Below are 115,343 nucleotides of genomic sequence, written 5' to 3'. Positions count from 1 at the left end.
GACGTCAATTAACAGCCTTCCTTCGGGAAGGCTGTTTTTGCGTGCGCGAGTTTTAGTTCGAGGTCACACACGGGATACCTTTGTCTTCCTTCTTGAACTAAACGTCGAAATTCGAGTCATCGTTGAACATTAAACTTCAAACGACTAGATCACATTTGTACATACGCAGCAGCTATCGGACTCAGAGGACCTTAAATGCTGAAAAGTGCGGGATTTTCGATGTTATCGGACTCCATTATCGCTATTGGTATCAAACGTGCCCCAAAAGAGCCGCTTTCTCAGGAATAGCTGCACTGGAGTCCGAAACGTTGCTCAAAAGGCGATAAATGAGCAAATAAGGTCATCTGAGTCCGCGAGTCTCCTCGGTCTGAGTAATGCTGGTTACTTGGTGTTGTGCATCTATTGTTGTTGACTGCATGGCGAGTTTGATGGTGGGGACTTACGGTTTGAGCATCGATTGGTGTGAACGCTTGGGCGTGTTTAGCTACTAATCATCGTTGAACATTAAACTTCGAACGACTAGATCACATTTGCACATACCCAGCTGCTATCGGACCCAGATGACCTTAAATGCTGAAAAGTGTGGGATTTTCGATGTTATCGGACTCCATAGTCGCTATTGATGCCAAACGTGCCCCAAAAGAGCCGCTTTCTCAGGAATAGCTGCACTGGAGTCCGAAACGTTGCTCAAAAGGCGATAAATGAGCAAATAAGGTCATCTGAGTCCGCAAGCTTCCTCAGCCTCAGAAAGTAAATGGTTACTTGGTGTGATGAGTTACTTATTTTGCACATATGCAGCAGCTATCGGACCCAGAGGACCTTAAATGCAGAAAAGTGCGGAATTTTCGATGTTATCGGACTCCATCGTCGCTATTGGTATCAAACGTGCCCCAAAAGAGCCGCTTTCTCAGGAATAGCTGCACTGGAGTCCGAAACGTTGCTCAAAAGGCGATAAATGAGCAAATAAGGTCATCTGAGTCCGCGAGCCTCCTCGGTCTGAGTAATGCTGGTTACTTGGTGTTGTGCATCTATTGTTGTTGACTGCATGGCGAGTTTGATGGTGGGGACTTACGGTTTGAGCATCGATTGGTGTGAACGCTTGGGCGTGTTTAGCTACTAATCATCGTTGAACATCAAACTTCGAACATCTAGACCATATTTGCACATACCCAGCTGCTATCGGACCCAGATGACCTTAAATGCTGAAAAGTGCGGAATTTGCGATGTTATCGGACTCCATCGTCGCTATTGGTATCAAACGTGCCCCAAAAGAGCCACTTTCTCAGCAATAGCTGCGCTGGAGTCCGAAACGTTGCTCAAAAGGCGATAAATGAGTAAATAACGTCATCTGAGTCCGCAAGCTTCCTCAGCCTGCGACAGCGCTGGTTACTTGGCGGTGTTATGTACTAATCGCCGAAGAATGTAAATTACCCATTATGCGCACGCTAACCTCAAGCCATAAAAAAGACCGCTCCTAAAGAAGCGGCCAGATTTCCTCCCAGACGATATCCAGGATGCCCTGCATGTTATCTTCCATGCTGTTAATTGCAATGACTGCTTGAGCGTCCGGCACCACAAGACAGAATTGTCCATGAGCGCCATCGGCACGGTAAGCGTCGTGGGAGCAGAGCCAGAATTGGCAGCCGTATCCTTCTCCCCAGTCGCCGATTCCATCATTGTCGATCTGTTTTTGTGTAACAAAATCGATCCATGCTGCGGGGATCAGTTGCTGGCCCTGCCACTTTCCTTGCTGTAAAAGCAGCTGTCCAAACCGGCTTAACTCTTCCGTGTTAATCTGAAGTCCGGCACAGCCAAGGGTTACCCCTTGAGGTGTTGTTTCCCAATCCACATTGTTTATACCCAGAGGTGCAAACAAACGAGGTACCAGATAATCCTTTACGGTTTGCCCGACGCGGGCTTGCACCATTGCAGAGATCATAATGGTATCTCCGCTGCTGTATGTAAATTTCTCTCCGGGAGCTCTGTCTAAAGTCAGAGATAAATAATGCTGCACCCAATTTTTATCCTTCAAGGCTAATCTCTCTTCAGCCCAAAATGGAGGGGAGTCGTGCCCTGTACTCATTCGCAGTAAATCGAACAAAGTTATATCTCCGGGCTGCATGGAAGGAGGTGTTTGTTTAAGAGGAGAGACATACTCCGGAAAAACATCTTTAAGCGTTGTTTCCAGTGTCAGCTTCCCTTTATCAATGGCAAGACCTACTGCCATAGAAGTAAAAGACTTGCTGACGGAATGCTGCAAGCGCCGAATATCCTCCGTGAGATCCAGTTTTCCCACAAGGTTTCCGTTTTGAAGCACACGAACATTGAAGATATTCAGGTTTCGTTCACGAGCCTTAGCTGCGAATTGAGCCATGTTCAACATAAAAAGAGTCCTTCTTTCTCTTGATATTCCTAGCTAGGATAGCGAAGTGACAAAAAGAAAAACTAGAAAAATGAGTGGAAACGTTTTCTGTAAAAACGATAAAAATCGCTAAATTGATGGTATTCCATTCTTGTTTCAAAGTCAATAAAGCAAGAAAAACTATTGATTGATATATAAATACCACTTATTTCTAATTTATAGATTGAGTAACTATAGACTTATTGTAATTTTAACCAAATAAAAAGTGATGAATCACAATTTTTTTTGTGTTTTTAGTTGACTTATAAAAATTACCTGTTCATAATGGACGAAGTAAGCGGAAAAAACACGCTAAGGACTCAAAATGATGTCGTGGGAAACGTTTCCCATCATTTCATGCGTTTCCACAACCTGATTTTCATCGGGTGAAGGGGGGACTCATCATAGGAGTGGAGCAAGGTAAATATATGAATATCAAAGATATTGCAAGGCTATCAGGCGTGGGTATCGCCACAGTCTCCAGAGTAATCAATAATAGCGGTGTTGTAAGCGATACAACTAGAGCTAAAGTAATGGCGGTTGTTAGAGAACATAACTATATTCCAAATGGTAATGCGAGCAACTTGAAAAAGACGCGATCTAATACCATAGCGCTAATGGTAAAAGGGATCTCAAACCCGTTTTTTGCAGACATGATCAAGGAAGTTGAACGCCAGGTGAACTTGCGGGGATGTCCGCTTATGATCCAGCATGTAGAAGATGGAGTAGATGAGATCGATATCGCTCTACAGCTTGTAAAAGAAAAAAATCTATATGGCGTAATTTTTATGGGCGGAACGTATGATCATTCCGAAGATAAATTCAAACAATTAAAAGTTCCATTTGTTCTGACTACCATCACGACTACAAAAGAAGTCGATCCTGCTGTTTTTTCAAGCGTGATCATTGATGATCTTCAGGAATCTTATAAGGCTGTCAGCTATTTAATCTCATTAGGACATCGCAATATCTGCTTTTTGGCCAGATTTCCTCTGGTACAAAATACGACAGGCAACCGGCGGCTTATGGGATATATCAAAGCGCTTGAGGAGCATGGAATTGAGTACGACCCTTCAATGGTAGAGGATTGTGAATATAGTCCAAGCTCTGGCTTTACAGCTACCAAACGTCTGCTCAATAAGAAAAAAGATATCACTGCTGTTTTTGCTGCATCAGATACGATTGCCATTGGGGCTGCTAAGGCGTTATTGTCTTTGGGCTTATCAATTCCAAATGATGTTTCGATTATCGGATTCGACGGGATTGAAATGGCAGAATATTATCATCCATCTCTGGATACGATCAGCCAACCCGGAGTGGATATGGCGAAGGCCAGTGTTGAAATTTTGTTTGACCTGATCACAGGTGATTCGCAAAACAAACATATGGTATTCGAATCCGTACTGGTTAAGCGGGGATCTTGCAAGAAAATAAACAAATGAATAAGAACGAAAAGGAGATAACTCATGGCATTATTAACAGTTGAGACAGGCTCTCCTACTTTGAGAATGACAACGACCATCAGTATTATCTCCCCCGTCGATTCAGGCAACATGTCTGGAGGAACGCTCTACCTGCTGCATGGTGCTGGTGATAACGCCAGTACTTGGCACAGGATGACTACTATTGAGCAGTATGCAAGTCAATATGGTTGTACAGTCATAATGCCGCAAGTAAACAGGAGCTATTATACAGACATGGAGTACGGACTGGACTACTTCCACTATGTGACCCATGAGCTTCCCGAGCTTTGTGGTCGAATGATGAGGTTGGATGATAATCCGCAGAAGACGTATATCGCTGGTTTATCGATGGGCGGGTATGGCGCTCTGAAATGTGGACTTACCTATCCCGAGCGTTACAGCAAAGTGGTTTCGTTATCAGGGGTTACCGATCTTCAGAAACGATTAAACGATCCGCAAATGTCCAAGGACATGGCGAGGGAGATGGCGGGTACTTTTGGAAAACGCTTACAAATTAAGCCGGATCAGGATCTGTACGCTTTAGCCACTAAATTGGTCGACGATAGACGTAACCTGCCTTCGATTCTGACTTGCTGTGGTTCGGAAGATCCGTTTGTGGAGATGAATCGGGAATTCGCAGCTTACCTGGAGACGACCCCTTATGAATTTCAGTATGTTGAGACCCCTGGAACTCATGAATGGCGATTCTGGGAGGAACATCTGAAGACAACCTTTGATTTCTTGTACAACTAAAAGACATAAGCAGAGTGAGGAGATGCAAATTGAAATCCGAAGTTGCAATACCGGCTAAAAAAATGAACGACAGCAGATTCCAACTGTTCCTAAGAGAAGTCTGGAAGAACAGAATGGTCTATACTCTGGTGCTTCCTGGACTAGTGTGGCTTTTCCTATTCGCTTATCTGCCGATGGGTGGTCTATCTCTGGCTTTTAAAGATTTTAAAGCGAATTTAGGAATTTGGGGCAGCCCATGGAGCGGATTCGAGAATTTCACCTATGTGTTCCGTGACCCAGCTTTTATTGACGCCGTATGGAGAACGTTAACCATTAACATCGGTAAGCTGATTATTCAGTTCCCTTTTCCAATCATATTGGCATTGCTGCTGAATGAACTGCGCATGAATCGTTACAAAAAAGCTTTACAGACGGTGTTTACATTTCCGAACTTCCTGTCATGGATCGTAGTATCCGGGGTTGTTATCAATGTGCTTTCCTATGATGGTCTGGTCAACAGCCTCATTCAAATGTTTGGCGGGACAGGCATTAACTTCCTAGGTTCTGAAAAAATGTTCGTTCCGATGTTGTATCTTACGGATATCTGGAAATCAGCAGGTTGGGGAGCCATTATCTTTATGGCCGCTATCTCTGGTATTGATACAGACCAATATGAATCCGCACAGATTGATGGTGCCACACGCTTGCAGCAAATGTTCCGCATTACTCTGCCTAACATTCTTCCGACGATTACGATCATGTTTATCCTTTCCGTCGGTGGCCTGATGTCATCTGGATTTGACCAAATCTTTAACTTGAGCAACGCTGCAACGAAAAACGTCTCAGAAGTACTAGATGTGTATATCTACCGAATCACGTTCCAGTCTTCAACAGACTTTTCATTCTCCACTGCAGTCAGTTTGTTCCGTTCACTTGTTAATATGATTCTGCTGATTCTGGCAGATAGAGCTGCCAAACTTATGGGCGGAGACGGTTTATTCCGGTAAGAAAGGAGTGCAAATGTATGAGTAAAAAAAAGCTGACAATTATGCAAGACCATAAAAAAATGACCGCTATGGATTATGTGATTTTCGTAATTCTGAGTGTGGGCGCTTTGGCCATTCTTATTCCATTCTGGAATGTCATTATGATTTCTTTTTCTACGCAAAAAGAATACGCTGATAACCCTATGATGTTATTTCCGAAGAACCCAACACTGGAATCCTATCGGGCACTCTTTGCTGATGGGCGGATCGGGACAGGGTATTGGAATACCTTTAAGATCTTAATCTTAGGACTCCCGCTTAGCTTGTTCTTAACGACAAGTATGGCTTACGGCCTTAGCCGCAATAAATTCCCGGGTAAAAAGCTGATTTTTATGCTTGTCCTGTTCACAATGATTTTTAATGGCGGGATTGTACCTTTGTATCTGGTGATGAAGGATCTGCATCTGACAGGCAACCTTTGGTCAGTTATTCTGGCTGGAAGCTTCAGTGCGTTTAACCTGATTCTGATGTCGAACTATTTTAGCAGTCTGCCTGAGTCCCTGATGGAATCTGCGCGACTTGATGGTGCTGGGGAATGGAGAATCCTGTTCTCTGTAGTCCTGCCATTATCTGCTCCAATCGTAGCTACCATCACACTGTTCTACGGAGTAGCCTTCTGGAATGGATGGTATGACGCCATGATCTTCCTACGGAAAGCGGATCAGATGCCACTGCAGAACGTGTTGCGATCTATCATTATGGAAGCCCAAGTGAATGCATCGAATGCCACAAGTGTTGACGCAGTGGGTAAACAATCATTCTCCATGGGTATGAAAATGGCGGCAGTGTTCGTTACCATGGTTCCTATTATGTGTTTCTTCCCAATGCTCCAAAAGCACTTTGCCAAAGGAGTACTGACAGGGGCTATCAAGACCTAGGGATTTATGATTTATCCATATAAAAGAGGGTCAGTCACACAATTTAAGGAGGACAAAATGAATATTTTAAAAAGAAAATCTGTAAAGTCAATCCTTGCCGGTGTTTTATGTCTTACTCCAATCATGTTGGCAGCATGCTCAAGCTCAGACAATAATGCTAATAGCGTAAATTCAGGCAATCCAACAGATGGATATAAAGATGAGTTGAAGATTTCGTTAGCCAGCACCATTAAGACAACAGAATCTGATTTTGACAACGTGTATCATAAATATTTTACGGATAAGTTCAATATTAAATGGGATTACAACTATATTGAATGGGATTCATGGGCTGAGAAGCTGCGCCTGTGGATTAACTCCGGTGATCTTCCTGACGTAGCAAGCTGGAACTATGTTCACGGTGATGCGCTTAATTACATTGATCAAGGGCTGCTGTACAAGCTGCCAGATGACTGGAAAGAACGTTGGCCGAATGTGGCAGCCGCTTATAAGCTGACAGGACTTGGCGATGAATTGGAGAAAGCGGTAGGTGGCACTTATGTTCTGCCAAGACCGGTATACTTTGAGAACAAGCCGGCAGATCCGCTCATTAACCAAATCGGAGTAATTGCTCTGCGTTCTGACTGGGCTAAAGCCGTTGGTTTTGAATTGAAAGATGCCTACACTACTACAGAACTGATGGAATTTGCTAGATTGCTTAAAGAGAAAGACCCTGGCAAGGTAGGAGATAAACTCATTCCTATTTCTTATGACATCAACGATGCTTTGACTAATATTGTAATGGCTAATAGCGTGCATTCCAGAGTAGAGTCGGCATTCTATAAAGATGCAGATGGCAAATACCAATGGGGTCCAGCCAACGATGAAACGTTAGCGGCACTGAAAGAACTTCAAACTACTTATAAAGAAGGATTACTGCACCCTGAGTTTTATACTTGGAAAAATGGCGAATCTGGCCAAAAGTTCACAGTTAACGGTGTTTCCGGTATTACGAGTCTAGGTGGTTTGGCTTCTTACAGAAAAGACATGGACGTTAAAATGAAAGATAACCTAGGTGTAAATAGTGATGACCTAGTGCACACAGCTATTGTACTTGGCGATGACGGTAAATATCGTAACCTCGATCAAGTTAACTTCTGGTCTGCTGTAATCTTCTCGCCAGATATCAGCAAAGAGAAGTTTGAACGGATTATGGACTTCATGGAATACACAACAAGTAAAGAAGGTCAATTGACCGTTAACTTGGGCTTTGAAGGAACAGATTGGAAAAAAGGCGAAAATGGCGAATTAATCAGCTTACTCCCTGAAGGAACAACATTGGATAAGAAATATCCGAACCGTTTTGAAGGACTGTATGTCTTGGCGGATGACTTTAGTATCGTGAACCCTGCGATCAAAAAAGAATATCGCGATCGTTCTGTAGAACTGTTCAAAGAAAAAGCTGAGCTTGCTTTAAAAGACAAAGCAACGGCTGAATATGACTGGGATTACCAGTTGTATGATTCCAAGGCTAAAAATCAGGCTTCCTTTGACTATGCTACAGAATACACTAACCTGATTTTGAAACCAGGCGATCTAGAGACGAACTGGAAAGAATGGGTTAAGAGCAAACAATCCCTCGTTCAGCCGGTTCTAGATGAACTAAACAATCTAAAAAAATAGCTTTCGCCCTATGCATGTAGGAATGAACCTACAGGACCCGCGTGCAATTCTTGCACACGGGTTTTTCCATTCATAGGCATCGGCAGAATTGAACAATGGAGGATTTGAAATGAATGAGCAGCAACTGACTACCTTGTTGAACCAGATGACGCTTGAAGAAAAGATTGCACAATTGCAGCAGCTAGCCGCTAATTTCTATGAAGGGGCAGAGGATGGAGGACAAATCACTGGCCCTATGGCATCCATGGGAATTACGGACCACATGATCGAGAGCAGCGGCTCTGTACTTGGTCTATCAGGTGCAGCGCAAGTCATTGCGGTTCAGGAAGCCCATTTACGCAAAAATAGATTGGGCATTCCCTTGCTGATGATGGCGGATATTGTGCATGGCTTCAAGACGATTTTTCCGGTCCCGCTGGCAATTGGCTGCTCTTGGGATATGGATCGCGCAGAGCTGAGCGCCGAGATTGCGGCAAAAGAAGCGGCAGTCTCCGGTGTGCACGTTACTTATGCGCCAATGGCGGATCTTGTACGGGACCCGCGTTGGGGAAGAGTAATGGAGTCTACAGGAGAAGATCCATATTTGAATGGTAGGTTTGCCCGTGCGTTTGTGCGCGGATTTCAAGGAAGTGACTTGACTGGTGATGTAGATCGTCTGGCGGCTTGTATTAAGCACTTTGCTGCCTATGGTCTATCCGAAGGCGGCCGCGATTATAATACGGTGGATTTATCGGAACGACAGCTGCGTGAATATTATCTGCCGGCCTATCGTGCAGCGCTGGATGAAGGTGCAGAAATGGTCATGACTTCATTTAATACGATTGATGGGATTCCGATAAGCGGCAATGTCAAACTCCTTCGCCAGCTGCTTCGTGAAGAATGGGGATTTGATGGCGTATTGATTTCGGATTGGGGTGCAGTGAAGGAACTGATCCCACATGGTGTCGCCGAGGATGAGGCTGAGGCAGCACTTAAAGCCATCAAAGCTGGTGTAGACATCGAGATGATGACGGCTTGTTACATTCATCAGCTTCCGGCGCTTGTTGCAGATGGGCAAGTAGATGAGAAGATTATTGATGAAGCTGTGCTTCGTATTTTGAAATTGAAGCAAAGATTGGGCTTGTTCGAGCATCCGTTCCGCGGAGCTGACGTCGAGAAAGAGCGTGAGGTAATCTTCTGTGAAGATCATCGAAATGCGGCGCGTGAGTTGGCGGCTAAATCCTGCGTACTGCTCAAGAATGATCAGGTTCTGCCGCTCGCTGCAGAGCAACGGATTGCGCTAATTGGACCGTTTGCTACTAGCGGAGATATTCTTGGACCGTGGTCCTGGTTGGGTTCAACGGAAGAGGCAAGCCGTCTTGCACCGGCACTTCAAGCTCGCGCAGGTGCGGGTAAGATTACTGTTGCAGAAGGTTCTGGAGTCGATAGCTTTACAGAGGAACAGTGGCTGGAGGCGGAAGCGGCTGCTAAGCAAGCTGATGTGATTGTACTGGCGCTTGGTGAACATTCAGAGATGAGTGGAGAAGCGGGCAGCCGTTCAGATATCCGTTTGCCGGAAGCGCAGCTTGAGCTTTTACAACGTCTGAAACAGCTGAATAAGCCTATCGTGGTGGTGTTGTTTAATGGACGTCCACTAGACTTGGCCGGTGTGTACGAGCATGCAGATGCTATTCTGGAAGCCTGGTTCCCAGGCAGTGAAGGCGGAGCGGCAATTGCCAGTCTACTTTATGGAGATGAGAATCCTTCAGGAAGATTAACGATGTCTTTCCCGGTATCCGTTGGGCAGATTCCAGTCTATTACAATCATTTCAACACTGGACGCCCACTTCATGCTCCGGGTGCCGACAAACGTTATGTCTCGCAATATCTGGATATTCCTAATGAGCCGCTTTTGCCATTTGGTTTTGGACTAAGCTATACGACATTTAGCTATAGTGAACCAATTCTGTCCGGTGATATCATGACTGAAAATCAGCCTATTGAAATAAAAGTTACGGTGACCAATACTGGAGAAGTAGATGGGGAAGAGGTAGTGCAGCTGTATATCCGAGACATTTCCGGAGAGGTCGTCAGACCAATGAAGGAACTGAAGGATTTTGCCAAAATCAACCTCTCACCAGGGGAAAGTCGTGAAGTGACCTTTACCCTTACCGAACAGCAGCTTCGTTATTATCATAGCGATCTAAGCTTTAGCAGTGATCCGGGACGATTTAAATTATTCGTCGGTTCGAACAGCAATGAGGTTAAAGAACGGGATTTTTGCTTAACATTAGCATAAGTAGAATATATACGGCAGTAACGCCGTAATGGAGGAAGTGTAAAATATGACTACTAATTTGAATACTAACATCCGTTTAAACGCCGGGGATCTATCCTTCACTTTTACAAACAGCGGGGACTTGTTCCAAGTCCTTTACGAACGGACAATGATCAATCAATTGCTGCCAAGCATTGTGGACGGCTCATTATCCAATCTATTTTTGCGAGTGCACAATGATGGAAACATTCAAGCCATTCCTTTGCTTGGCATTCATTCTTCAAGCACTGTACGTAAGGCTGGAAACCGTTTGGTTTGGGAAGGTACTGCGGAAAATATAGAATATCAAGTTATTTTCACCCCTACTGCAGGAGGAACTTGGTTCTGGGATGTGAAGCTTACTGGACAAAATGCAGAGGTAGATCTCGTGTACGGACAGGATGTAGGGATTGCTGATATCGCCGCTGTCCGCAGTAATGAAGCTTACCTGTCACAGTATATCGATCATGCGGTATTTGAGGATCAATCCAAAGGGTACGTTGTTTGCTCTAGACAGAATCAGCCACAGGGCGGGAAATTCCCATATCTGCAACAGGGTTCACTTACCAAGGCAACGAGCTTCTCAACAGATGGTTTTCAATTCTTTGGACTGTCCTATAAAGAAACCAACCAACCAGAGAGCTTGGGTCGTGAGCAATTAAGTAATGAAATCTATCAATATGAATTCGCATATACTGCGCTGCAATCGGAACGGGTGAAGCTGAGCGGGGAAACACGGTTTGTGTTCTACGGATTGTTTAAGCAAGATCATCCAGAAGCGATCACTGCGCTAGAATTTGCTAATGATATTGCTGCGGCTTGGGATGCTGTTAAAGATTTACCTTTAGAAGCTGAAGCGGCACTTGAACGTTCTTTCTTCTCGAAGGAGCTGGGGGCACCGCTGGCTGCAGATTCGCTGACAGAGAAAGAGATCGAGGTCTTGTTTCCGGTTCGTTATCAGGAGGAGAGAGAAGGAGACACACTACTTTCCTTTTTCACGGAGAATTATGAGCACGTAGTATTAAAAGAGAAAGAAATGCGCGTAGAACGGCCACACGGCCATATCCTGATGAGTGGGGATAACGCTCGACTTAATGATAAGGTCATCACAACAACTTCTTATATGTACGGGATCTTTAACTCCCAAGTGGTAATTGGAAATACCAATTTCAACAAGCTAATGTCCAATCCAAGAAATGCGCTTAACATTCCAAAAGCTTCAGGACAACGCATTTATGTAGAGTGGAACAGTGAATATCGTTTGCTGACCATGCCTTCTCTATTTGAGGTTGGTTTCAACTATGCTCGTTGGTATTACAGAACAGATGGTGAATGCTTCATTATTACGAACTACACCACCGAAGATTCGCCAGAGATCTTCCTGAATGTGCGTTCGGAAAGCGGACGAGCTTATCGTTATTTAGTCACTAATCAAATCACCATGAACGTTAATGAATACGAGCTTCCATATCAATCTAAGCAAGAAGGTGGAGCAGTAATCTTCTCGGCTGACAGAAGCGCACTAAGTGCTGGTGAATATCCTGACTTACAGTATAAATTACAGGTACAGGGTGCGGAGTTAACTCTGCAGGATGAAGGTAGACTTGTCTCTCCTGTTCAACCAACTGAAGCACCGTTAGCAGTACTGGAGCTGTCTGCCAGCAGTGAATGGACCTTGAATATTCAAGGCCTTCTGGATGGTAAGTCACTTGCTCCAAGAAATCGTTCAGCTGAGGAAGAGATTTCTGCTTATCGCGCATTTTATGCTGGTGTGATGAATGGCTTCCGCCTGACGCTTGGGGACGGAACAGAAGGTGAACTGTTTAAGGTTAATGCTCTGACTTGGTGGTACACACATAACATGCTGGTTCACTATTCGGTTCCACATGGTTTAGAGCAATATGGTGGCGCTGCTTGGGGAACACGGGATGTATGTCAGGGACCTGTGGAATATTTCATGGCTACGCAAAAATACGAACAGGTTCGTGAAATTTTGCTGACGCTGTATAGTCATCAATATGAAGATGATGGCAACTGGCCACAATGGTTCATGTTTGATAAATACACGAAGATACAACAAGAAGAGAGCCATGGAGATATTATTGTGTGGCCGCTTAAGGTGCTTGGAGACTACTTGGCAGTAACTCAGGATTACAGCATCTTGGGAGCAACAGTGCCGTATACCCGTAAGCACAGCTTTGACTTTACAGAAGAAAAAGCGACGTTGCTGGATCATGCGCGGAAGGAAATTGCTTATATTAAGGATCATTTCCTGCATGACACACATCTGTCTTCTTACGGTGATGGAGACTGGGATGATACACTCCAGCCTGCAAATCCACAGCTGAAGCAGTATATGGTTAGCAGCTGGACAGTGGCGCTTACCTATCAGACACTTAATCAGTTCTCAGAGGTACTTCGTTCAGTTGATCAAGCTGAGGCAGAGGAACTGAAGGCGATGGTGGAAGGAATCCGTAAGGATTTCCATACTCATATGCTTCAATCCGAAGTGATTCCTGGCTTCCTGTATATGGAGGACCCTGAGCAGATTAAGCTTATGGTGCACCCAAGTGACACAGAAACAGGTATCCAGTACCGTCTGCTGCCAATGACGCGCAGTATGATCAGTGAGCTGCTTACTCCGGAACAGGCCGAAGCACACTATGATGTCATTCAGGATAAACTATTCTGCCCTGACGGTGTACGTCTGATGAATCGTCCAGCTCAATATGTTGGCGGGGTCAGCACTCATTTCAAACGTGCGGAGCAAGCGGCTAACTTTGGCCGGGAAATTGGACTTCAGTATGTGCATGCACATATCCGTTATGTAGAGGCTATGGCCAAGCTCGGTAAAACCGATCAGGTCTGGAAGGGTCTGGCAGCGATTAATCCGATCGGAATCCGCGATGTGGTGCCAAACGCTGAACTACGTCAAGCTAACTCCTATTTCAGTAGCTCGGATGGTAAATTTAACACCCGTTATGAGGCACAGGAGAATTTCGATAAACTGCGCAATGGTGACGTAGCTGTTAAAGGTGGCTGGAGAATCTATTCCAGCGGTCCTGGGATCTATATGAACCAGTTAATCTCGAATGCACTGGGGATCCGTACGGAAGGTGGAGACTTAATTGTTGACCCGATTCTGCCGGAATCGCTGGATGGAATGCACTTTAGCTTTGAATATGCAGGCACTAAGGTAGATTTTATCTATCATCTTACAGGTCGTGAGATCAGTCGAATTACTATCAACGGTACGGAAGTGCAAACAGAAGGTACACCTAACCGCTATCGTAGCGGTGGTGTTCGCATCAAGCGTGCGGACTTTGACCGTCTCAGCACGGAAGCTGGAAATGTGATAGAGATTTATAAGTAACATTATATATAGAAGGGCAATCTCCGCGTTAACGCGGAGATTGCCCTTTTTTTGTGTTTTTTACATTCGGCTCGGTGTCGGTAACCCAAGCACTTCGAGCACATCTCCCAAGATGTCCTTGAATCTTGAAGTGAGCCAGAGGCGGAATTCGATCGTGGCTGAATCGCCTTTTAGAATTGGACATACAGAATAGAAGTTGTTGAACAGGGTAGCTAGGGTATGGGCGTAAGTGCAGAGCGTATTTGGCGTTAACTCTATACTTGCTGAATGTAATATCTCCGGCCAGAGGCTTAGCTGTCTTAGCAGCGCAAGCTCTGCTTTTTCCAATTTGGAAGGGAACTGAAGCTGTGCGGCAGCTGTAAGGATTGGGATCGTAGCTTTACTCAAAACGCTTGTCGCACGCGCAAAAGTATACATCAGATAAACTCCGGTATTGCCGGATATTTCGGTAGCCTGTTTGAAATCAAACACGATTTCCGTTCCTAAATTAAACCGTAGCAGATAGTAGCGAATCGCAGCAGTGGCAATCATTCGGCTGGAGAGGCCGTCTTTATCGGAACGTGAGTGTTCGATGTTCTGTTCCATGAGTTCCACCAGATCGCTTACCTTAATCCCGATTCCCTGTCGTCCGGACATAGCATAAGAAGATTTGCCTTCTGAAATATCTATACCCAGCTCGGCAGCCGAGGCGGGACTAAGAGATACAACACCATAACTCACATGATGGAGTTTGTCTGCTTGCTCGTTATAACCTAGTGCCCCTAAGGCTTGCTTAACCATCTGTTGTGGATATTCCTGTCTGTAATCAATCACATTGATGACTCTGTCCGCCTGCCCATAAGACTCTTGGGTTCCAGTTAATCCTGTTGTCCATAAACCGGACGAGAATTCGCTATAGGAGAAATCTTTGGTTAAAAGACCAAATTTCCAGAGATGATAGGCAATATCTTTGGCTGTATACGTTAAAATCCCATTCGAACGCACCAGCACCTTATCGAGATGATGCTCCTCTGAATCCGCTCCAATGTTAGCCTCTGTTCCTTGCTTCAGCACCCAGCAGCCTGCGAGTTTACCTTCAGTCTCTTGTACAAAAACGGCTGTCTGCTTCAGTAGCTCAGCTGCGGCTGCCCAAAATCCCTCTTTTAAAATACTGCTCTCCCATACCAGCAAATCATAATAAATCCCAAAATGTTTCATTTCCTCTACATGCTCTCTAACGATACGTTCAGCTACAAGGTTGCCCAGCCAGGCTTCATTGCCGCCACCTTGTTCAAGGGAGTGCAGTATATCTGTGCGCTTGTGTGTCATCTCAGGGTTCAGCGCATATTCTTTGTTCACTTTGGCATAAAGATCCCAGCAAAAATCACCGAAACGTTGATGTTCCCCTTCTAAAGGTATATTTAATAATCCAACAACTGTATCCGCCAGCTGATTGCCGAGATCATCAATGTAGTTATGGACCTCTACGTTATACCCAGTTCTTTTCATAATTCTGACTAGAGTATCGCCAATACAGGCGTTTCTTAGATGACCTACATGAGCGGCTTTGTTGGGGTTGATAGAAGTGTGCTCGATGATGACTTTTTCCCCAGTGCTGGCAGGCAGTTCAAAGGAATGTTCAGCCCAGCTTTGCCAATTCATATACAAATTGATAAATCCGGGAGCAGCGACTTCAACTTTTTGCAATAGACCGGCGAAACGCCCTTTGAATTGAAGTTCTGCTTTCACTAATTCTGCTATGACCATTGGGGATTTACGTAGAGTTTTGGCTAGCTGCATAGCGATATTACATGAATAATCACCATGTTCTAGATTTGCTGGCTGTTCGATCAGAATGGCAATGTCCTCTGGATAGTCAGCTCCTAAAGTATTGAATACACGGTGTACACTGTGCTCGATTCCGTCTTTGATGATTTGATTTAACATGGTATACCCTCCTTTGAAAATACAAAAAAGCCCTCGTCTCAAAAGAGACGAGGGCTTTAGCGCTCGCGGTACCACTCTCGTTGCTGAACAAGTTGTTCAGCCACCTTACGGGATAACGGCCTTCAGCCGGGACTTCCTACTAAGATTCAGAAGTCCATCTCACGGGTGCGCTTCATTAAAGAAATCTGTACCGGCTTACACTCTCCCGGCTCGCTGAGGACTAGATCTCGTTAACTACTCTCCCGCTCATCGATGCTTGAATAATTTTTATCAGTATAACTAATATTTCGAAAAAAGCAAGGGTGGTGGAGCTAATCCCAATTTCCTTGAGCATCTTGCAGGGATTTAGAAGTCTCAAAAACTATCAAATCATAGCTAAATCAATATAAAATTTTTGGGCATTCAAACAATCAAATGAAACCAATCATTAATACAATACAAGGGGAATTATTAACCTTTTCCCAATTTTAAATTTTGTATTTTTTTAATCTGAATTTTTGAAAAATACTTAATAAAGGAGGGAATAGCTCAATGGCAGTATTATCAACAGGACCCATTGCAAATGATCCTGTTAGTGGTGTCAGAACAATTAAAACGGTTATTATCAAAATTGTAAACCGTGATTCTATCAATTTTTCTTCTGTTCATATTCAAGGTTACAAATTAAACAGTCTCAGAACACTCTACGTACTAGAAGAAATATCTATTGCACCCAATGAAGTTATTACGAGAAATTTTGGAGCAGACTTTGATGCATATGAATTCGTGTTCACCACAGACGGTTTTGCTGAAATAAGCACTGAGGTTTCAGTTTGGGGGAGAAATGAAAGTGGTGCAATTATCGATGTTCAACGAGTTGTTGCAGAGGAGCAGTCAGAAACATAAATTCAACATATATGCAGGGTAATAACCACATTCTTAATAGATAGTTGAAACATATTATAAAAAAGAGCAGTTTAACAAGAAATCTTGATTAACTGTATTTTCCAGAAAGGAGGGAGTGCCGTAATGGCAGTACTATCAACAGGACCTATTGCTAATGATCCGGTTAGTGGTGTTAGGCCTACTCAAACCGTTTTAATCAAACTGGATAATCGTGATCCTGTGAATTTTTCTAATGTTGTTATCGAGGGCTTTCATTTAAATGGTACCAGAATATTATATGTACAAGAATTAGTAACCATAGGTCCTAATGAAGTATTATCTAGAAGCTATTTCGCTAATTTCGATGCAATAGAGTTTGTCTTTACCATAAGTGGACCAGCTGAGAATGAAACACAAATTTCTGTATGGGGTAAAAATGCTGCTGGGGAATTCGTGCCTGCCCATCGATTAGTCTCTGATGAACTTTTAGGAACCGAGATCGCAGGCCCTCAGGGTGATACTGGACCGCAAGGAGACCAAGGACCTCAAGGGCCTCAAGGGGACCAAGGACCGCAAGGTGATCAAGGACCTCAAGGCGTACAAGGACCGCAAGGTGATCAAGGACCGCAAGGTGACCAAGGACTTCAAGGGGACCAAGGACCGCAAGGAGACCAAGGACCGCAAGGTGTACAAGGACCTCAAGGGGACCAAGGACCTCAAGGCGTTCAGGGACTTCAAGGAGTTCAAGGCGTTCAAGGGCCGCAAGGTGTTCAAGGCCCTCAGGGTGATACTGGACCTCAAGGGGACCAAGGACCACAAGGTGATCAAGGACCTCAAGGCGTACAAGGACCGCAAGGTGATCAAGGACCACAGGGTGATCAAGGACCACAGGGTGATCAAGGACCTCAAGGCGTACAAGGACCACAAGGTGATCAAGGACCTCAAGGCGTACAAGGACCACAAGGTGATCAAGGACCTCAAGGCGTACAAGGACCGCAAGGTGATCAAGGACCTCAAGGCGTACAAGGTGATCAAGGACCACAAGGTGATCAAGGACCTCAAGGCGTACAAGGACCACAAGGTGATCAAGGACCACAGGGTGTTCAAGGACCACAGGGAGATCAAGGACCACAGGGTGATCAAGGACCACAAGGTGATCAAGGGCCTCAAGGCGTACAAGGACCACAAGGTGATCAAGGACCACAAGGTGATCAAGGACCACAAGGTGATCAAGGACCACAGGGTGTTCAAGGACCACAGGGAGATCAAGGACCACAAGGTGATCAAGGACCAAGGTCCTCAAGGCGTACAAGGACCGCAAGGTGATCAAGGACCACAAGGTGATCAAGGACAAGGACAAGGACCGCAAGGTGATCAAGGACCACAAGGTGATCAAGGACCGCAAGGTGATCAAGGTCCTCAAGGCGTACAAGGACCGCAAGGTGATCAAGGACCACAAGGTGATCAAGGACCTCAAGGCGTACAAGGACCGCAAGGTGATCAAGGACCACAAGGTGATCAAGGTCCTCAAGGCGTACAAGGACCGCAAGGTGATCAAGGACCACAAGGTGATCAAGGACCACAAGGTGATCAAGGACCTCAAGGCGTACAAGGACCACAAGGTGATCAAGGGCCTCAAGGCGTACAAGGACCGCAAGGAGATCAAGGACCTCAAGGCGTACAAGGACCGCAAGGTGATCAAGGACCACAGGGAGATCAAGGACCACAGGGTGTTCAAGGACCACAGGGAGATCAAGGACCACAGGGAGATCAAGGACCGCAAGGTGATCAAGGACCGCAAGGTGATCAAGGACCTCAAGGCGTACAAGGACCGCAAGGTGATCAAGGACCTCAAGGCGTACAAGGACCACAAGGAGATCAAGGACCACAAGGCGTACAAGGACCACAGGGTGATCAAGGACCTCAAGGCGTACAAGGACCACAAGGAGATCAAGGACCTCAAGGACCTACAGTGTTATAATAGATCCTGAGGGATTCAAGTTAATGGTGTACTTTAATGGGGCTGTCCCAAAAGTATCTTTGGAATAACCTAAGTGCCAAACATTACTGAAATACGAATGGACGAAGGAGCTAAGCGGTTTGTAGATGCTTAGCTCCTTCGTGTTTTTTTTGCGTTCACTGAAGCCTTCTTTAGTAGATTGTGGGCAAGAGAAAGCCACCCGACTTCTATACTTACTTTTGGTAAGCGACGAAGTAGGAATCTCTTAAAACCACGGTTATTCTTTATATCGCCAAACACAGGCTCCGGCTTACGGTAATACAACCACCTTTTCCTTACACGAAGCAATGTATTTGGCATATTGTATACAAGTTTCGAGTGAATCCTTTTGCTGCATCGGCCACCATCGTATGGCACCGGTAGGAGCTTTAGAGGCATAGATTTCAACTTCCTCCGGAATTCTTCCAACAACCACTATCTCTGTGTTCTTAAAATTGTTTTCAACAGCCCTTTGGAGTGTTTTCATTAATTGGATGTGCTCTTTAGGACAACTATATGGAATCGGAAACAGTATTGAGTAACGGGAAGAATCCTCATGAATCACATGCGCAGATTTCCGGGCAGGATCATTAACGGAGGTCTCCCATATGCGGTTATACGGTATTTTTTCCGGTAAATCAAGCTCGATTAATCTCATTGTAATTCTTTGATTGTATGCTCTCATTAATTGCCGAACCAGAATTTGAATCTGTTTATTCCTTAAAAAAGTGGTATTATTCCCATGTTCATTGCGATATTGGATGTATAACAAATCAGGGATCTGTACAATTTTAGTACAAAGAAATGTACGTACCAGCATGTCGTAATCATCTGCTACCAATAATTCATCTCGATGTCCTCCGATTAGATGGTAGCAATCTCTTGTCCAAGCACGAGGGTGATTAGGCAAACCGACAAGGTGAGAAATAGTCTTCCCGTTAATAGTTGTATGTTTCTGAGCATTTTGCCACCGGTTCATGTCATGCAGCCAGACCCGGTAATGAATACTGTAACCAAAGCCGCAGTCCCAACCGTACCAATGCGCATAGTTACTTTCTGCAAACACCTCGGCACAATCCCCATATACAAACCCACAATCTGGATTTTGCTTAAACGCACTGACGATTTTCTCAAGGCATTCAGCTGTCAGCTCATCATCATGATCGACTTCTACTAATATTTCTCCTCTGCATAGCCCTGCAGCATACCTTTTATTTGCCCCGATATAACCATTACGTGAGTCTTGACGATATCTGCGAACACGATAGTCATTTAGTGGAAGTAAATATTGTCTATATGTCTCATCATCATCACCGGAATCATCTACGATTACCCATTCCCAATTTGTATATGTCTGTTTCAATAAGGATTGATAAGGCCGATCAATTTTCTCTTTGGATCTGTAGGCGGCAGTAAATACGGATATTAAGGGTGTGCCTGATGAAAAACGAGTTGGAGGAATCATCCGATTCTCTGGGAGAGGGTCTGTAGCTTTGAGCCAGCAGAAAAATAAATGTTCAGGCTGAATTTCGTTAGGTGAATGAAAGTGCAACCAGCGTTTTTTTTCATGCTTAGGCAATTCAATAAGAGCACTAAACGCGCCCCAACCCTCACCCAAAGAAATATAGATGTGAGGTCCTTGGAAAAAAGTCTCTTGTAAAGGATGGCCTGCTGCATACTGATTTACGGTAATATGGCTTTCTTCCATTCTCTCTACAAACCTTTCAAGCTCTTTCTTTAACACCGTATCAGCTACAAAAAGATGAGCTGTCAATAATGGAGTGAAATCGAGTGACATGAACATTCCCCTTTACTAGTTGTGAAGACATTTTTATCATCATTTCGATGCCTCATTAATATATATATGGGAGTGTTTATGTGTATGTTAGCAAATGAAAAAAATCCACATTGCCGAATTAGAAAGGTGGATTCATGTGAAATACCCTTTAGTGAGTGTAGTAATACCTGCTTATAACCGACCGCATACGCTTCAAATCGCCATTGATAGTGTACTCGAACAGACCTATCCGAATATAGAAATCGTCATCTGTGATGATAGCTCGAATAATAATGTACAAGAGATGCTAGTTCCCTATTTAAATGCGTTTCCTCAAATAAAATATTTCAAAAATGAACAAAATCTTTTTCTTGAAAATTGGCATAAGTGCTATAACTTGGCATCCGGGGAATATATCAATTACTTAATGGATGATGATGTATTTCATAAAGAAAAAATTGCAAAGATGATCTGCTATTTTCGAGAATTTGAAAACATTACGCTGGTTACCTCATACCGACAAACGATTAATGAATCAGGTGTAATTATCCCTCCTCTCTATGCAACGAATAGGTTATATCAAGAAACAAGGATCATGGACGGTAAGCAGCTTGCAAATATTGCATTAAGTCGTTGCTTAAATGTAATAGGTGAACCTACAACGGTATTATTCAAAAAAGCCGATCTTATCGATCGATTTGGAGTGTATTCAGGAAAACAGTATTCTCTTCTCAATGATTTAGCCTCTTGGTTAAACTTACTATCCAAAGGAAAAGCAGTGTATATTCCAGAACCTCTAAGCTATTTCCGCATACATCCTAATCAAAATAATCAAACACTTGGTCCTAATGTATTCTCTGAATGGTTGGATATTATTATCGCCGCTAGAGATGATGGATTTCTAGAGACAAAAGATTTATATAAAGCTGCACTCCATTCTTATCTTAATCGTGTAAAAGATCATCATCAATTTTTTAATGATATCAAGCGAATTGAAATGATATTAACCACCTTATAGTTAGATTTAATTGTTACAAATGAAGGAGGGTCCGTTCATGTTTGAAATCCCCTTTTTACGACCTAACTTAGTAAAAAAAGAACAATTTCTTACTTACTATGAGAAAATTGAGGCAACCCGAATCTATTCTAATTATGGACCCTTAAACGACCTATTTGAAGAACGTGTCATTACGGAAATGTTCGGAGGAACCGGTTCGGCTGTGACCGTTCATAATGCTACTGTCGGACTTATGGTAGCAATTTCTCAATCCAAGCGCTCCAAAGGAAAATATGCAATTATGCCAAGCTTCACTTTTGCTGCCACCCCCCTTGCCGCACAATGGTGTGGACTTGAACCTTATTTCCTAGACATTGAACCGGACAATTTACAAATGAATAGGGAGCAATTAGAACATACCGTCAAACAGCTTGGAGATGAGGTTGCGGTTATTGTTCCTTATGCCACATTTGGTACAGCCATAGATTTATCGTTATATAATAGGCTAATGCAGCAAGGTGTTCCAGTAGTTATTGATGCTGCTTCTAGTTTTGGCACTAAAACCTTAGAGGAGGCCACTCATTTTGGCAAAGGCTTCGGAGGAGCGGTAGTGTTCAGCTTTCATGCCACCAAATCATTCGGAATTGGAGAAGGTGGATTGGTCTACAGTATGGACCAGGAGCTTATTAAGCGAATACGTCAAGCAGGGAATTTTGGCTTCTCCAGCAACAGAGAGTCCGTTATCCAAGGGTTAAACAGTAAGATGTCGGAGTACACCGCAGCTATTGCCTTAGCTACTCTAGATCAATTCCCCTCCATACAGGAGAATCGAAAGGCAATTTATGAAATGTATCTTCAAGAACTGGACAAAGAAGGTTTATTTGAACAAGGCTGGTCCATGCATAAATCACAAGGATCTGTTGTTCATCAATTTATTTCTATCCTCAGTCCGGAGTCCCAAAGCAACAGTGAAGTAGTCGAAAGGTTATCCTCTAACTCCATTGAAGCCAGAACCTACTTTTCTCCGGCATGTCATCAACATAAGCAATTCCAAGGTTATCCCAGAGCATCCGTGAAGGTTACCGAATATACCGCCAAACACATTGTCAGCTTACCCTTGTGGGAGGAACTGGATGAGGTTAAGATTCGAAGAATTACTAAATTTCTTGGAAACTTGGGAGAAGCTAACCGATGAGAAAACTAGTCATTTGGGGATCTGGTGGTCATGCCAGAGAGATTAACTGGTTATGCGAAGAATTAGACGTTCAGGTAATGGGATTTTTAGACGAACGACCTGAGTTCAAAGGCCGGATTGTCGATGGCGTTCCCGTTCTGGGAACTTTGGTTGATATTGAGCTATTAAAAAACGAGGTAGAGCTAGTATGCGCCGGGGTGGGTGATACGAGTTTGAAAAAAAGATTCGTTCATGAAACCATCCAATCAGGATTCCGTATTGCATCCCCTTTGATACATCCCCATGTTCGAATCTCTCAAAGTAACATCATCGGAGAAGGAAGTATGATCTTTCAAGGGGCTATCTTATCTGGAAATATCAGGATCGGCCAGCATGTTATTATTAACCAAGGCGTTAGTCTCAGTCATGATGTAATAATTAGTGATTTCGTAACTATATCTCCTGGTGTTAATGTAGCCGGTAATGTAACCATTGATGAAGGCGCTTATATTGGTATCGCTGCTTCGGTCCGTGAGAAACGCCATATTGGTTGTTGGTCTACGATTGGTGGAGGAGCGTTTGTCAAAGACGACGTTCCCGATTTTACTTTGGCTGCTGGTATCCCTGCAGTCGTTAAGAAAAGATTTAACTCAACTTATTATGAACCTTAGGGGCGTTTGAGCTTCTCGGACAAATTTCTCACGATACAATCGATCCGGTGATGTGCACCTGAATGTGTTTCATAGGCATATCTCTTAGATTTGAGATATGCCTATGGTCATATCACTGGTTTAAAGTGTTAGGTAGATTCAAAGATATCTTGGTAGTTGATTTTTCACTTTAGTAAACTCTTCATCATAAAGAAAATCTAAAAGCTGGTTACATTTATCTACACTTTCAATTAGATATTTCTTCTTCTCAAATTGATTAAATGTCTTATTTCCAGTCCAAATCCCATCATCGTGCTTTCTATAAACGGTCATAGGTTTATTAATATAACCGATGTCTCCAAACTGAGAATAGAATATATTTAATATCCAATCCCCAACAAAGGAGGAGGTAAATAGATCATCTGGGATTTGATTCAGGTGGCTCGCATCGTAAAAACAACAGGAGATATTTCCGATTATATTAGACTGAATGATATCTACAGTAGTATAAATCTCTTTAGTTTTAGCGTACTGTAAGGGATGAGGTCCAAATACACCTTGGTTCTCCCAATATAAATTAATACTATCAAACGAAAGTGCACATTCTGGATGGCTTCCTAAGAAGTCTATGTGCTCTTGCAGCCTATGTTCTTCATTCCAATAATCATCACCATCGATTAATGCTAAAAAGTCACTCCCGTGGCAAGCTTCCAATAGGCGTTGTAAATTCTTAACCATTCCCACATTTTCTTCACCCTTTAAGAATACAAGGTTTACTCCATTAGGAATCGGAGAGCTTTTAATAAACGACTCGATATACTCGGCTGTTTTGTCTGTCGATTTATCGTCACAGATAACGATTTTTAAATTAAAGTCACCTTTTTGAGTCACTATAGATTGAAGACATTGTAGAATATATTTTTCATGGTTATATGCAAGAACACCTACGTTAACCGTAGGTTTCTTTTTTTGTATTTGTTGTTCAATATTACGAAGCTTAGTATAAAGACTTTTTAGCTTTTTTGAGGTTAAATTTGCAAGGTCTACATTTTTTTGAGTTTTTTCTTTTTTCATTAGAATTCCATAATACATCGTTTCGAATAAAACAATATAATCCTGTTTAATATCGTCATAGCATTGTCTTACTGAATCCCAATGGATATCATCAAAAACAATGAATCCCCCGTCTTTAATAAGCGGAGCATAATTGGTGAGATCCTCAAGAACATGCTTATATTCATGATTGCCATCTATATGGAGCATATCAATTTCGATATGTTGTAAATCTATAACAGCTTCGGATGAGGTTTTTCTGATTAATTCAATTACATTTTTAAGTCCAAATGCTTCTCGCTTTAAAATAAAATTTATATATAGATCTTCGAAATTTAATTTTTCAACAAAGTGATTTACTTGATCTCTTAAGTTTTCATCAATATTGTATTGCATGGCTTCACTGAGCTCATAGGGGTCTATTCCATAAGCAGTTCCAGTATTATCTTTAATAGCTTGTGATACAGAAAAGATACTTCTTCCTTTATAAACACCAATCTCCACATAATTCTTAAGGTCGAATTTCTTGATTAAGTATGCCATAACATAACATTTATTTAGAGGGCTCCCCCCTCCAAAATCATGTAAGGAAGAATCAGTTTGTATTTCCATAATTCTTTGAAACAAACTATTCCTGTTAATCATTATTTACCCCCTCATGATCCAGACAATTGTTGTACAACCTGTCTAGCTTCACCAACCTGAGCAGTACACCTTTTTATAGGTGAGCTACACATTTTTTAGAAGTTTTTTGGAAAGATGTACTTCAAAAGAATTTATCTAATTATTCTATTCCGTCTGAGGATTTTTGTGACATGAAAATTAATATAAGTGAAGAATAGCTCTGAAGACATGTTCTGGTTTAGCTATAAGGCACATCTTTTGATTGATTGCAAAAGTCAGTATATCTTAACAGCGCTGCTTTCTTCCGGCAACGTTGTAAGGATAGCGATACAATAACAGTGGATTTTGAGCTTGCTTGTCTAATGTATACAGCATGTAAATTAACAGTTTAGTAGATTGCGGGTATAGGAAATGAGTTCTTCAATAAAAAAATCTGACAATTCTATGTAAAAACGTCCACACGTAACTTTAAGCTACGAATATTTCTGTATAGAGCTGTATAGAGCAGTATATAGCTAATCATTTCGAATCATAGAACTAATGTTGCCGTACTAAACTTTCAATTTGTAATAGAGGGGAGGAACAAAAAAGATGGCAATATATACAACAGGACCTATAGATAACAGTTCTTTTATGGGAGTTAGAGAGACACAAATCGTAACAGTGAACATAGTAAATCGCGATGCTATCAATCCTTATAACCTTGTAATTCAAGGTTTTGTATTAGATGTAGTAAGAACGATGTATGTGAATGAAACAGTAAATCTAGCACCCAATCAAGTCTTAACTAAGAACTATTTTGCCGACTTAGACGCATTTGAATTTGTGTTTACAACAGTAGAAGAAGTTGAAGCAGAGATTGGGATTTCAGTCTGGGGAAAACAGAATTCCGGAGCATTGGTAGATCCTCATCGCATAGTTGCATGGGAGAAGCAGGCAGTATTAATTTAATAATTTTTTTAGTGAAACAGTTAACGTTAAAGGAGTGATGAGGAATTGAGTTATTTATCTACCGGACCGATAGACAATAGTATGGTAGGGGGTGTAAGACCTACTCAACATGTTACTGTCAAAATTGATAACCGAAGTGACGTTGATTCATCAATGGCTCTTGTTCAAGGATACTATATGGATGGGACAAGAACTTTATATGTAAGTGAGCTGGTAAATGTAGCACCTAATGAAGTCATAACACGTGATTATTATGCCGATTTTGATGCGTTCGAATTTATTTTTACAACTACAAGTCTGGTAGATGATCCGATTCAAATCTCAGTCTGGGGAAAAAATAGCGTTGGCCAAATCGTGACTGCTCATCGACTTGTGCATACAGAGTTACTTGGTGCAACGCAAGGTATAACTGGCGCGACAGGAGTAGATGGAGCAACTGGGGCGACTGGAGCAACGGGAGCGGATGGAGCAAGGGGAGCTACCGGGGCAGGAGTGACTGGAGCAACTGGAGCCGATGGAGTAACAGGTGCGACTGGTGCAACTGGAGCGGATGGAGTAACGGGTGCTACAGGAGCAGGAGAGACCGGAGCTACAGGAGCAGATGGAGCAACTGGAGCGACTGGAGCAACGGGAGCGGCTGGAGTAACAGGTGTGACTGGAGCAGGAGAGACCGGAGCTACAGGAGCAGATGGAGCAACTGGAGCAACGGGTGCTACAGGAGCCACCGGAGCAGGAGTGACTGGAGCAACTGGTGCGACTGGAGCAACAGGAGCGGCTGGAGCAACAGGAGCAGATGGAGCAACTGGTGGGACTGGAGCAACTGGAGCGGATGGAGCAACGGGAGCGACCGGGGCAGGAGTGACTGGAGCTACAGGAGCAGACGGAGCAACTGGTGGGACTGGAGCAACTGGAGCGACTGGAGCGGATGGAGTAACGGGAGCGACCGGGGCAGGAGAGACAGGGGCAACAGGAGCAGATGGAGCAACTGGCGCGACTGGTGCAACGGGAGCGACTGGAGCAGGAGAGACTGGAGCAACAGGAGCGGCCGGAGTAACGGGAGCGGCCGGAGTAACAGGTGTAACGGGGGCAACAGGAGCAACCGGGGCAGGAGTGACTGGAGCAACGGGAGCGGCTGGAGCAACGGGAGCGGCTGGAGCAACGGGAGCGGCTGGAGTAACAGGTGCGACTGGAGCAACAGGAGCAGATGGAGCAAGGGGAGCAACCGGGGCAGGAGTGACTGGAGCAACAGGAGCCGATGGAGTAACAGGTGCAACAGGGGCGACCGGAGCAGGAGAGACCGGAGCAACGGGGGTAACAGGAGCGACCGGAGCAGATGGAGCAACTGGCGCAACGGGTGCTACAGGAGCAAATGGAGCAACGGGAGCCACCGGAGCGGCTGGAGTAACAGGTGCGACTGGAGCAACTGGGGTAGCTGGGGCAACCGGAGTAACCGGAGCAACAGGAGTAGCTGGAGTGACCGGGGTAACAGGTGTAACTGGAGAAACTGGAGCAACGGGGATAGCAGGAGCAACAGGAGCAACCGGACCGAACGTTCAAGCTGAGGGATTTTCTGCACGTCTGTCATCTTTGGCAGTTGCTGCTTCTTCTCAACTTACGGGATGGACTGTGACTTCTCCTTCTTTTACTAGTCCGTCCTTCAATCCAGTTTCGGGTAATTACACAGTTCCAACAACAGGCAGATATTCTATTGAAGCGACCATCAACTATTCCACAACGGCTGCGCTTTCGATAAGTCTTGGGGCAGGAGTCAATCCTGCTTTCGTAGTTCAGAGAACTACCCCTATAGCAACAAACTTAATAACTGGTTTGTTCCCTATACTGGACGTGAATGTTGCGCTTGTATTGAGTTTAAGAGCAATATTAGGAAGCGGAACAGTAACGCTAGCTGGAGAATTTTCACTGACGGCTGGGGATGTTATTGGATTGTTCTATGTAGCGAATGGCTTGACCTTAAATTTGAATCTGGGTGGTGCCAACACATCAGGGATTGTATGGTCTATTCATGAATTAACTTAAATTATCTCTAAGTTAGATGTATAAAATAGGGGTAACTCGGTAGCTATTAGTATGGCTTTCCGGGTTATCTCTATTTTTGTTAAGGATATGTCGCGAGTCGACTGGAGCGAAAAAATGTTTTTTAGAATTATATCTTACTGTACTACCACTATGAAAATTCAAGCGACTTCAATGTTTCTAAAATATATTGGTAGTTTTTAAATGGATGTCCACACCTTAATTCAAAATAAGAATAATACTATAAAGAGCCAAAAAATATGAACTGATTTGTAGGCTCATAGATTATCAACTTAGAGCAGGTGGGAGGAATGATTATAGATAAAAACCTAGTTTATACGAAACTCTTGAGGATAGTTTTGTTCAGGTGAGTTGATTTTCGAAATTCAAATAATACGAGTATTATAATTTCATAAAAAATGAGGTGTTGAAAATTGAGTCAACTATCTACTGGTCCCATAGAAAATAATCTGGTAGGCGGCGTAAGACCTACTCAGCTTATTACTCTTAAAATTGTTAATCAGAGCGATGACACTCCGTCAACGGTTCAAGTCGAAGGTTATTATATGAATGGGACAAGAACTTTATATGTAAGTGAGCTGGTTAATGTAGCTCCTAATCAAGTAATTACTAATGACTATTATGCAAACTTTGATTCATTTGAATTTTTATTCACAACACCTACTATGATTGATGATCCCATTCAAATTTCAGTTTGGGGAAAAAGCAGCACAGGCCAACTAGTGACTGCTCATCGCCTTGTCTACTCTGAATTATATGGAGAAAATATAGGAATTACAGGTGCTACTGGGGCTACAGGAAGCGTTGGTGCAACGGGAGCCACAGGTGCTGGCGTAACCGGAGCGACAGGAAGCGTCGGAGCAACGGGAGCAACAGGAACCGCTGGAGCAACGGGAGCGACAGGAAGTGCTGGAGCAACGGGAGCCACAGGTGCTGGCGTAACGGGAGCGACAGGAAGTACTGGAGCAACAGGAGCCGCTGGTGCAGCCGGAGCAACAGGAACCGCTGGAGCAACGGGAGCAACAGGAACTGCCGGCGTAACGGGAGCGACAGGAAGTGCTGGTGTAACCGGAGCGACAGGAACCGCTGGAGCAACCGGAGCAACAGGAACTGCTGGAGCAACAGGAACTGCTGGAGCAACGGGAGCGACAGGAAGTGCAGGGGCAACGGGAGCGACAGGAAGTGCAGGAGCAACGGGAGCAACAGGAACCGCTGGAGCAACGGGAGCGACAGGAAGTGCTGGCGTAACGGGAGCAACAGGAACTGCTGGTGTAACCGGAGCGACAGGAACCGCTGGAGCAACGGGAGCAACAGGAAGCGCTGGAGCAACGGGAGCGACAGGAAGTGCTGGCGTAACGGGAGCGACAGGTGCTGGCGTAACGGGAGCGACAGGAAGTGCTGGTGTAACCGGAGCCACAGGTGCTGCTGGCGCAGGCGCAATCATTCCATATTCTTCTGGACTTCCAGTTGCTATGACCACTGTATTAGGGGGTCTTTTGAATACTTCAAGTGCAGTTGGTTTTGGTAGCAGTGCGACCAATATCAGTATTACAGGCGGTACTATAGATCTTACTGGAGCGGCTGGAACCTTGCTGAACTTTGCGTTCTCGGTTCCTAGAACAGGAACGCTTACGTCTATGGCAGCCTATTTCAGTGCGACATCTTCCGTTAGTTTGGTGAGTTCTACGGTAACAATCACGGCTCAATTATACAGATCTACTACACCTAACAATACCTTCACAGCAGTACCTGGGGCTTTAGTTACGTTAAGTCCTCCGCTTACAGGATTAATTGCTCTTGGAACTATTAGCAGTGGTAATACCACAGGCTTAAGCATTCCTGTAACTGTGGGAGAACGCTTGTTGTTGGTCTTCACTTCGACGGTCACGGCTGGCATTGACGTTGCAACTACTGTTGCTGGCTACGCTAGTGCAGGAGTTACAATTGCATAATCTGAAGAAAAGGGATATCCCGATAGCCATAGAGGCTGCAGGATATCCCTGATTTTTTCTCAAACATTGTTATTTAGATCATCAGAATCTCCCGGATGTCTTGCTCTGTGAGGGTAGACAAGCTTTCCTGACCTGGCTGGATGACCTCATCGATCAAGTTCTTTTTCTTCTGCTGCAGCTCATACATCTTGTCCTCTACGGTGCCTTGGGTGACGAGACGAATTACTTGTACTACATTTTTCTGTCCGATCCGGTGAGCCCGATCCGCTGCTTGCTGCTCGACGGCAGGGTTCCACCATAAATCGTAAAGGATTACAGTATCTGCCCCAGTTAAGTTGAGCCCGGTCCCGCCGGCCTTTAAGGAGATTAAGAAAATATCCCGCTCTCCTTCATTAAATTTATTACATAAATCTACTCGTTGAGAAACAGGCGTTTGACCATCTAAATAAAAGTATGGAATGCCCTGATATCCTAGTTCACGCCCAATCAGGCCGAGCATCTCTGTGAATTGTGAGAATACTAACATACGTTTACCCGAACTGCGACATTCTTCTATGATTTCGAGCAGCTGCTCGAATTTAGCAGAGCTTCCTTCATATCCATCGACAAAAAGAGCAGGATGGCAGCACAACTGGCGCAGACGAGTTAGTCCAGCCAGAACTTTGATCCGATTATTATTGCCGAAACTATCTTGGGTCAAATGCTTTAGTGCCTCTTTTTTCAAACGGGCGAGATAAGCTACATATAACTTTTTTTGCTCCGGCAGCAGTTCACATGCTTGTACGGACTCAATTTTGTCCGGAAGTTCCTTTAACACATCACTCTTTAAGCGCCGCAGCAAAAAGGGACGCGCCCGCTTTGCAACCGTTTCTCTTGGTAAATCATGAAAAGCTTTTTTGCCTGGAAACAACCCAGGGAACACAGTGCCGAAAATGGACCATAAATCTTCCAACGCATTCTCCACGGGAGTACCCGTAAGTGCAAAACGGTGCCGGGCTTGAAGCGCCATTACAGCTTGGGCTGTCTGTGTAGTATGGTTTTTTATAGTTTGTGCTTCATCGAGAATCAGGGTATGAAAAGACTTTTTAGCATACAGCTGAACATCTCTGCGGAGCAACGGATAAGAGGTGATGATTACATCAGCTTTTGCTGTATTTTTTAAAATCCGCCCGCGCTCAATTAGACTACCGTCTGCAATGACAGCTTTGATCTCTGGCGTGAATTTTTTAAGCTCATTAAGCCAGTTATAAGTGAGAGACGCAGGAGCGACAATTAGGGCAGGCAGCCCATTCTGGCGGATCTCTGGAAGTTCTGACAGTAGAAAAGCGATACTTTGCAGCGTTTTGCCTAACCCCATATCATCCGCCAAAATACCACCAAAACGGTAATGGGCCAACGTCTTCAGCCACTGAAACCCATACTGTTGATAATCCCTTAGCACAGGAACCAGACTGTCAGGTATAGGAAAATCAAGATTCTCCGGATTCCGCATGTTCGCAAGTAACCTTTTAAAGGATCTGCCAAGCTTGATGGAGTCACTCTTAGCATCCGTGGAGGTCAAATGTAACCCGCGAACAACAGGCAGAGAAAATTCCACCCCTTTGATCTCACCCTCACGGATGCCTACATCATTCATAAAGGTAATGATTTCTTGAAGCTCCTCGCTCTCCAGCGGTAGCAGGGCCCCATCAGGCAAGCGGTAATATCTGCGTTTTTCCTGCAGGGATTTCAGAACCATAACAATCTCAGCTTCTGGAATCCCCCCCATATCGAATTTAAAATCAAGCCAGTCCGTCTTTTCATTCCAACTAATGCTCACCTTAGGGGGTGTAGTGCTCGTGAACAGTCTTGCTTTGACTGCGGATGTCGCATAGACCGAAAGCAGCGGTTCCAGCAGTGGAATGGTATGGTACAAAAAATCGTATTCGCCCTCTTCGTCTGTCATAATATATCCGCCCTCGGTTTTAGCGAAGGATTCGTGTTCCATCAGCTCCAGAATGCGAGCTTCTCCCTCCCCGTCTCGTAAAAGAATCAAATTCGTCCCGCGAACATGGGCTTTTTCATCTAAAGGATTGATCACAATGTCACCATATTGGAATTCTAGTCCGGCGAGCAGCCGATCTCTTACACGATCCAGATAAAGTCTCGCGATAAGCCTATGTTGAACAATCCGATCCGCAATGGAGTCGGCGATATGGACGTTGCCCAGCTTTTTCAGACCAGGAATAACCTTGTCCATAAAAGACTCCATTTGCTCATGGGCAATATCGATGCCATTTCGGCGGGAGGAATCCAGCATTTTTTTCATTTCAGCAAGGCGTATGCATTCTTGAGGGGATAGCTTCAGCAGCTTACCTTCCGATAGTACCATCCCGTAATCTTCTAAGACCGAAATCTGCTCAAGTCCTTGAATATCTAGATGATATCCATCCTCTTCTGCCTGTTCAAATTCAAAGCTGAGTGGAGGTGCCTCATTAGACACATGGATGCCTTCGTACAGCATCTCTTCTTGTTGCAAAAATACCGAAGAGACCTCTGAAAGCGCAGGCTGAAGCGACTCCCAGAAAAAAGGAGGGACGGCCAGCAACCGATCTCCCCCAATACTCCCCCCATAAGGTGAGTAGGGAGTGACGTTATCGCGGTACATTTTTTCATTTAATACAATATCAATCAGCTTCTGTAGAACAACATTATCTTCCTTCCGAAAGCTGTAAATGGCAGGATTATAGATAAAATGTTTCGAGAACTCAAAGGATTCTCCGCGGTGTACGCTTTCTAGAAATCCCCTTATTTTCTGAACAATATATAGACGTTTTGGACCGACTTTCATTTCTATACCAAGCATGGTGTGACTGTAACTATAAGTAAAGGGCTTGCATGTAAACTCTATATTTAGAGGAAGTCTGTTATCTACAAAAGCCCCCGTACCGCTAGGACGCGGTGTATGGTTGCCGAACATTCCCAGTAGGCTGCTCACGAGCTGTTGATCTCTGGACTTTCCCCCGTTGTCTCGCACAGTATCTGTAAAAATACGTGGGGTTAGAATCTCAGTATCTTCTATAGAAGACAGGTGCGAAGCTCCGGTAAGCTCTGAACGATCTCGGCCATTTTTAAGGGCGTCAACGTTGATTAGCACAGCCGCGATATGTTTACAGAATGGCCCCCCATGGGAGTAGGCTGGACAATTACACTCTGCCTGGACATCCCCATCAATATCAATGACCACCATAACTTCATAGTCGATCGCCCCCTGAACTATGGCTTCATATCGAGAGCGGGGCAAATCTGGAATGGAGACATTGTATTCTTCAACTTTAATTATATCGACACTTTCAGTTTGGTAATAAGCTAATCCTTTTTCAAAAATAGACTTGCCGCACAGCAGTTTGATTACCCGTTCTGATACACTAAAGCCCATAACATAATTCCTTCCTCATAACTTGATCTTGAAAAGTCCGAATTTAATATAGTACTTATGATAACAGAACGGGCGTGCGCATCAAATAGGGGGTGTTGTTTTACTTATTCCATGCATGATAAAAGCGATCGTCAGGTTGATTTCTTCCTCATCATTCCAGTCCTTATCTGGCTGCAGCAGCAAGCGATTCATCAAATAACCTACGACAGATGAGAGTGTGAAGCGTATAAGTGTGGGTGTAGGGACCTCGATGATTTCACCCTTTTCTTTAAAATGTTCAACAATATCAATCACGCGCTCCAGTATTTTGCTAAGAATATTCTCTACAAACTGAGCTCTAACTGTTGGCTGAAAAGGAATCTCCTGAATAAGAATCTTAAGAATTTTAAAATTCTTGCGGGCGAAATCCAGCCGATTGATCATAAATGCCCTCAGGAACTCTTCGAAGCTGTCGTAGGGCATATCGAGCACGCCGTTGAAATTCCGCAGCACAAAAGGCGCAAGCATGCGACTCATGGTAGGACCTACTATGGCAAGCAGCAGATCATTTTTAGTCTTGTAATAGCGAAAAATCGTTCCCTCCGCCACGCCCGCTTTCTGAGAAATTTCACTCGTTGAAGTCGCAGAGTATCCTTTTTCGGAAAATACCTCAATCGCCGCTTGTAGAATAGAAATCTGCTTCGGTGTCAGTTTCTCGTCTTTGCCAAGGGTCAGCAGCTCTTCTATCCACTGCTCTTCTATATTTTGTTCCGTAGAAACTTGCTCTTTCATTACAATAACCCTCCATGCTTGATTCATTTTGTTTCAATGATAATAGCTTTTGTGAAATTACATTTTGCGATGTTTGCGCAGTGCCAATACATTCAGCAGCATAAATAGCAGCGAAAATCCTATTAGTACATAGACATCCAGTGCAATTGCGCTCCATCCTTTGCCACGGACCATAATGTCCATCAGAGCTTCTGATCCGTAATAGATCGGTGTAGCGAGGCCAACGCGCTGGAGCCACAGTGGAAGGGTATCGAGCGGGAATAATCCACTGAGGAAGATTTGTGGCACTATAATGAGCGGAATGAACTGAATCATCTGCAACTCATTGGCTGCAAAAGCCGACAGCAGTGTGCCCAACGTCAGCGCTGTCATCGATAGGAGCAATGTGATCAGCAATACGTAACCAAAGCTGCCTGTCATCATAATGCCAAGAATCTGTATGGAATACCATGAGATCAATAGCGCCTGAAAAACGGTAAATATGCCGAAACCACATACATACCCGAGCACAATCTCCCATCTTTTTAATGGAGTCGAAAGTAGGCGTTCAAGAGTGCCTGTGGTTCGTTCCCTTAAGAAGGATACACCTGCAATCAAGAATACGAAAAAGAAAACAAATACGCCAATCATAATGGGACCGAAACGGTCGATCGTCTTCATATTCTCAGAACCGTAAAGATAGCTGATCTGCGGCTGTAATTGTTCCTTTGTGCTTGGAAGAAGCTTCTGGGAGATTTGTTGAAGCGTCATGATTACTGCCTTGTTGGCTGTAGGGTTGCTACCTTCTAACAGCACTTGAGGCGTAACTTGCGAATCTCCGGCGGTTCCGTTCAAAGTGATCAAAGCGTCAATTTTTCCTTCTACTAAAGCGCCTTTTCCCAGCTCTGCGCTGGCATATTCTTTGATGGTGGCATTTTGTTCTTTTAACGCAGCTGACATATTTAGAGGTACACCGGACACACCGATTTTTGGTTCATAGGCGTCACCGTTGAAGACCAAGCTCATTAAGCTTAGAACGAGGAGCGGTGCAATGAACATTAATGCCATCGTTCTTTTATCATGAATAAATTGCCGCAAAATCCTTAAGGTGATCGCTCGGATTCTCATGAACGCACACCTCCATAATATAAAAAGGCTTCTTCAATAGAAGCTGAACCGGTGGCTTGCAGTAGTCCGGCAGGCGTGTCGGCGGCAAGTAGCTTGCCATCACGGATCATTCCGAGCCGGTCACATTTTTCAGCCTCATCCATGACATGCGTGGTCAGCACAATGGTGGTGCCTTTCTGGTTCAGCGCTTTTAGTTCCTTCCAGATGGATAGCCGCAGCACCGGGTCTATACCAACTGTAGGTTCATCAAGAATAAGCAACGGCGGTTCATGCAGCAGCGCGATCGCCAATGATAAGCGGCGTTTCATCCCGCCGGAGTATTGGTCTACTCTTTTTCGCAAATGATCTTGTAAATTAACGATCTCCATTACGGCTGTGATGCGTTTGGAGCGTTGCTCCCCCTTTAGTCCATATAGCGCTGCAAAAAACTCCAGATTCTCCTTCGCGCTAAGCTCCGTGTACAAGGCATCAGACTGGGCCATATACCCAATCTGTTGCAGCATAGTCAGCTTCGGCATCGTCACGCCAAGTATTTTCACCTCGCCGGAGGTTGCCTCATCGATACCTGTAAGCAGCTTCACTAATGTTGTTTTTCCTGAGCCGGATGGCCCTAGTATGCCAAAGGTTTCCGCACGTTCCACTTGAAGCGAAATATCCTCGAGCACCTGTTTCTCTCCAAACGCTTTCCCGACATGGCTCACTGAAATAACTGGAACCTCTGAACCCATGTTTATCTCCTCGATTCTGAATGTTCTGGGATACTTGCTTGAGTTGAAGATGTTGCTGATAAGGTGGTGGTGATGGTGATGGTGATGGTGATGGTGATGGTGATGGTGATGGTGATGGTGATGGTGATGGTGATGGTGAACTGCATCGCGTTAAACACTCTAAGTACATAATGAGTGAGTACTCACTCATTACTCTGCATCAAAAGTTAGGAATTGTAAACCATATATTTTATACAAATGTATCCCACAGTATTAGCTTAATCCCAATTGAGGTTTGTTAATTCAACTTGTCCTTTTACTATGTATATAGAGATGATTTGAATGAAAGGCAAAAGTGCCACTAAATAGCGTCAGTCCGCCTAAACTAGGTAATAGAAAGGCATAAATGCCCTTAAATGGCGCCGATCCAGTTAAATCAGCTAAAAGAAAGGCATAAATGCCCTTAAATGGCGTCGATCCAGTTAAATCAGCTAAAAGAAAGGCATAAATGCCTCAAAATAGCACGGGTTTACCTAAACCAGACAAAAGAAGGGCATAAATGCCACTAAATAAGGATGGTCTAAATAAATCAAGCAAAAGAACGGTATAAATCCCGTACAGTGAGCTCAATTTCGCTAAGGTATAAATCCCGTACAATGAGCTCAATCCCGATGAAGTTAGCAAAAGAAAGGTATAAATCCCGTACAATGAGCTCAACCCCGCTAAAGTTAGCAAAAGAACGGTATAAATCCCGTACAATGAGCTCAATCCCGCTAAAGTTAGTAAAAGAACGGTATAAATCCCGTACAATGAGCTCAATCTCGCTAAAATGAGTAAAAGAACGGTATAAATCCCGCACAATGAGCTCAATCCGACTGAAGTCAGTTAAAGAACGGTATAAATCCCGTACAATGAGCCCAATCCCGCTAAAGTTAGCAAAAGAACGGTATAAATCCCGCACAATGAGCTCAATCCCGCTAAAGTTAGCAAAAGAACGGTATAAATCCCGCACAATGAGCCCAATCCTACTGAAGTTAGCAAAAGAACGGTATAAATCCCGCACAATGTACCCAATCTAGCAAAAGATAGCAAAAGAGCGGTATAAATCCCGTACGATGAGCTCAATCCCGCTAAAATCAGCAAAAGAACGGTATAAATCCCGTACAATCAGCCGAATCTCCTACGATGATCCTTACGCAGAATGCGCCACAACAGACCAGTTAGTTTTTAAATTGTAAGCAGCAGCCACATAACAAGCTTCCCCCACGCGCCAAGCGACCACCGTAATACGTTCCCCACACTCCAAGCGACCTCCGCAATATACTCCATGTGCCCATCGATCTCAGCAACAAGGCTCTCCCACGCACCAAGCGACCTCCGAAATATACTCCACGTGCCCATCGACCTCAGCAACAAGCTTCCCCCACGCGCCAAGCGACCACCGTAATACGTTCCCCACACTCCAAGCGACCTCCGAAATATACTCCACGTGCCCATCGACCTCCTCAATAAGCTTCCCCCACGCACCCAAGCGACCTCCGCAATATACTCCACGTGCCCATCGACCCCAGCAACAAGCTTCCCCCACGCGCCAAGCGACCACCGTAATACGTTCCCCACACTCCAAGCGAACTCCGCAATATACTCCATCCACCTCAGCAACAAGTTCCCTCCACGCGCCTGCAATATCAAATTAGTCCCTACGTCACCCCAAAGTCTCAAACAATTCTCCAACTAAATAAGGCAGCTGCACCGAGCACCTTTTTACGAAAAGAGGCTGTTTTTTGTTGCTTAGTTCATTTGGTTACCTGGTTTTTTTAAAAAAAGAATACTAGTTAATATTTCCATTACATTCCTCTGCAACAGAATTGACAATTGTAGACGAAAATGACATTAGCAGTTACCTATACGAAAAGGGTGAATCTAATTGAAAAACAGTAAATGGATTAGCGCAACGTTGGCTTCAGCACTTCTTGCAACAGTAGGCGTTGGAAGTGTATCTGCAGCTAGCACCGGCAGTAATGTAAAATCTGTAGCTACCAATCAAGTCGCTGCTGCAACAGCAGTTAAAGAAGGTACAACTACTTGGAATGTAAACGGAACGCCGATTGTGTTTAACACCATTAACAGCAGTGGTTACAAGCTTTACTCGCTGACTCAGGTAGCTGGAGAAATTGGGGCTAAGGTAGTACTGGGAACAAGCGGGTTTGAACTTAATGACAGCAAAGGACTACATAATGTTCAACTCAAAACAGGCTCAAAGAGCTATCAAGTAGATGGTAATTCCCAATCGTTCACAGTTGCTCCAGTATTTTATAACGGTAAAACCTATGTAGAGCTTACTAAGTTAGTTACTGCATTAGGTGGAGAGCTGGACGCTGATGCTAGCGCGATTTTGAGCTTTGCACGTCCTGAAGGTTTGTTTGATACTTTGCACTGGACGGCAGCTGGCAACCTGATTGCGAACAAAAGTGATGCTGAAACTACTCAGCTTATCAAATTCAGTACAGAACCAGGTAACTATGAAGTGTTTTCGTCAAATGACAGTGCAGTAGACTTTGCAGTATCGCCGGATCAACAGTGGGGAGCTTTTAATGATGAGAAAGGTTTGCTGAATCTGATTAATTTGTCTAGCGGAGCTGTTAAAACACTAGGCACCGACAATAGTGTGAAGACAGATCTGGTTTGGTCCAAAGATGGGAAAAGCATTTATTTCATCCAAGGAGACAAGCAAGAAAAAATCGCTAAAATCTCAGTAGAGACTGGTGATGTTAAATCCGTATTGGCTGACAAGGTTGAGAATAAATCCGAACTGCGTATTTCTGCTGACGAAAAAAGCGCCGTTTATATCGTTAATTTGACGGGTGTTGCTAAAAATGATGCAGACAGCACAGAAGATTCTCTTACGGTTGACTTTAGCTCGGCAGGAGAGCAGCTTTACAAGCTTGATTTGGCTACAAAAGATGCTAAACCAGCTGCACTAACAACTACAGCAGATAACAAGCTTTACCCAGAGATTTTGGCTGATGGAAATGTGGCATACCTGAGCGCAGATGCAGACGGCAATGCGAAGAATACCCTGAAGCTTGTAAAAGCGGACGCAACCAGCACTAATATTGCACTTGATATCGAAGTGAATTGGTCCACTGGCGTTAGCAATGGTTTGGTAGTGGCAGGTACTACGGCAGACGGAAGCACAGTGATCTATTCTATCGATGGTAGTGGTGCAAAGCCCGAACTGTTCCGTACGGCTGAAGAAGTATCTGAAGTATCTGTATCTAAAGACGGAAGCAAGCTTGCGATTGTGAGCGGCGACAGTGTATGGGTTATCCAAGGCGGTAAAGGGCTGCAACTGACTAAATAATTATTATTTCAAACATATTTTAACGGCCTAGAGCCGAGAGGAGAAAATAGTACAATGAAAATCTTCAAGAAATTAACAGTAACGGCTTTAACAGCCGTAATCGCGGTAACCGCATCTTTTGCAGGGATTGCAGCAGCAGCAGATTCACTTAGTGGCAAAATCACCGTTAACGGTTCGACCGCACTTCTTCCATTGACGTTGCAAGCGGCAAAAGAATTCCAAAAGCTGCATCCTAAAGTGAAAATCGCAGCATCTGGTAAAGGCTCTGTAACTGGACCACAAGCTGTAAAAAAAGGCATCGCTGATATCGGCGCTTGCGACTGGGATGCTAGCATCGACGTACCAGGTTTCAAAGCATTTGACGGACAGGTAGCGAACAAAGTGGCTGTCATTCCTTTTGCCACGATCGTGAACAAAAATGTGGGTGTAGATAACCTTACAACAGAACAGCTTAAAGGTATTTTCGCTGGTAAAATCACCAACTGGAAAGAAGTAGGCGGCGCAGATGCAGATATCGTTGTCATCACTCGCTCATTCGGTTCTGGTACCCGCGTTAACTATCAGGCTAAAGCTTTGGACGGCGGAGATATCGTTAAAAAAGCTAAGAACTACAAAGAAACAGGTTCATCCGGCGACATGAAAACAGCAGTAGGAACAACTCCTAACTCCATCGGTTATATCGACCTTGTTTATGTAAGTGGCGACGTAAAAGCAGTGAAACACAACGGTATCGCAGCTACTACAGACAACGTAATCAACGGTTCTTATAAGATTTGGGCTTATGGTTACTACATGACTAAAGGCCAGCCTACTGGCGCAACTAAAGAATTTATCGAATACGTACAAAGTAAAAAGTTCCAACAAGGTTCTCTGAAAAAGCTTAAATTCATTCCGATCGCAGCAATGAAGGGTTAATAACATCTGAAGATCATATTGAATGGTAACAGCGGCCAGCCCCGATTTTGATACGGGGTTGGCCGCTTACAGGAGGGAAAGTATGGGGGCACCAGTCCACAACCTGGCAACTAAGGTTAAGGAGGGCGTTACAGAAGTTAGCGCCAACTCCAAACGTCACAGTAGACATATGTTTAGCAACCGATTATTCCGCTTTTATTTCTTATTCAGCATTCTTGCACTTTGTTTCGTGCTTGGACTTGTAATCCTATTTATCGGCAAAACGGCGCTGCTTCTGTTTGGTCATCTCTCGCCTGCGGACTTTTTCTTTTCTTTTAACTGGACGCCTGAAGAGGACTCCTTTGGGGCTGCTGCCTTCATTGTAAATACACTTTCACTGACGGCTTTGACCCTGCTGATCGCAGTTCCTATTTCGGTAGGCATGGCCGTGCTCTGTGCGGAGATTGCTCCGAAGTGGATGAAGACCTTCATTCGCCCGGTGCTCGATCTGCTCGTTGGTATTCCTTCTATAGTATATGGTTATTTAGGCTTAACGGTATTACTTCCTTTCCTGCGTAGAGTTAGTGGGGAGAGCTTGGGTGATGGTTTGCTGGCTGCGGCCCTCGTACTCGCATTAATGGTCCTGCCAACAATTTGCCGAATCAGTGATGATGCTATTGTCGCTGTTCCACGCAAATATCGGGATGCTGCGTACGCTCTTGGATCTACCCGTCTGCAAGTCATTATGCGTGTTGTTTTGCCTGCGGCTAGCAGAGGGATTATCTCTGCAGTCATCCTCGGGATGACTCGTGCGGTGGGGGAGACAATGGCTGTGGTTATGGTTATCGGAAACACACCACAGTTGGCGAAAACCTTATTTACACCTGCTTCGGTCTTGACTAGTAACATCGTTATGCAAATCTCGAATGTAGAGTTTGAGTCAACCTGGAATTATGCCCTACATATGATGGCCTTTCTTCTGCTGGTGATTTCCTTTGTACTGATTCTGATCATCCGCGTGCTGGGTAGAAAAAGGAGGGATGCAGCGTGAACGGATTCGCAAGTACAAAGCATACAGCGCGTGCTCAGAGACGCAATAAGCTCGCGACTATTGGGTTTTATACGCTTGGGGCTTTAGTCATGCTGCTAATCTTCTGGCTGCTCTTCACGATTCTTAGTAAAGGTCTGCCAGCGCTGCGGCCTGACTTCCTGATCAAACAGCCTGAAGAGATTGACGTTGGTGGCGGGATCGGTCCTGTACTTTTCAACTCTTTTTATATTTTGTTCATCTCGCTGCTTATTTCCGTCCCTATCGGTTTAGGAGCGGGGATTTATATGGCGGAATACGCTCCGGATAATGCTTTTACAGGCGGGCTACGTATATGTGTAGAGGCGCTCTCTTCGGTTCCCTCGATTGTATTCGGTATGCTTGGTCTTGCGATATTTGCTGAATATTTTGGGATCGGCCTGACGATTCTTGGCGGTGGGGTAAGCTTGGCGCTTTTGAATCTGCCTATGCTTGCACGTGTGACGGAGGAAGCGGTCCGTGCTGTTCCTGGGGAGATGCGTGAAGCTGGATATGCACTGGGCATGACTAAATTCCACGTGATCCGCACAGTTGTCCTACCCGTTGCAATGTCTGCCATTGTTACTGGGATTTGTCTCGTTGCTGGACGCGCCTTCGGGGAGTCTGCGGTTATTATCCTTACCGCTGGTCTCAGTACCTCGGGCGAAATGTGGGACTTTAATCTGTTCTCGCCGGGAGAAACCCTGGCCGTACACCTTTGGTATGTACAATCTGAGGCAATTGTAGAAGATGCGCGGCAAATCGCTGACAAATCAGCGGCAGTACTAGTATTTGTAGTTTTGTTTATTAACTTTGCTTTCCGTTTTCCGCTCTGGCTTGGAAATCGCCGCAAAGGGCGCTGATTCGCTTATAAAGGAAGAACATGCATAAAAAACTGTCTCTCGGCGGAAGAAAACGCCGTGAACAGTTTTTTTATTCTCGATTAAATAAGCAGGATAGTCTCATCCTTCGATAATATTGCTAATGCGCGTGTCTTTTGAGTAATTAGATTGGCCACGCTTATAGAGAGCTAAAAATGTTCCCATATTTAAAAATCAGAAATGGAATGTGAAGATTAATATTCGATGAGTAGTGAGTAATGTGTGGTGTGTAATGAGTAATGAGTAGTGAGTAGTGAGTAGTGAGTAGTGAGTAGTGTGTAATGATTGGTGGTTGGTGAGTAATAAGTAATAAGTGATGAGTAGTGGTGATAAGAGTGGTTTTTAATTGCACTTTATGCACTTATTTTTGATGGTGATAGGTTTGTTTGGGTTTAATTGTACTTTGTGCAGTTAAAAATGGTGAAAAGACCATTCTAGGCGTAAATCTGAGAATATAAGTGTATGAAATGCAACTAAAGCTAGTTTTGGAGGTAAAAGGGTACTTTTAGTTGCAGAAAATGCAATTAGATAGCATGTAGCTGCGTTTCTACGGAAGAGCAGCCGTAATGTTCTAATGCGGCGGGGTATGATGTGGTACTGACTCATAGAAACTGATCATCGATTGCTAAGCTTCACAGAACCCTGAGCCCCAACGAGATCTAAGTGTGACCAAGTCCGAGCGAGCATCAAAAGTTAAGCTCCATCGACTCATAGCCCGACGAGGCCCAGGTTTTCACCAAATTCTAAGTTTCGAATGCTAAGCTTTATCGGACCCTGAGCTCCGACGAGGCTAAGTTTTCATCAGGTTCTGAGCTTCGAATCCAAGCTCCATGAATCCCTGAAACTCGGGTAATCCAGAGCCGCGAATCTTAAGCTCAGTCGTTCAGTCGTCTATTCGTCCCAGTAGTGACTCCCTGAGCTCCGCCCAACCCTTCCCCTGAATATAGAAACAGCCTTCCCGAAGGAAGGCTGTTTCTATATGACGTCCCGGAAGGGATTCGAACCCCCGACCGTGCGCTTAGAAGGCGCATGCTCTATCCAGCTGAGCTACCGGGACATGGTTGCTGGCAGAAAAGCAAGCAGGAATTATCATATCATATGGGATGATCTTTTTCAAGCTGTTTTTTAAAAAGAGTACGGGGTATGCTATAATCTACAATTATTAAGTTTCGGAAGAAGCTTAAGGTATTAATAACTTTTATAATGGTTAGGATTCCATTCACATAAGTAGACATAAGGAGGTGCCCTCATTAAACATTCGGATTCCCCCGCCACCAAAGAGAATATTGTCCTGTTCCCCAAGACACTGGACTATTATCAAATCCAGCTGACGGTGATGCTGGAAAGTGAACGCTACGGGGAAGCGATGGAGCTGCTTCGTTTTTTGCTGCAGTGTCAAGGACAGGAAGAGCGAAATTACGAGGAATGGCAGTCCCTGCTGGAATGGCTCGAAACTGCATTTCCTTACGCGTCCCAGAATGGAGATGCGGAGGGAGCTGTTCACCCCGAAGACGAAGATTTAAGGGAAGAGGATATGGCCCGCTTTTTGGCCAAATCCAAAATGAACGAGGATGCGGGGTATCCCAAAAAGCTGCTGCAGCGGGTGATGAATGAACCTCTGTCTGAGGCGACAATACTTGCACTAGAGCAGCTATCCTATCTGGAAGGTGGCGGCGTTGACGAGGAGCTGACCACTTGGTTGCAGGGGGATAATGTTCATCCACTGCTACAATTTCGGACCTTGCAGACGCTTAAGCGGCGTGGGATGCAGGGAACAGTGAAGCTGATTCGCGGACATGAAACGGTACTCGTAGAGATCGAGAGCGTGCCACTGCAGACGGAGGATTTTCCTCCGGAGGTGAGTCATGTGCTGGAGCGGGTAGCCGAGCAGGCTGAGGTGCATGAGCCTACGCTGTATTATTTTGCACAAGAGCTCTGGGGTCAGTTCATCATGTCGATTTATGGGTCGGACGAATATCGGAAATTGCTGGAAGGCGAAGACGTTTTGCTGGATATTTGGGCAGGAGCTTTGCACCAATTTGTTTCTGAAAGTTTAAACGGCTCCCGACAAGAGGAAGAGACACGTGGAATGTATGGCATCACAGACGGCATGCGCTTTCAATTTGAGGGAGCTTATCGTGCTCTCAAGGGTTTTGTAAAGACTTCTCTACTTGATAAATAAAGTAATGTTGTATATAATATAATGGTTATTCTGTGCGTGGATTGTATCATTATTTGAAGTAAACTTGTGAACCTATATTTTGGAGGGAAAAGTATAATATGAAAGCAACATGGGAAAAAATAGAGAAGAACCTTGGAGTTCTTGAAGTAGAAGTAGACGCAGAACGCGTAACAGCAGCACTTGATAAAGCTTTTAACAAAGTCGTTAAAAAAGCTAACGTACCAGGCTTCCGTAAAGGTAAAGTACCTCGGCCGATCTTTGAATCCCGTTTTGGTGTAGAAAGCTTGTACCAAGATGCAATCGACATTCTTCTTCCTGAAGCTTACGGTGAAGCAGTTGAACAAACTGACATCTTCCCTGTAGACCGTCCTGAAGTTGATATTGAGCAATTCGCTAAAGGCCAATCCTTTATCTTCAAAGCGAAGATCACGGTTAAACCTGAAGTGAAGCTCGGCGATTACAAAGGTCTGGAAGTTCCAGTACAAAAAGCTGAAGTGACTGAAGAAGAGTTGAGTGCTGAACTTGCTCGTCTGCAAGAACGTCATGCTGAGCTTGTAGTAGTTGAAGAAGAAGCAGCAGCTAACGGCGACATCGCTGTAATCGATTTTGACGGATATGTAGATGATGTACCGTTTGAAGGCGGAAAAGCTGAGCGTCACTCTCTTGAGCTTGGCAGCAACTCCTTCATTCCTGGATTCGAAGAGCAAGTGGTAGGAATGGCTACTGGAGATTTCAAAGATGTTGAAGTTACTTTCCCTGATGAATACCATGCAGAGAACCTTGCGGGTAAAAAAGCAGTATTCAAAGTGAAGCTGCACGAAATCAAACGCAAACAACTTCCTGCACTCGATGATGAGTTCGCTAAAGATGTAAGTGAATTCGAAACTTTGGATGAGTACAAAGCAGATCTGAAAGCTCAGCTCGAATCCCGTAAAGAGGAAGAACTGAAAGGCCTTCGTGAGAATGCAGTTGTTGATAAAGCAGCAGCTAACGCTGAAGTTGAAATCCCTGAAGCTATGATCAACAGTGAAGTTGAGAACATGGTTCGTGACTTCGACACTCGTCTTCGTCAACAAGGCATGAACATGGATATGTTCCTTAGCTTCTCCGGCCAAACTCGTGAAGACTTGCAGAACCAAATGAAAGGCGATGCTGAAAAACGCGTTCGCAACAACCTGGTATTGGAAGTTATCGCAAAACAAGAGAACATTGAAGTTTCCGAAGAAGAAGTTAACGAAGAGTTGGCTACTATGGCTGAAGCTTACAAACGTACTCCAGAAGAAATCCGCAGCATCTTGGCAGCTAACGGTTCACTGGGCAGCTTGAGCGAAGAGCTTTCGTTGCGTAAAACCATTGATTTCCTTGTTAGCAATAGTGTAGAAGTTGAAGCAGTAGAAGAAGCACCAGCTGCTGAAGACACTAAAGCTGAGTAGGATATTTTAAAATTATAAGAAGGTATAAGTTTCACTTTATACTTTATTCTTATAATTCTCGCATAAACGCTTACCGTCCTTAAAAGGACGCCGAAGGCGTTTTAGCTTGACACTACCTAGAACGGCCAAGTTACACGGCCTCCATACAGATATGATAAGGCACGTAAGTTTCGTTACGTGCCTTATTTTTATCCTCGGCCGCAAATATATGTGACTACATAGGTATCCGTATGAATGTATGGCAATAAGGTAATAGGGGTAGTAACGTCACAATTCACAAGCAGCAGACAGTCGACTGTAGTGAAAAAATGACATCGCGCCTTGAACGTGTTAAAATATTTCTGAAACGATAAGACTAATCTGTACAGAGAAAAGAGGTTGGTGGCATGAGTCTGGTACCAATGGTTGTGGAATCAACAAGTCGTGGAGAACGTTCATACGATATCTATTCCAGATTGCTCAAGGATCGCATCATTTTCTTAAGCAGTGCGATTGACGATGATGTCGCCAATCTGGTTATTGCTCAATTGCTGTTTTTGGCAGCAGATGATCCCGAGAAGGACATTCACTTGTACCTCAACTCACCCGGTGGTTCAGTAACAGCCGGTATGGGTATATACGATACGATGCAATATATCAAACCGGATGTTTCAACCATTTGTGTAGGGATGGCAGCAAGCATGGGATCGCTCCTTCTAACAGCTGGGGCTCCGGGCAAAAGATATGCGCTGACCAACAGCGAAGTTATGATTCATCAACCGCTCGGCGGTGTTCAGGGTCAAGCGTCTGATATTTGGATTCACACTGACTGGATCCTTAAGACGAAACAGAAGCTGAATCAAATCTATGTAGATCGCACAGGTCAGCCCCTTGAAAAAATCGAACGGGACACAGACCGCGATAACTTCATGAGCGCGGAAGAAGCCAAGGAATACGGGCTTATTGACCAAGTTCTTTCTTCACCGATGAAATCTTAAAGGGGTGGTTAGATGTTTAAATTTAATGATGAAAAAGGGCAATTGAAATGTTCTTTTTGCGGTAAATCACAAGAGCAGGTTCGTAAGCTTGTAGCAGGACCGGGCGTTTATATATGTGACGAATGTATCGAGCTTTGCACGGAAATTGTGGAAGAAGAGCTCGGTCATGAGGAAGAGCTTGATCTGAAGGATATTCCAAAACCAAAGGAAATTCGCGATATTTTGGATCAATATGTAATCGGTCAAGAGCAAGCGAAGAAATCTCTTTCGGTAGCGGTTTATAACCACTACAAGCGTGTGAACAGCCAAAGCAAGATCGAAGATGTTGAACTGACGAAGAGTAATATCCTTTTGCTTGGTCCAACAGGTTCTGGTAAAACCTTGTTAGCACAAACGATGGCGAAGATTATCAACGTTCCTTTTGCTATTGCAGACGCTACTTCCCTGACGGAAGCTGGTTATGTCGGCGAGGATGTTGAGAACATTCTGCTCAAACTCATTCAAGCTGCAGATTACGATGTGGAGAAAGCCGAACGCGGCATTATCTATATTGATGAAATTGATAAAGTAGCACGTAAATCCGAGAATCCGTCCATAACTCGTGACGTTTCCGGCGAAGGTGTACAGCAGGCGCTTCTGAAGATTCTGGAAGGAACTGTTGCTTCTGTGCCTCCGCAGGGCGGACGTAAGCACCCTCACCAGGAGTTTATTCAGATCGACACGACGAACATCCTGTTCATCGTTGGCGGTGCCTTTGACGGTCTGGAGCAAATGATTAAACGCCGTATCGGTAAAAAAATCATTGGCTTCAACGCAGCAGTTGAAGGACAAAAGGATCTTAAGCCTGGCGAATATTTGTCGATGGTATTGCCTGAAGATTTGCTCAAATTCGGTCTTATTCCTGAATTTGTAGGCCGTCTGCCAGTCATCTCGACTTTAGAGCCGCTTGATGAGAATACGCTTGTACGTATCCTTTCCGAGCCTAAGAATGCACTCACTAAACAATATATCAAGCTGCTGGAAATGGACAACGTAGCGTTGAAATTCGAACCATTGGCACTCGAAGCAATTGCCAAGGAAGCGATCAAACGTAATACGGGAGCCCGTGGACTGCGCGCGATTATTGAGAGCATCATGCTCGATGTGATGTATGAAGTTCCTTCACGCGATGATATTAAAGATTGTGTGATCACGGAACAGGTCGTTCAGGAGAAAGCTTTGCCTGAGCTCAACCTTAAGAAAGACAAGAAGAAAGAGGAAAGCGCGTAAGCCGCTTTTCCTTAACAATACATGTCACAGTCTCCACCTTTCTTCCGCTTATCCCGCTTCACATTAGCGGGAGCGAAGGGGTGGAGCTTTGGCGTTATGGGGGAGAAAAATCATGTTCTTGAGACACCAAACCCGTCCTGTCAATGTTGGCGGGCTCATTATTGGGGGAAACAACGAGGTTGCGATTCAAAGCATGTGTACAACCAAAACCGCTGATGTGGAGGCTACTGTAGCTGAAATATTGCGGCTTGAGGAAGCAGGCTGCCAGCTGGTACGCGTAACTGTCAACAATGAAGAGGCGGCTGCCGCAATCAAGGAGATCAAGAAACAGATTCATATCCCACTCGTAGCGGATATTCATTTCAACTATAAGCTAGCGTTGATGGCTATTGAGAACGGCATCGATAAGGTACGGATTAATCCGGGGAACATTGGTCGCCGCGAAAAGGTAGAAGCGGTAGTTAAAGCATGTAAAGAAAAAGGGATTCCGATTCGTATTGGTGTAAATGCTGGTTCTTTGGAGAATCACCTTTTAGAAAAATACGGATACCCAACCCCAGAAGCTATGGTAGAAAGTGCGTTATACCATATTGGTATTCTGGAGGAACTGGACTTCCACGACATTATCGTCTCTCTGAAAGCATCAGATGTGCCAATGGCTATCGAAGCTTACCGTCAGGCTGCGGAAGTTATTCCTTATCCACTGCACCTGGGGATTACAGAATCCGGCACGTTGTTTGCTGGTACAGTGAAAAGCTCCGCAGGTATCGGTGCACTGCTCTCAATGGGCATCGGCAGCACCCTGCGTATCTCGCTTAGTGCCGATCCGGTTGAAGAGGTTAAGGTGGCGCGTGAGCTGCTGAAGACGTTTGGTCTGATCTCTAACGCAGCGACGCTGATCTCTTGTCCGACTTGCGGACGACTGGATATCGATCTTTTCTCCATCGCTAATGAGGTGGAAGAATACATTTCGAAGCTTAAGGTGCCTATTAAAGTTTCTGTCCTTGGCTGTGCTGTTAATGGTCCTGGTGAGGCACGTGAAGCAGATATCGGTATTGCTGGCGCTCGTGGGGAAGGTTTGCTTTTCCGTTACGGACAAATGATCCGTAAAGTGCCTGAAGCAGAACTCGTAAACGAGCTGAAGAAGGAAATCGATGCGATCGTGGTGGCTTACGAGGCAACAGGCGAAATCCCAGGCCGCGCCCACGCTAACCTTGCACCTCCGGTGCAGTCGAAGTAACTTGGTCTTTTACGAATATATAATTCGTTAATAATACGTGGCGAAGAACGCCCTGTGCAGCTCCGGTAAATCCGGGGCCCATGGGGCGTTTTTTTTGCGTTTATTCTTATTTTGGAGGAAGGGATGAGTAAACATGAACTATGAACAAGCCCATGAAAAATTTATTGCGCATCATCTTGCAAACAGAACGGGCGAACGGCGGGGGAGGCTGGAGAGAGGTCATGGCCACGCAGAAAAATTATTTTTGCAGAACGTCTGGTGGCCGCTTCGTGGTGACTTCAATGATCTTCATCCGGAGTATGAGGTGCTGGATTTACAGAGACGGGCTTATTTTGCTGATTTTGCTTTTTTGCCGGGGCCGATCAAGCTCTTGTTTGAGATTAAAGGGTATGCAGCTCATGTAAGAGACATGGATAGGCTGAAGTATTGTAATGAGCTAAATCGTGAAACTTTTCTGTACGGAATGGGTTATCAAGTAATTTCATTTGCCTATGATGATGTTGAACAGCGCCCTGAGTTATGTGTTACACTGCTGCGTTTGGCGTTAAGCCGCTACCAAATTTTAGATGCGCCACGTGACAGACTGCTAATCGCTGAGAAGGAAATCATGCGTTTAGTGGTGCGTCAAGCTGGGGTGATACGCCCTAAAGAAGTCGCTGATTATTTCACGCTAGATCCCAAAACAGTACGCATGATGCTAAAGAATCTCTGTGAAAAAGGCTGGCTAACCCCTATAAGAAGGGGGATAGGCGTCAAAAATGTTGAGTATAAGCTGGCTCGTGATGTTCTTTATTACTGGGATTGATAATTGTAAAGGCTGGTGGCTGGTGGCTGGTGGCTGGTGGTTGGTGGTTGGTGGTTGGTGGTTGGTGGTTGGTGGTTGGTGGTTGGTGGTTGGTGGTTGGTGGTTGGTGGTTGGTGGTTGGTGGTTGGTGGTTGGTGGTTGGTGGTTGGTGGTTGGTGGCTGGTGGCTAATGGCTGATGGAGGCTATATTATTGAAGTAGTTTATGTAGGAGTAATTAATGTAACAGTTTAGCCTATGTAATTGATGTATCTGGTGGAACTTATGGAGTTGTTGGTGCTATTGTAGCTGATGTAACTGGTGTAGATGACGTAGCTAATGTTGTGAAGTGGATAAAGTTGTTAAAGTGGCTGATGGAGCAGGTGTAGCAGAAGTGGTTTGATGGAGCTGATCATATAGGCGTAACAATGTTGGCCATGACTTTTGCTGAAGGTGGGAATTTGAAAAGAAGGTATGTGAAGGAGCTTGATGTGAAGTCCGTTATGAAGTAAAACGCAACAATTAGGGAAATTCTCCCTGAAATAAGCCGATTATGGCTCGAAATCATGCTTTTTAGGGAAAAACTCCCTAATAAAAGGAGCATTTCCCTCATTTATGTGTGATTTGACCGATAATCAGGGAGTATTTCCCTAATTAGCAGTTGAAAGGTCGTGAATCACTGATAAATAGGGAGTATTTCCCTAATTATTTGGCTGGGTACCAATGATACTTAGATTTTGTACTAAATAGGTTGTTTTTACGAACATAGAAGATACAAACTCATACTTTCAGCAAACTAAGTTAACTCTGCGTCTTAGAGGTAGTCCCCCGAACTTAACTAACTCAGCCTCTAGAAGTAACTCACCGTGCCCAGCTGACTTAGCCTCTAGAAGTAGCTCACCGTGCCCAGCTGACTTAGTTTCTAGAGTAACTCAGCTTCTAAAAGTACCTCAACGAACTCAACTAACTAACATCTACAGGAAACTCCCCACACTCATTATTGCCCTTATAGTTAATTATCAGAGTCTATCCTACTGCAACAATTCAACAAATCCTCAAATTCGCGTTTACTAATTACCGAAACGGCTATACTACCTAATAGTAGCCAAGGGTGGAAAGGTAGACTGAACGAAACAGGAGGATGACCTATGGAATTAAGTATAGTTGTGATGATCGTGCAGCTCTTTTTCGCGCTGGTTATCGGCGTATACTTTTGGAATCTGCTGCGGGGTCAGAAGACAAATAAGACAGCGGTGGAACGAGAGTCGCGCAAGGAACTGGACAAGTTACGGAAAATGCGGATGATTACATTAACTAAACCATTGTCGGAGAAAACACGTCCGGCTTCTATTGGAGATATTGTCGGGCAAAAGGATGGGCTGCGCGCCCTGAAAGCTGCACTTTGTAGCGCTAATCCGCAGCATGTGATTATTTATGGTCCGCCGGGAGTCGGCAAGACTGCGGCAGCGCGTGTTGTCATGGAAGAGGCGAAAAAGAATGTGCTTTCTCCTTTTAAAAGTGACGCTAAATTCACAGAGATTGATGCCACAACCGCTCGTTTTGATGAGCGTGGTATTGCTGACCCGTTGATCGGATCCGTGCATGATCCTATTTATCAGGGTGCAGGAGCCATGGGGGTGGCGGGCGTGCCGCAGCCGAAACCGGGAGCGGTGACTAAGGCGCATGGCGGGATTCTTTTTCTGGATGAGATAGGAGAACTTCACCCCATTCAGATGAATAAGCTGCTTAAAGTGCTTGAGGACCGGAAGGTACTGCTAGAGAGCGCTTATTATAATTCGGAGGATAATAATACTCCGGCTTATATTCATGATATTTTTCAAAATGGATTGCCTGCTGATTTCCGGCTAGTTGGCGCTACTACGCGTTCTCCGGATGAGATTTCACCTGCATTGCGTTCGCGCTGCATGGAGATTTATTTCCGCCCGCTGCTGCCGGATGAGATTGCCGTCATCGCGCGTGACGCGATACAGAAAATCGGGCTTAAACCAAGTCCGGAAGCTGTCACTGTGGTGCAGCAATATGCAACCAACGGCCGGGAAGCAGTTAATATGATTCAACTGGCTGCCGGTTTAGCTTTAACTGAACAGAGAGATACACTAAATGCTGCTGATGTGGAATGGGTAGCGGGCAGCAGCCAGCTTCCGCTGCGTACGGAACGCAAGATTCCTTCGGCACCGCAGATTGGATTAGTCAATGGTCTTGCCGTGTATGGGCCAGGGATGGGTACTCTGCTCGAAATCGAAGTTTCCGCAGCGCCTGCTGTGAACGGCCAGGGCAGATTGAACGTGACAGGTGTGGTGGATGAAGAAGAGATCGGTGGAGGCTCCCGCACGATTCGGCGAAAAAGTATGGCAAAGGGTTCGGTTGAGAATGTATTGACTGTACTACGTACGATGAATCTGGAGCCCGATCGTTATGATCTACATGTGAATTTCCCAGGTGGTACTCCGATTGACGGACCTTCGGCAGGGGTGGCGATGGCAGTAGCAATCGTCTCTGCTATTCGTGGACTTCCCGTGGATAACACGGTAGCGATCACAGGCGAGATAGGCATCCATGGTCGAGTTAAGCCAGTGGGTGGTGTAATTGCCAAAGTAGAAGCTGCTTTTCAAGCTGGAGCCACTACAGTGCTTATTCCAAAAGAAAACTGGCAGTCTCTCTTCGCTGACCTCGCGCCATTACGCGTTATTCCAATGGAAACAGTAGAAGAGGTGTTCCGTCACCTGTTCGGTGCCGATACAGCAGATGTAAGGCTGCCTGCAGTTGCTGGAGAGCTGTTCTCCGCAGCACCTTCACTCCTAAAGGCCGATGCCGCTGGTGAATCTGCAAAGGGTTAAACTAAATTGATCCCTAATTCGAAGAATAAGGTGAGATTTGTCGCTGTAAAATAAAGGAGGCTGCAGGCAATTCTGCTGCTTCCTTTTTAAATGCTACAAGAAACGTTGTCTCTATTTAAGGAAAAGCAAGTCGGTTCTTCTTGAAATCTAAGGACTCTGTTGGTGTTTTGGGGCTGCTTTTGTTAGAATGAATGCATATGAGATTAATTGAGAGCCATGGGAGGTGCGAAAGCGATGATGACAAATAAAACAAAAGGTCGTCGTTTTCCTTTATTGCCGCTAAGAGGGCTTCTTGTGTACCCAAGCATGGTTCTTCACTTGGATGTGGGCCGTGAGAAGTCAGTTCGGGCGTTAGAGAAAGCTATGGTTGAAGATAATTTGATTCTTCTTTGTTCCCAGTCGGAAGTGAATATTGAAGAGCCAGGTCAGGACGATATTTTTCGGGTCGGTACTGTCGCCAATGTGCGGCAAATGTTGAAGCTTCCAAACGGTACGATACGTGTACTGGTTGAAGGTGTAGAACGGGCCGAAATTATTAATTATATCGATAATGATGAGTACTATGAGGTTATGGCGCGTGAGCTGCCGGAAGATGTAGATAGCGATCAAGAATGTGACGCGCTGATGCGTACAGTACTCAATCAGTTCGAACACTATATTACGTTATCCAAAAAAGTGACCCCAGAGACCCTCGCTGCTGTATCCGATATAGAAGAGCCTGGTCGACTTGCGGATGTCATTACGAGTCATTTATCGCTAAAAATTAAGGATAAGCAAGAAATTCTTGAGACGATTGATGTTAGTAAACGGCTGGAGAAGCTTCTTGATATTCTGAATAACGAGCGTGAAGTGCTGGAGCTTGAACGTAAGATCAATCAACGTGTCAAAAAACAAATGGAAAAGACGCAGAAGGAATATTATTTGCGTGAGCAAATGAAAGCGATCCAGAAAGAGCTCGGCGAGAAGGAAGGCCGGGTAGGAGAAGCAGAAGAGCTGCGGACGCTAATGGAAGAGAAAAATGTTCCAGAACGTGTGAAGGAAAAGATGGAGAAAGAAATCGATCGTCTGGAAAAAATGCCAGTCAGCTCTGCGGAAGGCGGCGTCATTCGCAACTATGTAGATTGGCTGCTCAGTCTCCCTTGGAGTGAACAGACAGAGGATGATCTTGACATCAAAAAGGCCGAGCAGGTACTTGATGAGGATCACTACGGTTTGGAAAAACCAAAGGAACGGGTATTGGAATATTTGGCCGTTCAGCAGCTGGTTAAGAAGCTTAAGGGTCCTATTCTATGTCTTGTAGGTCCTCCAGGTGTGGGCAAAACCTCACTGGCTCGTTCCATCGCCCGTTCGCTCAACCGCAAGTTCGTCCGTATCTCGTTAGGCGGTGTACGTGATGAGGCGGAGATTCGAGGTCATCGCCGGACTTATGTAGGTGCGATGCCGGGTCGGATTATCCAAGGCATGAAGACGGCGGGTACGATTAATCCGGTTATCCTATTGGATGAAATCGATAAGATGGCTGCGGATTTCCGTGGAGATCCATCTTCAGCGCTGCTTGAGGTACTGGATCCAGAACAAAACAACACGTTTAGTGATCATTTTGTAGAGCTGCCGTTCGACTTGTCGAACGTAATGTTTGTAACAACAGCGAACGTAGTGCATAATATTCCGCGTCCTTTGCTGGATCGGATGGAAATGCTGTTCATTCCAGGTTATACGGAACTGGAGAAACTGCAAATCGGCAGCCGTTATCTATTGCCTAAGCAGAAGAAAAACCACGGTCTTGCAGAAGATCAACTGATTATCGAAGACGATAGCTTATTACGCATTGTCCGCGAATATACCCGTGAATCCGGTGTGCGTAATTTGGAGCAGCAGATTGCAGCATTATGCCGCAAAGCTGCGAAACAAATCGTGTCTGAGGAAAAAGAGAAAGTGATCATTCTTCCTGACGACATCAAGGATTATCTTGGGGCTTCTAAATATCGTTACGGTATGGCCGAGCTTGAAGATCAGATCGGTACGGTCACTGGGCTGGCTTGGACTGAGGTCGGTGGGGATACACTGCTGATCGAAGTTACGGTTGTGCAGGGAACAGGTAAACTAACTCTTACTGGACAGCTGGGCGATGTAATGAAGGAGTCGGCACAGGCCGCATTCAGCTATACTCGTTCGAAGGCGGAGGAGCTGGGACTCCAGCCCGATTTTTATGAGAAGATTGATATTCATATCCATATTCCGGAAGGTGCAATTCCGAAAGATGGTCCGTCAGCAGGGATTACGATTGCAACCGCATTGATCTCCGCACTCACGAAAAGGTATGTTTCCAAGGATGTGGCGATGACGGGTGAAATCACCTTGCGAGGACGTGTATTGCCCATTGGTGGATTGAAAGAGAAGTCTCTTGCCGCTCACCGAGCTGGATATAAAAAGATCCTTCTTCCTAAAGACAATGAACGGGATTTGAAAGATATTCCTGAGAGCGTACGTAATGATGTTGAGTTCGTACCGGTATCTAATATGGATCAGGTCTTGCATCATGCGTTAGTTGAGCATCATAATGAAATTAGCAGTGAGCCACCGAGTAGTGTGCATTAGAAAGGAAGTCCTATGAAAGTTAATATTGCCGAATTTATTATCAGTGCCGTAGGCCCTGATCAGTACCCTGATGATTCCTTGCCAGAGGTTGCTCTGGCAGGGCGTTCCAATGTGGGGAAGTCTTCCCTCATTAACCGAATGATTAACCGTAAGAATCTGGCTCGGACTAGCTCCACGCCTGGTAAGACACAACACATGAACTATTACCGTATCAATGAAGACAGCATGTATTTTGTTGACTTTCCAGGTTACGGATATGCCAAAGTCTCCAAGACACAACGCGCGGTGTGGGGTAAAATGGTTGAAAAATACCTCTCTGAGCGCGATACGTTAAAGCTGGTTCTGCTTATTGTGGACCTGCGGCATTCGCCTACCAGCAATGATAAGATGATGTTCGACTGGTTGAAGCATTATGATCTTCCTATGTGTGTTGTAGCGACCAAAGCGGATAAAATTCCTAAGACACGCTGGCAAAAGCATATCAAGACCATGAAGCAGGAGCTGGGCGTGCTTCCAGGGGATAATTTTATTCCATTCTCCTCGGAAATTGGTCTCGGCAAAGACGAGCTTTGGGGCTTAATCGATGGGTATATTCGCCCTTCTGAGAATGAATCTCCGGATTCAGAGGATGCTGAAATGATAGCAAATGAATCTCAGCAAGAGGAGTCAACCGAAGCGTAAGATATGAACTCATTTACAATCAAGCAACCATTCCTGGTGGGAATGGTTGTATTTTTTTGTTGATAAAACTAAAATTTCTATGGAAAAGGACCGATAGATAACATATGATAGATATTCACTGCCACATCTTACCCTTTTTGGATGACGGAGCCTCTGATTGGGAAGCTGCTCTTGCCATGGCGCAAGACGCCCACAGAGAAGGGATTACTTCAGTCATCGCCACGCCACATCATGCCAACGGTCAATATATGAATAACGCCCCCAAGATTAAAGAAGCTGTGGAGTTGATGAATGAGAGACTTCGTCAGGCTGGTAATCCACTGCTTGTTCTTCCAGGTCAAGAGATCCGTATCTACGGGGAACTGCTGAATGATCTGGAGCGGGGGGAACTGCTGAGTCTTGCAGATTCGCGGTATATTTTACTGGAAATGCCTTCTTCACGAGTACCACGTAACATGGAAGAAATCTGCCACGAGCTGATCATTCAGGGTTTCGTTCCGGTCATCGCCCATCCGGAGCGCAATGCTGAAATAGCTGCCGATCCTTCTAAACTAGAAAGATTGATAGAGCTAGGATCACTTGGGCAGGTAACCGCACAGAGTCTTGCAGGCGTTTTCGGGAATAAGCTACAGAAGCTGTCACTGGAGCTATGCCGTAGAAATGCAGTACATGTGTTGGCCTCTGATGCACATGACAGTGTTCATCGTCCTTTTGGATTAAACGCTGCTTATGTGGTTATGGAGAAAGAATTAGGCCCTGAGCTGCGTGACTATGTTCGCGGCAATGCTCAGCAAATTATGACTAATGGCGAGGTTATTCATGGAAAACACGTACAAACAAGGGGAAACCGACAAAAATTGTTTGGATTTTTTTTCCGAAAGGGCTGACTAATCTACCTAATAGTGGTAGAATGGGTTTTATTGGGTGATTTAATGCTATACGTAATAGCGTAGCATTTGGGCGAATTGTTCTAGGTCTATGGTAGTACAGTATTTTAATACATAAGAAGAGGTGGATATTTAGTGACTTTGAAAAAGAAACTAGTAGTATCAACATTAGCAGCAAGTATGGTAGCAGCATCCGTAGCGGGTCTTCCGTTGGGAAGCCTTGGAGCAGTAGGCACAGCATCTGCGGCTACAGTTAGTAGCAGTGCAGCAGTTAAGGATAAGGTTCTTGCTGTTTATAAACAATTGACCGCAACAGATGCAGTTTATCTCTACAATTTAAAGACTGAGGTTGCAGCACTGAGTGAGAAAGAATTTACAGAAATTTTTGCTCCAGTACTGAACAAGCTTTCACTGGATGGAGAAGAAACAAAAACATCACTTAAATTGTTCCAAAGCGTTACTAGTGTAGTCTACGATGTCTATGGAAATGACTTCTCCGGAATCCAAGTGATCCGTAACGATGACAAAAACATTGCTTTGGTAAGCAAAATTGCAGCTAAAGCGGGTGTGTCTGGACTTACTGTTGATAGTGTTGCTGAATTCTTGAGCAGTATTGAAACAGAACTTCGTGATTTGGTAAGCAGCAAGTCCACTTCAGATTTGTTGGCAATTCTCACATCCGAATCCGGTTACGATACTTTGCTGAATGAAGCTATTGCGAAAGTATTGAGCCATACAACAGGAACAGGAGCACTCACAGTAAGTCAAGCGTTGGACAAGCTTGGAGTTACTGCTATTGATGTGAAAGAAACACTGAAAAACCTGAACAATAATATTAAATCCGCGAAACCTGCGGCGAAATCACTTGCATTTGCTTATATTAAAGCCTACGGAATAGGCGATAATGGCAACGGTAATGGCAACGGCAATGGTAATGGTAGTAGTGGAAGCGGGAATGGAAGTGTTACAACGCCTGTAGCTCCTGTTCAAACTCCAGGAATCTATGACGTATCTAAGCTCGTAAGCATTGTTGACGGTAAAGCAACCTTGAAATTGGTTGACGCTGATGTTATTAAAGAATTTGATAAACTAGTTGCAGCGAACCCTGGTAAAACTGGTCTTACTTTGACCCTGAATCTGGGAACAGTAAACGCTACTACAGTTGAAGTTCCACTTTCCCAAGCCATTATTGAAGCTGCAAAAGCTAAAGGTATTGCGAATATCGCCGTTACTTTCAACGGTGTAACTGTAACGATTCCTGTAAGCCAATTCAGCACAGCGATTTCATTGACAGTAACTACAGCTAAACCAGAAGTTGTAACTTCCGTTACCAAGCTGAAATTGGCTTCGGATGTGTATGAATTCACACTTAGTGTGAACGGTGTAGTACAAAGCACATTTAAACAACCAATTACTATCAAACTGCCACTTAAGAATACTGATGGTCTTGATAAAGAATTGCTTTCCGTTGGTAAACTTGTATACGGCGACCTGCAATTCCAAGGTGGAGTTCTTGATGGAGATTTCATCGTAGAACCACGTGATACATTCTCTTCTTACGCAGTACTTGAGAATAAAGTCTCCTTTAATGATATTGCTGCTGTACAAGCATGGGCTGGTAGACAAATTCAAGTCGTAGCTGCTAAAGGTGCGATTGAAGGAGTCGGAGCAGGTAAATTTGCACCGAAGAGCAACGTAACTCGTGCTGAGTTCTCCAAAATGCTGATTCGTGCGCTTAACCTGGAAAACAACTCTGCTGTACAAAGCTTTAGCGATGTAAGTTCAACTGCTTGGTATGCACCATATGTAGCAGTTGCAGCAGAAAAAGGGATTATTACTGGACGCAGTGCGGCCAAATTTGATCCTAATGCAACTATTACACGTGCAGAAATGGCAACAATGATCTCCCGTGCGTTGAAATCTATCAATCCTGATGCAAAAACCGATTCTACTGCAATCAGCAAATTCTCTGATGTTGCTAAGATCAGTGCATCCCTAAGAGATGGCGTAGCGTTTGCAGCAAGCCACAACCTGGTTATCGGAAATGCTGGCAAGTTCAACCCGAACGATACAGCTACCCGTGCTGAAGCAGCAGTAATTATCTACCGTACTATTAACTTCAAGTAAATAAAACTTATAGTATACAGCCTCCTCTCATGTAGGTGAGAGGAGGCGATTTTTTTGCAAATAGGGAAGATTTGAACAGGCATCGAAATATTTCAGAAATAGCTTGGGGGTAATTTCACTTGTCATCACAAGAATTGGATCTTCGCGATTATTTTCAGATCGTCAGGAAGAGACTATGGCTCATTTTCAGCATAGTTGTATTGGTGTGCGGTATTGCTGGTGTATATAGTCTGTATATTAAAAACCCGGTATATGAGGCATCCACGAAGATTATCGTTAACCAAACACCAACGCAGTCAGCGGTGGGGCAGCTTGATTTAAACCAGATTAATACCAATATTCAATTAATTAATACGTATAAGGAAATTATTAAGACTCCGGCCATCCTTGATATTGTTACAAAGGATTATCCGCAATTCAATATCACTGCGGAAGAGCTATTAAAAAAGGTTAATGTGAGTTCCGTAAATAATACGCAGGTGATGACACTTGTCGTTCGAGATAATTCTTATCAGCGGGCTGCTGAAATCGTGAATGCCATTTCACTTGTGTTCAAGGAAGAAATTCCAAGTCTATTTAATGTGGAAAATGTATCGATTCTGAATGAAGCTAAAGTGAATCCAACTGTTGAGCCACGGCCGGTAGAACCAAATGTTTTACTGAACATGGCTATTGCTTTTATCGTCTCTTTGATGATTGGATTAGGGATTGCCTTCCTGTTGGAATATATGGATGACACCCTGAAGACAGAAGCTGATATTGAGAAGTATCTTGGTTTGCCTACCATAGCTATGATTACAAGATTGGGTCAAGATGAAAGCAAGCAAGGTGCCGCACAAACACAAAAACAATCATCCAGAAAGGCGGGGGACCTCGAACATGTCACAGCTTCCAAATAAACAACGCCATCTGATCACCGTTACGAACCCACGCTCTCCTGTCTCTGAAGCGTTTCGCGCATTGCGCACGAATATTGATTTTTCTTCTGTAGATCAGACTATTCAAGTGATTATGGTCACTTCATCCGGACCGGAAGAAGGTAAATCTACGGTATCTGCTAACCTGGCGGCAGCTTACGCACAAGCAGATAAAAGAGTATTGTTGATTGATGCCGATTTGCGGAAGCCAACGGCACATAAGACTTTTACACTAAGTAACCGTTTTGGTTTATCCTCCCTACTGTCTCAGCAGGCAGTTCTTGAGGACACTGTCCAAGATTCTGGTGTTAATAATCTTTCAATCATGACCTCTGGACCAATCCCGCCCAACCCGGCGGAAATGATGGCATCTAATCGGATGAGCACTCTTTTACAGGATTTGCGTCAGCGGTATGATGTCATTCTTATTGATACTCCACCATTATTAGCGGTAACGGATGCACAAATTGTGGCCTCGAAGAGTGATGGCGTTATTATGGTTGTCAGTTATGGTAAGGTGAAACGCGATATCGCAGTAAAAGCTAAAGCTAATCTGGATCGCGTGGGTGCAAAAATGCTCGGCGTTGTTCTCAATAATGTAAAACGTAAAGCTAGTGAAGGGTACTATTACTACTACTATGGAAATTGATTTATTCATAATTAAAAATGTTATTTTTGGAGGCACTGAAAATGACAGCGAAATCTAGAGTGATTCTTTTATTCTTCATTGATCTTGCGATCATTTGGTTCAGTATTGTGACATCTTATTTGTTTCGGTACCCTAACCATGCTCTTCAGGAATACGTTGTACAGATGCTGCAATTTGGTTTGATTGCAACATTTGCATTCGGTGGAAGCTTGATATACTTCGGTCTTTACCGAAGAATGTGGCAATATGCCAGTATCGGTGAAATTATATCGGTTTCTAAAGCTATTGTAGTAGGGTCTTTATTTTCATTTGCACTGGCGTATCTAATTTTGCCGGATAGAGTACCTCTTGCCATAGAAGTTCGGTCGATGGAGACTATTCTTTTATTAGTAGGTGGAGTCCGATTTTTGTGGAGAGTACTTCATAATGACCGAATCAATTACAAAGACACTAAGACCCATACACTAATTGTAGGTGCTGGTGACTGTGGGATATTAATTGCTCGGGAAATGATGGGACCCTCTTTTGCGCATACCAAATTAGTCGGTTTCATTGATGATAATGCGAATAAGTACCATATGTATATTATGGGTGTTCCTGTAATTGGAAATCGTTATGCAATCCCAGCTATTGTGAAAGAAAGAGAAATTCATGAGATTATCATCGCAATGCCCTCTGTTTCACGTACTGAGATTTCTGAAATTATTAATCTTGCCAAAAAGACTGGAGCAAAGCTGAAGATTATACCGGCTCTTAATGATCTGATCACTGGGAAAATATCAGTTAAGAAACTTCGGGATGTTAGCGTAGAAGATTTATTAGGTCGTGAGCCGATCGTAGCTGATTTGAACAGTATTTTAGGTTATGTACATCATAAGACGGTGTTAGTAACGGGGGCTGGCGGCTCTATTGGTTCAGAGTTATGCCGGCAGATTGCTCCTTTTGGTCCGGACAAGCTAATGTTACTTGGACACGGTGAGAACAGTATCTACACGATTGAAATGGAGCTTCGTAAGAGTTTTCCGGAGTTGAACATTGTGACCGTGATAGCAGATGTGCAGGATCGCAGTCGGATGATGGACATATTCAGTGGTCATAGACCGCATGTAGTCTTTCACGCAGCAGCACATAAACACGTTCCTTTAATGGAGCGTAATCCTTCGGAAGCCATTAAAAATAATGTTTTTGGCACCAAAAATATTGCAGATTGTGCAGATAAATATGGTGCGGAGAGATTTGTAATGATCTCTTCTGATAAGGCGGTTAACCCAACCAGTGTAATGGGTGCTACTAAACGGATTGCGGAAATGTATGTGCAGAGCCTACACACCACAAGTCAAACAAAGTTCTCTGCTGTGCGTTTTGGGAATGTTCTTGGAAGTCGTGGTAGTGTGATTCCAGCCTTTAAGCAGCAGATCGCTGCCGGAGGTCCAGTCACTGTTACTCATCCAGAAATGGTGCGTTATTTCATGACGATTCCAGAAGCTGTTCAGCTTGTCATCCAATCTGGTTCTTTTGCCAAAGGAGGAGAAGTGTTCATTCTGGATATGGGAGAGCCGGTTAAGATTCTAACGTTGGCGGAAGACTTAATTACGCTCTCTGGATATGAACCTTATAAGGATATTGATATTCATTTCTCCGGTATTCGTGAGGGTGAGAAGTTATATGAAGAGTTGCTTACAGATGAAGAAAATCTAGGTTCTACAGATCATGGAAGAATTTTCATTGGTAGACCTAATGTAATAAGTCTGAACCAGTTAGAGCTGGAGTTTAAACGTTTGGAACGTGTTCTCGCTGAGGAACCAGAAGTTATACGCGAAATAATCAATCAGATTGTACCGATGCAGCCCGTTGCCCAAGTTGCTATTAGCTAACTATTTCATAAAGGGGGATATAAAGTGTTCAACAAACGATGGAAAAAGATCCTTTTATGGATGCTGTCAGTTATTGTAGTACTGGGTGTTGGCGGTTTGTTCGCCGCGAATTATGCTGTCGATAAGTTAATGAATTCTATGGCAGATGGTTTTGATCTGGAGTCTGAGGATAATTTTGGTGGAGGTCAAGATCAAGGAACGGCACCAACTGATACAGTTGATGATAGTAATGTCGAACCTGTAGAGTCCGCGGCACCTACTACTACACCAGTAAATAATGAGGGAAGTAGTAATCAAAGTAGTAAAAATAACGATAAACCTAATGGTGAAATTACAGCTTCTACTACTAGTGAACCGACCAAAGCTCCATCATCAGAACAAAAAGATGGCTCTTCAGATGGTTATACAGCACAGGTCTCCACGGATAAAGCTAAGCAAATTCAAGAAAATGTAACGATTAAAGACAAAGCAGATGTCGCTTCTATTGTACTTGGTCAACTTAGCGTATCGGATATTAATCGTCTTAAAGATTTGGCAAAGGGTGGCTTAACACTTGATGAAAAGCGGGAAGCACGTAGCATAATTCTTGGTAAAGTATCCGAAGAGCAATACAATGAGCTTTCGCAGATTGCTAAGAAGTATGGCGTTAGCCAAGGGAAAACACATGACCAAATCATTGCCGAAGAAGAACAATTAAAAGCGAAAGAAAAGGGAAGTGAATAAATATGTCTAAAGCAACACTATCAGTCGTGGCTTTATCATTAATTGCTTCAATTGGTTTAGCACCCTTAACAGCATCCGCACCTATATCTGTATCGGCAGCTGCGGCGGTACCAAGTGCAACGACTAAGGCTGCAAATAATACGATTAAAGTGCAAAGTATGAACGTGAATTTGATTTTTGACGGCGTGAGTATTCAGCCACCCGCAGGCCAGTATGTATTCATGTACAACAATACAACTTATGTTCCATTGCGGTTTATGTCATATGCCTTGCAAAAGAGTGTAGCTTGGGATGCTAAGAACGTTAAAGTTACCGTGGCAGAGCCTAGCAGCTCAGAGCTAGTTGTGATTAAAGAATACCTAATGAATGCAACGAACGGGAATAGTACTTCAGCAGCAGCAGCGAAGAATATTGCCCTCAATCAAGTTAAGGCAAGTTATGTATTTAACGGTGCAACCAAGGCTTTGCCTACAGACCAATCTAGCTTTATTCTGAATGGTTCCTTATATGTACCCCTACGTTTTTTATCGGAATCTGTAGGTCATAACATTAGCTGGGATCAGAAGACGAAGACCATTACTGCAGCTTCCAAGGCTTATCAGGAACAAGCCACTAATGGATCGACAAACAATGACAATGTTAAGGACCCATCTCCAGTAGCGACACCAGTGCCAACGGATACAACAGGTGCACAAGGTGGTACAGGTGCAACAGGTGGTGGTTCTGCAGGAACTGGAAAGGTTTCATATGAAACTATCACTAGTGACACAGAAGCTAAGCTTTCGGCGCTTCAAAATCAAAGCCAATCTACATTAATGAGTATTGCATTTGAGTATGTTGGAGCAACAGATGAGGCGAGTAAGAAAAGTATTAAAGCTAAAGGGGTACAACAACTAGCCGCATTCACTGCTAGCTTCAATAGTATAGTTGCTGATGCTGAACAAAAACTGAACAGCAATGGGTACAGTGCAGAAATTATTAGTCAATATAAAAGTGAATTTGAATCACAGCTTCAGTTGGGAAAAGATCTGGCTGCGAAAATGGCGGATTAAGAGAGAAGTAAAATATCATCTCTATGCTCATTTAGCATAGAGATGATCTACATATATGAAGAAATAGTAACTTAAAGGATCAGGTGAATTTATGAGACCTTATGTTTACGTGAAACAAACCATTGATTTTTTATTAGCATTAATCGGGATGCTAGTATTATGGCCAGTTTTTTTGATTATTGCGATCGCAATTAAGACGACCTCCAAAGGCCCTATATTATTTAAACAAAAACGATTAGGTAAAAATAAATCAGGATTTTATATTCTGAAATTTAGAACGATGCGAACAGATACTCCGCAAGACATGCCAACGCATCTACTTGAAGATCCTGATTTCTTTATTACTAAAGTAGGCAATTTCCTAAGAAAAACAAGCTTGGATGAATTACCTCAGATTATCAATATCCTAAAAGGTGAAATGAGTATCGTGGGACCTCGCCCTGCATTGTGGAATCAATATGATTTGATTTCTGAACGTGATAAATATGGAGCTAATGATATTAAACCTGGGTTGACTGGATGGGCTCAGATTAATGGTCGAGATGAATTGCCCATTGAGAAGAAGGCAAGTCTGGATGGGGAGTATGTTGCAAATCTTTCTATTAAGTTTGATATAAAGGTATTTTTTATGACGATTCTAAGTGTTTTGAAGTCTGATGGTGTAAAAGAAGGAACAACAAAACAGGAAGTGTCTTCTACTAAAGGGGTAACCTTATAAGATGAGCAAACGAAAGATATTAATAACTGGTAAAGGTAGTTATGTGGGAACAAATTTGATAAAGTGGCTGGAACAATGGCCAGATCAATACGAAGTTGTGGAGCTATCGGTTAGAGGTACGGAATGGAAGGAACATGATTTTTCAATTTATGATGAAGTACTCCATGTTGCTGGCATGTGAAGATTGTGGGGGATTCACCCGCAAAATGACATGTACGTAAGTACTCTGGATATCATTATGATCATGGCTCGTTCATTTAATAGAAAAATAAACTTAACAAGCTTTTTCTATCCAACGCTAAGACTGTTCTCAAATAATATAGACATCGTCAACAATCATTCGGGAATAAAGTTTATGATGATACGACAAGGCCGTTATTTTAATATACTGCTGTAGAATTTGAGAAATCAATAATAAAAAGTAACAGATAAGGTGACCTCCATGAAAAAGAAAAAAGTTCTTTTGTTAGGTAATCATGGCTTTGCGATTTATAACTTCCGAAAGGAACTTATTCAAGAACTACTTCAACAAAATTATGAATTATACATTTCTCTACCCAAAGATGAAAAAGTTGAAATAATGATTGGGTGGGGATGTAAGTTTATTGAGACTAAAGTGGATCGTAGAGGTACCAATCCAATAACAGATTTGAAACTTATTGGACATTATTTAAAGATACTTAAATCTGTTAAACCCGATGTGGTTCTTTCTTACACGATCAAACCTAACCTCTATGGAGGACTGGCTTGTCGATTGCTTGGCATTCCATGCATTAACAATATCACGGGCTTAGGCAGTGGATTTGGTCATAACCCTATACTCAAGAGCTTTCTAACCATACTATATAAAGTGAGCTTAAAGAAATCTCATTGCGTATTCTTCCAAAACACAGAAGATCAAGCGACTCTGTTAAAAAAAGGGATAATTAAAGGAAATCATGAACTCATCCCAGGTTCAGGTGTTAATCTGCAAGAGTTCTCGTTGAAACCTTTTCCTGAAGAAGATCAACCCGTGTCATTTATCTTTATCGGCAGAATCATGCAGGATAAAGGAATTGATCAGTACTTAGAATCAGCGAAGATCATAAAGGAGAAATATCCGGAAACTGTTTTTAATGTAATAGGTTTTATAGAATCGACTCATCAACACTATGCGGATTTAATAAGAGATTATGAAGAAAAAGGTTACATAAAGTATTTAGGTTATCAAACAGATGTTAAACCCTTTATTGAGCAGTCTCACTGTTTAATTCAAGCCTCGCATGGTGGCGAAGGGTTGTCTAATGTGTTATTAGAAACAGCTGCTACTGGACGAGTATTGATAGCATCAGATATTCCGGGTTGTCGAGAAACTGTCTCAGTAGACGAGAATGGATTTATCTTTACTCCAAAAGAAACATTGTTGTTGGCTCAACAAATTGAGAGATTTTTGAATTTATCTTATTCAAATAAGAGAGAGATGGGAATGAACTCACGCCTGAGGGTTGAACGAGATTTTGATCGAAAAATAGTTATAGAAGCGTACATTAGAAAAATAGAGTCAGTTAATTACAACTAAGAATGGAGGTAATTATATGATAAGAGTGCTACATGTGTTTGGTGGCTTAAACAGAGGTGGCGCTGAAACTATGATAATGAATATTTATCGGAACATAGATCGATCTAAAATTCAGTTTGATTTTGTAGTTCATACAGATAAAGAATGTGATTATTTCAATGAAATTAAATCATTTGGTGGGAAAATATTCACAGTTCCCAAATTCAAGGGTAGTAACTTTTTTCAATATATAAATGCATGGAACAAAATGTTTGAAAATCATTCGGAGTACAAAATTATTCATGGCCATGTACGGAGTACGGCTTCAATTTATCTTTCTATAGCTAAGAAATTTGGTTTGAGAACAATTGCACATAGTCATAGCGTTTCATCGGGTAGTGGATTTTCAGCCTTGGTAAAAAATATACTGCAAATTCCAATAAGGTTTAAAGCAGATTATTTATTTGCGTGTTCTTTAGAAGCTGGTAAATGGTTATTTGGTGAAGAAGCGGTAAAAAGCAACAAATTTAAACTCATTAAAAATGCTATTGATATTAATAAGTATAAATTTGATATGGAAAAAAGATCATTTATTAGGGATTTTTATCATTTGAACGATAAATATATTATTGGGCATGTTGGACGATTTCATCCTCTGAAAAATCATGAATTTTTAATTGATGTGTTCAATGTAGTATCAAAAATGAGAGAAGATGCTGTTCTTCTGTTGATTGGAGACGGTGAACTTCAAAATATTATAGCCAAAAAAATAAAAAAAATGAATTTAGAAGATAAGGTTGTTTTTACAGGCGCAATAAGTAACGTTCACGAACTTATGCAAGCAATGGATGTTTTCGTTTTTCCTTCTCAAGCTGAAGGTTTAGGAATGGTTGTTATTGAAGCTCAAGCTTCTGGATTAAAATGTGTTGTTTCGGATAATATTCCAAATGAAGCGTTCATTTCAGAAGAGTTGATAGAAATAATATCTTTGGATACATCAGAACAGATTTGGGCAGAGAGAATCTCAAATGATCCGAAAGGACTTAGTCGGATAAACAATTATGAAAAAGTAAAAATGAGTGGTTATGATATTGAAGAAACTAGTGAATTTCTAGAAGAATTTTATGCGATTATGTGAGTAATTGCTAAAAACTATTTAGGGTTAAACTGAAAATTTGAGTAAAGGGTTACTCGTAACTGCTAGGGATTTATGGATTTGTGGTTGGAAACATGAGATGGATGTAAGATCTCATGAAGTTCCTAGCTTCTATTTTTTAATTTCTATCTATACTGCAAATTATTTAGTTCGGTTTTAATAATAAATATTAAATTTAGAGCAGCAAGAAATAGTATGAAACTTCGCATTTCAGTGAGTTTGAATGAAAAGATATCTGTTAATTTATTGCTTCGCCTGTTTTTTAGCCCAGATAAAAGTATAAACACTTACACAAGTATTAGTGAGTAACTTGATATTTTTTTGCCTTGTTTCAAATTTAGAGGCGATTGTAGTAGTGTTGGCTCTTTTCTACAAAGTTTGTTGAATTTAACAATTTTTAAAATTACATAAAATAGAACTAAATGCACGAGATGCTTCTGTAGCATTACATTGAATCAAGGAAAAGGAAAAGATGAGTTTGAAGTAAATTTAAATAAATTATAGGATGGCCTTTCACTATGAAAAAAAATAAATTAGTAAATATTTTTACATTTGTAATATTATTACTCCCAATAATAAATGTTTACTCATCACCCATTAATCTCATGCCATTCGGTGATTTCATTCTAATTATTGTTATCTTATTATTTTTTTTGAATCCGAGAAAAAAATATCTAGGAAATGATGGACATACTTATAAGCCGTTTATAAAATATTTGATTTTTATTATAATTCACTTTTCAATCTATGCTTTTTTCAAAGGTGAAAACTATATTTATGCTTCAATTATCAATACTTTTCATTATGTGTTTTATTTATTGATATTAATAGTTCTTATAAAAAAATTTTTTAATCCTATTATAGGTTACAGATTATTCAAAAATATAAGTGTTTTTTCCACTGTGTATATAATTATTCAAGAGATTTTACTAAAATTAACTGGAGTTTATTTAACTGGTCATATACCTGGTATTAAATTACTCAACCCAGAAATAATGAAATTTAACGAAACTGCATCGTATATAACGAGCTTTGCTGTTCGACCAAGATCGATATTTCCAGAACCTGCGCATTATGCCCAATATGTCTTGGTTTTTTTAGCACTAAATTTGAGTGAAAAAAAAGATGGAAGAAAAGAATACTTGATTCCACTGTTTCTATCATTTGGAATTTTAATTTCGAAATCTTCGACAGGAATTATATTATGTCTACTGTTGTGGATGTACCATTTAATTGTAAATATAAAGAAAGCTAAGTTATTACCAACGATAACTTATATTTTTTCTATTCCTCTGGTAATAAGTTTTTTAATAAATTCATCGGATTTCAATATATTTCTAGATAGATTCATGTCGAATTCTGAATTTGGAACATCAACGATAAATAGATTCGGCAGTTACACAATTATGCTTAATTCTTTAAATAGTAACTCTTTAATTCAGATGATATTTGGGAATGGTATGATCGATGAAATGCAAGTGTATATGCCTGGATTTGTTAGGCTATTTTACTATTTTGGTATAATAGGAGTTTGTTTGATGTTGGTAATTTATATCCAATTATTCCGTGGAACAAATGCTGCTAATAGAGGATTATGGATTCTTATGTTAGTGATGAATATTGGAGGGGATTCTATTTTTGGAGCTAATCTTCTTCTGTTTGTACCATTCCTTCTTGTGAATTATACTTTTCTGAAAGGAATTCCGAAAAATGAAAATAAGCGTTATTGTGCCAATATACAACTCTGAAAAGTATTTATATGATTCTATTAATAGTATATTGAATCAAACTGAACATGATCTCGAGGTATTATTAATCAATGATGGATCTACAGATTCTAGTGAAAAAATCTGTGAAGAACTTCGCAAAAGTGACAGCAGAGTACGAGTATTTAATAAAAAGAATGAAGGTGTTAGCGTTGCAAGAAATTTTGGATTTACTCATGCGAAGGGGGAATATATAAGCTTTGTGGATGCCGATGATTACTTATGTAGTGACATGTATGAACTGTTGGTAAGAAATCTAGAAGAGAATAATGCAGATATATCAATCTGTGGAGTTAGAACAATATATTTAAACGGTAAATCTGATAGTAATAAGACGACTGGTGAAAAATATATACTCAATCAAGAAGAAGCAATAAAGTATCTTTTACAGGGGCGTGTCTTAAATTCTGGAATGTGGACGAAATTAGCTAAAAGAAAAATACTAAAAGATCTTTTGTTCGAAAAGGGTAGAAAAATTGGAGAAGACAAGTTTTATTTTTTTCAGGCATTATTAAATAGTAAAACTATAGTTTTTGAAGATGAAAATAAATATTTTTATTATAAAAGAGAAAATTCTGCTACTACAAGTGGTTTTAGTGAGAAAACCTTTGATATTTTATATTTTTCTAAAAAAATGGAAGATATTATATCTGAAAAATTTCCTCATTTAATTGATATCGCCAAATTAAATTCTTATATCGAGAATATTAACATGTTTAGAAGGATATATATAAAAAAGAATGCTAGGATAATATTTGCGAAAGAATTAAATGAAATTTTAGAAGAATTAATTAAATTTGAAACAAAGTTCAAGCGTGATTTACCTAAACAAAAGAGAATCGAATTAAACCTGATAATGAAGATGCCTATGATATATAAAATTTCAGCTTGTTTGTATAATAAAATTAAGTTTGGTCAATGAAGGGAGGTTTCATTATAAATGAAAGTAGCTTGTCTAATTTTAAATTATAACGATAGCGAAACTACAATAAAATTAATAGAAAATATAATCAATTATAATTCAATTGATTATATTACTGTTGTTGACAACAAATCTACAGATGGTTCATTACAGAGATTAAAACCATATGAATCTGATAAAGTTCACGTAATATCTTCAGATAAAAACGGTGGTTATGGTTATGGGAATAACTTCGGGATTAAATATATTCATGAAAAATTTCAATCTAAATACATATTAATTGCTAATCCAGATGTCTATTTTACTGAACATACTGTGAAAGCATTAAAAAAAGAATTTTCGAATTCTAGTGATTGCGCAATTATTGCACCGACACAGTTAAATAAAAATAAGATTGTAGCATGGCGGTTGGAATCGACTATTAAAATAGTGCTTTCCGCAAGTCTACTGCTCTCAAAAGTGTTTGGAAATAAGTTAACAAAATATAATGAGAACTATTTTCTTAATAAAGATAAATGTTACGTGGATATCATCAGCGGTTCTTTATTGATGGTAAATACAGATATTATGTTGAAATATGGAATGTATGATGAGGAAGTGTTTTTATATTTTGAAGAGATCATCTTAGCCCATAAATTGATTCAGAACAGTTATAAATCTAAGATTCTACTTAATGAAGTGTATGAACACGAACATTCAACCTCTGTTAAAAAAAGTATAAAATCAATTGTCGCGACTAAAAAACTATTATTGAATAGCGAAATATTGTTTTTTACAAAATATAGAGGAGTTAGGGGGGCGAAACTTATCACAATAAAACTTTTCTTTAATTATGTGATATTTGAAATGAAGATGTATAGTATGTTCCAAAAGTTTAAAGCCATGAAATTATAAACTCAGATGATATGAGTAATAAAAATAAGTAAATAAGGTATTATAAACTAAATTTTCTCAAGTACAGTGTATCATATGCATATATGTTGTTTAAGAAATAGACATGAAATTTATAGTCATATCCATAATTTCGAAAAAGAAGAGAAGGTTTTTTGATTGAGTGCAAAATTTGCGGATTTTATGAAAGGTTTTTCTTATGCTATGATGTCAAATTTCATTACATTAATTACTTCCTCGTTAGTAATTATCGTTATTCCTAAACTAATTGGAGTGCAGGAATATGGTTATTGGCAATTGTACATGTTCTATACCTCTTATGTAGGTTTTCTACATTTCGGATGGAATGATGGAATTTATTTGCGATACGGAGGAAAAGAGTACAAGGACCTAGATAAACATCGTTTTTTTTCACAATTCTGGATGTTGGTTTTCTCTCAAATTATTGTAGCAATTTCAATTGTTATAATTTCCAACCGTATTCTCTTGAATAATGAAAGATTTTTCATCGTCCAGATGACTATTATTTGTATGATAATTGTGAATTCACGACTGATGTTATTATACATATTGCAATCTACAAATAGAATTAAAGAGTACTCGGTAATTATAACTCTAGATAGAGTGTTGTACTTAGGTCTACTTATTGTATTTTTAGGATTCGGCATAAGAGAGTTTAAGTTCATGATATTTAGTGATTTAGTGGCCAAATTCATTGCTCTTATATTTTCTGCCTATTATTGTAAAGAAATTGTATACCGTAGATTTTCAGATTTTTCATTTCAAATAAAAGAAACGATGGTTAATATTTGCGTTGGTGCAAAGTTAATGCTCTCCAATATTGCTAGTCTTTTAATAATTGGAACAGTCAGGTTTGGTATTGAACGATCTTGGGATGTAACAACATTTGGTAAGATTTCTCTAACATTAAGTATCTCAAACTTATTAATGATATTTATTAATGCTTTAGGAATGATATTGTTTCCTGTATTAAGAAGGATTGAAGAAACTAAGATACCAAGGGTATATGTTACAATGAGGAACTTATTTTCAATAATAATATTAGGTTTGTTAGTTGCATATTACCCATTGAAAATAATTTTATCCTCATGGTTACCAAATTACGCTGATAGTTTAATCTATATGGCTATTTTATTTCCAATGATTATGTTTGAAGGGAAGATGTCATTCTTAATTAATACATATTTAAGAACATTGAGATTAGAAAATCTAATTCTGAAAATTAATATTGTTGCGCTAATTGTAAGCGTACTTTGTACTTTGATATCCTCTTTAATGTTTAAAAGCCTAGATCTTGCAGTTTTATCAATTATTATTGTATTAGGGTTTAGATCTGTACTTGCGGAGATATTATTGTCAAAAACTCTTAAAGTATCCTTTCTTAGAGATGTTATTTTAGAATTGACGGTTATAGTTAGCTTTATCCTTTCAGCGTGGTTCATCAATTCATGGCTGTCATTCCTTCTACAGATATTACTCTATGGATGTTACATCCTAATAAAAAGATATGATGTAGTAAGAACAATAAGAGAAATAAGCTTGCTAATGAGAGATGGAAGAGCATGACCCGAAATGTACATTATCTGAATTACTTTAGGAGGATATTGATGTTCAAAATCGCCGTAGCCGGAACTGGTTACGTCGGCCTTGTAGCCGGCGTATGCTTTGCTGAAGTAGGTCATCAAGTAACCTGTGTGGACATCGATGAAAACAAAGTTGAGTTGATGAAATCTGGTGTGTCACCAATCTATGAAGCAGATTTAGAAGAACTTATGCAAAAGAATTATGCAGCAGGTAGACTTGAATATACTACTGATTATAAATCAGCTTATAAAGAAGCAGATGCGATATTTATTGGTGTTGGAACTCCTGAGCAGCCTGATGGATCGGCTAATCTTTCATACATAGCTACAGTTGCAAGACAAATAGCAGAAACAATAGAAAAAGATTGCCTTGTTGTGGTTAAATCTACTGTTCCTGTAGGAACAAATGATAAGGTGCAGCAGTTTATACATGATTTTCTACCTCGTGAAGGAGAAAAACTTGTTGGTAACGGTAATGGAGTAGGTAGAGACATCAGAGTTGAAGTAGCATCTAATCCAGAGTTTTTAGCGCAAGGAACAGCTGTTAGAGATACTTTGCAAGCAGCAAGAATCATAATTGGAACTGAGAGCAAATGGGCAGAAGATATTCTTATGAAAATCTATGAGCCGTTTAATATCCCAGTTGTATCTGTTAAAAGAAGATCTGCAGAGATGATCAAATATGCATCTAACGATTTTCTTGCTCTGAAAATATCTTACATGAACGATATTGCTAATCTTTGCGAATTGGTAGGAGCAGATATTCAAGATGTATCAAGGGGAATGTCGTTTGATGAACGCATTGGAAGCAAGTTCTTAAATGCAGGTATTGGTTATGGAGGTAGCTGTTTTCCTAAGGATACGAAGGCACTAGAGTACTTAGCGAGACAAAATGGATATGAGCTTAAAACCGTTAAAGCAGCTATTGATGTCAATACTAGCCAAAAGACAATTCTTTTTAAAAAAGCATCTAAAAGACTTATTACCTTTAACGGTCTAAAAGTAGCGGTGCTAGGACTGACATTTAAACCTGGGACCGATGACTTGAGAGAAGCTGCTTCGCTAGAAAATATACCTTTGTTATTAAATCAGGGAGCAGAAATCTATGCTTTTGATCCTGTAGGAAAAGTGAATTTTTCTAAGGAGTATCCAGAAGGTAGGAATGGTAAGGGCAGTATCAAATATGTTGAGAGCATAAAAGAAGCTCTTGAAGGTGCGAATGTCTGTTTTGTATTTACTGAGTGGGGAGAAATTAAAGCAATAGAGCCGGAAGTTTATAAAGATTTAATGAGAACGCCGTTGGTGTATGACGGCAGGAATTTGTATGGGGTTCAAGATATGAAAGAAGCTGGTGTGGAGTATTATTCCATCGGAAGATAGTTGAAGGGGCGAGCTATTTGAACGATATACCTGTAGATCACACGAAAACATATCTAATTACTGGAGCAGTTGGTTTTATAGGATTTTATTTATCTAAAAGGTTATTGGAGCAAGGGAGCCGAGTGATCGGTGTTGATAATATAAATGACTATTATGATGTCAACCTCAAACACGTTCGCTTAGAGCAACTAAAGTTATTTAGCCGTTTTGAATTCGTAAAAGTTGATATATCAGATAAGGACATGATTACAAAGATCTTTGAAGAATATAAACCGAATATTGTGGTGAATCTTGCAGCGCAGGCTGGAGTACGTTACTCTATAGAGAACCCAGATGTGTATATTCAAAGCAATATTGTAGGTTTCTTTAACATTCTTGAAGCTTGTAGAAATTATCCTGTTGAACATCTTGTATATGCTTCATCTAGCTCAGTTTATGGATCTAATAAAAAGGTTCCTTTTGAAGAATCAGATGTTGTGGATCATCCTGAATCGCTTTATGCAGCTACGAAAAAGTCGAATGAGCTAATGGCGCACACTTATAGTCATCTGTATAAGATACCGACTACTGGTCTACGTTTCTTTACTGTTTACGGTCCAATGGGTCGTCCAGATATGGCGTATTTCGGATTTACTCAGAAGTATTTTGCTGGTGAATCTATTAAAATATTTAATAATGGTGATTTTAAAAACGATCTTTATCGGGACTTTACTTACGTAGATGACATTGTAGAGGGTATTGAGAGACTTCTAAGTAAAGCACCGACAGAAGCGATTCCGCATAAGGTGTTTAATATAGGAAATAACAGCCCGGAAAAGTTAATGGTATTCATTGAAACATTAGAAAAGTGTTTAAGCAAGGCTACTGGTAGAGAAGTGATATTTAATAAAGTATTTGAACCTATTAAACCAGGGGATGTACCAGCAACATATGCATCAACGGATTTATTACAACAAGCTGTAGGGTTTAAGCCAAAAACTTCCATTGAAGAAGGTTTACAGAGATTTGCTAATTGGTATGTAGATTATTATAAAGAGAAATAATACGAAGAGGAGTTACGACATTATGAAAGGCATTATCCTAGCAGGTGGCAGCGGTACACGCCTATACCCATTAACAATGGTCACAAGTAAGCAGCTTTTACCCATTTACGACAAGCCAATGATCTACTATCCACTATCCACATTAATGCTAGCGGGCATTAAAGAAATTCTTATTATTTCAACTCCAGAGGACACGCCTAGATTTGAAAGTTTATTAGGTGACGGTTCTCAATTTGGCATCTCATTACAATACAAAGTTCAACCAAGTCCTGATGGTTTAGCGCAGGCTTTTATTTTGGGTGAATCTTTTATAGGTGATGATTCAGTGGCTATGATCCTTGGAGATAATATCTACTATGGAAATGGAATGCGGAAGATGTTGCAACGTGCTTCTTCTAAACAACAAGGAGCAACGGTGTTCGGATATCACGTGCAAGATCCAGAGCGCTTCGGTGTGGTAGAGTTTAATGAAGAAGGTAAAGTATTGAGCGTAGAAGAAAAACCAACACAGCCAAAATCTAACTATGCAATTACTGGTCTATATTTTTATGATAACAGAGTGATTGAGATTGCTAAGAATGTTGAGGTCTCTTCACGTGGGGAATTGGAGATTACCTCCATTAATGAAGCTTATTTAAATCTTGGTGAGCTTGATGTGGAACTTCTAGGTCGGGGATTCACCTGGTTAGATACAGGAACTCATCAAAGTCTTGTCGACGCAACTAACTTTGTTCGGACTATTGAAGATCATCAAGGAATCAAGATCGCCGCTCCGGAGGAAATTGCATATATTAATGGATGGATTACTAAAGAACACTTGTGGAATTGCGGGGAGAAGTTAAGTAAGACGGGGTATGGTCAGTATTTGATGAAAGTAGCTACAGGTAAAATACAATACTAATAACTGAAAGTGTGGCAGCGATGAAAATTACAGGAACCTTATTGCAAGGCGTATTAGTCGTTGAACCAGCTGTTTTTGGGGACCACCGCGGTTGGTTTATGGAGACGTATAGCGGAGCTAAGTTTAAAGAGCATGGAATAGATATGGAGTTTGTACAAGATAACCAATCCTACTCTGCGACTAAAGGAACATTACGTGGTTTGCACTATCAATTACATCCCAAGGCACAGACGAAATTGGTTCGTTGTACACGTGGTGCTATTTTTGATGTAGCCGTAGATATCAGAAAAGGTAGTCCTACCTATAGTAAATGGTTCGGCATTGAACTGAATGCTGAGAACAAAAAGCAACTGCTGATCCCAAAAGGATTCGCCCATGGATTCATGACGCTAACAGAAGACGTAGAGGTTCAGTATAAGTGCGATGAGCTTTATGCCCCGGAATGTGATGGGGGTATTCTGTGGAATGATCCTTCTATTGGCATCGAATGGCCTCTTCATATTACACCGGTATTATCTGCCAAAGATGAGAAGGCGCCTTTATTAAAAGAGGCTAATTTGAATTTTTTTTACAATAACTAATAAAGATAATAGATCGGGAGTGCGTTCATTGAGTAAGCAAAAGATGCTGGTTACGGGTGGTGCCGGATTTATTGGAGGCAACTTTGTACAGTATATGGTAGATAAATATCCGCATTATGATATTGTGAATTTGGATTTGTTAACTTATGCGGGTGATCTAACGAAGCATAAGGATATTGAGTCCAAATCCAATTATCGGTTTGTTCAAGCTGACATTGCTGACCGGGAGGCAATATTGTCTCTTTTTGAGTTGGAAAAATTCGATTATGTTGTTCATTTCGCTGCGGAGAGTCATGTGGATCGCTCAATTACTGATCCTGCGATATTCGTTCGTACGAATGTTATGGGGACACAAGTACTACTGGATGCAGCTAAAAAATTCGGCATTACTAAATTCCTCCATGTCTCTACGGATGAAGTGTATGGCGAACTCGATTTTGATCCTACTGTATTTTTTACCGAAGAAACACCTTTGCAGCCTAACAGTCCTTATAGTGCTAGTAAAACAGCGTCTGATTTGTTAGTTCGTGCGTATTATGAGACCTTTGGTTTACCAATGAACATAACACGCTGCTCGAATAATTACGGCCCGTATCATTTTCCTGAAAAACTGATTCCACTAACCATCTCAAGAGTATTAAACGAAGAGAAGGTTCCTGTATACGGAGATGGAAAAAATATTCGCGACTGGCTCCATGTCTGGGATCACTGTGCGGCCATTGACCTTGTCGTGCACCAAGGAGTAAGCGGTGAAGTTTATAATGTAGGTGGTCATAATGAGAGAACTAATCTTGAAGTAGTTAAGACGATTATCAGTACCTTGGGGAAATCTGAAGATTTGATTGAATTTGTAACAGATAGATTAGGACATGATAAACGCTACGCCATTGATCCAACGAAACTTGAGAATTTAGGTTGGAAGCCAACTTATACTTTTGAGACTGGAATTGCGCAGACGATCCAATGGTATATTGATAATGCTGAATGGTGGCAACAAATCCTTAGTAACGAATCGCATAAGTGATTTATGCACGACTTAACGGTTAAGAAAAGAAAAGGTAATTTAATGAATAAAAGATTGGTCCTTTTCGTTTGCTTGCTATTGTTAATTACTGGTTTATTCAGTGCAGGCCGCTTCTTAGCACTATCTGAACCTCCCAAACAATCAGATGTCATCATCGTCCTAAGCGGAGGCCAAGGTCGTGTGGAGCAGGCAGCTGAGTTATATAAAGCAGGCTATGCTCCTTATATAATTCTTTCCAATGCTAAAGAGTCAACGAGTAAATCGGGTGATATGATCCAAACCGCCCTAGCTTTAGGCATACCACAGGACGTTATTTATACCGAGAACGCGGCGGATAGCACTTATCAGAATGCCGAGTACACTCTTCCTATAATGAAAGAATACGGTTTTAAATCTGCGATTGTTGTTTCCTCTGACTTTCACATGCGGAGGGTGAAATTTCTTTTTGGTCGTGTGTACAAAAAATCGGAGATCGAGCTGACATATGTGGGTTCTGCATCAGGATATAACGCTAAACGCTGGTGGAGTGACCGAAAAAGTAGAGAAACAACGTTCAACGAATATGTGAAAATGATCGGCAACACCTTTGGTTACAATGGTCCGGAGGCAAAAAGTACTCTTGATCAGATTAAGAACTGGTTTCGCTAATCTGCTGTAGAACGTTCACACTATAATCCGACAAAAACATTTTTTTTCTTATCTTGGCTTAAGGCGCATTACGACAAACAATATTGTTTAATAGTTTTATACTTATAACTATATCAATATTATTCTCGTGGGAGAGACGCCAAATGCCAAATTACTATTTTAAAGAAATATGGACGCCTTTAAAATTAGTGAATATTCGTTTTTATCTAGATGATGAAAATCGTGTTTGGGTTAAAGTTTGGTCTAAGCATCGGCGACTTCTGAACTACATTCGTTAAAGGCGAAATGAGCAACGGATATGCTAACGTCATGCCTATTGGGAAAACCTTCTCTTTTGGCTCACCAGTTATCTTCACATTTTGCAAAAGGTGTGGAGAAGTAGCGTCGATAAAAGTTAAGAAACCTGAGAAGTTTTAAGTCACTTAGCAGTGACTTATTTTTTTTGGAGAACGGACTTTTTGACGATTTTAAGAACTAGTAGGCCATAATATTTCATTCTCACTTCCACAACCTTATAAATTAGCTAAAAATAACTCATCCTAACCGTAGCGAACCTACGGTTTTTTATTTATAATAATTATTATCTGGATTTCATAAAGCGTTCAAAAAATCTGTAAAAAGTCTTATTTTCGTGTGATATACTTAACACAGTGTTTTGAGATGTTGTGAAAGTGAACGGTATGTAAGATATTAATTTATATAACTGGATTTCAGTAACTTATAGAGACTAGGATGGTGAACTATCGATGCACATCGTCGTCGTTGGCCTGAATTATCGTACGGCTCCCGTGGAGGTTCGGGAACAGTTTGCTTTTGCGGAAAGTGACCTTCCGGCAGCGCTCCATCAACTGATGAAGACGAAGGGTGTGCTAGAAGGGGTCTTAGTAGCTACTTGCAACCGTACGGAAATTTATGTGGTGATGGACCGCCTTCATATGGCTGGTTATTTCATCCGCGGCTTTATGGAGCAATGGTTTGGTGTGAAAAGCGAGCAATTTACTCAGCATATGTATATTTATGAAGACGAACAGGCGATTGCGCATTTGTTCCGCGTGACCTGCGGTCTGGATTCCATGGTGATTGGGGAGACGCAGATCCTGGGACAGGTGCGGAGTTCTTTTCTCACAGCTCAGGCTGAGGGTGTAACTGGAACTTGGTTCAATCGGTTGTTCAAGCAAGCGGTGACGCTGGGCAAAAGAGCACATAGTGAAACGTCAATCGGCGAGAGTGCAGTATCTGTCAGTTATGCGGCTGTGGAGCTGGGCAAGCGGATTTTTGGCATGTTCACTGGGAAAAAAGTACTGATTCTCGGCGCCGGAAAAATGAGCGAGCTTACCGTGAAGCATCTATACAGTAGTGGTGCGGCAGAAGTGATTGTCGCTAACCGTACGCTGTCGCGTGCGATTGAATTGGCGGAGAAGTTCTCGGGTAAGCCGAGTACGATTGAAGATGCGTTAACAACTCTAAATGAAGTAGATATCGTGATCAGCTCAACAGGAGCAGATGGGTATGTGCTTACGGCTGATAAGGTAGCGCATGCTATGAAACGCCGCCCTTCGAGGCCGCTTTTTATGATTGATATTGCTGTACCACGTGATATTGATCCTGCGGCGGCAAATGTGCCGGATGTTTTTTTGTATGATATTGACGATCTGGAGGGCATTGTGGAGAATAATCTGGAAATGCGCCGAAGTGAAGCTGCGAAGATTGAAGTGATGATTAGCGAGGAAATGGATGAGTTCCAGCTGTGGCTCAAGACGCTTGGGGTAAGACCGGTGATCCGGGCACTCCAGGATAAATCGAATACGATTCATGAAGAAACGATGGAGAGTCTGTTCAATAAGCTGCCCGAGCTGGACGAGCATCAGCGGAAAGTAATCCGCCGTCTGACTAAAAGTATCGTGAACCAGATGATGCATGATCCGATCAATGTAATTAAAGAGCTGTCCGGCGGTAAGCAGGGAAATGAAGCTCTTGATTATTTTTCCAAAATCTTTGCGTTGCAGGAACAGCTCAAATCCGATTCAGATGATGGAGACATTGCCCCGGTTAAGCAGTCTAGTTCTGGAGAACGTACGGCTGGCAGCGCTGATTTTTCTGTGCCTAAAACGGCGCTTGCTCCGGCAGGCTTGCTGGGTGGGTGAATAATATGCAACTGCTGAACGGAATATATGATGCCGCTCTGCTGGTCTATGCCCTGAGCCTGCTGTTTGTTTTCTCGGATTGCCTTAAAAGGAGTCCGGGTGGGAAGCGGCTAGGCACGGGGCTTCTTGTTGTTGTAGGTCTTTTGCAAGTTGCAGGACTTGGAATTCGTTTCTCTCAGGAGAAAGGCCTGCCTATTTTCACACCTTATGATTTCTTGTTTTGGTTTGCGTTTAGTATTGTGCTGACTTCGCTTGCGGTGGCTTTTACACGTGGAGGCGAGTTTACGATTTTGCTGCTCAGTATGGCCGGGTTTAGTGTTTTTCTGCTTAATCGGGTGTGGCTGACGGCGGGTGGGCATACGCTTGAGACTTGGAGTGCGGTGTATGGCTGGCTGACGATGCATGTGATTTTGGCAAATATGAGTTTTGCAGCACTGACGTTAGGGACGGTTTTTGCAATATTGTACTTGTTCCTGCACACCAGACTCAAAAGCAAGAAATGGAGCGACCGGATCCGTCGTTTGCCGAACCTGGAGACTACAGATAAATACTCTTACACCGCTATTTTGGTGGGCACTCCTTTGCTGGGAATATCACTGGTAGTGGCTGGTTTATCTATAGTATCTGAGGGACGGACGCTTTTATTGAAAGATTTAAAAGTATTAACGACTCTTATCGGTCTTGGGATTTACATATTTTATATTATCTTTAAGAAGTCCGGGCGGAAAAGTGGAGTAAGTATGGCTCGCTGGGCGATTTTAGGATATGCTTTTATTATCTTAAATTTTCTGTTGAATTCTTGGTCTGATTTTCACGGTTGGAGCGGGGAGTGAGGGGCATGAAGCGTTATTTACCCATAATGCTGGATTGTGAAGGGCAGCACTGTGTGGTTATTGGCGGTGGTGTCGTGGCTGAACGTAAGGTGAGCGGGCTGTTGGAAGCTGGAGCGGCGGTTAAGGTGATTAGTCCTTCTTTGACAGATTCGCTTGATTCTCTAGCTGAAAAAGGTCTCCTGATCTGGATGGACCGTACTTATGCTCCCGGAGATCTCCGTGGGGCCTTTCTCGTATATGCAGCCACTAACGATAGGGCGGTTAATGAAGAGGTTGCGCGGGAGTCTAGACGGCTTGGAATTCATGTAAATGTGGCCAGCCATGCCGAAGCGGGAAACTTTATCACGCCTGGAGTGGTTCGGAGGGGACGTTTGACGGTAGCCGTATCTACTTCGGGTGCTGGCCCGCTTGCGGCAACGAAGATCAAAAATGTGCTTGAAAAAGCGCTGGATGCGACGTATGAACCATATTTGGATTTTGTGCATGCCATGCGTACCCGGATTAAGGAAAAAGAACCTTCTGCTGAAGTTCGTGGAAGGCTTTTGCGGAAGCTAGGCGCGCTGGATGTGTTGAACGAGATGAGTAAGGGTACCTTCATAGCGTGGAGTCCGGAGGATATGGACGCTTGGATTGCTCAGCAACGGGTGGAGTAAAAGTGCGCGTGGACACTGTAAAGATTAGAAAATTGGGTTAGATTAAGATATGAAGTGATGAGCGGTTGTTTGGGTAACCATAATGAATGGCTGAATTGGCTCGTAGTGGATGGAATGGTGGAATGTACGGTATAAATCCCGTTGAATTGGGTTGAAGTGGCTAGGATGGCGGAATGTACGGTATAAGTACTGTTGAATTGGGTTGAAGTAGCTGGAATGGTGAAATGAACGGTATAAATCCCGTTGAATTGGGATGAAGTAGCTGGAATGGCGGAATGTACGGTAAAAATCCCGCTGAAATGGGTTGAAGTAGCTAGAATGGTGGAATCTACGGTATAAATCCCGTTGAATTGGGTTGAAGTAGCTAGAATGGTGAATTGTACGGTATAAATCCCGTTGAATTGGGTTGAAGTAGCTGGAATGGCGAAATGAACGGTATAAATCCCGTTAAATTGGGTTGAAGTAGCTAGTTTGGTGAAATGAACGGTATAAATACTGTTGAATTCGGCTGAAGTGGCTTAGAGGGTGGAATGAACGGTATAAATCCCGTTGAATTGGTTTGAAGTAGCTGGAATGGCGAAATGAACGGTATAAATCCCGTTGAATTGGCTCGTAGTGGCTAGGATGGCGGAATGTACGGTATAAATCCCGTTGAACTGGGTTGAAGTAACTGGATTGGTGAAATTAACGGTATAAATCCCGTTGAATTGGGCTGAAGTAACTGGAATGGTGAAATGAACGGTATAAATCCCGTTGAATTGGGTTGAAGTAGCTAGTTTGGTGAAATGAACGGTATAAATACTGTTGAATTCGGCTGAAGTGGCTTAGAGGGTGGAATGAACGGTATAAATCCCGTTGAATTGGACTTAAGTAGCTGTGATGGCGGAATGAACGGTAACAATGCCCTCTAAACGAGCCACAGTCGCCGAAGGAGCCAAATGAAAGGCAAGAATGCCTCAGGTTGGTGGAAATCATCCGAAGTAGCGAATTCAAAGGCAATAATGCCTTTTTTAGAGTGAGAGTAGTTAATTGGTTAGTTTGGGTTTGGATTTCTAGTGCAAGGTTCTGTGGTGAAGAGTAAGAGGCGAACGTTACCAGGAGGAATGGACAATGCGAAAGGTTATAGTGGGGAGTAGACAGAGCGCGCTTGCGTTGACGCAAACGGGACATGTGATTGCTGATTTGGAGCGACTTAGCGAAGAGCATGGTTTTGGATTTACTTTTGAAGTGAAAAAGATCGTCACCAAAGGTGACCGCATTCTTGACGTTACTTTATCCAAGGTAGGCGGCAAAGGGTTGTTCGTGAAGGAAATCGAGCAAGCCATGCTCGAAAAAGAAATCGACATGGCGGTGCACAGCATGAAGGATATGCCATCCGAGTTACCGGATGGGTTGGTCAATGGTGCTGTGCCGAAGCGTGTCGATCCGCGTGATGTTTTGATCTCTAACGGAGGTATCTCGCTAGACGAGCTGCCTCAGGGTGCACGCGTAGGCACAAGCAGCCTACGCCGATCCAGCCAGCTTGCTGCGCTGCGGCCTGATCTGGTCATTGAGCCCGTGCGCGGCAACATTGACTCGCGGCTGCGCAAGCTGGAGAGCGGCGAATACGACGCAATCCTGCTGGCAGCGGCGGGGCTGTCGCGCATGGGCTGGCAGGATCGCGTGAGCGCCTACCTGCCGCCGGAGGTTTGCCTGCCCGCTGTAGGGCAGGGCGCACTCGGCATCGAGTGCCGTGCAGATGACGCTGACCTGCGGAAGCTGCTGGCATTATACAACGATGCCGATACGGCGTTGACGGTAGCGGCGGAGCGCACGTTCCTTGGCGTGCTGAATGGCGGCTGCCAAGTGCCGATTGGTGCTCATGCGGTGCTTGACGCAGCCGCCAAAGCTGCTACCGCTGAGCACAAAGTAATCTCGTTAACGGGGATGGTGGGAACACCGGACGGTTCAACGATTTTGAAAGAAACTTGCACGGGGGTTGACCCGGTACAGCTCGGCGAAGAAGTCGCTAAAAAGCTGATTGCAAGAGGAGCGGAGAAGATACTGTCAGACGTTAGGGGATGAGTGAATTGACGGGGAAGGTTTATTTGGTAGGTGCAGGTCCCGGGGACGCAAAGCTGATTACTGTGAAAGGCCTCGAGTGTATCCAAAAAAGCGACGTACTGGTGTATGATCGCTTGGCAAGTCCTAGATTGCTGAAATGCATGAAACCCGGCGGGGAGAAGATTTATGTAGGCAAGCTGCCGGATCGCCACACGATGAAGCAAGAACAGATTAATCAATTGTTAGTTGATTTGGCTTTACAGGGGAAAACAGTGGTGCGGCTTAAGGGTGGGGACCCTACGATTTTTGGCCGAGTGGGTGAAGAAGCGGAGCTGCTGCGCAAAAATGGGATCTATTACGAAATCGTACCAGGCATCACGTCAGCGATCAGTGTACCTGCCTATGCGGGTATACCTGTTACGCACCGCGATCATGCCTCTTCCCTGTCGATTATCACCGGGCATGAGAGTCCGGATAAACTGGATCATTCCATACATTGGGATAAAGTAACGAACGCCACAGGCACGTTAGTGTTTCTGATGGGCGTAGCTAAAATAGGTTATATCAGCGCTCAGCTGATCAAGCACGGGCGGCCGCCAGAAACACCAGTGGCACTTGTGCGCTGGGGCACCCGCGCGGATCAGGAGACGCTGACGGGAACCCTCGCCGATATTGAGGCGAAGGTGAAGGCGGCGGATTTTCAGCCGCCGGCAGTCATCGTCGTCGGCGACGTGGTGCTGCAGCGTGAGCAGCTGAAGTGGGTCGAGGCGATGCCGTTATTCGGCAAACGCATCGTGGTGACACGGGCTCGCAGCCAAGCAAGCGAGCTGGTGGATAGAATTGAAGAACTCGGCGGGGAACCCTACGAGTTCCCGGTGATCGAGACGATCATGCCGGAAGGGGCAGAGAAGAAGGCGAAGATTGCAGCGGCGTTTGGCGCGCTGGAATCGTACGACTGGGTATTCTTCACTAGCCCGAACGGCGTGGAGTTTTTTTGGCGCCACTTGGCGGAGCTGGGGGCGGACATTCGCGGGCTACACCGCGCGCGTATTGCAGCGGTGGGGCCAGGCACAGCCGCCGCGCTGGCGCAGCGCGGGGTGATCGCTGAGGAACTTCCGGCGAAGTTTCAGGCGGAAGGTCTGATTGAGACGTTCGGTCCCCAGCTGCTGCCGGGGCAGAACGTGCTTTTGCCGCGCGGCGATCTGGCGCGGGACTGGCTGCCGGACAAGCTGAGAGAGCTTGGCCTTCAGGTGACAGACGTGGATACTTATGAGACGGTTGTCACTGGTGAGGATGACGACGAGTTGTTGAAGCTGCTAGAGGAAGGTCGCGTACACGCGGTAACCTTCACCAGCTCGTCAACCGTGCGTAATTTCATACACATCCTGAAACGGATGGGACTTGAAGATCCGCTCCCGCTACTTGCAAACGTGAAAATCGCCTGCATCGGCCCGTTAACGGAGCAGACTGCGGTAGACGCGGGACTGACACCGGGACTCTTGCCTGAAGAGGCAACCATAGATGGTTTGGTGCAGGAGCTCTGCCGCTGGAATGCGGAGACTCAGCTGCAGTAGCGCTCGGATCGAGGATAGAACGAAGCAATAGTTTACTGGTGAGCTTGGCTTGTTTAGCTTACTTTCTGGTGGGAAGGTAGAAGCTGATTACTCTGCGGGGAGAGTAGTAGCTGTTCAACGGAGAAAGGCAGTGCCTGCTTAGAAATATAGCGCTCAGCTTATAATTAGTTACATTACAGGCTAGAGTTTTGTTCGTAGTTACTAAATAGTTCGTAGTTACATGTGAGTTGGTAGTTACTAAATAGTTGGTGGTTACATGTGAGTTCGTAGTTACTAAATAGTTGGTGGTTACATGTGAGTTCGTAGTTACTAAATAGTTGGTGGTTACATGTGAGTTCGTAGTTACTAAATAGTTCGTGGTTATATGTGAGCTGGTAGTTGCTAAATAGTTGGGTTTACGTGTGAATTGGTAGTTGAGTCTGCGCTTACATTTACTAATTGCATGTGTTGGTTTGCTCGCCGTTATATCTACGCTCAAAAGTGCCACATCGCAACCTTCAAGTAACATATAAATTGAACTCCGAAAGTAGTTACTTATGGAGTTCGGAGTATAATATTTGGTTGTAAACTAACTGGTATGTAGAGAATATGCAGTAGGTTAATGTGATCAGATCTGCTTGAATTTTAGTTTTAGTTGTACTTCATACAATTAAATTTCCTATATATCAGCTAAAGTCGAGTTTAGTTGTAGTATGTACAATTAAATATCCGCTAAATGAGGAATCTTCGCTCTTTTGTAATAAATAACTGTAGAGAATGCAACTAAAGCTTACAATTAGGACAAAACATCGAGATAGTTGCACAAACTACAACTATACGCAGTTAGCCAGTGGTCGGCGGTTTGGTTGCGGCTAATTTGGACTTGGCTGCGGCTAGTTGTGGTTTGCTGCCAAACACATAAATTGGTTTTATATTTTATTTTTCAGGAGGATGAACAAATGAGCTTTCCAATTACACGTCACCGCCGTTTGCGCGGTTCTGCTGGAATTCGTGGCATGGTGCGGGAGACGATACTGAATGTGCTGGATATGGTACAGCCTATTTTTGTGACTTATGGAACAGGTGTGAAGAATGAGATTAGCTCGATGCCGGGCGTGTATCATTTTTCGCTGGATACGTTAAAAGCAGAAGTGGACGAGATCGCCGCACTAGGCATCCCGGCTGTATTGTTGTTCGGGATTCCTGAGACGAAGGATGCTATCGGTTCTTCCGGTTTTGCAGAGGATGGAATTGTGCAAGAGGCTACTCGCTTGATCAAGCACTGGTACCCAGAGCTGTTGGTCGTTGCAGATACCTGCCTTTGTGAATTTACGGATCACGGACATTGTGGAATGGTGCATACGCATACGGTGAATGGTGTGGTACATGGCGATGTTATCAACGATGCTTCGCTGGAGCTTTTGACTCGTACGGCGGTATCCCAAGCAAAAGCTGGAGCAGATATTATCGCCCCTTCCAACATGATGGATGGATTCGTTCACGCGATTCGTGCGGGACTTGATGAGAACGGTTTTGAGCATGTGCCGATTATGTCGTATTCGGTCAAATATGCTTCGGCATTTTATGGCCCTTTCCGCGAAGCAGCGGATTCAGCGCCACAATTCGGGAATCGCAAAACGTATCAAATGGACCCTGCCAATCTGCGCGAAGCGCTCCGTGAAGCAGAATCCGATGTGTTGGAAGGCGCGGATATGTTAATGGTGAAGCCAGCCCTGGCTTACCTAGATGTGATTCGTACGATTCGTGATCAGTTTGATCTTCCTTTGGTGGCTTATAATGTGAGTGGAGAATATTCCATGGTAAAAGCAGCGGCATTACAAGGCTGGATCGACGAGCAAGCCGTTGTGCTGGAAATGCTGACGGGCATGAAACGCGCTGGTGCGGACATTATTATTACTTATTTTGCAAAAGATGCAGCCCGCTGGCTGCGAGGCTAATCTTCATCACACCGACATCGCGGCAGCTAATATATGTTTGTACAAGCTTGTGTAACCAAGAAGAGAATAGGAGTGAAGATACATGAGTAATGTGCCAATGGCGCGTAAAGAGGAAGCGTCCCGGAAGGCTTTTGATGAAGCAAAACAATATATTCCCGGCGGGGTGAACAGCCCTGTACGGGCGTTTAAATCCGTAGGTCTGACTCCGATTTATGTGGATCATGGGATCGGTTCGCGTATTTTTGATATCGACGGCAACAGCTTTATCGACTATGTGCTCTCATGGGGTCCGCTGATTATGGGTCATGCGCATCCTGAGGTTGTGAAGGCATTGCAGGAGACGGCGGTAAAAGGGACAAGCTTTGGCGCCCCAACGCTACTCGAAACGGAAATGGCAAAAACCGTTGTTGAACGTGTGGCATCTGTAGATATCGTGCGCATGGTTAACTCCGGAACGGAAGCTACGATGAGCGCGATTCGTTTGGCACGTGGTTACACTGGACGCAGCAAGATCTTGAAGTTCGAAGGCTCCTACCACGGTCACGCGGATAGTTTGCTTATTAAGGCTGGCTCTGGTGTAGCTACATTGGGATTGCCGGATAGCCCGGGTGTCCCAGAAGGCGTTGCAATGAATACCATTACGGTTCCTTACAATGATTTGGAGTCCACTCAGATTGCTTTCGAACGTTTTGGCAATGAGATTGCGGCAGTGATCGTAGAGCCGATTGCCGGCAACATGGGCGTTGTTCCACCGCTTCCAGGCTTCCTGGAAGGGCTGCGTAAATTAACTTCTGACAATGGTTCGCTGCTTATTTTTGATGAGGTTATGACAGGCTTCCGTGTTAATCGCGGCTGTGCTCAAGGCTTGTTCGGGATTACTCCGGATATTACTTGTTTTGGCAAAGTTATCGGCGGCGGACTTCCAGTGGGTGCTTATGGCGGGAAAAGAGAGATCATGGAGCAAATCGCTCCTACTGGACCGATTTATCAGGCGGGCACACTAAGTGGTAATCCATTAGCGATGGCAGCCGGATATACTACGCTCAAGCTGTTGACACCGGAAGTATATGACCGACTGGAACAGTTGGGTGCACGTCTGGAAGCGGGTTTGAGAAAGAATTCAATCGAGACTGGCATTCCGCTCACGATCAACCGGGTAGGATCAATGGTTTGTCCATTCTTCACTGAAGGACCTGTAATCAATTTTGAAACGGCTAAGACGAGTGACACGGATCTTTTCCGTCGTTATTTTGGTCATATGGTGAGCCAAGGCATCAGTGTGCCACCTTCACAGTTTGAGGGTATGTTCGTATCGGCTGCACATAGTGAGCAGGATATTGATGATACCATTGAGGGCCATTATAATGCCCTGAAGGCCCTTTGAGCATCGGAGCCGGAGAAACAACCGGTGGTGGCGCTTGGACTCGGCGTGGAGAATGGCTGGAGGTAACACCCGGCAAAATCATTACTGGAGCTGAGGATACGCAGGCGACGATTGATAAGTGGCTGCTAGAAACTGTGGGCATGCCCGAGAAACTTCATCTGCGGTTACGCCGCGAGGGAGGTATTCAGTGGAAAGGTGACCGGCTTCGGCTGGCACTTTTTCCCGATCGTGAAGCGGGGATTGAACCGATATGGGAAGAGCTTGAGGTGCTGTACGAGGATGATTTTTGCCTGGTAGCTCATAAACCAGCTGGGATGGCGGTTCATCCAGATGGCAGTGGAACAGGTGTAACTCTGGATCACCTCGTAGCTGCGCATTATATCACTTCCGGCGAGAGTGTGGCTGTGCGCCATATTCACCGCTTGGACAAAGATACAACGGGTCCGGTGATGTATGCAAAAAATGAGTTCGCACAGTTAGTTCTGGACGAGAATATGCGTGAAAAAAGCATATCACGGCACTACGCCGCGATCGTCGAAGGCACAGTGCCGCCTGTGCTTAAGGTGATCGATGCCCCGATTGGGCGCGATCGGCATCACGCTGCGCGCAGACGGGTCTCGCCCGGCGGACAATCTGCCGCGACGCGAATCATCGAGCGCGAGGCACTGCATGGCGGAAGCCTGGTGCATGTGCAGCTGGAGACCGGGCGGACGCATCAGATTCGCGTCCATCTCAGCCATATGGGTCATCCCTTGTATGGGGATGAACTATATGGCGGCCCGGTTTGGGCTTCCAGCGCTGCCGGCCGCCATGCCCTGCATGGCGAGTCGTTGTCCTTCCGCCATCCTTGGAGCGGAGAACAGCTGGAAGTCAGCGATCCGTGGCCGGAGGATATGCTGCAGCTGCGAGAGCTGCTGTCTGAAGCACCCTGACGGATACGTAAGCAACTAAAGAACAGTAGAATCAGCAAAGGCTGGTTCTGCTGTTCTTTTTCTATTTTTTTCAGAAAAAAAACATCTATCCATGTCTTATTAATAAAAGCAGCATATAATACTTTGTTCTTACGAAGTAGTGCATCTATCAGCAGGCTGAAGGTTTGATGAGCTCTTAAATTCATGAAATTTATTAGCATCCTGTCCGGTTAGTACTACCAAAGTTGTCATGCCTCTCTGTTTGAAGCATATACATGTGGGGAGTAACATTTTGGGCTTATGCTCTGGGCCTGTCTCAGGGTTAGATTATGCCAAGAAGGAGGACATATCCCGTGTTTGATCAGTCCCACGGCTTGCGGTTTGATATTTACGAACGCATTCACCTTTCGGAAGAGCTTCCGGGAATAGCTGAGCTGGAGGAGGTTGAACTACTTCCGGAAATTCAGGTGATTCAGCGGGAGGATCGGGCCGAGTTATATGGTCAGCTGTTGCTTACCGGGCTTTACCGGAGTGAAGATGACCGAACACAACGTCTGGAGCATGCCATTCCCGTCGAAATCACTGTTCCGCTTACACGCGTCAGCTCGATTGAAGATATTGGGGTGGAGATCGAGAATTTTGATATTGATCTGCTCACGATGCGCACTGTGAATATAACAGGCGTACTATCGCTGCGGGGGATCGGTAGTACGGATCCTCAACCTCAACCGGCCTGGCAGCAAGAGGAGTATACAGTCGCCTATTCTCCTGTTAATGATGACAGGGTGATAGAAGCAACTGCTGAGCACCAAGAACACGAAAATGATACCCTTTATGAAAATTCACAGTGGACCTTTGGTGAAGATGCATCACAGGTTGCTGTAGAAGAACATGAACAGGCCGATGCGGCTGAGGACGCACAGGAGTTACTAGTCTCAAGCGGAGCGGCTCATACGTCCCCTGTAGTCAATTTCTCATCCGCTCAGGAGAAGGACAAGGGCGCAAAAGCCCGGACACATAGTCTAGAGTCACAAGCAGAGGATGCCAAAGCGGGTTTATCCGATTACTGGTTTAAAGCCGAGCCACAGATCAAGGAAGCTGAAGTGTCCCAGCTGAATCAAGCAAGTTATGTGAGCGAAGAGAAGCAGCAGCCGGAAGAGGAATATTCTTTTGCTTCTAGAGAGACCGTTGTTCCAACGGCTAGTGCAGAAGCGAATCAAGATATACCTGTATTTGCTTCTGAGAGTGAGGCTAATCATGAGCTTCATGAACAGGATGAGAATGCTGAACCCATCCATGAGAATGCGAACGAAGTTTTTGTTTCACAAGAGAGTGTGGTTTCTCATGAGGAGAAACAAGATCTTAAGATCGCCTTGGGCAGTAAAAAAGAAGCAGAGGTTCCGGAAAAAGAACATCTCACCTTCTCCTCTTTACTAAGCTCCAGTCGTGTCCGTAAAGAGCAGGAAGCTCTGCAGTCGGAAGGAAACACATCTGCAGCAGTGGACGTTCCAGAGGTTGGTAATAATACGGAATGGAAGAGCAGATTCATTGCCAGCGCGGACGGAGCTAACATGTTCCGCAAAGTTCGGCTGTGTATTGTACAGCGTGAAGAAACACTGGATACCATTGCAGAGAAGTATCAGCTAAGTGCGCGGGAGCTGGTGATGTATAATCGCTTGTCCGGGCAGAGTGTAGAGGAAGGCCAAGTGTTGTACATCCCGTAATCGAATCGTGATGCGTACACAAATGAATAGGTGAATCCCGATCAGGTATTAGGGTCGGGATTTTTGCTGTTTCATTGTTGGAATGAATGCTTCAGAAGAAATAAGTCGAAATTCAGCCTAAAGTCCCGCTGCAAAGGCGTATCCAGGTTGACTAGGGGGGACTCAAAATGTATTATGGAGTAAGCAATATCTAAGTAAAGACTGGGAACGGGAAGAGTAGGCGGTCAGCCCTTCAGAGAGCGGAATTGCAAGTGCTGTGACATTCCGTAGGAAACAGCCCCCGAAGTCGCCCCGGAGTCGCCCTTCTGAGCTTATCTTCATATCTATGAAGGATAAGTTAGGTTGTGGCCGGTAGCAGCCGTTATCTGTACGAGTGTCGCGCTAAGCTTCCGTACCCGTAGGGTAAGAAGTGTAGTTTTATTTTTCATTGGCGCGAAACAAAGGTGGTACCGCGAAAGAATGACCTTTCGTCCTTTGAGACGAGGGGTCTTTTTGTTTTTTTCAGAGACCTGTGCGCTCTATACAGCAACTTTATTAACAACTATAAGCAACTACAAGTAAACTAGTGGAGGTATCAGAGAATGGCTGACCAAAACCATCTAACAGCGGCAGATGCTGCCGCTACGAATGAATCTAAAAACGAGATGCCAACAACGTATGATCCGAAGGCAGCAGAACAGAAATGGTATTCCTACTGGACAGAGGGCGGATATTTCCGTGCAGGCCAGCGTCCGGATGCTCAAGCCTATAGCATTGTGATCCCGCCGCCAAACGTAACAGGAATGCTGCACATCGGGCATGCGCTCGATTTCACATTACAGGATATCCTGATTCGTACTAAACGGATGCAGGGCTTCGATACGCTTTGGTTGCCAGGTACGGACCACGCAGGTATTGCAACACAAACGAAGGTAGAGCAGAAGCTGCGCGAGCAGGGGATTTCCAGACATGACCTCGGACGTGAGAAGTTCCTGGAGCAGGTGTGGGATTGGAAAGACAAATACGCGAACACCATTCATGAGCAGTGGGCTAAAATGGGACTTTCCCTTGACTACTCCCGCGAGCGTTTTACCCTCGATGAGGGTTTGTCGAAGGGAGTTCGCGAGGTATTTGTTAAGCTTTATAATAAAGGCTTGATCTACCGCGGTAAACGTATCATCAACTGGGACCCGGCGGCTCGTACGGCGTTGTCGGATATCGAGGTTGAATATAAGGAAGTTAACGGTCATCTGTACCATCTGCGTTACCCACTTAAAGATGGCAGCGGACATATCACTGTAGCGACCACACGTCCGGAGACGATGTTGGGTGATACGGCAGTTGCTGTTCATCCTGAGGATGATCGTTATAAAGATCTGATTGGCAAAACGCTGATCCTGCCGATTATCGGCCGGGAGATTCCAATTATCGCTGACGAGTATGTAGATAAAGAGTTTGGCAGCGGTGCGGTTAAGATCACGCCAGCTCATGATCCAAATGACTTCGAGGTAGGTCAACGTCATAATCTGCCGCAGATCAACGTAATGGATGAGAGCGGCACAATGAACGAAGAAGCAGGACCTTACCAAGGTCAAGACCGGAGTGAATGCCGTAAGGCCATCACAGCGGATCTGAAGGAGCAAGGCGTTCTGATCTCTATTGAAGATCATGTGCATCAAGTTGGACACAGTGAACGTTCAGGAGCGGTTGTTGAGCCGTACCTGTCCACACAATGGTTCGTGAAGATGCAGCCGCTCGCCGAAGCTGCCATCAATGCACAGAAGGATGGTAATGGGGTTAACTTTGTACCTGAACGGTTCGAAAGAACCTACCTGAACTGGATTGAAAACGTACGCGACTGGTGTATTTCCCGTCAGCTTTGGTGGGGACATCGTATTCCGGCTTGGTATTCTGAATCTACCGGTGAGCTGGTTGTGGCGAATGATGAGGAAGAAGCGCGCCGGATCAGCGGCCTAACCGACTTGAAACAGGACGAGGATGTTCTGGATACTTGGTTTAGCTCCAACCTCTGGCCGTTTGCAACCCTAGGCTGGCCGAATGAAGACAGCGCAGATTTCAAACGTTACTATCCGAACGATGTGCTCGTAACGGGCTACGATATTATTTATTTCTGGGTAGCGCGGATGATCTTCTCGGCACTGGAATTCACGGGAGAGAAACCATTCTCCGACGTATTGATGCATGGTTTGGTACGGGATGCTGAGGGACAAAAAATGTCCAAATCACTCGGCAACGGTGTAGATCCGCTTGAGGTTATCGAGAAGTACGGCGCAGATGCTATGCGTTATATGATTTCTACCGGCAGCACAGCGGGTCAGGATTTACGCTTCCGCTGGGAAAAGGTAGAGCAGGCGCGTAATTTCGCTAATAAGATCTGGAATGCGTCACGCTTCGCCCTCATGAATCTTGAAGGGGTTAGCTTCGAGAATATTGACATTACTGGTGAGCTAACTACGGCTGACCGTTGGATTTTACACCGCCTGAACGAAACTTCTCGTGAAATTACGCGTCTAATTGACTCGTACGAGTTCGGCGAGACTGGCCGCCAGCTGTACAACTTCATTTGGGACGATTTGTGTGACTGGTATATTGAGTTCGCGAAGCTGTCGCTTTACGGAACGGATGCCGCAGCCAAAGCGAAGACACAGTCCGTACTTGCTTATGTACTCGACCGCACGATGCGCTTGATCCATCCGTTTATGCCGTTTATTTCGGAGGAAATCTGGCAGCATCTGCCGCATGAAGGAGAGACAATTACTTTGGCTGCTTGGCCTGAGTATGATGCTGCTCTGGAGAACCCGCAAGCGGTAGCGGAAATGAACCTGCTGATGGATGTAATCCGGGCCGTTCGTAATATCCGTGCTGAAGTAAATGTACCGATGAGCAAAAAGGTTGATTTGATTATTAAAGCGAGCAATGAGGAAACGCTGAGCATCATTACTCGTAACGACAACTACATCGGACGTTTCTGCAATACCTCTTCTTTCGAAGCTGGCCTGAATCCGGAAACGCCAGACAAGGTAATGTCCGCTGTAGTAACGGGAGCGGAACTGCTTCTGCCTTTGTCGGGGCTGATTGATATTGAACAAGAAATCGCTCGTCTGGAAAAAGAAGTGCAGACGCTGAACAGCGAAGTAGAACGCGTAGAGAAAAAATTGAGCAATCAGGGCTTCGTGGCCAAAGCTCCCGCAAAAGTTATCGAAGAGGAGCAGGCGAAGCAGGCAGATTATTCTGCCAAACGTGAGAAAGTACTTGCCCGCATAGCAGAGCTGAGAGGATAAGAGACATGGATGACCTAAATCGGGGCGGGAGCACCGCCCCTCTTGCGACATATACCGAAGCGGTTAACTGGATCAAGGGCTTGATTCCTTTTGGAATCCGGCCAGGTTTAGACAGAATTGAGATGTTGATGGACAAGCTGGGAAACCCGCACCGTCGGCTGAAATTTATTCATGTGGCGGGTACCAACGGCAAAGGCTCCACCTGTGCTTTTTTGACAAGCGCACTTTTGCAAAGCGGCTATTCTGTCGGCACCTTCACGTCTCCGTATATTACGAAGTTCACGAACAGGTTCCAATATAATAATACGGACATTCCTGAAGAAACTCTTCTTGAGCTAGTGAATACCCTTCGTCCTTTGGTAGATGAGATTGCAGAAACGGAATTTGGCTCACCAACGATGTTTGAGGTAACTACAGCTGTGGCCATTCTATTTTTTGCGGGTGTTTCTTGTCCGGATGTTGTCGTATGGGAGACTGGGCTTGGGGGAAGGCTGGATGTAACGAACATCGTTACTCCGATCGTGTCGGTGATTACAAATGTCGGCCATGACCATATGGATATTTTGGGAGATACGCTTGAGAAGGTTGCAATGGAGAAAGCCGGAATTATCAAACCCGGTGTACCTGTTGTTAGCTGCGTAAATCAACCGGAAGTCGTGGCTGTACTCAAGGAGAAAGCGGCGGCTTGCCGCTCTACTCTTTATCTTGCCGGAGAAGATTTTAGCTATGAAGCTACTGGAATCCATGCGGATGTGCAGACCTTTAACTTTAAGGGTCCCTTCCGTTCGCTTGAACTTGGGATTGTGATGAAAGGCGAACACCAGATTAGCAATGCGGCAGGAGCCATGATGGTTCTTGAAGTTTTGCGCCAGTATATGGCGTTCATGTTAGAGGATGAAGATGTTCTGGAAGGATTGCGTCATGCATTTTGGGCTGGAAGGCTGGAAGAGGTAAGTAAATCTCCGAGGATCGTACTGGATGGAGCACATAATCCGGAAGGCGCGGAGAGCCTTGCCAAAAGCCTGCCACAGCTCTATAAATACGGTAAATTAAATTTACTTATGGGAATGATGGCAAATAAGCATCATGAATCCTACTTTAAGCATATACTGCCTATAGTGGATACGCTCATCCTGACCGAACCGGATTTCCAGAACAAAATGGACGCGGAGCATCTGCAGGTTATCGCAGAAAGTCTGCGGGATAAATATGCCAAGGAAAACTTGGTAATCATAGTAGAACATAATTGGGGAAAAGCGCTGCAACAACTGAAGTCGATTACAGCGGAGGATGACCTTGCCGTCGTATCTGGTACGCTGTATTTGATTTCTGACGTGCGCGGTACACTTTTGCAGCAACCCGATACTGAAAAAGGCTGGTGACGACTGTTGGATACTACTGAACGTGTGCATTTTATAGGGATCGGCGGCTACGGTATGAGCGCGATTGCCCGAGTAATGCTAGAAATGGGATATACGGTTACGGGCTCCGATGTGGCTGCCCAAGAATTGACGGATAAATTGATTGCTAAAGGTGCCAAGATTTATATTGGGCATACAGCAGAACAAGTAAAAGGTGCGGATCTGGTCGTGTACTCTACGGCTTTGTCCAGCGATAATGTGGAATGGGTGGAAGCAGAGCGTCTTAAGATTCCAATTCTGCACCGCTCACAAATGTTAGCCCGTTTATTGAACGAACGTAAAGGGGTAGCCGTTGCCGGAGCGCATGGTAAAACAACTACCTCCTCCATGATCGCGCTTGTAATGGAAGAGTGTGAAGTTGATCCTACGTATATTATCGGCGGAGAGATTATGAATGTCGGTACGAATGCAAAGGCAGGACAAGGCGATTATGTAGTGGCGGAAGCGGATGAGAGCGATGGCTCTTTCTTGCACTATCATCCTTGGCTTGGAATTGTCACGAATGTGGAAGCAGATCACTTGGAGAATTACGGCGGAGATTTTAACCGTCTCAAGGCTGCTTACGTACAGTTTATGAACCAGACACGTGAAGACGGCACTGCGATTGTGTGTGCAGATGACGAGAACGTGATTTCTTTATTGCCTGAAGTGTCAGGTAAGGTGATTACTTACGGCATCAAGTCGAAGACAGCAGATTATATTGCAACAGACATCGTTCTTGGCGACCGTCAGGTTTCGTATATGATGAACCATAATGGCGTAGTATTGGGACAAATTGAACTGTCCGTGCCAGGTCAGTACAATCTGTATAACTCAATGGCTGCGGTTATCGCTTGTCTGAAATCAGGAATCTCTTTTGAGAAAATCGCTGAAGCGATTGTGAAATTCCATGGTGCGAAGCGCCGTTTTCAAGTGCTCGGAGAAGTCGATGACATTCTGGTCATCGATGATTATGCGCATCACCCAACTGAAATTCAGGCGACAATCAGTGCTGCTAAGGCAACGGGGAAACGGATTATTGCCGTATTCCAGCCTCAGCGGTATACACGTACGTTCTTCCTGCTAGATGCCTTCAGCCGCGCCTTTAGCGAAGCAGATGAAGTGATTATTACCGACATCTACTCTCCGGCAGGTGAGAAGCAGATTGAGGGGGTTACATCTGCGAAGCTGGTTGAGCTTATTGTGCAGAACAGTAACGCCGGTGCAAGACATCTGCCAACCAAAGAAGATGTGCTTGCTGATCTGAAACCTCGTATTGCCCCAGGTGACCTGGTGATTACGATGGGCGCAGGCGATATCTGGAAGGTTGGATACGCATTGGCGGACGGCTTGAAGAAGCGTTAATACAAACACAGGCCTACACGAGAATATTCATATTCTCTTGACCATAGCACTTCCCCCGAGCTCCGTGCAGGGGGAAGTGCTTTTTTGTATACTTAAGCGGTGTATGTACATTCTAAAAAATGAAATAAATAGGGTATTTGCTGAACCGGCCATTGAGTGCTATAGTGCTGTCAGTAGAGGATCAATTTTTCCGTGTAGGTGGTGACTCATGGACTCCCAGCTTGATATCAAAACGTTAGTGTATTTATTTATTTTTGGAAACCTATTTATATTGGTGCTGATAACCAACTACCGGAGGAGCGCTCCTAAAGACAGGGCATCCACCTTATTCATACGCTCTAAGGCGGTGCAACTGCTCTTCTGGTGTTCATTATTATTATGGGGCCATATTCCCCGCGCTTTATCCATTCCACTTAGCAACGCTTTGATTCTTCTAGGCTGCTGTCTGGAGATTATTGCTTTACTGCTGATGATGGGCATCCTTGGGCAGCGGATAAAGTTGTATTACATAACGCTTTCCATACTTAGTTCGATTACTTTTAGTATTGTTGCCGTCTTCTTTCATCATTCCAGCTGGCGCATAGCCTGCACCTCACTATGGTCGATACTTTTTATTGTCTATCCAGCTTACCACCTCACGGTGAACCCCAAAGGCACCCCTCTTCAGAAGATACTCGGAATATTATTTTACGCTTTTGCAGGGATTATGCTGCTCCGCGCGATTGTTGCACTGATCTGGGAGCCAGAGATGAACGTGTTCACAACTAATCTTTCGCAGTATTTATATTACCTGGGGATGTATTTATTATTGATTGTGGGAGCCGCAGGCTTTATTCTACTTTCTAACGAGCATTCCTTTGTAAAACTGAAACGAATCGCTAGCTACGATGATCTGACTGGAATCCTTAACCGTGGAGCATTTCTTCAGGAAGCTGAGGTACGGCTTGAGAAGGCAGTTGCTGAGCAGGAGTACTTTTCGTTTATGCTGCTGGATTTGGATCACTTCAAAGAAATCAATGATACATACGGCCATGATACCGGTGATGTTGTTCTGGAAGAATTCGCATTGACGATTAAGGACAACCTCGAAAACAGCGATTTATTCGGCAGGCTTGGCGGCGAGGAATTTGCAGTTATACTTTGCGGGCTTGATGAAGCTAGCTGTGACCGGAAAGCTGAAGCGTTACGAGAGGCAGTAATGAAGACGTCCACACAAAAACTCTCACAAGGTTATACAGTTAGTATAGGTGTAATTACGATCATGCCGGATCAGGAGATCTGGATAAATAAGCTGTACAAGCTGAGCGATAAAGCGTTATACCAAGCCAAACAAGAAGGAAGAAACCGAGTGGTCAGATACAATTATATTTATTGAGCTTAGAGAATACAGGGGGTGAAATTCACTAACATGCATCTGGATCTCAAGACACTGCTGGTCTGCCTCTTTATGTGGCAATCATTCACGGTATTGCTTATTGTTGTCTATCGTTTGCGTTACGCGCAGGAACGGACTTCTACCTTGTTTGTCACGGCAAAATATTTGCAGCTGGCAGCTTTAATTCTCCTTTTGCTGAACGATTTCACAGACTCGCGACTTCCCATTCCAATCAGTATGCTGCTTGCTTTAGCTGGAGGTACGCTGGAAAGCTTAGCGCTTCTGATGCTTCTCAGGGTTTTTGAGAGCTGGGTTGAACGATATTATACGATCCTGTTCGGAGTGTCCATTGTCGTTGTAGTCCTACTGCATTTAATTATGCCAGATGAGCGGTTCGTTATGGCTGCAACTTGTCTATTTGGGATTATGATCATAGCTTTACCTGCTTACATATTAGCTGTGAAGATTAGAGAGACCTCTCTCCAGCAAACCATGGGATTGTTGTACGGTGTTGTAATTTTAACGCTGGTTGGCAAGGGACTTGAACCGTTTTATTCGATGTTAGGACTGAATGCACTGACCTCTCACTGGCTGCAGATATTTTTTTATCTGGGGATTTATTTGCTTATGTTTTTAGGAACTGCGGGAATCATGCTGCTATATAGAGAGGATTCCTTTACAGAATTGGAGCGGGTGGCCACTTATGATGTGCTGACAGGTATTTTGAATCGCAGATCCTTTGTTCAGCGTGTCCGACCTTTAATAGCTGCCTCAGCGATGAAGAAGCTGCCATATTCTTTTTTACTGCTGGATGTTGATCACTTTAAACGTATAAACGATACCTACGGCCACAATACCGGCGACCACGTTCTGAAGGATCTGGCTCATAAAATAAAACAGCAGCTTGGCAATGGCGATCTGTTCGGAAGATTCGGCGGTGAGGAGTTCACTGTGCTGCTGCATAGAGCCGATGAACAAAACAGTGATATGATTGCAGAGCGGATGCGCACAGCGGTTACAGGGGCGATCATTCATGGTGTACCTCTGCATTACACGATAAGTATTGGAGTCATCACGGTGGATTCAGGTGAACGATACTCATTGAGCACTCTTTACAAACTTAGTGACATTGCATTGTATCAGGCTAAGAAAAAGGGCCGGAACTGTGTAGTTAGAAGCTACGACAACTAAAGTGTCTTCCTTTCGACATTATACGAGGGAGACGCTTTTTTTGTATGCAAAGAGGATTAGTACATAATACCTAACGATTACAACTTCTATTAATAGAGCAATTCATGATTATGTATGTCGTGAAAAAAGGGGGGTTAGTCTGTTTTTTAGAAAAAGCGGCGGTTTATAAGGGGAAATTGTAATAGAATTCTGAGGAACCAGAAAAAAACTTAAAAAAATTTAGACTTCCCCTATAAATCGACAAAACTTTTAAGTGAAATGAGTTACTATTGAACTGCATCTAAAGTTTCAGTTGGTAGATGGGGGTTTTTATTACAAAATACAAGGAGCCAGAGTCATGCGAGAAAGAATGCTGTTCCTATCAGCCCAAAATCAAAGCGCAGAGGATCTAGAAGGAGAAATGAGAACAGGGAGTATTCTCGAGATTTTGCTTGGGAAATTTGATATAGATTTGCTGACGTACGGAAGTGCCAACCAAACCGTGTCTATTAATGAGCGGACGGCACTTACGGTTCATAACATTAACGAAGATTATACGACCTGGAGGCCAATGTTGCGCCCCTTACATAAACTGCGGAATTTCTCAAATTTAAGTCATATAGATAAAGATATGAAAAACACTATTTTGGAGCTTTGCCGTTCCAATAATTATAAGCATGTATTTATATCGCATGTCCTATTGGGAAAATGTATTGATATGGTGAGGAACTTGCTTCCAGAAGCCAGTGTGATCACAGATACCTATAGTTTTGCAAACGGAAGCGGAGGATCTTCCGGAGAGACAGGGAAGTTAAGCAGGAAGAATCCTTATAATAAACTCAATGCTGCATGGGATCGTAGGAATAAACGGCGATTAATGAATAAAACGGGTCTGCTTTTAGCAACCTCGGAATGGGATGCACTAGCGTTCAAATCTCTATCATTTGCAGATGCCCGTAAGGTTCATGTTGTCCCCCATTTCATCAAGATGAATGAGTATGAGACTTTTGCAGAGCCTGTGACTAAAGAAAATTCAATTGTGCTGCACTGGAATATGAATATGAGACTGGGAATAGATGCAGCCCGAGTATTCTTTAAAAAAACCTATCCCATGATTAAGGAGCAAGTGCCAGATATCAGTAGTTATATTATCAGCTCAGAGGTTCACCCGGAGGTCATGACTTTGATTAAGGAAGATGAATCGGTCATAGTCACTGGACCAGTAAATTCCTCTACTGAATACATACGACGGTCTAAAGCTGTTCTGGTGCCTATCCTTGAAGGCTGCGAAGTTTCTAGAAATATACTGGAATCCTGGGCGCTTAAAACGCCGGTGGTTACTAGCTCTATCATGTGTGAGAAGCTGAATTGTGAGCATAACCGAAATATTTTGCTGGCTAATACCTCGGTTGAGGTTGTTGGAAGTGTATTGAATTTACTGAAAAATCCTGAGCTTGGCGCTATTATTGCGGATCGTGCGCATGAGACTTTATTAAAGAATTATGAAATGAATCATGTTAAGAGTAAGATTCTTAGTCTTGTATAGAAGGTTGTCTGACAAGATGCTTGCTGCTCTGGACAACAAATAACCCGCGAGGACCATTAAAAGTCCTACGCGGGTTATTTGTTGACAGGATTTTAGAGCAAGTTGCGGCGCAGTTCTTCTGGTGATTTCGGAGACAACGTTCCAAGTGGAATATCGAATACAGTACGCGCTCCGCTTTGACCTTCTTGACTCATACGCTGAGCAGCTCTGGCATAAGCCACAAGCACACTAGCCGTAAATTCAGGATTGCTTTCCAGCTTCAGGCCGAATTCAACGATTTGTTTCGTGCCTTCTCCTGTTACACCACTGCGAATAACAAACCCGCCGTGCGGAATACCGCTATGCTGAGCTGCTAGTTCTTCTTCAGTGATGAAAGTAACCGTAGTATCATAATCTGCAAAATAGTTCGGCATATTCACGATTTCTTCGCGAATGCGCTCTTGATCTGCACCTGCCTCAGCTACTACAAAACACTCTCTAAGATGTTTTTCACGAGTAGTAAGTTCTGGTGTTTCACCCGCACGGATAGCCTCGATAACCTCTTGTACTGGAACCGTATATTGTACGCCGCCTTTAACGCCTTCTACTCTGCGAATGGCATCGGAGTGACCTTGGCTGACGCCTTTACCCCAGAAAGTATATTCTTTACCTTGTGGAAGAATAGCTTCAGCTAGCAGACGGTTCATGGAGAACAGGCCTGGATCCCAGCCCGTAGAAATTACGCTGAGTGTTCCGCCTTGTTTAGCTGCGGCATCAACGGTCGCAAAGAACTCAGGGATTTTGGCGTGAGTGTCAAAGCTGTCCACGGTATTAAACATCCGGGCAATAGCTGGTGTCTGTTCTGGCAGGTCGGTAGCCGATCCTCCGCACAGAATCATAACATCCACTTTTCCCTTATATTGTTCGACGGCAGAGATATGCTCGAATTTCACACCGGTTTCACCGGCTTCCAGTTGTCCAGGCTCTCTGCGCGTAAAGATCGCAACCAGCTCGATATCTTCACTTTGGTTAATAGCCTTACGTACACCTTTTCCTAAATTACCGTAGCCCACAATTGCTGCTTGAATTTTTTGTTTCAGAAAAAGCCCTCCTAAACTGTAATGAACTAAAATCCTATTTCTAGCTTAACTAGTATAGTGCACACTTTTAGCTCTTTTTATATAGTATATAAAAGTTACATGTAATGTAAACTGAATCCGTATAACTTTCATTATTCATTTGGCTATAAAAATAGCATATCTCTCTATTGTCTATCATATATTTCCATATAGATTAGATGAGGTGAGGTGTTACTGTTGAATAACGGAAGAATGACATTCCGATTTGACGTGAATAAGGACGAGCCTAAGCCAAAACCGCAGGTAGTGGAGCGCTGGTCCAGTGGCGGACTGGGCACAGCTGAAGAATATGCAGAGGAGTTGCGCAAGGAGGTCGGTCCAGCACAGCAGCATACTTGGGTGCATGAACCTGATTTACGCTCTATGCGTGAGGCACCACCGGAGGATGCTTACGACTACTACTCAGGAACTGTAGATCCACGCCAGCAAGAATGGGACGAACAGGATAGAGATTTCAGAAATACGCAGCAATCGTATCTGCTTTCAGATTTGGTACTGGATGACAGAGATAAATCAGCAGAGGTTTACACGGGAGGTTATGGGGGCTCATACCATACTCGTCGTCCATCGTATTGGTGGAAATTATCCCTGTCTGTGGTGGGGGCGATCGGCACGGGTCTACTATTAGGATATGCGGCACTTTCCTTTTTTTATGGAGGAAACATGGACAGTAGTTCAGGAACCGGGATAACAGATACGTTGGCTACTTCAGGGCAGACTTCCGGAGCTAATGATCCAGCAGGTGTAGGAACCTCGGGATTGCCGGTTACGGGCACAGATGATACCGGCAAAAACACTATTCCTGTTCAAGTGGCTGCGCAAAGCTACTACCTGCTGCAGTATGGCGTATTCAGTACGCCGGCAGGCGCGGAACAAGCTAGACAAGAGCTGTTGGACGCTGGCTTGGCTGCGGGCTTGGACCCTGCTGACGGAAATCGTGTATATGCCGGAATGTCCTCTGACCGTGAACAAGCTAAGTTGCTCAGCAGTGGTCTGAAGAATCAAGGGATTGAGCTTTATGTAAGAGAGGTGGAGCTTCCCGGAGTGGAACGATTAGGATTTGCCGGAAATGCGGAGGCTGTGAATAGTTATTTTGCGGTGAGTGGACAGCTGCTCAGTGAACTAAGCAGTCAATCCGCTTCTTTACTCAGCGGAGGACAAACGGATGCGGCAGCTAATACCTCAGCTGTGAGTGATCTTCATCTCCAATGGAGTGAAGCTGTTAAAGCTCTGGAGCAAGGCATAACGCCTGAAGCCAAAAGCATTTGCGCAGCGCTAGAGAAATCTATGAGCCAAGGAATTTCAGCACTGAGTGAATATAACAAGAACAAGGCGCAAGCCCTGCTTTGGGAAGTGCAGGAGTCCATGCTGAGCTTCTTGACCAGCCAAAAACAGCTGCTGTCTGCTATGAATTGAATGCTTGGATTGCGGATTCAAAAAACAACAAGTCTCCGGGGAATTGGGGGCTTGTTGTTTTTTTTGGAGAGGGGTATCGTTCCGCAACTTTTAGGGCAAAAGGTGGTAAACATTACCGTAGGGGATTTTACGTTTGTATTGATCACCGTTTCACCGTATAATAATTAGGGTGTCAAAAAATGGCGAGGGAAGACTGAGATGAAGAAGAAAAATGTAGGAACACTGCTGTTATTTCTAATTCTAGGCTGGCTGGCTGGAGCCTGGATCGCCAAGCTGCTGCAGCCCGTAAAGGCTCTGTCTTTTCTAACAACATCGACTGTGCTCAAATGGTCTCCGCGAGCCGATTTAGACATCATAACCTATGACATCACTATTCATTTGAAATTGTGCATGCTTAGTCTCGCCGGTATTATTACAGCTGTATGGCTGTACCGCAGACTGTAACTCTCGTTACTGAGCAAGAAGGGACGTTTACAACGTGGACAACTCACCACTCATTATTCTAGCCTCAGGTTCACCGCGTCGACGTGAGCTGTTATCCTTACTGGGTTTGCCCTTTGAGGTCATTACCAGCGAAGCTGATGAGAGCACACCGCCGGATTGGACGCCGGAGAGAATCGTGCGCAGTCTAGCTTTGCGAAAAGCAGAAGCCGTAGTAGCTGCAGCCGGAGAGCGTAACGCAGTCATTATAGGAAGCGACACAATTGTTGTATTAGATAATACTGTGCTAGGCAAACCGGTGGACAAGCTGGACAGCAAAGCGATGCTTACCAGACTTCAGGGCCGAACTCATAAGGTATACACGGGTGTAGCCTGCCTCGGACTCCCGAATGGGAAGACTATAGTGGAGCACCGTGTTACTTCCGTAACGATGAGGGCAATGACTGAAGAGGAAATTGCTGCTTATATAGCTACGGGAGAGCCTGCTGATAAGGCTGGCTCATATGCGATACAAGGGCTTGGGTCCATTTTGGTGGAACGAATTGAAGGCTGTTATTTCAATGTAGTCGGATTGCCTTTGTCGCTTCTTGGCGAAATGCTATCCGAGTTCGGTATAACTGTATTGAGCCGGTAGGAAGCCTGGGGAAAGAGGGATAGGGATGGAGTCGCAACCAATTATGCTGCGGGACCTCCCCCATGAAGAACGACCTAGAGAGCGCATGATGCATTATGGGGCGGAATCATTAAGTCAAGCGGAGTTGTTAGCCATTCTGCTGCGTACGGGAACACGCCGCGAGTCGGCTATTCATATTGCACAGCAGATGCTGGGGAAGATCGGTGGCCTGCGTGGGCTAGTTGACCTTAGCATCGAAGAACTGACCAAAATCAACGGTATCGGTCCTGCCAAGGCCGTACAACTAAAAGCAGGCATCGAACTGGGAAGGCGCCTTGCGAATTCCAGGTTCAATATGCCGGTCATTATCCGCTGTCCTAGGGACGCTGCAGAGATTCTGACTGAGCAATTGCGTTATTTGCAAAAGGAGCATTTTGTCTGTCTGTTTCTGAACACGAAGAATCATGTGATTGGACAAGAAACATTGTCCATGGGCAGCCTGAATGCTTCGATCGTTCATCCTCGTGAGGTATTCAGAGCAGCTATAAAATGCAGTAGCGCCTCTATTATATGCGCGCACAATCATCCTAGTGGTGATCCAACACCTAGTCCAGAAGATATTTCCCTAACCGCTAGATTGCTTCAGGCAGGTGAGATTATCGGAATAGATGTGCTGGACCATCTAATTATCGGAGATAGCAGTTTCGTAAGCTTGAAAGAAAAAGGACATATGTAATATAAATGTAGATTTACTTAGGAAAAGGAGAAATTAGCATGTTGGGTGGTTTCACAAAAGATTTAGGAATTGACTTGGGGACAGCGAATACGCTTGTCTACGTACGCGGTAAGGGCGTTGTTGTAAGAGAGCCTTCCGTTGTAGCCATTAACACTGATACTAAGACGATTGAAGCCGTGGGTGAATCCGCCAAAAAAATGATCGGTCGTACTCCTGGAAATATCCGTGCGATCCGCCCGATGAAAGATGGCGTTATCGCTGATTTTGATACAACGGCTACGATGATTAAATATTTTATTCGTCAAGCACAGAAACAGCGTTCTATGTTCCAGCGTCACCCTAATGTAATGGTCTGCGTGCCATCTGGTATTACTGCTGTAGAGCAACGTGCGGTAGAAGATGCTACCAAACAAGCTGGCGCTCGAGAAGCTTACATTATCGAAGAGCCTTTTGCTGCTGCTATCGGTGCGGATCTGCCAGTATGGGAGCCTACAGGTAGTATGGTTGTAGATATCGGTGGAGGTACAACTGAAGTTGCCGTAATCTCGCTCGGCGGTATTGTTACTAGCCGTTCAGTGCGTGTTGCAGGTGATGAAGCGGATGAGTCCATCATTCAATACATCAAACGTCAATACAATCTGATGATCGGTGAACGTACTTCGGAGCAGCTCAAAATGGATGTTGGCTCGGCCCTTCCTCTTGAAAAGGCTGAAACCATGGAAATTCGCGGCCGTGATCTCGTAACAGGTCTGCCAAAAACACTTACAATTACTTCTGATGAAATCTGTGAAGCTTTGTCTGACACAGTGAATGCTATTATTGAAGCTGTTAAAGTAACATTGGAAAAATGTCCGCCAGAGCTTGCAGCAGATATTATGGATCGTGGAATTGTTTTGACAGGTGGGGGAGCCTTGCTTCGCAACTTGGATAAGCTGCTTGCACGTGAGACGGGAATGCCGGTTATTGTTGCTGAGAATCCACTGGACTGTGTAGCTATTGGAACCGGTAAGGCACTTGAGAACATTCATTTGTTCAAGAGCCGCAGCGGATCCAGTCTTCGTTCGAAGAGATAAGATGATGTTCTACCACTTGTGTAAGTCAACCCCTGTTATGGGAGAAATACTGTTGTTAGAGGGTGTTGAAACTGTTTAAACTCTTAAGCAATAAACGTCTGTTTATTCTGTTGATTACACTGGTGCTGTTCATTGTGGTAATGGGCTTCAGCTTGGCAACAAGGAAAGGCTTGTCCTGGCCGGAGAACTTTCTCAGAGATTCGACTGGTTTCGTGCAAAAAATGTTCTACAAGCCCGCTGGATATGTAGCGGGCTTGTTTGAAGATATTGGAAATCTGAGTGATCTTGCTAAAGAAAATGAACAGCTTAAAATTATGGCTGCCCAGTATGCACGTGATAAAGCCCAGTATAATTTCGTCAAGGCGCGGAATGACGAGTTGGAGAGAAATTGGAATTTCACTGAAGAACAGAAAAATTTGTATAAATATGAATATCGTATTGCACAGGTAATTAGCCAGACAACAGAGCCAAGCAATAGTACGATTGTTATCGATTTGGGCTCCAAAGATGGGGTTAGACCTAATATGTCCGTGATTTCAGTGGATGGTCTAGTCGGTGTTATCAGTAAGGTGAGCAATTTCACCTCCACAGTGAAGCTGATGACAATGATGGACACCAATGATCCTAATTCCCAGCCGCCTATTGCGGCAACTGCCTTAAATAAAGAGGGTAAATCCTTTGGGATGATTGAGAGTTATAATCCAGAGACGAACAGACTGCTGATGACTAAGATTCCACCGGGTGATCCTATTGCAGCGAAGGATACTATTCTGTCTTCCGGTATTGGAGGATTGTATCCAAGGGGATTGACAATAGGCACAGTTGAAAGCGTCGATGTTGGTGAATTTGGATTAACCTCCACAGCAGTGATTAAGCCTTCAGCAGAATTTCAGGACTGGAAGCAGTTGATTGTTGTGTTTACGGAGGAGCGTGCTGAATAGTGAATATGCGCAGATCAGTTCTTGTTCTGTTACTGTTCCTCTTATTTATTGTGGAGGGAACCATTTTACCTTGGCTGATTCCAGATGTTTGGCAGATGCGAATCATTCCGAATCTGGTTTTTGTAGTGTTATTGTTCGTGACTATATATCATCATCGGCATACAGCACTTATATTGGGATTATGTTTTGGAATGCTGCATGATGTCGTTTTTTACGGCAGAATTCTTGGAGCACACTCTTTTGCGATGGGATTGTCGGCTTATTTAATCGGCCTTTTATTTCAGATTCCACGTGCTCCGCTGCCCCTTATGATGACTGTGGTTCTGCTTGGAAGTCTACTTGAGGATAGTATACTATTTGGTATCTATAGTGTATTTAATCTTAATCAAGAACCTTATAGCTGGGCGATTTTGAATCACATGCTGCCGACGATGCTTTTTCATTTTGCCATCGGGCTACTCTTCTACATACCGGTTCGGCGCCAGCTTGAGCTAATCAAGAAAGAAACGAATAAGGAAGAAGCGGCTTAAAGAGCTTCTATTTTCTTTCTATACAAAGCAGGAATTTAAGGGGCCCGGCACGAATGAATGAGGATAGGGGGCCAGGCATATGACAGTAAAATCCAAGCATGTAAGGATTAAGGGCATCAAGGATGGCCTGATATTCCTGCTAGACGACAAATGTCCCTTTGAAGATCTTCTGAGCGAGCTTCGCTATAAGCTGGAGCACAGCCATCAAAATATTTTAACTGGACCGATTGTACATGTGGACATAAAGCTGGGCAATCGTACCGTAACTGAGGAAGACAAGGAAGCTGTGCTGGAGATTCTTAAGGGACAGGGAAATCTGTTGATTCGATCTATAGAGGCGCTTCCAGCGCCCGGCAGTGAGGATAATGACGCATTGTTTTTGATGAGTGGAATTCTACGTTCCGGTCAGGTGCTGCACCATAACGGAAATCTTCTATATCTGGGGGATGTGAACCCTGGGGGGACCATAACCTGTTCAGGCGATATTTATATACTAGGTTCGCTAAGAGGGATGGCGCATGCTGGAGTAGACGGGAATGAGGAAGCGATTATAGCTGCTTCTTTAATGTCTCCAACACAGCTGCGAATTGCCGATATTATTAGTCGTCCGCCCGATGAATGGGAAACCCGTGAAAGCAGTATGGAATTTGCATATTTAACAAACGGAGCTATGCAGATCGATAAGATTCATAATTTGGTCAAATTACGTCAGGATTTAAATGTGTTTAAAGGGGTGTAGCCTCCATGGGAGAAGCGATAGTCGTAACCTCGGGCAAAGGCGGAGTTGGCAAAACAACCACAACAGCCAACATTGGAACCGCACTTGCACTGCAGGGCAAAAAAGTATGTCTCGTCGATACCGACATTGGACTGCGTAATCTGGATGTAGTTATGGGGCTTGAGAATCGTATTATTTATGATCTTGTGGATGTAGCGGAAGGACGTTGCCGCCTTAATCAAGCGCTCGTTAAAGACAAGCGCTTTGATGAATTGTATATGCTGCCTGCAGCTCAAACAAAGGATAAAACGGCTGTCTCTCCTGAACAAGTAAGAGATATCATTCTTGAACTAAAGAAGGAATATGAGTATGTTCTGATCGATTGTCCGGCAGGAATCGAGCACGGCTTCCGCAATGCGATTGCCGGTGCGGATAAAGCGATTGTGGTTACCACACCAGAGCATGCCGCTGTGCGGGATGCCGATCGTATTATCGGACTATTAGAACAGTCGAGTGTGGAATCGCCGAAATTGGTGGTAAACCGTATTCGCCCAGGTCTTGTGAAGTCTGGGGATATGCTTGATATTGAGGATATATTACAGGTGCTGAACATTGATCTTATCGGAATTGTTCCGGATGATGAGCTAGTTATTAAAGCCGCAAATAACGGAGAACCTACAGTTATGAATCCCGATTCGTCAGCAGCTATTGCCTATCGCAATATTGCACGCCGAATTTTAGGTGATGCTGTACCCCTGATGCAGCTTGACCGCAAACCGGGAGCATTTAAGAAGCTTAAGAAATTTTTCGGTATGGCTTAATTTTTACTAAGCAATCCTATTATAAGAAGCATACACGGGTCCCACGAGTAGAGAAATCTATGGTGGGGCTTATTTTTTTTGAATAAATATGAATGTATGGCATTTCCGGGATTTAAATGGTCTGTCTTGGAGGGGCTTGTTCTAAAGAGACTTCCGTGCTTCATAAAATGGAAGTAAAACAAGCCCGTCCGGAGGGATAAATATGGATCAGAAATCAGATATCAAGAATCGCCGCAAGGAGCGTATTCGTAGTTTATTGGAGGAACTCCCGGAAGTCTCAGCAGTCTCAGGAGTTTCGGAAGTTCAAGAACTAGAAATAGCGGAGGCTCCCCCTTCATTTATTATGCCGGATAAGAGTACGAGCTTTAAGGAATGGGGAACAGGATTTAAGAATGCGGATCAATCCTCTGTAGAGCCCGATCCAGAGGTGATGTGGAAAAAGAGTCGTGGAGGCTGGGAGGATGACGGTGGTGGAGGCTCGAATTTTACTGCCGGTTTTATTCGGCGCTTTGTTGCTAGTGTTCTTGTGTTTGGAGCAGTGTGGGGGGTCTTTGCGGTACATCAGCCATGGTCGTATAAGATGCAAGCTTTTATTAGTGATGCGTTAAGCAATGACATGGATTTCACGGCTGTGAGAGTTTGGTATGAGGAGAACTTTAACGGAGCTCCAGCGTTCATTCCGATATTTGGGGATAAAGATGAGCCTGCTCAAAAAGTGGCCGCTCATCATCAACTCACTGCCCCGATAGCTGGGAGCGTTGTCCAGCCTTTTGCATCTACGCTAAAAGGGGTGGAAATTATGCCTCAAATCGATTCAACCTTAAATGTGACGGTGAAAAGTATAGACATGGGACGTATTCTCTCCATCTCTAAAGAGCTGGAAGGGGGCATTCGAATTGCTGTTCAGCATTCAGGCGGTGTCACTGCAGAATACGGACATTTGAGCGGCACCAAGCTGGAGGTTGATGACTGGGTGCAGAGCGGGGATTCGCTCGGTTGGATGATGGAGAAGGACGTATCCTCAGCTTCAACACTATTTTTCGCAGTGATGAAAGACAAGACTTATATTGATCCTACAGAAGTGGTATCGTTTGATTAGGATCTTTGGTATCGAACTGTCACTACATCCACTGTTCGTGATCATTATGTTATTCTCCGTGATCACGGGACAATTTCTAGAGCTGCTCACCTTATTTACGATTGTCTTCATTCATGAAATGGGACATGTCGTTGCGGCTCTTATGGCTGGTGTTACAGTTAAGTCGGTTCAGCTTCTTCCGTTTGGCGGAGTGGCTGTTATTGAAGATCATGGGCGGCTTACAGCCAGTCGTGAGATCGGAATTGCCCTTGCCGGTCCACTGCAAAATGGAATTATGATTGTAATTGCTTTGGGACTTCAACAAGCCGGTTATGGCAATCAGGAATTTCTGACCTATTTTATTCATGCCAATGCCATGATTGGACTTTTTAATCTAGTGCCAGTGCTGCCGCTTGACGGAGGTAAAGTGCTTCAGGCCACTATTAGTTTAGTGCTTCCTTATTACTACACTTTGTTATGGACTGGACGGGTGAGTGTAGCCGCAAGTGTCCTCGTGATTATATATGCGCTGCTGCCTCTTGGAGCGGGTGGAGGCCTTAGGCTGAATATGGTCATGATCGGAGCTTTTTTGCTGTATTCGAATTTTACCGACCATCGTAATTTACCGTACCGGTTTGTTGCTTTTTTGATGAATCGGGAGGCTGTTTATGAGTATCATTTGCGAACAGGAAGCGTAGCTCGTCCAATAGTTGCATTATCTGCGAAACCTTTAGATGATATATTGCGTCTATTTAAACGTAATCAATATCATTTTATCTATGTGTTAAACGGTAAAGGAAATGTTGTTGCTGTTGTGCCGGAACAGCGCTTAATATCAACCTACTTCGGAATATAGTGTATTTATGCAGAGAATGTGAAGGAATGAACGAACGAAACCAGAGGTGAAGCCATGAAACAGATGATCGTTCACTGCACGCAGCACATTACCCGAATGGCTCTTCTGGAAAACGGAAGGCTGGTGGAGTACGCGGCTGAACGCGATCAGCAGCAAGGGTTGGTCGGCAGTTATTACAAAGGCCGTGTGATTAACGTACTTCCAGGTATGCAGGCTGCTTTTGTTGATATCGGACAGAAGAAGAATGCTTTTTTATATGTTGATGATGTATTGCATCCTAATTTGGATAAACAGCCTGATGTGAAGCCCTCTATCGAGACGCTTTTGCAGCCGGGACAGGATATTGTTGTTCAAGTGCGGAAAGAGCCAAGCGGCGGAAAAGGCGCGCGTGTAACGACTCATTATACGTTGCCCGGGCGCTGGATGGTGTACATGCCCTTTGCAGAATACGTCGGTGTCTCCAAAAAAATAAGCCGGGAAGCAGAGCGCAGCCGTCTCAAAGGAATCGGAGAACGTCTGCGAATGAAAGAAGAAGGGCTTATCATGCGGACGGTTTCTCAGGACGAGCCACATGAAGCTGTGGAGGGCGATCTTTCCTTTCTGCGTGCCCAATGGGAGAATATTACACGTAAAGCACAAACGGTAGAGGCTCCGGCTTTACTACATCGTGATCTTAGTATTGTCCAACGCTTTATAAGAGATGCCTTTAATCCGCAACGGGATCAGTTGATTATTGATTCATCTGCCGCAGCTAGAGAAGCAACAGCCTTTCTGGACGACATGGCTCCTGAAGGGTACAAGCCAGTCTGTCTTTATAATGGAGCGGAGTCTATTTTCGCTGCTTATGGTATTCAGGATCAATTGCTTAAGAGCTTCAGCCGCAAAATCACGCTGGAGGGTGGAGCAACAATGATCTGGGATGAGACAGAGGCGTTAACCGTAATTGATGTCAACACCGCTCAATACATTGGCGGAGCATCGCTTGAAGAAACGGTTACCAATACGAATTTGCTCGCAGCTGAGGAGATCGGTCGTTTGATCCGGTTACGCGATACTGGTGGAATCATTATTGTCGATTTTATTGATATGGAACAAGAGCTTCACCGCAAGATGGTCACAGAGCGATTAGAGGAAGTGATCTGCAAGGATCGCACCAAAACACATATTTTGGGGTGGACAAGACTCGGGCTGCTCGAGATGACCAGAAAGAAGGCAAGGCATGATTCAGCCAGCTTTGCGCCTGTGATTTGCCAGTGCTGCGGGGGAACCGGAAAAGTTGGAGAATGGCTGGAATGAGTTGACGATAAGTCATAAGTATGATACTATCTTCAAGTATGTGTTTGATGCAGTTGATCCTGCACATGCTGTAACCGCTCCGATCGGGTACATAAGTGCAGTTCCTACGGGAATTCTGCCACCTAGACTAGGCGAGTCTGAGACATGAGGAGGTGCAAGTAAAATGTATGCAATTATCGAAACTGGTGGTAAACAATACAAAGTCCAAGAGGGCGACGTTTTGTTCATTGAAAAGTTGGAAGCTGAAGACGGCGCAAGTGTAACTTTTGACCGTGTATTGGCTGTTTCTAACGATGGTGGTCTGACTGCAGGAACTCCGCTAGTAAGCGGCGCGTCTGTAACAGCTAAAGTCGAGAAACATGGTAAAGGCGCTAAGGTTGTAGTTTACAAATACAAACCTAAGAAGAACTACCACAAGAAACAAGGTCATCGTCAACCGTACACGAAAGTAACTATCGAGAAGATTCAAGCGTAAGAAGGTGCGTTAATGATTAGCGTGCGGATTACACGATTATCGGATCTAGGAACTATCGTTGGCTTTGAGGTTAAGGGGCATGCGGGTTATGCGAAGCGTGGCGAAGATATCGTATGTGCCGGGGTATCCGCTGTAACAGTTGGAACCGTCAATTCGATTGAGACCTTGACCGGAATCTCCATGGACACGTCCATGAAGAACGGATTTTTAAGTGGAACATTAAGTTCTGTTGAAGATTTCGATACTTCCGCGAAGGTACAATTGCTGCTTGAATCCATGGTCGTGATGCTGAATGATATCGCAGAATCATACGGGAAGTATATTCAAATACAGCAAGTAAATATTTAAAGAAGGAGGTTGACAACATGTTGAAATTGAATCTTCAATTGTTCGCATCGAAAAAAGGTGTAGGTTCCACAAAAAACGGACGGGATTCCCATTCCAAACGTCTTGGCGTGAAACGTGCTGACGGTCAAGCAGTAACCGGCGGTAACATCTTGGTTCGTCAACGCGGAACAAAAATTCACCCAGGAACTAACGTAGGCATCGGTAAAGATGATACTTTGTTCGCAATGGTGGATGGCGTAGTGAAGTTCGAACGTTGGGGCCGCGATCGCAAAAAAGTGAGCGTGTACCCAGTTGATGTCGCTCCGGTAGCAGCGGCACTGGAAGCGTAAGCTTACGGACCATATGAGCAAGTAGAAGCCTCCGGCATGAGTGCCGGAGGCTTTTTTGTAGAATATTCATAATTATTTGTGTTGCAAAGTTGGAAGGGTTAGATAGATGTGAAAATCTCGTTATTATCTCTGGTGAACTACAGTGAACGCGTGTGTTATACTAGGAAATGGTAAATGATACTAACAAAACAAATAATCTAAACGAAGTCATGAATTTTGCGAACTGAGGGACGGGGAGAAAGAATGAAATCCTGGAAAAGTGCAATCTGGGCAGTCATGTTATCCGTAATGCTTCCTTTAGGTCTTTTGTATTGGCATACTTCTCTTCTGACGTGTCTATTACTCGGAATCTGGGTAGTGGCAATCGTTGCTTTCAGTTTTATCTGGAGCTAGCGTCATTATGAACGGGAGCTGCGTATACAAGAGAACACTCTGCAACAGGCGGCGATTCGGACACTGAATCATCATCGACATGATTGGATGAACGATTTGCAGATTCTATACGGATATATTCAGCTTGGAAAGCCTAATAAATCCGTGGAGTGTGTGGAAAGAATAAAGGAACGCATAGCACTTGATAGTCGTATCGCTAAGTTGGGCATTCCTTCATTGGTTTTCTATATCCAATCCTTCCGAACTAACAGGTCTAGTCTGGAATTGGAAGTTCAGGTGGAGGAAGGGTTGCAGCTAGAGGACAAGCTAAATCCAGAAGC

General features: G+C 43.8%; 95 protein-coding genes, 2 tRNA genes, 1 pseudogene and 3 other annotated features (2 of these 101 only partly in view). Of the genes and pseudogenes, 84 read left to right on the top strand and 14 right to left on the bottom strand.

The window, feature by feature from the left end:
- Window positions 1-4 (top strand) — tRNA-Arg (locus MKX34_RS26040); it begins 70 nt to the left of the window's first position.
- Between the two features lie 1,470 nt (window positions 5-1,474).
- Here the strand turns inward: MKX34_RS26040 and MKX34_RS26035 are convergent.
- Complete coding sequence (locus MKX34_RS26035; protein ID WP_076297355.1) at window positions 1,475-2,383, bottom strand: serine hydrolase; 909 nt, start codon at window positions 2,381-2,383, stop codon at window positions 1,475-1,477.
- A gap of 428 nt (window positions 2,384-2,811) precedes the next feature.
- Here MKX34_RS26035 and MKX34_RS26030 point away from each other — a divergent pair, with 428 nt between their 5' ends.
- From MKX34_RS26030 to MKX34_RS26000, 7 genes are all read left to right on the top strand, one after another.
- Window positions 2,812-3,843 carry a LacI family DNA-binding transcriptional regulator gene (locus MKX34_RS26030; RefSeq protein WP_339203752.1) on the top strand — a complete coding sequence of 344 codons (1,032 nt, stop codon included), beginning with the start codon at window positions 2,812-2,814 and terminating at the stop codon, window positions 3,841-3,843.
- Between the two features lie 24 nt (window positions 3,844-3,867).
- Window positions 3,868-4,617, top strand: a complete 750-nt coding sequence (locus MKX34_RS26025; RefSeq protein WP_076106595.1) for an alpha/beta hydrolase family protein — start codon at window positions 3,868-3,870, stop codon at window positions 4,615-4,617.
- Between the two features lie 62 nt (window positions 4,618-4,679).
- Window positions 4,680-5,603, top strand: a complete 924-nt coding sequence (locus MKX34_RS26020) for an ABC transporter permease subunit (protein ID WP_036687012.1) — start codon at window positions 4,680-4,682, stop codon at window positions 5,601-5,603.
- A 17-nt stretch (window positions 5,604-5,620) separates the two neighbouring features.
- Window positions 5,621-6,520, top strand: a complete 900-nt coding sequence (locus MKX34_RS26015; protein WP_036686985.1) for a carbohydrate ABC transporter permease — start codon at window positions 5,621-5,623, stop codon at window positions 6,518-6,520.
- Between the two features lie 57 nt (window positions 6,521-6,577).
- Window positions 6,578-8,182 carry an extracellular solute-binding protein gene (locus MKX34_RS26010; protein WP_076297354.1) on the top strand — a complete coding sequence of 535 codons (1,605 nt, stop codon included), beginning with the start codon at window positions 6,578-6,580 and terminating at the stop codon, window positions 8,180-8,182.
- A gap of 109 nt (window positions 8,183-8,291) precedes the next feature.
- Complete coding sequence (bglX, locus tag MKX34_RS26005; RefSeq protein ID WP_076297353.1) at window positions 8,292-10,460, top strand: beta-glucosidase BglX; 2,169 nt, start codon at window positions 8,292-8,294, stop codon at window positions 10,458-10,460.
- Window positions 10,461-10,506: 46 nt separating this feature from the next.
- Window positions 10,507-13,851 (top strand): cellobiose phosphorylase, encoded by a 3,345-nt coding sequence (locus MKX34_RS26000; protein WP_076297352.1) that lies wholly within the window; start codon window positions 10,507-10,509, stop codon window positions 13,849-13,851.
- A 60-nt stretch (window positions 13,852-13,911) separates the two neighbouring features.
- On the opposite strand, the gene argS is transcribed toward MKX34_RS26000, so the two are convergent.
- Window positions 13,912-15,777, bottom strand: a complete 1,866-nt coding sequence (gene argS / locus MKX34_RS25995) for an arginine--tRNA ligase (RefSeq protein ID WP_076142391.1) — start codon at window positions 15,775-15,777, stop codon at window positions 13,912-13,914.
- Window positions 15,778-15,817: 40 nt separating this feature from the next.
- Window positions 15,818-16,036 (bottom strand) — a binding site (T-box leader).
- A gap of 272 nt (window positions 16,037-16,308) precedes the next feature.
- On the opposite strand from argS, the gene MKX34_RS25990 reads away from it, so the two are divergent.
- The 3 genes from MKX34_RS25990 to MKX34_RS25980 all read left to right on the top strand — a co-directional run bounded on the left by MKX34_RS25990 (window position 16,309) and on the right by MKX34_RS25980 (window position 18,632).
- Window positions 16,309-16,662, top strand: coding sequence for a hypothetical protein (locus tag MKX34_RS25990; protein ID WP_076297420.1), 354 nt, complete (start codon window positions 16,309-16,311; stop codon window positions 16,660-16,662).
- Window positions 16,663-16,785: 123 nt separating this feature from the next.
- Window positions 16,786-17,967 (top strand): collagen-like protein, encoded by a 1,182-nt coding sequence (locus MKX34_RS25985; RefSeq protein ID WP_339203748.1) that lies wholly within the window; start codon window positions 16,786-16,788, stop codon window positions 17,965-17,967.
- Window positions 17,964-18,632 carry a hypothetical protein gene (locus MKX34_RS25980; RefSeq protein ID WP_339203746.1) on the top strand — a complete coding sequence of 223 codons (669 nt, stop codon included), beginning with the start codon at window positions 17,964-17,966 and terminating at the stop codon, window positions 18,630-18,632. The genes MKX34_RS25985 and MKX34_RS25980 overlap by 4 nt, the downstream gene beginning before the upstream one ends.
- A 119-nt stretch (window positions 18,633-18,751) precedes the next feature.
- Here MKX34_RS25980 and MKX34_RS25975 read toward each other — a convergent pair.
- Both MKX34_RS25975 and MKX34_RS25970 read right to left on the bottom strand, forming a co-directional pair.
- Window positions 18,752-18,901, bottom strand: a pseudogene (locus tag MKX34_RS25975) (transposase); the annotation flags it as partial.
- A 10-nt stretch (window positions 18,902-18,911) separates the two neighbouring features.
- Window positions 18,912-20,438: a glycosyltransferase gene (locus tag MKX34_RS25970; RefSeq protein WP_076106023.1), complete on the bottom strand. Its 1,527-nt coding sequence runs from the start codon at window positions 20,436-20,438 to the stop codon at window positions 18,912-18,914.
- A 136-nt stretch (window positions 20,439-20,574) separates the two neighbouring features.
- On the opposite strand from MKX34_RS25970, the gene MKX34_RS25965 reads away from it, so the two are divergent.
- Genes MKX34_RS25965 through MKX34_RS25955 form a run of 3 tightly spaced genes read left to right on the top strand, consistent with a single transcriptional unit; the run spans window position 20,575 to window position 23,259 of the window.
- Window positions 20,575-21,435, top strand: coding sequence for a glycosyltransferase family 2 protein (locus MKX34_RS25965; protein WP_076148215.1), 861 nt, complete (start codon window positions 20,575-20,577; stop codon window positions 21,433-21,435).
- A 37-nt stretch (window positions 21,436-21,472) separates the two neighbouring features.
- Window positions 21,473-22,609, top strand: a complete 1,137-nt coding sequence (locus MKX34_RS25960) for an aminotransferase class I/II-fold pyridoxal phosphate-dependent enzyme (protein ID WP_076148213.1) — start codon at window positions 21,473-21,475, stop codon at window positions 22,607-22,609.
- On the top strand, window positions 22,606-23,259 hold the full coding sequence (locus MKX34_RS25955) for an acetyltransferase (protein WP_076099425.1): 654 nt from the start codon (window positions 22,606-22,608) through the stop codon (window positions 23,257-23,259). Before MKX34_RS25960 ends, MKX34_RS25955 begins: the two co-directional genes overlap by 4 nt.
- Window positions 23,260-23,397: 138 nt before the next feature.
- Here the strand turns inward: MKX34_RS25955 and MKX34_RS25950 are convergent, their stop codons facing one another.
- Window positions 23,398-24,903, bottom strand: a complete 1,506-nt coding sequence (locus tag MKX34_RS25950; protein WP_339203744.1) for a class I SAM-dependent methyltransferase — start codon at window positions 24,901-24,903, stop codon at window positions 23,398-23,400.
- A gap of 603 nt (window positions 24,904-25,506) precedes the next feature.
- On the opposite strand from MKX34_RS25950, the gene MKX34_RS25945 reads away from it, so the two are divergent.
- The 3 genes from MKX34_RS25945 to MKX34_RS25935 all read left to right on the top strand — a co-directional run bounded on the left by MKX34_RS25945 (window position 25,507) and on the right by MKX34_RS25935 (window position 29,873).
- Window positions 25,507-25,866 carry a hypothetical protein gene (locus MKX34_RS25945; RefSeq protein WP_076099427.1) on the top strand — a complete coding sequence of 120 codons (360 nt, stop codon included), beginning with the start codon at window positions 25,507-25,509 and terminating at the stop codon, window positions 25,864-25,866.
- 45 nt (window positions 25,867-25,911) lie between these two features.
- Window positions 25,912-27,903: an exosporium protein gene (locus MKX34_RS25940; protein ID WP_143763745.1), complete on the top strand. Its 1,992-nt coding sequence runs from the start codon at window positions 25,912-25,914 to the stop codon at window positions 27,901-27,903.
- Window positions 27,904-28,334: 431 nt separating this feature from the next.
- A complete protein-coding gene (locus MKX34_RS25935) occupies window positions 28,335-29,873 on the top strand; it encodes an exosporium glycoprotein BclB-related protein (RefSeq protein ID WP_076296944.1) in 1,539 nt (512 codons plus the stop codon).
- Window positions 29,874-29,946: 73 nt separating this feature from the next.
- Here MKX34_RS25935 and MKX34_RS25930 read toward each other — a convergent pair whose 3' ends face one another.
- From MKX34_RS25930 to MKX34_RS25900, 7 genes are all read right to left on the bottom strand, one after another.
- Window positions 29,947-33,291 (bottom strand): DEAD/DEAH box helicase, encoded by a 3,345-nt coding sequence (locus tag MKX34_RS25930; protein WP_076296945.1) that lies wholly within the window; start codon window positions 33,289-33,291, stop codon window positions 29,947-29,949.
- An 81-nt stretch (window positions 33,292-33,372) separates the two neighbouring features.
- The gene (locus tag MKX34_RS25925) at window positions 33,373-34,062 is read right to left on the bottom strand and encodes a TetR/AcrR family transcriptional regulator (RefSeq protein WP_036685015.1); all 690 of its coding nucleotides are present in this window, start codon (window positions 34,060-34,062) and stop codon (window positions 33,373-33,375) included.
- 57 nt (window positions 34,063-34,119) lie between these two features.
- Window positions 34,120-35,169, bottom strand: a complete 1,050-nt coding sequence (locus tag MKX34_RS25920; RefSeq protein ID WP_036685018.1) for an ABC transporter permease — start codon at window positions 35,167-35,169, stop codon at window positions 34,120-34,122.
- Complete coding sequence (locus MKX34_RS25915; RefSeq protein ID WP_076099432.1) at window positions 35,166-35,897, bottom strand: ABC transporter ATP-binding protein; 732 nt, start codon at window positions 35,895-35,897, stop codon at window positions 35,166-35,168. The genes MKX34_RS25920 and MKX34_RS25915 overlap by 4 nt, the downstream gene beginning before the upstream one ends.
- A 2-nt stretch (window positions 35,898-35,899) precedes the next feature.
- Window positions 35,900-36,055 carry a hypothetical protein gene (locus tag MKX34_RS25910; RefSeq protein ID WP_339203736.1) on the bottom strand — a complete coding sequence of 52 codons (156 nt, stop codon included), beginning with the start codon at window positions 36,053-36,055 and terminating at the stop codon, window positions 35,900-35,902.
- 410 nt (window positions 36,056-36,465) lie between these two features.
- Window positions 36,466-36,888 (bottom strand): hypothetical protein, encoded by a 423-nt coding sequence (locus tag MKX34_RS25905; RefSeq protein ID WP_076099433.1) that lies wholly within the window; start codon window positions 36,886-36,888, stop codon window positions 36,466-36,468.
- 215 nt (window positions 36,889-37,103) lie between these two features.
- Complete coding sequence (locus MKX34_RS25900; RefSeq protein WP_339203733.1) at window positions 37,104-37,337, bottom strand: hypothetical protein; 234 nt, start codon at window positions 37,335-37,337, stop codon at window positions 37,104-37,106.
- Between the two features lie 466 nt (window positions 37,338-37,803).
- On the opposite strand from MKX34_RS25900, the gene MKX34_RS25895 reads away from it, so the two are divergent.
- The 4 genes from MKX34_RS25895 to pstA all read left to right on the top strand — a co-directional run bounded on the left by MKX34_RS25895 (window position 37,804) and on the right by pstA (window position 42,063).
- On the top strand, window positions 37,804-39,240 hold the full coding sequence (locus MKX34_RS25895; RefSeq protein WP_076296946.1) for a stalk domain-containing protein: 1,437 nt from the start codon (window positions 37,804-37,806) through the stop codon (window positions 39,238-39,240).
- A 54-nt stretch (window positions 39,241-39,294) separates the two neighbouring features.
- Window positions 39,295-40,155 carry a phosphate ABC transporter substrate-binding protein gene (locus MKX34_RS25890; RefSeq protein WP_038573065.1) on the top strand — a complete coding sequence of 287 codons (861 nt, stop codon included), beginning with the start codon at window positions 39,295-39,297 and terminating at the stop codon, window positions 40,153-40,155.
- Between the two features lie 82 nt (window positions 40,156-40,237).
- Window positions 40,238-41,185, top strand: coding sequence for a phosphate ABC transporter permease subunit PstC (gene pstC, locus MKX34_RS25885; protein WP_036685038.1), 948 nt, complete (start codon window positions 40,238-40,240; stop codon window positions 41,183-41,185).
- A complete protein-coding gene (gene pstA, locus MKX34_RS25880; protein WP_036685040.1) occupies window positions 41,182-42,063 on the top strand; it encodes a phosphate ABC transporter permease PstA in 882 nt (293 codons plus the stop codon). The genes pstC and pstA overlap by 4 nt, the downstream gene beginning before the upstream one ends.
- Window positions 42,064-43,064: 1,001 nt before the next feature.
- Here pstA and MKX34_RS25875 read toward each other — a convergent pair.
- A tRNA-Arg gene (locus tag MKX34_RS25875) sits at window positions 43,065-43,138 on the bottom strand.
- Between the two features lie 279 nt (window positions 43,139-43,417).
- Between MKX34_RS25875 and MKX34_RS25870 the strand changes: the two genes are divergently transcribed.
- The 46 genes from MKX34_RS25870 to MKX34_RS25645 all read left to right on the top strand — a co-directional run bounded on the left by MKX34_RS25870 (window position 43,418) and on the right by MKX34_RS25645 (window position 101,841).
- Window positions 43,418-44,263 carry a hypothetical protein gene (locus MKX34_RS25870; protein ID WP_256717084.1) on the top strand — a complete coding sequence of 282 codons (846 nt, stop codon included), beginning with the start codon at window positions 43,418-43,420 and terminating at the stop codon, window positions 44,261-44,263.
- A 98-nt stretch (window positions 44,264-44,361) separates the two neighbouring features.
- On the top strand, window positions 44,362-45,696 hold the full coding sequence (tig, locus tag MKX34_RS25865) for a trigger factor (protein WP_036685045.1): 1,335 nt from the start codon (window positions 44,362-44,364) through the stop codon (window positions 45,694-45,696).
- Between the two features lie 386 nt (window positions 45,697-46,082).
- On the top strand, window positions 46,083-46,673 hold the full coding sequence (clpP, locus tag MKX34_RS25860) for an ATP-dependent Clp endopeptidase proteolytic subunit ClpP (RefSeq protein ID WP_036685049.1): 591 nt from the start codon (window positions 46,083-46,085) through the stop codon (window positions 46,671-46,673).
- A gap of 12 nt (window positions 46,674-46,685) precedes the next feature.
- Window positions 46,686-47,942, top strand: a complete 1,257-nt coding sequence (clpX, locus tag MKX34_RS25855; protein WP_036685052.1) for an ATP-dependent protease ATP-binding subunit ClpX — start codon at window positions 46,686-46,688, stop codon at window positions 47,940-47,942.
- A 112-nt stretch (window positions 47,943-48,054) separates the two neighbouring features.
- Window positions 48,055-49,182: a flavodoxin-dependent (E)-4-hydroxy-3-methylbut-2-enyl-diphosphate synthase gene (gene ispG, locus MKX34_RS25850; protein ID WP_036685055.1), complete on the top strand. Its 1,128-nt coding sequence runs from the start codon at window positions 48,055-48,057 to the stop codon at window positions 49,180-49,182.
- A gap of 133 nt (window positions 49,183-49,315) precedes the next feature.
- Window positions 49,316-49,987 carry a BlaI/MecI/CopY family transcriptional regulator gene (locus MKX34_RS25845; protein ID WP_076296947.1) on the top strand — a complete coding sequence of 224 codons (672 nt, stop codon included), beginning with the start codon at window positions 49,316-49,318 and terminating at the stop codon, window positions 49,985-49,987.
- Window positions 49,962-50,219 carry a hypothetical protein gene (locus tag MKX34_RS25840; protein ID WP_339203730.1) on the top strand — a complete coding sequence of 86 codons (258 nt, stop codon included), beginning with the start codon at window positions 49,962-49,964 and terminating at the stop codon, window positions 50,217-50,219. The genes MKX34_RS25845 and MKX34_RS25840 overlap by 26 nt, the downstream gene beginning before the upstream one ends.
- Before the next feature lie 893 nt (window positions 50,220-51,112).
- Window positions 51,113-52,822 carry an ATP-dependent protease LonB gene (gene lonB / locus MKX34_RS25835; protein ID WP_038573063.1) on the top strand — a complete coding sequence of 570 codons (1,710 nt, stop codon included), beginning with the start codon at window positions 51,113-51,115 and terminating at the stop codon, window positions 52,820-52,822.
- A gap of 234 nt (window positions 52,823-53,056) precedes the next feature.
- Complete coding sequence (gene lon / locus MKX34_RS25830) at window positions 53,057-55,420, top strand: endopeptidase La (RefSeq protein ID WP_076099438.1); 2,364 nt, start codon at window positions 53,057-53,059, stop codon at window positions 55,418-55,420.
- Window positions 55,421-55,432: 12 nt separating this feature from the next.
- Window positions 55,433-56,101: a ribosome biogenesis GTP-binding protein YihA/YsxC gene (yihA, locus tag MKX34_RS25825; protein ID WP_036685063.1), complete on the top strand. Its 669-nt coding sequence runs from the start codon at window positions 55,433-55,435 to the stop codon at window positions 56,099-56,101.
- Between the two features lie 104 nt (window positions 56,102-56,205).
- Window positions 56,206-56,988, top strand: coding sequence for a CpsB/CapC family capsule biosynthesis tyrosine phosphatase (locus MKX34_RS25820; protein WP_076296948.1), 783 nt, complete (start codon window positions 56,206-56,208; stop codon window positions 56,986-56,988).
- A 135-nt stretch (window positions 56,989-57,123) separates the two neighbouring features.
- On the top strand, window positions 57,124-59,115 hold the full coding sequence (locus MKX34_RS25815) for an S-layer homology domain-containing protein (RefSeq protein WP_076296949.1): 1,992 nt from the start codon (window positions 57,124-57,126) through the stop codon (window positions 59,113-59,115).
- A gap of 119 nt (window positions 59,116-59,234) precedes the next feature.
- Entirely contained in the window at window positions 59,235-60,014 is a 780-nt protein-coding gene (locus MKX34_RS25810; protein WP_036685072.1) for a Wzz/FepE/Etk N-terminal domain-containing protein, read from the top strand.
- Window positions 59,995-60,681 (top strand): CpsD/CapB family tyrosine-protein kinase, encoded by a 687-nt coding sequence (locus tag MKX34_RS25805; RefSeq protein WP_036685074.1) that lies wholly within the window; start codon window positions 59,995-59,997, stop codon window positions 60,679-60,681. The genes MKX34_RS25810 and MKX34_RS25805 overlap by 20 nt, the downstream gene beginning before the upstream one ends.
- A gap of 41 nt (window positions 60,682-60,722) precedes the next feature.
- A complete protein-coding gene (locus MKX34_RS25800) occupies window positions 60,723-62,555 on the top strand; it encodes a nucleoside-diphosphate sugar epimerase/dehydratase (RefSeq protein WP_076296950.1) in 1,833 nt (610 codons plus the stop codon).
- A gap of 24 nt (window positions 62,556-62,579) precedes the next feature.
- Window positions 62,580-63,278 (top strand): hypothetical protein, encoded by a 699-nt coding sequence (locus tag MKX34_RS25795; RefSeq protein ID WP_076296951.1) that lies wholly within the window; start codon window positions 62,580-62,582, stop codon window positions 63,276-63,278.
- Window positions 63,279-63,280: 2 nt separating this feature from the next.
- Window positions 63,281-64,330, top strand: a complete 1,050-nt coding sequence (locus MKX34_RS25790) for a copper amine oxidase N-terminal domain-containing protein (protein WP_076296952.1) — start codon at window positions 63,281-63,283, stop codon at window positions 64,328-64,330.
- Window positions 64,331-64,421: 91 nt separating this feature from the next.
- A complete protein-coding gene (locus MKX34_RS25785; protein ID WP_076296953.1) occupies window positions 64,422-65,048 on the top strand; it encodes a sugar transferase in 627 nt (208 codons plus the stop codon).
- A gap of 1 nt (window position 65,049) precedes the next feature.
- Window positions 65,050-65,229 (top strand): hypothetical protein, encoded by a 180-nt coding sequence (locus MKX34_RS25780; RefSeq protein WP_076148182.1) that lies wholly within the window; start codon window positions 65,050-65,052, stop codon window positions 65,227-65,229.
- Window positions 65,230-65,490: 261 nt separating this feature from the next.
- The gene (locus MKX34_RS25775) at window positions 65,491-66,606 is read left to right on the top strand and encodes a glycosyltransferase family 4 protein (protein ID WP_076142040.1); all 1,116 of its coding nucleotides are present in this window, start codon (window positions 65,491-65,493) and stop codon (window positions 66,604-66,606) included.
- 16 nt (window positions 66,607-66,622) lie between these two features.
- Complete coding sequence (locus MKX34_RS25770; protein ID WP_076142041.1) at window positions 66,623-67,723, top strand: glycosyltransferase family 1 protein; 1,101 nt, start codon at window positions 66,623-66,625, stop codon at window positions 67,721-67,723.
- 536 nt (window positions 67,724-68,259) lie between these two features.
- Window positions 68,260-69,489 (top strand): hypothetical protein, encoded by a 1,230-nt coding sequence (locus tag MKX34_RS25765; RefSeq protein ID WP_076142042.1) that lies wholly within the window; start codon window positions 68,260-68,262, stop codon window positions 69,487-69,489.
- Window positions 69,452-70,429, top strand: a complete 978-nt coding sequence (locus MKX34_RS25760) for a glycosyltransferase family 2 protein (RefSeq protein WP_076142043.1) — start codon at window positions 69,452-69,454, stop codon at window positions 70,427-70,429. The genes MKX34_RS25765 and MKX34_RS25760 overlap by 38 nt, the downstream gene beginning before the upstream one ends.
- An 18-nt stretch (window positions 70,430-70,447) precedes the next feature.
- Window positions 70,448-71,323 carry a glycosyltransferase gene (locus tag MKX34_RS25755; protein WP_076142044.1) on the top strand — a complete coding sequence of 292 codons (876 nt, stop codon included), beginning with the start codon at window positions 70,448-70,450 and terminating at the stop codon, window positions 71,321-71,323.
- 681 nt (window positions 71,324-72,004) lie between these two features.
- Window positions 72,005-72,907 carry a hypothetical protein gene (locus tag MKX34_RS25750; RefSeq protein ID WP_256717636.1) on the top strand — a complete coding sequence of 301 codons (903 nt, stop codon included), beginning with the start codon at window positions 72,005-72,007 and terminating at the stop codon, window positions 72,905-72,907.
- A 41-nt stretch (window positions 72,908-72,948) separates the two neighbouring features.
- Window positions 72,949-74,304, top strand: coding sequence for a UDP-glucose/GDP-mannose dehydrogenase family protein (locus MKX34_RS25745; RefSeq protein ID WP_076142046.1), 1,356 nt, complete (start codon window positions 72,949-72,951; stop codon window positions 74,302-74,304).
- A gap of 17 nt (window positions 74,305-74,321) precedes the next feature.
- Window positions 74,322-75,347: an SDR family NAD(P)-dependent oxidoreductase gene (locus MKX34_RS25740; protein WP_076142047.1), complete on the top strand. Its 1,026-nt coding sequence runs from the start codon at window positions 74,322-74,324 to the stop codon at window positions 75,345-75,347.
- A 22-nt stretch (window positions 75,348-75,369) separates the two neighbouring features.
- On the top strand, window positions 75,370-76,248 hold the full coding sequence (rfbA, locus tag MKX34_RS25735; RefSeq protein ID WP_036685112.1) for a glucose-1-phosphate thymidylyltransferase RfbA: 879 nt from the start codon (window positions 75,370-75,372) through the stop codon (window positions 76,246-76,248).
- Window positions 76,249-76,268: 20 nt separating this feature from the next.
- On the top strand, window positions 76,269-76,829 hold the full coding sequence (gene rfbC, locus MKX34_RS25730) for a dTDP-4-dehydrorhamnose 3,5-epimerase (protein ID WP_076099446.1): 561 nt from the start codon (window positions 76,269-76,271) through the stop codon (window positions 76,827-76,829).
- Window positions 76,830-76,857: 28 nt separating this feature from the next.
- Window positions 76,858-77,853, top strand: coding sequence for a dTDP-glucose 4,6-dehydratase (gene rfbB / locus MKX34_RS25725; RefSeq protein WP_076099447.1), 996 nt, complete (start codon window positions 76,858-76,860; stop codon window positions 77,851-77,853).
- Between the two features lie 42 nt (window positions 77,854-77,895).
- The gene (locus MKX34_RS25720; protein ID WP_170914283.1) at window positions 77,896-78,501 is read left to right on the top strand and encodes a YdcF family protein; all 606 of its coding nucleotides are present in this window, start codon (window positions 77,896-77,898) and stop codon (window positions 78,499-78,501) included.
- A 746-nt stretch (window positions 78,502-79,247) separates the two neighbouring features.
- Window positions 79,248-80,645, top strand: coding sequence for a glutamyl-tRNA reductase (hemA, locus tag MKX34_RS25715; RefSeq protein WP_076142048.1), 1,398 nt, complete (start codon window positions 79,248-79,250; stop codon window positions 80,643-80,645).
- A 5-nt stretch (window positions 80,646-80,650) separates the two neighbouring features.
- The gene (gene ccsA, locus MKX34_RS25710) at window positions 80,651-81,478 is read left to right on the top strand and encodes a cytochrome c biogenesis protein CcsA (protein WP_036685126.1); all 828 of its coding nucleotides are present in this window, start codon (window positions 80,651-80,653) and stop codon (window positions 81,476-81,478) included.
- A 5-nt stretch (window positions 81,479-81,483) separates the two neighbouring features.
- Window positions 81,484-82,131: an NAD(P)-dependent oxidoreductase gene (locus tag MKX34_RS25705; RefSeq protein WP_076148178.1), complete on the top strand. Its 648-nt coding sequence runs from the start codon at window positions 81,484-81,486 to the stop codon at window positions 82,129-82,131.
- A gap of 1,110 nt (window positions 82,132-83,241) precedes the next feature.
- Window positions 83,242-84,195, top strand: a complete 954-nt coding sequence (gene hemC / locus MKX34_RS25700; RefSeq protein WP_076297112.1) for a hydroxymethylbilane synthase — start codon at window positions 83,242-83,244, stop codon at window positions 84,193-84,195.
- 5 nt (window positions 84,196-84,200) lie between these two features.
- On the top strand, window positions 84,201-85,748 hold the full coding sequence (gene cobA, locus MKX34_RS25695; protein WP_038574799.1) for a uroporphyrinogen-III C-methyltransferase: 1,548 nt from the start codon (window positions 84,201-84,203) through the stop codon (window positions 85,746-85,748).
- Window positions 85,749-86,686: 938 nt separating this feature from the next.
- Entirely contained in the window at window positions 86,687-87,685 is a 999-nt protein-coding gene (gene hemB / locus MKX34_RS25690) for a porphobilinogen synthase (protein ID WP_038573042.1), read from the top strand.
- Window positions 87,686-87,782: 97 nt separating this feature from the next.
- Window positions 87,783-89,069: a glutamate-1-semialdehyde 2,1-aminomutase gene (gene hemL / locus MKX34_RS25685; protein ID WP_036685199.1), complete on the top strand. Its 1,287-nt coding sequence runs from the start codon at window positions 87,783-87,785 to the stop codon at window positions 89,067-89,069.
- Window positions 89,066-90,001: an RluA family pseudouridine synthase gene (locus MKX34_RS25680; RefSeq protein ID WP_249267762.1), complete on the top strand. Its 936-nt coding sequence runs from the start codon at window positions 89,066-89,068 to the stop codon at window positions 89,999-90,001. The genes hemL and MKX34_RS25680 overlap by 4 nt, the downstream gene beginning before the upstream one ends.
- 332 nt (window positions 90,002-90,333) lie before the next feature.
- Complete coding sequence (locus MKX34_RS25675) at window positions 90,334-91,704, top strand: LysM peptidoglycan-binding domain-containing protein (protein ID WP_076215576.1); 1,371 nt, start codon at window positions 90,334-90,336, stop codon at window positions 91,702-91,704.
- Between the two features lie 194 nt (window positions 91,705-91,898).
- Window positions 91,899-92,182, top strand: a binding site (T-box leader).
- A 103-nt stretch (window positions 92,183-92,285) separates the two neighbouring features.
- A complete protein-coding gene (locus MKX34_RS25670; RefSeq protein ID WP_076297113.1) occupies window positions 92,286-94,985 on the top strand; it encodes a valine--tRNA ligase in 2,700 nt (899 codons plus the stop codon).
- 5 nt (window positions 94,986-94,990) lie between these two features.
- On the top strand, window positions 94,991-96,367 hold the full coding sequence (locus MKX34_RS25665) for a folylpolyglutamate synthase/dihydrofolate synthase family protein (RefSeq protein WP_036685135.1): 1,377 nt from the start codon (window positions 94,991-94,993) through the stop codon (window positions 96,365-96,367).
- Window positions 96,368-96,373: 6 nt separating this feature from the next.
- Complete coding sequence (murC, locus tag MKX34_RS25660) at window positions 96,374-97,750, top strand: UDP-N-acetylmuramate--L-alanine ligase (protein ID WP_076147960.1); 1,377 nt, start codon at window positions 96,374-96,376, stop codon at window positions 97,748-97,750.
- A gap of 208 nt (window positions 97,751-97,958) precedes the next feature.
- A complete protein-coding gene (locus tag MKX34_RS25655; protein ID WP_036685138.1) occupies window positions 97,959-99,125 on the top strand; it encodes a GGDEF domain-containing protein in 1,167 nt (388 codons plus the stop codon).
- Window positions 99,126-99,158: 33 nt separating this feature from the next.
- A complete protein-coding gene (locus MKX34_RS25650; RefSeq protein WP_076297114.1) occupies window positions 99,159-100,316 on the top strand; it encodes a GGDEF domain-containing protein in 1,158 nt (385 codons plus the stop codon).
- 337 nt (window positions 100,317-100,653) lie between these two features.
- Window positions 100,654-101,841: a glycosyltransferase gene (locus MKX34_RS25645; RefSeq protein ID WP_076297115.1), complete on the top strand. Its 1,188-nt coding sequence runs from the start codon at window positions 100,654-100,656 to the stop codon at window positions 101,839-101,841.
- A 92-nt stretch (window positions 101,842-101,933) separates the two neighbouring features.
- Here MKX34_RS25645 and MKX34_RS25640 read toward each other — a convergent pair whose 3' ends face one another.
- Window positions 101,934-102,920 (bottom strand): diaminopimelate dehydrogenase, encoded by a 987-nt coding sequence (locus MKX34_RS25640; RefSeq protein WP_036685143.1) that lies wholly within the window; start codon window positions 102,918-102,920, stop codon window positions 101,934-101,936.
- A gap of 231 nt (window positions 102,921-103,151) precedes the next feature.
- Here MKX34_RS25640 and MKX34_RS25635 point away from each other — a divergent pair, with 231 nt between their 5' ends.
- The 17 genes from MKX34_RS25635 to MKX34_RS25555 form a co-directional block, all read left to right on the top strand.
- Entirely contained in the window at window positions 103,152-104,375 is a 1,224-nt protein-coding gene (locus MKX34_RS25635; protein ID WP_155986597.1) for an SPOR domain-containing protein, read from the top strand.
- Window positions 104,376-104,573: 198 nt separating this feature from the next.
- Window positions 104,574-104,819: a DUF4321 domain-containing protein gene (locus MKX34_RS25630; protein WP_036685144.1), complete on the top strand. Its 246-nt coding sequence runs from the start codon at window positions 104,574-104,576 to the stop codon at window positions 104,817-104,819.
- 34 nt (window positions 104,820-104,853) lie between these two features.
- Window positions 104,854-105,450, top strand: coding sequence for a Maf family protein (locus tag MKX34_RS25625; protein ID WP_036685146.1), 597 nt, complete (start codon window positions 104,854-104,856; stop codon window positions 105,448-105,450).
- Between the two features lie 25 nt (window positions 105,451-105,475).
- Complete coding sequence (gene radC / locus MKX34_RS25620) at window positions 105,476-106,165, top strand: DNA repair protein RadC (RefSeq protein WP_076297116.1); 690 nt, start codon at window positions 105,476-105,478, stop codon at window positions 106,163-106,165.
- A 38-nt stretch (window positions 106,166-106,203) separates the two neighbouring features.
- Complete coding sequence (locus tag MKX34_RS25615; RefSeq protein ID WP_036685150.1) at window positions 106,204-107,238, top strand: rod shape-determining protein; 1,035 nt, start codon at window positions 106,204-106,206, stop codon at window positions 107,236-107,238.
- 62 nt (window positions 107,239-107,300) lie between these two features.
- Window positions 107,301-108,179 carry a rod shape-determining protein MreC gene (mreC, locus tag MKX34_RS25610; RefSeq protein WP_036685152.1) on the top strand — a complete coding sequence of 293 codons (879 nt, stop codon included), beginning with the start codon at window positions 107,301-107,303 and terminating at the stop codon, window positions 108,177-108,179.
- Window positions 108,179-108,709, top strand: a complete 531-nt coding sequence (gene mreD, locus MKX34_RS25605; RefSeq protein WP_080742577.1) for a rod shape-determining protein MreD — start codon at window positions 108,179-108,181, stop codon at window positions 108,707-108,709. The genes mreC and mreD overlap by 1 nt, the downstream gene beginning before the upstream one ends.
- Before the next feature lie 79 nt (window positions 108,710-108,788).
- The gene (minC, locus tag MKX34_RS25600) at window positions 108,789-109,448 is read left to right on the top strand and encodes a septum site-determining protein MinC (RefSeq protein ID WP_036685154.1); all 660 of its coding nucleotides are present in this window, start codon (window positions 108,789-108,791) and stop codon (window positions 109,446-109,448) included.
- A 5-nt stretch (window positions 109,449-109,453) separates the two neighbouring features.
- Window positions 109,454-110,248: a septum site-determining protein MinD gene (minD, locus tag MKX34_RS25595; RefSeq protein ID WP_036685156.1), complete on the top strand. Its 795-nt coding sequence runs from the start codon at window positions 109,454-109,456 to the stop codon at window positions 110,246-110,248.
- Window positions 110,249-110,450: 202 nt separating this feature from the next.
- On the top strand, window positions 110,451-111,347 hold the full coding sequence (locus MKX34_RS25590; RefSeq protein WP_076224596.1) for a M23 family metallopeptidase: 897 nt from the start codon (window positions 110,451-110,453) through the stop codon (window positions 111,345-111,347).
- Window positions 111,340-112,182 (top strand): M50 family metallopeptidase, encoded by an 843-nt coding sequence (locus MKX34_RS25585; protein WP_076297117.1) that lies wholly within the window; start codon window positions 111,340-111,342, stop codon window positions 112,180-112,182. The genes MKX34_RS25590 and MKX34_RS25585 overlap by 8 nt, the downstream gene beginning before the upstream one ends.
- Before the next feature lie 54 nt (window positions 112,183-112,236).
- Window positions 112,237-113,478, top strand: a complete 1,242-nt coding sequence (locus MKX34_RS25580) for an Rne/Rng family ribonuclease (RefSeq protein WP_076297118.1) — start codon at window positions 112,237-112,239, stop codon at window positions 113,476-113,478.
- Window positions 113,459-113,626 carry a hypothetical protein gene (locus tag MKX34_RS25575; RefSeq protein ID WP_155288184.1) on the top strand — a complete coding sequence of 56 codons (168 nt, stop codon included), beginning with the start codon at window positions 113,459-113,461 and terminating at the stop codon, window positions 113,624-113,626. Before MKX34_RS25580 ends, MKX34_RS25575 begins: the two co-directional genes overlap by 20 nt.
- Window positions 113,541-113,627 (top strand) — a sequence feature (ribosomal protein L21 leader region). It overlaps the preceding gene by 86 nt.
- A 14-nt stretch (window positions 113,628-113,641) precedes the next feature.
- Window positions 113,642-113,953 carry a 50S ribosomal protein L21 gene (rplU, locus tag MKX34_RS25570; protein WP_036685166.1) on the top strand — a complete coding sequence of 104 codons (312 nt, stop codon included), beginning with the start codon at window positions 113,642-113,644 and terminating at the stop codon, window positions 113,951-113,953.
- 12 nt (window positions 113,954-113,965) lie between these two features.
- Window positions 113,966-114,301, top strand: a complete 336-nt coding sequence (locus MKX34_RS25565; RefSeq protein ID WP_036685168.1) for a ribosomal-processing cysteine protease Prp — start codon at window positions 113,966-113,968, stop codon at window positions 114,299-114,301.
- A gap of 17 nt (window positions 114,302-114,318) precedes the next feature.
- Window positions 114,319-114,630: a 50S ribosomal protein L27 gene (rpmA, locus tag MKX34_RS25560; protein WP_036685171.1), complete on the top strand. Its 312-nt coding sequence runs from the start codon at window positions 114,319-114,321 to the stop codon at window positions 114,628-114,630.
- Window positions 114,631-115,041: 411 nt separating this feature from the next.
- A protein-coding gene (locus MKX34_RS25555) for a Spo0B domain-containing protein (RefSeq protein ID WP_339205469.1) crosses the window boundary here: on the top strand, window positions 115,042-115,343 show its 5' portion. The gene runs 271 nt beyond the window's last position; the window shows 302 of its 573 coding nt (coding positions 1-302); it begins with the start codon at window positions 115,042-115,044; its stop codon lies off the right edge, out of view.

Origin of the sequence: Paenibacillus sp. FSL R5-0636, from assembly GCF_037974255.1 — a bacterium.
GTDB lineage: Bacteria > Bacillota > Bacilli > Paenibacillales > Paenibacillaceae > Paenibacillus_AQ > Paenibacillus_AQ odorifer.
Note: the sequence above shows the minus strand (reverse complement) of the source record. Positions and strands in the feature narration are given on the sequence as shown.

Bases quoted from the DNA above. Each gene is read 5' to 3' on its own strand.
- MKX34_RS26035 (WP_076297355.1), bottom strand. From the start codon at position 2,383: ATGTTGAACATGGCTCAATTCGCAGCTAAGGCTCGTGAACGAAACCTG.
- MKX34_RS26025 (WP_076106595.1), top strand. From the start codon at position 3,868: ATGGCATTATTAACAGTTGAGACAGGCTCTCCTACTTTGAGAATGACA.
- MKX34_RS26020 (WP_036687012.1), top strand. From the start codon at position 4,680: ATGAACGACAGCAGATTCCAACTGTTCCTAAGAGAAGTCTGGAAGAAC.
- MKX34_RS26015 (WP_036686985.1), top strand. From the start codon at position 5,621: ATGAGTAAAAAAAAGCTGACAATTATGCAAGACCATAAAAAAATGACC.
- MKX34_RS26010 (WP_076297354.1), top strand. From the start codon at position 6,578: ATGAATATTTTAAAAAGAAAATCTGTAAAGTCAATCCTTGCCGGTGTT.
- bglX (WP_076297353.1), top strand. From the start codon at position 8,292: ATGAATGAGCAGCAACTGACTACCTTGTTGAACCAGATGACGCTTGAA.
- MKX34_RS26000 (WP_076297352.1), top strand. From the start codon at position 10,507: ATGACTACTAATTTGAATACTAACATCCGTTTAAACGCCGGGGATCTA.
- argS (WP_076142391.1), bottom strand. From the start codon at position 15,777: ATGTTAAATCAAATCATCAAAGACGGAATCGAGCACAGTGTACACCGT.
- MKX34_RS25990 (WP_076297420.1), top strand. From the start codon at position 16,309: ATGGCAGTATTATCAACAGGACCCATTGCAAATGATCCTGTTAGTGGT.
- MKX34_RS25985 (WP_339203748.1), top strand. From the start codon at position 16,786: ATGGCAGTACTATCAACAGGACCTATTGCTAATGATCCGGTTAGTGGT.
- MKX34_RS25970 (WP_076106023.1), bottom strand. From the start codon at position 20,438: ATGTCACTCGATTTCACTCCATTATTGACAGCTCATCTTTTTGTAGCT.
- MKX34_RS25960 (WP_076148213.1), top strand. From the start codon at position 21,473: ATGTTTGAAATCCCCTTTTTACGACCTAACTTAGTAAAAAAAGAACAA.
- MKX34_RS25955 (WP_076099425.1), top strand. From the start codon at position 22,606: ATGAGAAAACTAGTCATTTGGGGATCTGGTGGTCATGCCAGAGAGATT.
- MKX34_RS25950 (WP_339203744.1), bottom strand. From the start codon at position 24,903: ATGGAAATACAAACTGATTCTTCCTTACATGATTTTGGAGGGGGGAGC.
- MKX34_RS25945 (WP_076099427.1), top strand. From the start codon at position 25,507: ATGGCAATATATACAACAGGACCTATAGATAACAGTTCTTTTATGGGA.
- MKX34_RS25930 (WP_076296945.1), bottom strand. From the start codon at position 33,291: ATGGGCTTTAGTGTATCAGAACGGGTAATCAAACTGCTGTGCGGCAAG.
- MKX34_RS25925 (WP_036685015.1), bottom strand. From the start codon at position 34,062: ATGAAAGAGCAAGTTTCTACGGAACAAAATATAGAAGAGCAGTGGATA.
- MKX34_RS25920 (WP_036685018.1), bottom strand. From the start codon at position 35,169: ATGAGAATCCGAGCGATCACCTTAAGGATTTTGCGGCAATTTATTCAT.
- MKX34_RS25915 (WP_076099432.1), bottom strand. From the start codon at position 35,897: ATGGGTTCAGAGGTTCCAGTTATTTCAGTGAGCCATGTCGGGAAAGCG.
- MKX34_RS25890 (WP_038573065.1), top strand. From the start codon at position 39,295: ATGAAAATCTTCAAGAAATTAACAGTAACGGCTTTAACAGCCGTAATC.
- pstC (WP_036685038.1), top strand. From the start codon at position 40,238: ATGGGGGCACCAGTCCACAACCTGGCAACTAAGGTTAAGGAGGGCGTT.
- MKX34_RS25870 (WP_256717084.1), top strand. From the start codon at position 43,418: ATGCTGGAAAGTGAACGCTACGGGGAAGCGATGGAGCTGCTTCGTTTT.
- tig (WP_036685045.1), top strand. From the start codon at position 44,362: ATGAAAGCAACATGGGAAAAAATAGAGAAGAACCTTGGAGTTCTTGAA.
- clpP (WP_036685049.1), top strand. From the start codon at position 46,083: ATGAGTCTGGTACCAATGGTTGTGGAATCAACAAGTCGTGGAGAACGT.
- clpX (WP_036685052.1), top strand. From the start codon at position 46,686: ATGTTTAAATTTAATGATGAAAAAGGGCAATTGAAATGTTCTTTTTGC.
- ispG (WP_036685055.1), top strand. From the start codon at position 48,055: ATGTTCTTGAGACACCAAACCCGTCCTGTCAATGTTGGCGGGCTCATT.
- MKX34_RS25845 (WP_076296947.1), top strand. From the start codon at position 49,316: ATGAACTATGAACAAGCCCATGAAAAATTTATTGCGCATCATCTTGCA.
- lonB (WP_038573063.1), top strand. From the start codon at position 51,113: ATGGAATTAAGTATAGTTGTGATGATCGTGCAGCTCTTTTTCGCGCTG.
- lon (WP_076099438.1), top strand. From the start codon at position 53,057: ATGATGACAAATAAAACAAAAGGTCGTCGTTTTCCTTTATTGCCGCTA.
- yihA (WP_036685063.1), top strand. From the start codon at position 55,433: ATGAAAGTTAATATTGCCGAATTTATTATCAGTGCCGTAGGCCCTGAT.
- MKX34_RS25820 (WP_076296948.1), top strand. From the start codon at position 56,206: ATGATAGATATTCACTGCCACATCTTACCCTTTTTGGATGACGGAGCC.
- MKX34_RS25805 (WP_036685074.1), top strand. From the start codon at position 59,995: ATGTCACAGCTTCCAAATAAACAACGCCATCTGATCACCGTTACGAAC.
- MKX34_RS25800 (WP_076296950.1), top strand. From the start codon at position 60,723: ATGACAGCGAAATCTAGAGTGATTCTTTTATTCTTCATTGATCTTGCG.
- MKX34_RS25790 (WP_076296952.1), top strand. From the start codon at position 63,281: ATGTCTAAAGCAACACTATCAGTCGTGGCTTTATCATTAATTGCTTCA.
- MKX34_RS25785 (WP_076296953.1), top strand. From the start codon at position 64,422: ATGAGACCTTATGTTTACGTGAAACAAACCATTGATTTTTTATTAGCA.
- MKX34_RS25780 (WP_076148182.1), top strand. From the start codon at position 65,050: ATGAGCAAACGAAAGATATTAATAACTGGTAAAGGTAGTTATGTGGGA.
- MKX34_RS25775 (WP_076142040.1), top strand. From the start codon at position 65,491: ATGAAAAAGAAAAAAGTTCTTTTGTTAGGTAATCATGGCTTTGCGATT.
- MKX34_RS25770 (WP_076142041.1), top strand. From the start codon at position 66,623: ATGATAAGAGTGCTACATGTGTTTGGTGGCTTAAACAGAGGTGGCGCT.
- MKX34_RS25765 (WP_076142042.1), top strand. From the start codon at position 68,260: ATGAAAAAAAATAAATTAGTAAATATTTTTACATTTGTAATATTATTA.
- MKX34_RS25760 (WP_076142043.1), top strand. From the start codon at position 69,452: ATGAAAATAAGCGTTATTGTGCCAATATACAACTCTGAAAAGTATTTA.
- MKX34_RS25755 (WP_076142044.1), top strand. From the start codon at position 70,448: ATGAAAGTAGCTTGTCTAATTTTAAATTATAACGATAGCGAAACTACA.
- MKX34_RS25750 (WP_256717636.1), top strand. From the start codon at position 72,005: ATGATATTTAGTGATTTAGTGGCCAAATTCATTGCTCTTATATTTTCT.
- MKX34_RS25745 (WP_076142046.1), top strand. From the start codon at position 72,949: ATGTTCAAAATCGCCGTAGCCGGAACTGGTTACGTCGGCCTTGTAGCC.
- rfbA (WP_036685112.1), top strand. From the start codon at position 75,370: ATGAAAGGCATTATCCTAGCAGGTGGCAGCGGTACACGCCTATACCCA.
- rfbC (WP_076099446.1), top strand. From the start codon at position 76,269: ATGAAAATTACAGGAACCTTATTGCAAGGCGTATTAGTCGTTGAACCA.
- MKX34_RS25720 (WP_170914283.1), top strand. From the start codon at position 77,896: ATGAATAAAAGATTGGTCCTTTTCGTTTGCTTGCTATTGTTAATTACT.
- hemA (WP_076142048.1), top strand. From the start codon at position 79,248: ATGCACATCGTCGTCGTTGGCCTGAATTATCGTACGGCTCCCGTGGAG.
- ccsA (WP_036685126.1), top strand. From the start codon at position 80,651: ATGCAACTGCTGAACGGAATATATGATGCCGCTCTGCTGGTCTATGCC.
- MKX34_RS25705 (WP_076148178.1), top strand. From the start codon at position 81,484: ATGAAGCGTTATTTACCCATAATGCTGGATTGTGAAGGGCAGCACTGT.
- hemC (WP_076297112.1), top strand. From the start codon at position 83,242: ATGCGAAAGGTTATAGTGGGGAGTAGACAGAGCGCGCTTGCGTTGACG.
- hemB (WP_038573042.1), top strand. From the start codon at position 86,687: ATGAGCTTTCCAATTACACGTCACCGCCGTTTGCGCGGTTCTGCTGGA.
- hemL (WP_036685199.1), top strand. From the start codon at position 87,783: ATGGCGCGTAAAGAGGAAGCGTCCCGGAAGGCTTTTGATGAAGCAAAA.
- MKX34_RS25670 (WP_076297113.1), top strand. From the start codon at position 92,286: ATGGCTGACCAAAACCATCTAACAGCGGCAGATGCTGCCGCTACGAAT.
- MKX34_RS25665 (WP_036685135.1), top strand. From the start codon at position 94,991: ATGGATGACCTAAATCGGGGCGGGAGCACCGCCCCTCTTGCGACATAT.
- MKX34_RS25655 (WP_036685138.1), top strand. From the start codon at position 97,959: ATGGACTCCCAGCTTGATATCAAAACGTTAGTGTATTTATTTATTTTT.
- MKX34_RS25650 (WP_076297114.1), top strand. From the start codon at position 99,159: ATGCATCTGGATCTCAAGACACTGCTGGTCTGCCTCTTTATGTGGCAA.
- MKX34_RS25645 (WP_076297115.1), top strand. From the start codon at position 100,654: ATGCGAGAAAGAATGCTGTTCCTATCAGCCCAAAATCAAAGCGCAGAG.
- MKX34_RS25635 (WP_155986597.1), top strand. From the start codon at position 103,152: ATGACATTCCGATTTGACGTGAATAAGGACGAGCCTAAGCCAAAACCG.
- MKX34_RS25630 (WP_036685144.1), top strand. From the start codon at position 104,574: ATGAAGAAGAAAAATGTAGGAACACTGCTGTTATTTCTAATTCTAGGC.
- radC (WP_076297116.1), top strand. From the start codon at position 105,476: ATGGAGTCGCAACCAATTATGCTGCGGGACCTCCCCCATGAAGAACGA.
- MKX34_RS25615 (WP_036685150.1), top strand. From the start codon at position 106,204: ATGTTGGGTGGTTTCACAAAAGATTTAGGAATTGACTTGGGGACAGCG.
- minC (WP_036685154.1), top strand. From the start codon at position 108,789: ATGACAGTAAAATCCAAGCATGTAAGGATTAAGGGCATCAAGGATGGC.
- minD (WP_036685156.1), top strand. From the start codon at position 109,454: ATGGGAGAAGCGATAGTCGTAACCTCGGGCAAAGGCGGAGTTGGCAAA.
- MKX34_RS25590 (WP_076224596.1), top strand. From the start codon at position 110,451: ATGGATCAGAAATCAGATATCAAGAATCGCCGCAAGGAGCGTATTCGT.
- MKX34_RS25580 (WP_076297118.1), top strand. From the start codon at position 112,237: ATGAAACAGATGATCGTTCACTGCACGCAGCACATTACCCGAATGGCT.
- rplU (WP_036685166.1), top strand. From the start codon at position 113,642: ATGTATGCAATTATCGAAACTGGTGGTAAACAATACAAAGTCCAAGAG.
- MKX34_RS25565 (WP_036685168.1), top strand. From the start codon at position 113,966: ATGATTAGCGTGCGGATTACACGATTATCGGATCTAGGAACTATCGTT.
- rpmA (WP_036685171.1), top strand. From the start codon at position 114,319: ATGTTGAAATTGAATCTTCAATTGTTCGCATCGAAAAAAGGTGTAGGT.